Annotated in this window: 80 protein-coding genes and 1 tRNA gene (2 of these 81 running past the window's edge); 52 read left to right on the top strand and 29 right to left on the bottom strand. The window is 57.2% G+C overall.

Annotated features, from left to right (window positions below):
- From R5R33_RS16030 to R5R33_RS16045, 4 genes are all read left to right on the top strand, one after another.
- Window positions 1–174, top strand: partial view of a hypothetical protein gene (locus R5R33_RS16030; protein ID WP_318953707.1) — the end only. 213 nt of this gene lie to the left of the window's left edge; the window shows 174 of its 387 coding nt (coding positions 214–387); the start codon falls outside the window, past its left edge; its stop codon occupies window positions 172–174.
- A gap of 287 nt (window positions 175–461) precedes the next feature.
- The gene (locus tag R5R33_RS16035; RefSeq protein ID WP_318953708.1) at window positions 462–2,144 is read left to right on the top strand and encodes an autotransporter assembly complex protein TamA; all 1,683 of its coding nucleotides are present in this window, start codon (window positions 462–464) and stop codon (window positions 2,142–2,144) included.
- Window positions 2,145–2,146: 2 nt separating this feature from the next.
- Window positions 2,147–6,184, top strand: a complete 4,038-nt coding sequence (locus tag R5R33_RS16040; protein ID WP_318953709.1) for a translocation/assembly module TamB domain-containing protein — start codon at window positions 2,147–2,149, stop codon at window positions 6,182–6,184.
- A gap of 58 nt (window positions 6,185–6,242) precedes the next feature.
- On the top strand, window positions 6,243–6,908 hold the full coding sequence (locus R5R33_RS16045; RefSeq protein WP_318953710.1) for a nucleotidyltransferase family protein: 666 nt from the start codon (window positions 6,243–6,245) through the stop codon (window positions 6,906–6,908).
- Here R5R33_RS16045 and R5R33_RS16050 read toward each other — a convergent pair.
- Window positions 6,799–7,671 (bottom strand): M90 family metallopeptidase, encoded by an 873-nt coding sequence (locus R5R33_RS16050; RefSeq protein WP_318953711.1) that lies wholly within the window; start codon window positions 7,669–7,671, stop codon window positions 6,799–6,801. The two genes, R5R33_RS16045 and R5R33_RS16050, sit on opposite strands and share 110 nt — an antisense overlap.
- A 153-nt stretch (window positions 7,672–7,824) precedes the next feature.
- Here R5R33_RS16050 and R5R33_RS16055 point away from each other — a divergent pair, with 153 nt between their 5' ends.
- From R5R33_RS16055 to R5R33_RS16070, 4 genes are all read left to right on the top strand, one after another.
- Complete coding sequence (locus R5R33_RS16055) at window positions 7,825–9,447, top strand: metallophosphoesterase family protein (RefSeq protein ID WP_318953712.1); 1,623 nt, start codon at window positions 7,825–7,827, stop codon at window positions 9,445–9,447.
- Between the two features lie 2 nt (window positions 9,448–9,449).
- The gene (locus tag R5R33_RS16060) at window positions 9,450–10,820 is read left to right on the top strand and encodes an SLC13 family permease (protein WP_404810375.1); all 1,371 of its coding nucleotides are present in this window, start codon (window positions 9,450–9,452) and stop codon (window positions 10,818–10,820) included.
- A gap of 184 nt (window positions 10,821–11,004) precedes the next feature.
- Entirely contained in the window at window positions 11,005–13,179 is a 2,175-nt protein-coding gene (locus tag R5R33_RS16065; protein ID WP_318953714.1) for a prolyl oligopeptidase family serine peptidase, read from the top strand.
- A 195-nt stretch (window positions 13,180–13,374) separates the two neighbouring features.
- Entirely contained in the window at window positions 13,375–14,262 is an 888-nt protein-coding gene (locus tag R5R33_RS16070) for a MaoC family dehydratase (RefSeq protein WP_318953715.1), read from the top strand.
- A gap of 155 nt (window positions 14,263–14,417) precedes the next feature.
- On the opposite strand, the gene R5R33_RS16075 is transcribed toward R5R33_RS16070, so the two are convergent.
- The 4 genes from R5R33_RS16075 to mutS all read right to left on the bottom strand — a co-directional run bounded on the left by R5R33_RS16075 (window position 14,418) and on the right by mutS (window position 21,206).
- Window positions 14,418–17,066, bottom strand: coding sequence for a TonB-dependent receptor (locus R5R33_RS16075; RefSeq protein WP_318953716.1), 2,649 nt, complete (start codon window positions 17,064–17,066; stop codon window positions 14,418–14,420).
- Between the two features lie 255 nt (window positions 17,067–17,321).
- A complete protein-coding gene (locus tag R5R33_RS16080; protein WP_318953717.1) occupies window positions 17,322–17,957 on the bottom strand; it encodes a polysaccharide deacetylase family protein in 636 nt (211 codons plus the stop codon).
- A gap of 138 nt (window positions 17,958–18,095) precedes the next feature.
- Window positions 18,096–18,419 carry a ferredoxin FdxA gene (gene fdxA, locus R5R33_RS16085; protein WP_318953718.1) on the bottom strand — a complete coding sequence of 108 codons (324 nt, stop codon included), beginning with the start codon at window positions 18,417–18,419 and terminating at the stop codon, window positions 18,096–18,098.
- Between the two features lie 138 nt (window positions 18,420–18,557).
- Window positions 18,558–21,206 carry a DNA mismatch repair protein MutS gene (gene mutS, locus R5R33_RS16090; RefSeq protein WP_318953719.1) on the bottom strand — a complete coding sequence of 883 codons (2,649 nt, stop codon included), beginning with the start codon at window positions 21,204–21,206 and terminating at the stop codon, window positions 18,558–18,560.
- 388 nt (window positions 21,207–21,594) lie between these two features.
- On the opposite strand from mutS, the gene R5R33_RS16095 reads away from it, so the two are divergent.
- A complete protein-coding gene (locus tag R5R33_RS16095) occupies window positions 21,595–23,409 on the top strand; it encodes a glycoside hydrolase family 3 N-terminal domain-containing protein (protein WP_318953720.1) in 1,815 nt (604 codons plus the stop codon).
- A 115-nt stretch (window positions 23,410–23,524) separates the two neighbouring features.
- Here R5R33_RS16095 and R5R33_RS16100 read toward each other — a convergent pair whose 3' ends face one another.
- Entirely contained in the window at window positions 23,525–24,370 is an 846-nt protein-coding gene (locus tag R5R33_RS16100; RefSeq protein WP_318953721.1) for an N-acetylmuramoyl-L-alanine amidase, read from the bottom strand.
- 545 nt (window positions 24,371–24,915) lie between these two features.
- On the opposite strand from R5R33_RS16100, the gene R5R33_RS16105 reads away from it, so the two are divergent.
- The 5 genes from R5R33_RS16105 to R5R33_RS16125 all read left to right on the top strand — a co-directional run bounded on the left by R5R33_RS16105 (window position 24,916) and on the right by R5R33_RS16125 (window position 33,077).
- The gene (locus tag R5R33_RS16105) at window positions 24,916–25,977 is read left to right on the top strand and encodes a hypothetical protein (RefSeq protein WP_318953722.1); all 1,062 of its coding nucleotides are present in this window, start codon (window positions 24,916–24,918) and stop codon (window positions 25,975–25,977) included.
- A 522-nt stretch (window positions 25,978–26,499) separates the two neighbouring features.
- Window positions 26,500–29,490, top strand: coding sequence for a carboxypeptidase regulatory-like domain-containing protein (locus tag R5R33_RS16110; RefSeq protein WP_318953723.1), 2,991 nt, complete (start codon window positions 26,500–26,502; stop codon window positions 29,488–29,490).
- Between the two features lie 426 nt (window positions 29,491–29,916).
- On the top strand, window positions 29,917–31,155 hold the full coding sequence (locus R5R33_RS16115; RefSeq protein ID WP_318953724.1) for an NlpC/P60 family protein: 1,239 nt from the start codon (window positions 29,917–29,919) through the stop codon (window positions 31,153–31,155).
- A gap of 11 nt (window positions 31,156–31,166) precedes the next feature.
- Window positions 31,167–32,261, top strand: coding sequence for a dipeptide epimerase (locus R5R33_RS16120; RefSeq protein ID WP_318953725.1), 1,095 nt, complete (start codon window positions 31,167–31,169; stop codon window positions 32,259–32,261).
- Between the two features lie 30 nt (window positions 32,262–32,291).
- Complete coding sequence (locus tag R5R33_RS16125; RefSeq protein WP_318953726.1) at window positions 32,292–33,077, top strand: MurR/RpiR family transcriptional regulator; 786 nt, start codon at window positions 32,292–32,294, stop codon at window positions 33,075–33,077.
- Between the two features lie 92 nt (window positions 33,078–33,169).
- Here R5R33_RS16125 and R5R33_RS16130 read toward each other — a convergent pair whose 3' ends face one another.
- Window positions 33,170–34,660 (bottom strand): transglutaminase-like domain-containing protein, encoded by a 1,491-nt coding sequence (locus R5R33_RS16130; RefSeq protein WP_318953727.1) that lies wholly within the window; start codon window positions 34,658–34,660, stop codon window positions 33,170–33,172.
- A 161-nt stretch (window positions 34,661–34,821) separates the two neighbouring features.
- On the opposite strand from R5R33_RS16130, the gene R5R33_RS16135 reads away from it, so the two are divergent.
- The 6 genes from R5R33_RS16135 (at window position 34,822) to R5R33_RS16160 (ending at window position 43,618) form a co-directional block, all read left to right on the top strand.
- The gene (locus tag R5R33_RS16135) at window positions 34,822–36,453 is read left to right on the top strand and encodes a serine hydrolase (RefSeq protein WP_318953728.1); all 1,632 of its coding nucleotides are present in this window, start codon (window positions 34,822–34,824) and stop codon (window positions 36,451–36,453) included.
- Window positions 36,454–36,502: 49 nt separating this feature from the next.
- A complete protein-coding gene (locus tag R5R33_RS16140) occupies window positions 36,503–37,585 on the top strand; it encodes a S66 peptidase family protein (RefSeq protein ID WP_318953729.1) in 1,083 nt (360 codons plus the stop codon).
- A 130-nt stretch (window positions 37,586–37,715) separates the two neighbouring features.
- Window positions 37,716–39,125, top strand: coding sequence for a Na+/H+ antiporter NhaC family protein (locus R5R33_RS16145; RefSeq protein ID WP_318953730.1), 1,410 nt, complete (start codon window positions 37,716–37,718; stop codon window positions 39,123–39,125).
- Window positions 39,126–39,138: 13 nt separating this feature from the next.
- Entirely contained in the window at window positions 39,139–41,121 is a 1,983-nt protein-coding gene (locus R5R33_RS16150; RefSeq protein WP_318953731.1) for an aminotransferase class I/II-fold pyridoxal phosphate-dependent enzyme, read from the top strand.
- A gap of 133 nt (window positions 41,122–41,254) precedes the next feature.
- Window positions 41,255–42,424, top strand: coding sequence for an exo-beta-N-acetylmuramidase NamZ family protein (locus tag R5R33_RS16155; RefSeq protein WP_318953732.1), 1,170 nt, complete (start codon window positions 41,255–41,257; stop codon window positions 42,422–42,424).
- A 3-nt stretch (window positions 42,425–42,427) separates the two neighbouring features.
- Entirely contained in the window at window positions 42,428–43,618 is a 1,191-nt protein-coding gene (locus tag R5R33_RS16160; RefSeq protein ID WP_318953733.1) for an acyltransferase family protein, read from the top strand.
- Between the two features lie 78 nt (window positions 43,619–43,696).
- Here the strand turns inward: R5R33_RS16160 and R5R33_RS16165 are convergent, their stop codons facing one another.
- The 8 genes from R5R33_RS16165 to R5R33_RS16200 form a co-directional block, all read right to left on the bottom strand.
- Window positions 43,697–44,956 (bottom strand): ABC transporter permease, encoded by a 1,260-nt coding sequence (locus tag R5R33_RS16165; RefSeq protein WP_318953734.1) that lies wholly within the window; start codon window positions 44,954–44,956, stop codon window positions 43,697–43,699.
- 80 nt (window positions 44,957–45,036) lie between these two features.
- Complete coding sequence (locus R5R33_RS16170; protein WP_318953735.1) at window positions 45,037–46,212, bottom strand: efflux RND transporter periplasmic adaptor subunit; 1,176 nt, start codon at window positions 46,210–46,212, stop codon at window positions 45,037–45,039.
- A gap of 113 nt (window positions 46,213–46,325) precedes the next feature.
- Complete coding sequence (locus R5R33_RS16175; RefSeq protein ID WP_318953736.1) at window positions 46,326–47,420, bottom strand: HlyD family secretion protein; 1,095 nt, start codon at window positions 47,418–47,420, stop codon at window positions 46,326–46,328.
- Window positions 47,417–48,376, bottom strand: coding sequence for an HlyD family secretion protein (locus R5R33_RS16180; RefSeq protein ID WP_318953737.1), 960 nt, complete (start codon window positions 48,374–48,376; stop codon window positions 47,417–47,419). The genes R5R33_RS16175 and R5R33_RS16180 overlap by 4 nt, the downstream gene beginning before the upstream one ends.
- Window positions 48,377–48,441: 65 nt before the next feature.
- Window positions 48,442–49,122, bottom strand: a complete 681-nt coding sequence (locus tag R5R33_RS16185) for an ABC transporter ATP-binding protein (protein ID WP_318953738.1) — start codon at window positions 49,120–49,122, stop codon at window positions 48,442–48,444.
- Window positions 49,123–49,180: 58 nt separating this feature from the next.
- On the bottom strand, window positions 49,181–50,164 hold the full coding sequence (gene murQ / locus R5R33_RS16190) for an N-acetylmuramic acid 6-phosphate etherase (RefSeq protein WP_318953739.1): 984 nt from the start codon (window positions 50,162–50,164) through the stop codon (window positions 49,181–49,183).
- 53 nt (window positions 50,165–50,217) lie between these two features.
- Window positions 50,218–51,105: a BadF/BadG/BcrA/BcrD ATPase family protein gene (locus R5R33_RS16195; RefSeq protein WP_318953740.1), complete on the bottom strand. Its 888-nt coding sequence runs from the start codon at window positions 51,103–51,105 to the stop codon at window positions 50,218–50,220.
- Complete coding sequence (locus tag R5R33_RS16200) at window positions 51,102–52,691, bottom strand: sodium:solute symporter (RefSeq protein WP_318953741.1); 1,590 nt, start codon at window positions 52,689–52,691, stop codon at window positions 51,102–51,104. Before R5R33_RS16200 ends, R5R33_RS16195 begins: the two co-directional genes overlap by 4 nt.
- Before the next feature lie 210 nt (window positions 52,692–52,901).
- On the opposite strand from R5R33_RS16200, the gene R5R33_RS16205 reads away from it, so the two are divergent.
- On the top strand, window positions 52,902–53,753 hold the full coding sequence (locus tag R5R33_RS16205; RefSeq protein ID WP_318953742.1) for a MurR/RpiR family transcriptional regulator: 852 nt from the start codon (window positions 52,902–52,904) through the stop codon (window positions 53,751–53,753).
- Between the two features lie 306 nt (window positions 53,754–54,059).
- Here the strand turns inward: R5R33_RS16205 and ppnN are convergent, their stop codons facing one another.
- The gene (gene ppnN / locus R5R33_RS16210) at window positions 54,060–55,433 is read right to left on the bottom strand and encodes a nucleotide 5'-monophosphate nucleosidase PpnN (protein ID WP_318953743.1); all 1,374 of its coding nucleotides are present in this window, start codon (window positions 55,431–55,433) and stop codon (window positions 54,060–54,062) included.
- Window positions 55,434–55,659: 226 nt separating this feature from the next.
- Between ppnN and R5R33_RS16215 the strand changes: the two genes are divergently transcribed.
- The 3 genes from R5R33_RS16215 to R5R33_RS16225 all read left to right on the top strand — a co-directional run bounded on the left by R5R33_RS16215 (window position 55,660) and on the right by R5R33_RS16225 (window position 58,502).
- Window positions 55,660–55,905 (top strand): DUF6482 family protein, encoded by a 246-nt coding sequence (locus R5R33_RS16215; protein ID WP_318953744.1) that lies wholly within the window; start codon window positions 55,660–55,662, stop codon window positions 55,903–55,905.
- A 223-nt stretch (window positions 55,906–56,128) separates the two neighbouring features.
- Window positions 56,129–57,343, top strand: coding sequence for an MFS transporter (locus R5R33_RS16220; protein ID WP_318953745.1), 1,215 nt, complete (start codon window positions 56,129–56,131; stop codon window positions 57,341–57,343).
- Between the two features lie 67 nt (window positions 57,344–57,410).
- Window positions 57,411–58,502 carry an NADH:flavin oxidoreductase/NADH oxidase gene (locus tag R5R33_RS16225; RefSeq protein ID WP_318953746.1) on the top strand — a complete coding sequence of 364 codons (1,092 nt, stop codon included), beginning with the start codon at window positions 57,411–57,413 and terminating at the stop codon, window positions 58,500–58,502.
- Window positions 58,503–58,584: 82 nt separating this feature from the next.
- Here the strand turns inward: R5R33_RS16225 and R5R33_RS16230 are convergent, their stop codons facing one another.
- A complete protein-coding gene (locus R5R33_RS16230) occupies window positions 58,585–59,925 on the bottom strand; it encodes a Na+/H+ antiporter NhaC family protein (RefSeq protein ID WP_318953747.1) in 1,341 nt (446 codons plus the stop codon).
- A gap of 197 nt (window positions 59,926–60,122) precedes the next feature.
- On the opposite strand from R5R33_RS16230, the gene R5R33_RS16235 reads away from it, so the two are divergent.
- Genes R5R33_RS16235 through R5R33_RS16245 form a run of 3 tightly spaced genes read left to right on the top strand, consistent with a single transcriptional unit; the run spans window position 60,123 to window position 62,891 of the window.
- Window positions 60,123–60,722, top strand: a complete 600-nt coding sequence (locus R5R33_RS16235; protein ID WP_318953748.1) for a PepSY-associated TM helix domain-containing protein — start codon at window positions 60,123–60,125, stop codon at window positions 60,720–60,722.
- Window positions 60,723–60,746: 24 nt separating this feature from the next.
- A complete protein-coding gene (locus R5R33_RS16240) occupies window positions 60,747–61,280 on the top strand; it encodes a DUF2271 domain-containing protein (protein WP_318953749.1) in 534 nt (177 codons plus the stop codon).
- Between the two features lie 60 nt (window positions 61,281–61,340).
- On the top strand, window positions 61,341–62,891 hold the full coding sequence (locus tag R5R33_RS16245; protein WP_318953750.1) for an NADPH cytochrome P450 oxidoreductase family protein: 1,551 nt from the start codon (window positions 61,341–61,343) through the stop codon (window positions 62,889–62,891).
- A 16-nt stretch (window positions 62,892–62,907) separates the two neighbouring features.
- Here R5R33_RS16245 and R5R33_RS16250 read toward each other — a convergent pair whose 3' ends face one another.
- The gene (locus R5R33_RS16250; RefSeq protein ID WP_318953751.1) at window positions 62,908–64,014 is read right to left on the bottom strand and encodes an SGNH/GDSL hydrolase family protein; all 1,107 of its coding nucleotides are present in this window, start codon (window positions 64,012–64,014) and stop codon (window positions 62,908–62,910) included.
- Between the two features lie 174 nt (window positions 64,015–64,188).
- Between R5R33_RS16250 and R5R33_RS16255 the strand changes: the two genes are divergently transcribed.
- Together R5R33_RS16255 and R5R33_RS16260 are read left to right on the top strand one after the other, a co-directional pair.
- The gene (locus tag R5R33_RS16255) at window positions 64,189–65,115 is read left to right on the top strand and encodes a dienelactone hydrolase family protein (RefSeq protein WP_318953752.1); all 927 of its coding nucleotides are present in this window, start codon (window positions 64,189–64,191) and stop codon (window positions 65,113–65,115) included.
- Between the two features lie 1,180 nt (window positions 65,116–66,295).
- Complete coding sequence (locus R5R33_RS16260) at window positions 66,296–67,651, top strand: slipin family protein (protein WP_318953753.1); 1,356 nt, start codon at window positions 66,296–66,298, stop codon at window positions 67,649–67,651.
- Here the strand turns inward: R5R33_RS16260 and R5R33_RS16265 are convergent.
- Window positions 67,626–69,305 (bottom strand): GMC family oxidoreductase, encoded by a 1,680-nt coding sequence (locus tag R5R33_RS16265; RefSeq protein ID WP_318953754.1) that lies wholly within the window; start codon window positions 69,303–69,305, stop codon window positions 67,626–67,628. The genes R5R33_RS16260 and R5R33_RS16265 overlap by 26 nt on opposite strands.
- A gap of 74 nt (window positions 69,306–69,379) precedes the next feature.
- A complete protein-coding gene (locus R5R33_RS16270) occupies window positions 69,380–70,003 on the bottom strand; it encodes a TetR/AcrR family transcriptional regulator (RefSeq protein WP_318953755.1) in 624 nt (207 codons plus the stop codon).
- A gap of 237 nt (window positions 70,004–70,240) precedes the next feature.
- Between R5R33_RS16270 and R5R33_RS16275 the strand changes: the two genes are divergently transcribed.
- The 10 genes from R5R33_RS16275 (at window position 70,241) to roxA (ending at window position 86,198) form a co-directional block, all read left to right on the top strand.
- Complete coding sequence (locus R5R33_RS16275) at window positions 70,241–71,398, top strand: acyl-CoA dehydrogenase family protein (protein WP_318953756.1); 1,158 nt, start codon at window positions 70,241–70,243, stop codon at window positions 71,396–71,398.
- A 60-nt stretch (window positions 71,399–71,458) separates the two neighbouring features.
- Entirely contained in the window at window positions 71,459–72,433 is a 975-nt protein-coding gene (locus R5R33_RS16280; protein ID WP_318953757.1) for an NAD(P)H-dependent flavin oxidoreductase, read from the top strand.
- Between the two features lie 104 nt (window positions 72,434–72,537).
- Window positions 72,538–75,336, top strand: a complete 2,799-nt coding sequence (locus R5R33_RS16285; protein WP_318953758.1) for a LuxR C-terminal-related transcriptional regulator — start codon at window positions 72,538–72,540, stop codon at window positions 75,334–75,336.
- A gap of 212 nt (window positions 75,337–75,548) precedes the next feature.
- Window positions 75,549–77,882: a TonB-dependent receptor gene (locus R5R33_RS16290; protein WP_318953759.1), complete on the top strand. Its 2,334-nt coding sequence runs from the start codon at window positions 75,549–75,551 to the stop codon at window positions 77,880–77,882.
- A 91-nt stretch (window positions 77,883–77,973) separates the two neighbouring features.
- Window positions 77,974–79,188 carry a phosphotransferase family protein gene (locus R5R33_RS16295; protein WP_318953760.1) on the top strand — a complete coding sequence of 405 codons (1,215 nt, stop codon included), beginning with the start codon at window positions 77,974–77,976 and terminating at the stop codon, window positions 79,186–79,188.
- Window positions 79,189–79,232: 44 nt separating this feature from the next.
- Window positions 79,233–80,375, top strand: a complete 1,143-nt coding sequence (locus R5R33_RS16300) for an acyl-CoA dehydrogenase family protein (protein ID WP_318953761.1) — start codon at window positions 79,233–79,235, stop codon at window positions 80,373–80,375.
- 121 nt (window positions 80,376–80,496) lie between these two features.
- Window positions 80,497–82,191, top strand: coding sequence for an AMP-binding protein (locus R5R33_RS16305; RefSeq protein ID WP_318953762.1), 1,695 nt, complete (start codon window positions 80,497–80,499; stop codon window positions 82,189–82,191).
- A gap of 163 nt (window positions 82,192–82,354) precedes the next feature.
- Window positions 82,355–83,461, top strand: a complete 1,107-nt coding sequence (locus tag R5R33_RS16310; RefSeq protein WP_318953763.1) for an NAD(P)-dependent alcohol dehydrogenase — start codon at window positions 82,355–82,357, stop codon at window positions 83,459–83,461.
- Window positions 83,462–83,470: 9 nt separating this feature from the next.
- Complete coding sequence (locus R5R33_RS16315) at window positions 83,471–83,941, top strand: DUF4334 domain-containing protein (protein ID WP_318953764.1); 471 nt, start codon at window positions 83,471–83,473, stop codon at window positions 83,939–83,941.
- A gap of 217 nt (window positions 83,942–84,158) precedes the next feature.
- Window positions 84,159–86,198, top strand: coding sequence for a rubber dioxygenase RoxA (gene roxA, locus R5R33_RS16320; RefSeq protein ID WP_318953765.1), 2,040 nt, complete (start codon window positions 84,159–84,161; stop codon window positions 86,196–86,198).
- 105 nt (window positions 86,199–86,303) lie between these two features.
- On the opposite strand, the gene R5R33_RS16325 is transcribed toward roxA, so the two are convergent.
- A complete protein-coding gene (locus R5R33_RS16325) occupies window positions 86,304–87,308 on the bottom strand; it encodes an AraC family transcriptional regulator (protein WP_318953766.1) in 1,005 nt (334 codons plus the stop codon).
- A 170-nt stretch (window positions 87,309–87,478) separates the two neighbouring features.
- Between R5R33_RS16325 and R5R33_RS16330 the strand changes: the two genes are divergently transcribed.
- From R5R33_RS16330 to R5R33_RS16360, 7 genes are read left to right on the top strand one after another with little or no spacing between them, the layout of a single operon-like run.
- On the top strand, window positions 87,479–88,687 hold the full coding sequence (locus R5R33_RS16330) for an acetyl-CoA C-acetyltransferase (RefSeq protein WP_318953767.1): 1,209 nt from the start codon (window positions 87,479–87,481) through the stop codon (window positions 88,685–88,687).
- Window positions 88,688–88,726: 39 nt separating this feature from the next.
- Window positions 88,727–90,880: a 3-hydroxyacyl-CoA dehydrogenase NAD-binding domain-containing protein gene (locus R5R33_RS16335; RefSeq protein WP_318953768.1), complete on the top strand. Its 2,154-nt coding sequence runs from the start codon at window positions 88,727–88,729 to the stop codon at window positions 90,878–90,880.
- A 10-nt stretch (window positions 90,881–90,890) separates the two neighbouring features.
- Window positions 90,891–92,063: an acyl-CoA dehydrogenase family protein gene (locus tag R5R33_RS16340; protein WP_318953769.1), complete on the top strand. Its 1,173-nt coding sequence runs from the start codon at window positions 90,891–90,893 to the stop codon at window positions 92,061–92,063.
- Between the two features lie 20 nt (window positions 92,064–92,083).
- Window positions 92,084–92,854 (top strand): SDR family NAD(P)-dependent oxidoreductase, encoded by a 771-nt coding sequence (locus tag R5R33_RS16345; RefSeq protein ID WP_318953770.1) that lies wholly within the window; start codon window positions 92,084–92,086, stop codon window positions 92,852–92,854.
- 12 nt (window positions 92,855–92,866) lie between these two features.
- Window positions 92,867–94,030, top strand: a complete 1,164-nt coding sequence (locus R5R33_RS16350) for a CaiB/BaiF CoA transferase family protein (RefSeq protein ID WP_318953771.1) — start codon at window positions 92,867–92,869, stop codon at window positions 94,028–94,030.
- A 23-nt stretch (window positions 94,031–94,053) separates the two neighbouring features.
- The gene (locus R5R33_RS16355) at window positions 94,054–94,845 is read left to right on the top strand and encodes an enoyl-CoA hydratase/isomerase family protein (protein ID WP_318953772.1); all 792 of its coding nucleotides are present in this window, start codon (window positions 94,054–94,056) and stop codon (window positions 94,843–94,845) included.
- A gap of 39 nt (window positions 94,846–94,884) precedes the next feature.
- Window positions 94,885–95,664: an SDR family NAD(P)-dependent oxidoreductase gene (locus R5R33_RS16360; RefSeq protein WP_318953773.1), complete on the top strand. Its 780-nt coding sequence runs from the start codon at window positions 94,885–94,887 to the stop codon at window positions 95,662–95,664.
- Window positions 95,665–95,856: 192 nt separating this feature from the next.
- Here R5R33_RS16360 and R5R33_RS16365 read toward each other — a convergent pair whose 3' ends face one another.
- Together R5R33_RS16365 and R5R33_RS16370 are read right to left on the bottom strand one after the other, a co-directional pair.
- Window positions 95,857–96,915 (bottom strand): phosphotransferase, encoded by a 1,059-nt coding sequence (locus tag R5R33_RS16365; protein WP_318953774.1) that lies wholly within the window; start codon window positions 96,913–96,915, stop codon window positions 95,857–95,859.
- A 14-nt stretch (window positions 96,916–96,929) separates the two neighbouring features.
- The gene (locus R5R33_RS16370; protein WP_318953775.1) at window positions 96,930–98,153 is read right to left on the bottom strand and encodes an acyl-CoA dehydrogenase family protein; all 1,224 of its coding nucleotides are present in this window, start codon (window positions 98,151–98,153) and stop codon (window positions 96,930–96,932) included.
- Between the two features lie 163 nt (window positions 98,154–98,316).
- Between R5R33_RS16370 and R5R33_RS16375 the strand changes: the two genes are divergently transcribed.
- Window positions 98,317–99,216 (top strand): LysR family transcriptional regulator, encoded by a 900-nt coding sequence (locus R5R33_RS16375; protein ID WP_318953776.1) that lies wholly within the window; start codon window positions 98,317–98,319, stop codon window positions 99,214–99,216.
- Between the two features lie 69 nt (window positions 99,217–99,285).
- Entirely contained in the window at window positions 99,286–100,350 is a 1,065-nt protein-coding gene (locus tag R5R33_RS16380; RefSeq protein ID WP_318953777.1) for an isoaspartyl peptidase/L-asparaginase family protein, read from the top strand.
- A gap of 120 nt (window positions 100,351–100,470) precedes the next feature.
- Here R5R33_RS16380 and R5R33_RS16385 read toward each other — a convergent pair whose 3' ends face one another.
- A complete protein-coding gene (locus R5R33_RS16385) occupies window positions 100,471–102,357 on the bottom strand; it encodes a glycoside hydrolase family 3 protein (RefSeq protein WP_318953778.1) in 1,887 nt (628 codons plus the stop codon).
- A gap of 130 nt (window positions 102,358–102,487) precedes the next feature.
- The gene (locus R5R33_RS16390) at window positions 102,488–105,604 is read right to left on the bottom strand and encodes a TonB-dependent receptor (RefSeq protein ID WP_318953779.1); all 3,117 of its coding nucleotides are present in this window, start codon (window positions 105,602–105,604) and stop codon (window positions 102,488–102,490) included.
- 412 nt (window positions 105,605–106,016) lie between these two features.
- Here R5R33_RS16390 and R5R33_RS16395 point away from each other — a divergent pair, with 412 nt between their 5' ends.
- The 4 genes from R5R33_RS16395 (at window position 106,017) to R5R33_RS16410 (ending at window position 112,000) form a co-directional block, all read left to right on the top strand.
- Complete coding sequence (locus tag R5R33_RS16395) at window positions 106,017–108,122, top strand: SH3 domain-containing protein (protein WP_318953780.1); 2,106 nt, start codon at window positions 106,017–106,019, stop codon at window positions 108,120–108,122.
- 66 nt (window positions 108,123–108,188) lie between these two features.
- Window positions 108,189–108,854, top strand: coding sequence for a hypothetical protein (locus R5R33_RS16400; RefSeq protein WP_318953781.1), 666 nt, complete (start codon window positions 108,189–108,191; stop codon window positions 108,852–108,854).
- A complete protein-coding gene (locus R5R33_RS16405; protein WP_318953782.1) occupies window positions 108,851–109,648 on the top strand; it encodes a hypothetical protein in 798 nt (265 codons plus the stop codon). The genes R5R33_RS16400 and R5R33_RS16405 overlap by 4 nt, the downstream gene beginning before the upstream one ends.
- A gap of 240 nt (window positions 109,649–109,888) precedes the next feature.
- On the top strand, window positions 109,889–112,000 hold the full coding sequence (locus tag R5R33_RS16410; protein ID WP_318953783.1) for an SH3 domain-containing protein: 2,112 nt from the start codon (window positions 109,889–109,891) through the stop codon (window positions 111,998–112,000).
- Between the two features lie 188 nt (window positions 112,001–112,188).
- Here R5R33_RS16410 and R5R33_RS16415 read toward each other — a convergent pair whose 3' ends face one another.
- The 4 genes from R5R33_RS16415 to R5R33_RS16430 form a co-directional block, all read right to left on the bottom strand.
- Window positions 112,189–113,757: a sensor histidine kinase gene (locus tag R5R33_RS16415; RefSeq protein ID WP_318953784.1), complete on the bottom strand. Its 1,569-nt coding sequence runs from the start codon at window positions 113,755–113,757 to the stop codon at window positions 112,189–112,191.
- Window positions 113,758–113,780: 23 nt separating this feature from the next.
- Window positions 113,781–114,485, bottom strand: a complete 705-nt coding sequence (locus R5R33_RS16420; protein WP_318953785.1) for a response regulator transcription factor — start codon at window positions 114,483–114,485, stop codon at window positions 113,781–113,783.
- A 458-nt stretch (window positions 114,486–114,943) separates the two neighbouring features.
- Window positions 114,944–115,019, bottom strand: a tRNA-Arg gene (locus tag R5R33_RS16425).
- Window positions 115,020–115,187: 168 nt separating this feature from the next.
- Window positions 115,188–115,343, bottom strand: partial view of a 2OG-Fe(II) oxygenase gene (locus R5R33_RS16430; RefSeq protein WP_318953786.1) — the 3' portion only. Its footprint extends 546 nt past the window's final position; 156 of the gene's 702 nt are visible here — the last part of the coding sequence; the start codon falls outside the window, past its right edge; it ends in the stop codon at window positions 115,188–115,190.

Genomic DNA, 115,343 nt, shown 5'->3' on the forward strand with positions numbered 1-115,343 from the left:
CTGGGCTCCACCTGGAAAGACGACAACCTCTGGGTGGAGAACTATGATCCGCGCTCCAATGAGTGCATTTTCAGCGAATACTCCAAGGGCAATCTGCTGGAAGGTCGGGTCATCATCAAAAACTGCAATCCGCTGATGGAGCGCACCGGCAACCCGGTAGCGCCGGGGCGCTGAGTCTGCTGGCGGATCGGAGAGAGTGGCTGCGCCCGTGCACAATAACCACTGCGCGGATGTAAAGACCGGTAAAGTTGCCAAACCTTTCGCAACTTTCTATCTCCAATAGCGTCGCAGTGGTGATGATTGGCAAGTGGGTTGTAGAGTTGCGCGATTTCCAGTTCGCTCGAAGAGCGGTATTCCCTTCGATATTTACTGCAGTCCTGTTGGCGGCGATGTTATTGCTGCTACCACAGGAAGGCTTCGCGCTGCCTTTTTTTGACAACCTTCCCAAATTCAAAATTCGTGTGGCCGAAGATCGTGAGCTGCAGGACTGGTTGCGCGAGCAGCTGAACGAACAGCGCAAAACCAGCAGTGTACTCAAGTCTTATGAAGATCCAGTGGATGTAGCGCGCTACGAGCGCGGTACCCTGGAGAAACTGTTGCGCTCTCGCGGCTACTACGACGGGCGTGTGCGCCAGTCCGTGACCGATGGCGAGATCCTTTACCGGGTTGTGCCCGGGGAGCAGTTCCGCATCAAATCCATCAATGTGCGCATGCCGGTACACCTCAAGGCGGGGTTCCCCGGGGTGGGTTTACAGGAAGGCGACCCGCTGGAAGCCGAGAAGGTCAAAGAGGGCGTCAAAAAAATAGAGAGCTATCTTGCGGAAAACGCATGCCTGCTCAATGTGAATGTGAAATACCAGGCAACGGTCATTCACAGCGAACACGCTGCGCGCCTGGAATACCGGGTGGCCAAGAGCCCCGAGGTTCATATCGGGCAGGTGCACGTGCAGGGCGTGGAAACGGTAAATGAGGAGTTCCTGCGCAAGCGCCTGCAGATGAAACCGGGAGACTGCTTCAGCCGCAACAAGCTGGATACCGCAAAATTGCGCCTGTTGCGCACCAACCTGATTGCGGGTGTGAACGCCGAGGTATCCGAACCCGATGAGGGGATCGTCGACATTACCTTTGTAGTGATCGAGCGCAAACATCGCACCGTGCGCCTCGGTGTGGGCTACACCTCCGATGAGGGGGCCGGTGTCTCCGCAGGTTGGGAGCACCGCAATATTCTCGGGCGCGGCGAAAAAATCGAGGTGGAAACCCGGGTCAACGAGGTCAAACAATCCCTCAAGGGCGAACTATTGGTGCCGCGCTTCTTCCGCGACGACCAGGACTTCACCGCCAAGGCTGAAGCCTCCAATGAAGATCGCGATTCCTACCAGTCTGAGGCCATCACTTTTGGCGGTACTCTTTCCCGTCGCCACACCAAACATCGCACCTTCAGTGTTGGCAGTGAGCTGAAGTTCAGTGATGTGCAGGAGGAGGGGCAGGAAAGCGAGAGCTACAACCTGCTGGCGTTTCCTCTGGGCCTCAAGATAGACACCACCGACAACCTGCTGGATGCCCATCGCGGTGCCACCGTGGCGATGGAGATCAAACCCTATTTTGACCTCAAGGGAACCGGTACCCGTTTTGTAAAAAATACGCTGGTCGCTACCGGGTATCTCACCTCCGAAGAGACCAAATTTGACCCGACCCTGGCGGTGCGCATCAAGGCCGGTGTAATCAGCGGTATCGACAACCTGGATATCCCTGCAGACGAGCGCTTTTACGCCGGTGGTGGTGGCTCCGTACGGGGCTACAGCTACCAGGCCCTGGGGCCGCGGCGGCTGATACCTTCCACCGTTCCCGGTGAACCGCCGACGTTGTCGGACCCCATCGGCGGGCGTGCGCTCAGCGAAGTGTCGCTCGAGGGCCGCTTCCGCTTTACCGAGACCTGGGGCGGGGTGCTGTTTCTGGATGGCGGTAATGCCTATGCCGATCCGCAGCCGAGTTTTGACGATCTCTACTGGGGCGCGGGACTCGGTGTGCGCTACATGACTTCGTTTGCGCCACTGCGCTTTGATATTGCCTTCCCGCTGGACCGCCGCGATGATCTGGATGACAGCAGTTACCAGATCTACGTGAGCCTGGGGCAGGCATTCTGATCATGTCTGAGCAATCCTCACCCACCTCGCGTGAAGCGGGACGCAGCAAACGGCGCCGGGGCCGGTACTGGCCGCGCCTGACGCTGATCGCCATTGCACTATTACTGCCATTGATAGGGGCGATATTCCTGGTAGGCACAGAGCGCGGGCGTGTGGCGTTGACCAATGGCGGCATCGCCATCGCCCGCCATTATCTGCCGGACCTCGCCATCGACGCCGAGGGCATCGGCAGCCCGCAACTCGGGCGCTGGTACTTCGAACGGCTGCAAGTGCGCTACCAGGATCAGAGCATGGTGGAGGGGCGCAAACTGACACTGCAGCTGGATATAGAGCGCCTGTGGCAAAACCAGATTCATATTCCAGAGCTGAGCGCGCAGTCCTTTGTGTTCGACAACACGCTGCTGGGGGAATACCTGCAAGCTCACGTCAGCGACGATGAAGTGAAAGAGGTCGCGGAGGAGGCCGGTGCGCCCTCGATACCCGCCATCTGGCTCGAGCGCCTGGCCGTGCAGCAGCTTACCGTCGTCGACAAGGCTCTCAAGGATTTCCCCGTGGTGGCGGTCAACGGTGAGGGCGTTTATCGGTGGCCGGAGCGCGAATCCGCGTTGACGCTGGATATTGCCGAAGTCCCGAGGAGTGAGTCTGGCAATGAGAAAGGGCACCAGATGCACCTGCAGCTCAAGGGCGAGATGCAGAGCGATACAGAGTATGCGCTCACCCTGTCCGCCAGTGAGGCCGCAGGGGGCTTTCTGCCGCGTAGGTTGTTGCTGCCCGAGGGGGAGAATCTCGATGCGGACGGTAAATTCCTGCTGGAACTTGTCGGTGACAATCAGCTGAAAGTCACGGCCGAGCGTTTTTCGCTGCCGTTGGTGCAGCACCGCTTTGGCTTGAGCGGTCATGGGGATGTGGTCTTGTCGCCCTGGTCCGTGGTTACCGACGATCTGACACTCACGGTGGACGACACCCGCCACAGCATTCGCGGTCGCATCGACGGTGAGACCATGGACCTCAAGGTATTGCTGAATCGCCTGCCCGTCGCTATTTCCCAGCCGTGGCAGGACTTTGTTCAGGGGGGATGGCTGACCGCCGACCTCGCCGTGAAAGGGCCGCTTGCACTACCCAATGCGGACGGTAGCCTGGAGCTCAAGACGTCCTATCAAAAGCAGCCGCTGCATCTAACCGGCAAAGTGGAAACCATTGGCGACAAGATCTACCTCCGCACCGCGCGCCTGCGGCTGGCGAAAGCGCAACTGGATGCCAGCGGCAGCGTGGACATCGGCAGCGAGTCGATCGATCTGAAGGGGCAGATAGCGCAACTGCCGTTTGTGGAAATCCGCCGGATTCTCGCCTCTCTCGAGGAAACCCGAGAGCTCGAAATCCCCCCTGAGCTGGATGGCACTATCGAGCGTTTGCAGGTGACCGCCGTCGGCCCGTGGAAGAATCCGCGCCTTGGGGTAAAGCTCGCCAGTGATGTGCGCTACCAGGAACTGGAGACGCGTTTACAGGGCAGAGCCGAGGGCGACCTGAATAAATTTGCGGTGAGTGATCTGCTGCTGGAGGGCGAAGGGCTCAGGGTAAGTGGCAGCGGCGAAGTGAATGTCGAGCGCAAAGCACTGCAGTTCCAGCTGGATGTGGCCGCGCGCGGCTTGAAGCCCGCCGAACAGTTCGGACTGCCTGTGGACGAGGGCACCGAAGTCAGCCTGGATGCGGTGGTGTCGGTCAATGGGCCCTGGGACAACCCGAAAATGTCTGCGCGCCTGTCGTCTGACGGCGAGTACCGCGAGTACCGTTACCGCCTGCGCGGCGGCGCCGCTGGTAATGCGGAGGCTATTACTTTCGATCACTTGCGACTGGATCTCTTCACCGGCGCGGCAGCGGCGGCGATCGCCAGTGGCGGAGCAGATTCGCCGGCAACGCCCGAGCAGTCGCTGCTGCCGGATGAAAAACCCGAAACAACCCCGGAAAATCCTCTGCAGCAATCGCCGGAGCGTGTAGCCGGCACGGCGGCGCTGGCGGCGGAGTCGGAACAAGCGCGCCAGCGCGGCAACGCCTGGCTGGAGTTGAACGGTGTGGTGGAACCCAAGGCCCAGCGCGCCAACGGCAGTGTGGCCGGGCGCAATATCCCGCTGCGGCTTGCGCGCCTTGCGGGGGTGAACCTGCCGCCTTCACTGCGCGGTGAACTCAGTATCGACGGCCAGTTTACCGGTCCCTTCAGCGATCCCGAGGCTACCGCCAATATCCTTGGGCTGGGGGAATATCGCGGTGAGCCCTGGCAAGTGCAGGGTGATGTCAGTTACGGCAAGGCGCAGGTACAGCTGTCGGACGTAAAACTGCTGTGGGCCGGCCGCAACCAGTTGACCGCCCACGGTAGCCTGAGTGCGGATGCGCTGGATCTTGAACTGCGCGCCCAGGCGGTACTGGCGGATTTTGAAGAGTGGCTGAGTGCGGATATCAGTGACAGCGGCGAGCTGAACCTGTGGGCCACCGCTCGCGGTACCCCGAAAGATCCGGACCTTGCCGGCGAGCTGCGGATCAGCGGTCGTGCGCCCGCACTGCGGGATGATGCCCTGGTGCAGTCGCCCCTGATTCTGGCGCTGGAGTGGCAGACGCGAGACGGCGACCTGGAAATGAACCTGGATGCCAGCCACGGCAGCCGTACCGCCGCGGATGCCCAGGCCACCCTCGCTATCGCCCCGATCCTCGAACAGCTTTTTCGCGAGAAGCCCGCGGGTGAATCGCCACCACTGCCCATCGATCTTGAGGCCAATGGCACCGCCGACCTCGCGGCACTCGGCGCCTTCTTCGACCCGGAAATCCACACCATGCGCGGCCGGCTGGACTTCAACCTGGTGGCGGATGGCACCAGCGCGGCACCCAACGCCCGCGGCAAGATCAACCTGCAGGGCGGCTCCTACGAGCACCGCCCCAGCAATACGCGCCTGACCAATATCGTTTTCGTTGCCGATCTCACCCCGGAAGCCTGGCGAGTGGTGGAGGCCAGTGCGCGCGATGGCGACCGCGGGCGGGTGGATCTCGCCGGTGAAGTGACGTTCAACGCGCCGGAGCCGCCGTCACTGGATTTTTCCGTGACCGCGCGCAACGCGCACCTGCTCAATATGCCCGGTGCCAAGGGCGCCTTCTCCGGCGAACTGCGCCTCACTGGCAACACCGAAGATGCACTGCTGGCGGGCTCCCTGAATCTGCGGCCGCTGGCGGTGCAGGTGGAGCACTTTATTGGCAGCAGTGTGCCGGAAATCGACGTGATCGAAGTGCAAGTGGACGGTGGCGAGGAGCGGGAGAGTTCCGAGCTTTTGGGCAATATCGCCCTGGCCCTGGAAATCGTGTTGGATCAGCAATCCTACGTGCGCGGCCTCGGGCTCGATTCCAATCTCAAGGGCAAGGTGGATATCGCCGGTACCGCCGCGGATCCACAGGCGTCCGGCACCCTCACCATTGTGCGTGGCAAGTTTGACCTGTTGGGCAAGAAGTTCGAACTGCAGGAAGGGCAGGTACAGTTCCAGAACAATGTCGCGGTCATCTATGTGAAGGGGGTGCATACCTATCCGGAAGGGGAGATCACTGCGGAGATTTCCGGCACCACCGATAACCCGAAAATCGAGTTCAGTTCCAGCCCGGAAGCCGCCCAGGATGAGATTTTCGCGCAGCTGCTGTTCGGCAAGTCCCTGACGGATATTTCGCCACTGCAGGCGGTGCGTCTGGTCACGGTGGTGCGCACCCTGCAGACCGGTGGCACCGGATTCGACCCGCTCGCCAGCACCCGTGATCTGGTGGGGCTGGATACCCTGGACTTCGAATCCGAGGCTACCGAAGGAGGGGAGGACCAGTACTCGCTGAGCCTCGGCAAGTACATCACCAGCCGCATCTATCTCGAGCTGCAGCGCAGCACCGATCCGCTAAACCCGTGGCGGGCGGAAATGCAGATCGAGCTGCGTAAAAATCTGCGCCTGGATATCAGGTCCGCAGACAACGAGGAAAGTGGCGGCGGAAGTGTGGAACTGCAGTGGAAGAAGGATTACTGACCGTCTATAAAAAATGAACGTTAAAAATACGTGATAAAAAACGATGGGAGAAAACGAAATGGAATATTCGATAGTCGTCCTGGCCGCCGGTTACTCTCATCGCTTCGGTGGTGACAAACGCCTCGCAAGCATTCAGGGTGAACCCATGTTGCTGCGCACCCTGCAGACTGCACTGGCAGCAGCCTCCACCCTTGAAAATACCCAGGTGCAAGTGGTTATTCGCGCCCGCGACCCGGTAATCGCCAACGGTCTCAGCAAAATGCCGGTACAGGTTCTCCATGCGCCGGTGTGGCCCGTGGGTATCGGCGCCAGTCTCGCGTCCTGTGTCGAACAGATTCAGCGACAGGGCGCAAATCCCAAGGCGGTACTGGTGTGCCTCGGGGATATGCCCTTCGTCGAGCCTGAAACCATAGTGGCACTGCTGCAAGCGGTCCGGGAAGATCGCATCTGCGTGCCCGTGTGTGCGGGAACCCGCGGCTATCCCATCGCCATCGGACGTCGCTATCTCACCGCACTTTCGCGCCTGCGCCGTACCGGCGTGGAAAAGGTGCTGCGTATTTATAGCGATGCGGTGTATGACGTGGAAGTCCCGGACCCGGCAATCAACTGCGATATCAACCGTCCGGACGACTTCCACGCAGCAGTGCGGCAGGATCTGTTCGGTAAAATTTTTGCATCTCGCGATACAGCGCAGGGTGAGTCGCAGCCATCGCCACTGGAATAATGAAATAGGCCTCGGTGGCCACTGCAAAAAACTCCGCCGGGGACTGGGCGCCGTAGGTGTCCAGAACCGACGGTGGAGTGTCACTGCCTGCACCCTTTGACTCAACCTCCCCACGCAGCGCGTGAATCCGCTGGCGCAATTCGTCGAAGGCCTCCCGCATCACCGGAGCCCAGTTCTTGCCGTCGGCACTTTTCGCAAACGGCGGCCGCCCGTCAACGTGACCATCCTCTTCGTCCAGCTTATGGGCAAACTCGTGAATTGCCACATTGTGTCCCCGCTCGGGATGCGCAAGCCCCTGTTGCAGGTCCTGCCACGACAACACCACCGGCCCGCGATAATGCGCCTCGCCGGCACGGGCGCTCAGGTGGGTGGAACGAATGTAGCCATCGTAGCGCGTTTCCTCTGCCACATAGGCACCCGGGTACACCAGCACCGTGCGCAGGTCCGGATAGCAGTTGTTGTGGCGCTCAAGTAGCAACACGCAGGCGTGGGCAGCGATCACCACCTGCATCTCTTCCGTGATAATGAGGCCTTCGCAGCCGACAAATTCCTTGTCCCGCAAAAACAGGCTGACATTGCGCTTCAGCTCTACCTGCCTTGTCTTTGGAAGGTACGGGAACAGCGCAAGCCGGTTCGCCAGGATCGTTGTCTGCTGCCGGCTCAGCGGACGCGAGCGCAGGTAGTGGCGACGGGTGCGCTGCCACATCATCGGTACCACCCAGATCATAATGGCGAACAGAATAATCGCGAAGAAAGTTCCCAAATCTAAGTCCCTGTAAATATCACTTGCCGGTCAGTTTATCCCAGTTGGCGGTTGTGTTGACCTCTGGTGATATTCTGCGACCATGTGGCGCGCCCGTATTAAAGAGGGCGAAAATGCATAACAAAAATGAAAAACAGGCAGGAATGTCAGGGTATGGATGCGACAACTTCTGGTTTTATGCTGGTGCCGCATGGTTATTGTGAGCATGGCAGGTTACAGCTTTGGATAGGGGTGCACGGTGAGTTGTTGCCCGAGCGTATGTGGTTACGCTGTACACCGCAAGACGGTTTGCCGGCGCAGGCATGCGAGGCAGATTGCCGGGATATTCCGGTGGTACTGGAGCGCGCCGCGCCCTCCCTGCGTTACACCCTGCTGCGGCTACCGGTTATCGCCGGCTGCCGATATCATTTTTCCCTGTGGGCGTTGGATGCGTCGGGTGAAGCGGTAAAGCTCACGGACGCGGAGTGTCGCGCGCGCCCGGACAATCTCGCTGACGGTTTCAATGTCTGGTACGGCTCTTGCTTCTACGGCAAGGAAGACAAAGGCGCGCTGGGAGAAGCCTTCGAAGCGCTTCCACAAAACCGCCGGCCCGACGTTTCATTTCTGGGGGGCGATCAGGTATATCTGGATACGGCCGTCGGTACAGCGGGTTGGGGATCCCGGCTGATTCCTGGGCTCAGTCTGTTTAAGTCCCAGCGTCTCGCCCGCATGAGTGATGCAGACTGTAAAGCCGAATTGAATCGGATTTTTTCTGCGGAATATCGCAATAACTGGAGCCGCGGATTGTATCGGGTACTGCGCTCCGGCAATCACCATTTCCTGGCCGGTGATCATGAGTTCTGGAATGACTACCCAAATGCCCCGGGTTTTTTTGGTGGGCTAAAACAAAAAAATCTGCAACAGACGTGGCGTGCATGCGCACAGGCGCTGTTTGACGCTTATCAGCTGCCCGCGGGGAGCGCCTCGGGTCAGTTTGCTATTGGTGATGAGCTGGAATTTTTCTATCTCGACACCTGCCTGCAACGGCAGCCCGGGTACGACACTGCGTTTACCGATGCCATCACCCTTGCACGGGTGTGTACCTGGCTGCGGGCGTTAACATGCCCCGGGGTACTGGTATTGCCCGCGCCGCTATTGACCAACTGGCACCTGCGCAAGGGCAAGAACTTCAAGGACAAGGTCAAGGGAACAATTTCCGCTCTGGCGGTGAAACTGGGGTTTGGCGATCATTCCCTGGCGGATACCAGTCAATACGAACCCCTGGTGCAGGCGCTGAATGATTGCTCGCAGGATATTCTGATCCTGGCCGGGGATGTGCACTACAGTCGTCTCGCACGGATGGAACTGAACGGAAAGCAGGTGGTGGAAGTGGTATCCACCGCACTGTCCTGCCTGCCGAGCGCGGGCAACAGGCCGGAAAAGAAACCCGCAATTTTTCCTGACAGGCCCATTACTGGGATTCGCGCAGAGGTGGATTACCTGAGAGTGGGGACTTCCCGCAAAAAAATCATTGGCCATATCTCTGATAACAATTTCGCCACGCTGAATTTTTCCCGTGTGGCAGATGGAATCAACGTGCATGTCCGCTGCTGGAGCGTAAATCAGCGGGATGCCGATGGTGCGCCCAAGCATGACTGGGAACCGGAGGATTTCCTGCTGCGCCGGCGCGCGGTCAATGCAAATCGTGCGGCTGAGCCAGTTCGGGAGCCTAAATCAGAACCTGTTAACGAACCGCGGCGCAAAGCCGAGGCGCTCGTTGCTGAAGCCCAGGATTGATTATGTCTAAAACCCCATTTTTCTTTCTTGGTCCTGCAGTTGCAATAGGCGGTTATTTTTTGCTGACCTCGCTCGGTATGTCCTATCTACCGGCGGTGACTGCGGCCATCACCCTGCTTACGGTGGTGTGGTGGATCACCGAGGCACTGCCAATTCCAGCTACCTCGATTGTGCCGTTTGTGCTGCTGCCGCTGTTCGGTGTTGGGGATCACAAGCTGGTGGCGTCGTCACTGGGCAGCCATGTGATCCTGTTGCTGATGGGCGCATTCATGCTGTCCAAGGCGCTGGAAAAAAGCGGCGCGCACGAGCGGCTGGCGCTCTATATGCTGAAACTGGTGGGCATCTCCAGCGGGCGGCAGTTGGTACTGGGTTTCATGCTGGCGTCGGGACTGCTCAGCATGTGGATCTCCAACACGGCCACCACCCTGATGATGTTGCCCATTGCACTGGCCATCCTGTCCCGCGCTGACAATCACCGTCTCACCGTGGCGCTGATCCTGGGTATTGCCTATGCCGCAAGTCTCGGTGGTGTCGGCAGCCCGCTGGGCACACCGCCGAACGTGATCTTTATGGGGATTTACGAGGAGGTCACCGGGCGGGAATTCAGCTTCGTCAGCTGGATGAAAATCGGCTTGCCGGTGGTGCTGATCACGCTGCCATTGATGGCCCTGTGGCTGACCCGTGGGATCCGCCTGCAAAAACCTCTTGAGTCGCCAGCGGTAGGGGCTTGGCGGCCGGAGGAAGTGCGTACGCTGTTGGTGTTCGCGCTGGCGATCCTGTTCTGGGTCACCCGCAGCGAGCCTTTTGGCGGTTGGAGCGGTCTGCTGGGCGTGGAAGGTGCCGGTGACAGCACCGTGGCCCTCGGCGCTGTGGTGCTGATGTTCCTCATCCCCAATGGCAAGGGCGGCCGTTTGCTGGACTGGCCAACGGCAGAGAGCATCCCCTGGGGCATGCTGTTGTTGTTTGCCGGTGGTATCGCCATCGCCAAGGGCTTTGAGATTTCCGGTCTCAGCGACCTGATGGGGCAGGGGCTCACCTTCCTCACGGATATGCCCCTGTGGCTGATGCTGATCCTGCTGTGCTTATCGGTCACTTTCCTTACAGAAATCACCAGCAATACCGCAACCGCCACGCTACTGATGCCGATTCTCGCCGTGGTCGCCACCAGTGCCGGATTTGATCCAATGGTACTGATGATTCCCGCCGCCATGTGCGCGAGCTGTGCCTTTATGTTGCCAGTGGCCACCGCCCCCAATGCCATCGTTTACGGCACCGGTAAGTTGCGGATTCAGGAAATGGTGCGCGAGGGCGCGGTGCTGAGCGTGCTTGCCTCCCTGGTGATTGCCGGGGTATGCGGAGTGATGCTGGTGTAGGTGATTTGTTTGGCGATTTGCCCGTTGATAGTTTTATGTTTCGAAATCATTTGTTTTTTCCGATAGAAAACGGGCGTTTTTCCGTATTTTGGCATTTCCTTGATCTGCCCGCGGGAATTGGGTTTCCTATCGGTTCTGCAAAATCCGATCAATGTAGTGGGGACAACCCGGAGGAACCCGAATAATGAAAAAACTATCCGTATTGGCAGTGGCCGGCGTGCTCGCCGCCTGCTCGGGAGAATCCCCGGAGGCAACCAAATCCATGAGTGAAGCCGAAGTGGCGGCCCCCGCAGTCCAAATGGCGGCGTTGACCTACCCGCAGACCCGTAAGGGCGATATTACCGACACTTATTTCGGCACCCAGATCGCCGATCCCTATCGCTGGCTGGAGGACGACCGCAGCGCGGAGACCGAGGCGTGGGTGAAATCCCAGAACAAGGTCACCTTTGATTATCTGGATCAAATTCCCTATCGCCACACCCTGAAACAGCGCCTGGAAGCGCTGTGGAACTATGAAAAAGTGGGTTCGCCTTTCAAAGAGGGGGACTACACCTACTTCTACCGTAATGACGGCCTGCAGAACCAGTACGTGGTGTGGCGTAAGAAGGGCGACGGTGAAGCAGAAGTTTTCCTCGACCCGAATACCTTCAGTGAAGACGGCACCACCTCGCTCTCGACCCTGAAATTTTCCAAAGATGGCTCCATCGCCGCCTACTCAGTTTCAGAAGGCGGCAGTGACTGGCGCAAAATCTACATCATCAATGCGGAAACCAAAGAAGTACTTGAGCAACCGCTGGTGGATGTGAAGTTCTCTGGCATTTCCTGGAAAGGCAATGAAGGCTTCTATTATTCCAGCTACGACAAGCCGGAAGGCAGCGAGCTCTCCGCCAAGACCGACCAGCACAAACTGTATTACCACAAGTTGGGTCAGGCGCAGTCTGAAGATGCGCTGGTATTTGGCGGTACCGAAGCGCAGAAGCGTCGCTATGTATCCGGCACCGTGACCGAGGACGATCACTACCTGATGATTTCCGGGGCCACTTCCACCTCCGGTAACGATCTGTTTATTGTCGATCTCACCAAGGCCGATGCAAGCCTGGTGCCGGTGGTGACAGATTTTGATTCCGACACTTACGTGATCGACAACCAGGGCAGCAAGCTGTTCCTGGTGACCGACCGCGGCGCGCCCAACAAAAAAATTGTCACCGTGGACGCAGCCAATCCGACACCGGAAAACTGGCAAGACTTTATTGCTGAAACCGAGCATGTACTGACGGCCTCCACCGGCGGTGGCTACTTCTTTGCCGAATACATGGTGGACGCACTGTCCAAGGTCTATCAGTACGACTACAACGGTAAGCAGGTGCGTGAAATCGCCTTGCCGGGACCGGGCAGCGTGAGCTCCCCCGACGGCAAGCGCGAAGACAAAACACTGTATTACACCTTCACCAACTACAAGACCCCGTCCACCATTTTTGCGTTTGATGTGGAAGAGGGCGTGTCCAGCGTTTACCGCGAGTCCGGTGCGAAATTCGACCCGGCGGGTTACGAATCCAAGCAGGTGTTCTATACCTCCAAGGACGGCACCAAGGTGCCGATGCTGATCACCTACAAAAAAGGTCTCAAACTCGACGGCAAGAACCCGACCATCCTGTACGGCTACGGCGGTTTCAATATCAGCCTGACGCCATCCTTCAGTATTCCCAACGCGGTGTGGCTGGAACTGGGTGGTGTGTACGCGGTGCCGAACCTGCGCGGTGGCGGTGAGTACGGCAAGCGTTGGCACGATGCCGGTACCAAGCTGCAGAAGCAGAATGTGTTCGATGACTTTATCGCCGCCGGTGAATACCTGGTGGAGCAGGGCTACACCTCCAGTAATTACCTCGCGATTCGCGGCGGTTCCAACGGTGGCCTGCTGGTGGGTGCGGTCATGACTCAGCGCCCTGACCTGGCGAAAGTGGCGCTGCCCGCGGTGGGCGTGATGGACATGCTGCGCTATCACACCTTTACCGCCGGCGCCGGTTGGGCCTACGACTACGGCACTGCCGAGCAGAGCCGGGAAATGTTCGAGTACCTGAAGGGCTACTCCCCGGTGCACAATGTGAAGGCGGGTGTGAATTACCCGGCGACCCTGGTCACCACCGCGGATCACGATGATCGTGTGGTACCGGCGCACTCCTTCAAGTTTGCCGCCGAGCTGCAGTCCAAGCAGTCCGGTGCGGCGCCGACCCTGATCCGCATCGAAACCAATGCGGGCCACGGTGCTGGCACTCCGGTGTCCAAGTCCATTGAGCAGTATGCGGATATCTTTGGATTCACCCTGTACAACATGGGTGTGGCCGAGTTGCCCCAGAGCTGATTCCGGGCTTCATCCGTTTTCGCATTTCTCTACGCAAAACCCGGCCATCGCCGGGTTTTGTCATTATTGCGGCACGAACGACCGGCAGAATGGCGTCGGAGTAGGCTACCTGCCCGTTCCCATTCGAATTATCATGCGGAGCCCGTTGTTAAGATGCACAGGATTGCCACTGCGCCTCGCGCAGTAAATACACACATGCCGTTACAGTTTGATCTCAATACCCGCCCGGCCATACTGCCGCTGTATTTCCGTGCCCTGACTGCCCGTAAGCCCGGTAGCTTCAGTGGTGATGCCGAGCAGGTTCTCGCCAGCGTCACCCTGCACAACCAGCGAATTGACCGCGTGCTGCTGCGGACTTATCGCGAGGTCTGTGGCTTTGCTCCCGGCCAGCACCTGCCGGCTACCTATCCTTTTGTGCTCGCCATGCCGCTGCAGTTGAAACTGCTGGTGAGCGAGGCCTTCCCCTTCCCGGTATTGGGGGTGGTGCACATCGGCAATCGCATCACGCAGCGCCGCCCGCTGCGGGAAAATGACGTGATGGAAATCCGCTGTGACCTGCGCCCGCCGGTGGCGGTTAAGCGTGGGTATGAATTCGAACTCATCACCAGCGTGCGTGTGGCCGGTGATTTGGTGTGGGAGTGCGTGAGTACCCTGCTGAGTCGGGCGCAACATCAGCAGAGGCCAAAATCTCGCGCGGGGCAGGCCGGCGGCGCACCGGATCTCAGCGAGGCCACCAGCAGCGCCTGGTGGGTACCGGCGGATACTGGCCGGCGCTATGCGAGTATTTCCGGCGACCGCAACCCCATCCACCTGTGCGCACCGACGGCGAAACTGTTCGGATTTCCCCGTGCCATCGCCCACGGCATGTGGACCAAGGCGCGCTGCCTGGCGGCGCTGGAGACCGAGACCTTTGGTGGCGTACTGCCGGACAGTTTCACGCTGGATGTCGCATTTATCAAACCGGTATTTCTACCCGCAGAGGTGTGCTTCCAGTCGCAGCAAAGCGACGATACCACCGTATTCGCGGTCACCAGTGCCGGCGGAAAGCGGGCGCACCTGACCGGTACGCTTGTGCGCAACTGACTGTCATGAACAGTGAAGGGAGATTGAGTCGCCCACACTCGGTGGGCCAGCGTTGGCAAAAAAAGCCGGCACCAGGGTGCCGGCAAGGAGAACAACGAGAGGACTACCAACGGGCCGATCAATCGTTCAGCCCGAAGCCTCAGCTGGAGACGCTATTAGAACTTGTAGTTGGCGCCGAGGAAGAAACGACGGCCATTCTCCCATTCGCTCGCCTGCAGGGTGGGACCGCCATCCAGTGAGAAGATATCGTTTACCGTCTCATTGGTGAGGTTCAGGGCCTCAGCGCGCAGGCTCAGCTTGTCATTAACGTAGTAGCTGAACTGGGCATCCAGCGAAGTCTGCTCATCCCGGTACAGGCTGCCGACGGCAGTTTTCGCACGGAAGAATTCCGAACGGTAGTTGTACGCGAGACGCGCGCTGAACAGTTCGTTTTCGTAGAAACCACTGACGTTGAACATGTTCTCGCTATTACCCGGAAGGGTAACCGGACCACTCTGTGTTTCCGCATCGCTGACATCGGTATAGGTGTAGTTGCCAACCAGGCCAAAGCCGTTATCGAAGCTGTATTGCAGCTGGGTTTCCACACCGTTCAGGTCAACACTGGGACCATTTTGCGGCCGGCGCATGGAATCAATCTGCAGTACACCGTCAGGGCTGATAACCTGCTCAGAGCGGATCTCATCGAAGACATAGTCGTCAATCTGCTTGGTAAACAGCGTTACCGCGGCCATGGCACCTTCGGCAAAATACCACTCCGCGCCGAGGTCATATTGGGTTGCACGGTAGGGTTCCAATTCTGGGTTACCGCCAGAGCCGGAGCTCGATTCCGGGGTCAGCGATACTGAAGACGTCAGCTGGCTCGGGCTCGGGCGGGCAATAACTTTGGCCGCGGCGAAACGCAATACCACATCGTTGCTGGCATCCCAGGCCAGGTTCAGGCTGGGCAGAACGTCGGAGTACTTCGCCTTCACTTCATCGTACGCATACTCGCCCTGCGCACTAGAGAAACTCCAGGCACCGGAGGTGGTATCCGTAGTCACATAGCGCACGCCCAGGTTGCCGCGCAGGCCAGTGGTATCGTCCGCAAAGTCCGCCTTCACATAGAGCGCATCCACTTTTTCGTTGATATCGAAAATGGAGGGATACCAGGTGGTATCGCGGTTTGAGCAGATTTCGGTGCTGCCGGCGGCACAATCTGGCAGTGCATCGAAGTACGCATTCAGCTTGTTGCGATCCGGATCGAAGTAAGCAGAAGGGCCAAAGCCAGTTTCACCGTGCAGACCACTTACCACAGCGCCGCTCCAGAAGTCCGCTGCAGTTCCGAAATATGCATCGTTACCATTCGCTCCCAGGTTGGAAGCGTAGGTGCGGACCCGGTCCTGCCCGGTGTCCCGATCGCGGGTCTTGTAACCCACCTGGATCAGGTTGATTGGGCCCACTTCCACATCAAATTCCGCATCGATCTGCGCATAGGCCTCCTCGTCGGTCATGGTGATCTGAGATTCGAAGTAGCCGTTCAACACCAGCTCATCGGTAGGGTTGGTAATCCAGTCGCTGTTGTCGAAGCTGGCACTGGGGCGACCGTTGTTGGTATAGGTCCAGTTGACCCGATCATCGTTCGCCTGGTTGAACCACTCGTAGAACCAGTCGTTGGCATTGCCCTCAGAGGTGGTGCGGCCTATCTGCCCATGCAGGCGAGCGAAGCCCAAATCGTAGTTGGCCTCCAGGTCCAGTACGTCCGTATCCATACTGGAGCCATCGCGATAAATCACATCGTAGGCGACGTGACCACCGGCAAGTGCACCATCGATATCGGAAGACGTCACCACGTTGCCGTTAGTCTGGGTATTGCTACCGCCGTCGCGCACCGCATTGCGGGACAGCGGCAGGAAATTCTGGTTCATGTTGGACGCGCCCAGCTCGGAGGCCAGGTAGTGCAGGGTCGCGTCGAATTGTTCGTTCGGCGCATACTGGAGGTTCAGGTCAACACCGCGGCGCTCGCGCTGCTGCTGGAATAGTGCAGAGCCCAGACCCCAGGGTACGTAAACCTCCTCACCGGTATCCTTGGCAGTCGTGGGCACATAATTGCTCAGCACTTCCGCACCGTGGCGCTCCACGGAGCGATCCTGGAATACCACCGATCCCAGTACGCCGAATGTTCCAGCCTCGTTTTTCCACGAAGCGAATGCGGAACCGGAAGGGTCCCAGACATCCGGCAACTCACTGTACTGGCTTTCCAGACTCACCGATGCCGTACCGGAATCCAGGTCCAGTGGCTTGCGGGTACGCAGAATAACCGTACCGCCTACGGAGCCTTCGTCAATATCCGCCTGTGGAGTCTTGTACACCTCGGCACTGGCAATCAGATCCGACGGCAGCATGGCGTAGTTGAAACCACGCGACAGTGCGCTTAACACCTTCCACTGTGACGTGGCAACTGTCTGGCCATTCAGCAGGGTCATGTTCAGGGAGGAGTCGGTACCGCGAATGGAGACGTTCTCGCCTTCACCGAAATCGCGATCAATGGAGACCCCGGGCACGCGCTGCAGCGCTTCGGCCACGTTTTTATCCGGAAACTTGCCGATATCCTCGGCGGTAATCGCATCCACCACCGAATTGGCGTTGCGTTTCATATCGATATTCTGTTCCAGGCTGGCCCGGATCCCGGTAACGACGACTTCTTCCAGGCTTTCGCTATTGCCTTGTGCCAGCGCCCCGGTGGAAACAATAGCCAGGGCACTCAAAGAGCCCAGGCGAATAAGAGAACGGTTAGCCGATTGAATGGCTTTAGGAAGCTTGAGCATCCTTATCCCTCGCGCATTTGTTATGGAGTTATTTACGACAGAAAGACAGCGCTATCGTGGGGGAATAAAATATTTTGCAAATTTTGTGCAGTCAAGAATTATTTATGCCTTGGTGGGCCCAGCGAATACTATTCCTCTACTTTGGCGCTCAAATCATTATTTGTGGTGTGGCGGAAGGTCAGGCGTCGCCTGTGTCTGCATTAACAACAAAAAAGGGCTGCGGATGCAGCCCTTTTTCTTGCGCTGAATTTGAATTCAGGTAGTCAGTGTCGAAAGTTTTTTTTGGGGCTCCATCAATTCGGAGAGAGTGGCAAACTCATAGCCCTCTGCCTTGAGCCGTTCACTGATGACTGGTAGCGCCTGGAGAATATGCTCTCGCTGGTTGTACAGCGTGTGCAGAATCACCACCGCACCGGGAAAGGCATTTTCCGCCAGTAGTTCAGCGATTTCCAGCGCGTCATCCAGATTTGCCTGGGTGTCTTCGGGGAAACTCCAATAGTTTGCGCTGGTCAGTCCCTGCTCGAGATTTTCCGGCAGTCGCACATCCGGGAGATTGAATAATGCTGATGGGGTGCGCTCGCCCAAGTTACGCAGGATGCGTTTGGCGCCGTCGATTTCCCGGTGCGCGTTGGCGGAGGCGATCTCCCGGTGTTTTTTCGCTTTGCCTTTCTTGAGCTTCTGGTCGTTGCCAAGCGCCAGGGATTCGGGGAAAAACGTGGCTTTGATATCCAGACGCTCCAGCTCATTTAACAAGGCTTCGTTACTGCTGGAACTGGGGCCATCGTCAAAGGCGAGGGCGATGCGGCGATCCTCACTGAGGGTGGCTTCCATGGGGATTGCCAGCAGGGCGACAGCCATGGTGCGGCGCAGCAGGACGCGGAGGGTTTTCATGGTGGACATAATTATTGGTCGTGCTTGGTTACTTCTATGGAAACGGCAGAGATCAATCTGACTTCAGGGACGGCTCAGAGGTCCCTCAAAACAAAAAAAGCCGTCTACAAAGACGGCTTTTTATTTCATTACGGGTGATCAGCGCTCAAGGTATTGCAGCTTGCCTTTGACACCATCCCACTCCTCCGCATCGGGCAGTGAGTCTTTTTTCTCGGTGATGTTCGGCCACACTTCGGCGAGTTCCGCGTTCAGCTCGACGTATTCCTGCTGATCTTCCGGCACCTCGTCCTCGGAGAAAATGGCGTTGGCAGGACACTCGGGCTCACACAGGGCACAGTCGATGCACTCATCCGGGTGGATCACCAGGAAGTTGGGGCCTTCGTAGAAGCAGTCTACCGGACAAACTTCCACACAGTCGGTGTATTTGCACTTGATGCAGTTTTCCCCAATTACGAATGTCATGCTTGTCCCTCAATAGTGCTGTGCATTGCCGCTGCCGGGCGCGCTTCTCGTTAGAGCCGAGCCCAATTATGGAAGCAGCGGATTTTAGCAATTAATGGCGCGAATTGTAGTGGCTTTTGAGTCGAATTGGTTGGGTACTTATAACAGTTTACGCAGAGCGTAGAGCTGCTCCAGAGCCTGGCGCGGGGTCAGGTCGTCCGGGTCCAGAGCTTCCAGTGCCTCTACCGCCGGGTGCGGGGCACTGCCAAACAGGTCCACCTGTGCGGGGGCGGTCGCCTTGGGTTGGGCCACCGGGATTGGTTTCGGTGCTGGTGCTGGCTCTACGACCGGCGGTGATACCGGTTTCGGACCGGGGCCTGAGTCGCGGGTAGTGTGTCCGGCTTCCAGAGCGGCGAGGCGCGCTTTGGCTTCTTCCAGCACCTCCTGTGGGATACCCGCCAGCTTGGCCACTTGCAGGCCGTAGCTCTTGGACGCCGGACCCTCCTGAATACGGTGCAGGAACACGATGGAGTCGCCGTGTTCGGTGGCATTCAGGTGGATGTTGGTGGCCTCCGGGCACTGCGCCGGTAGCTCGGTCAGTTCGAAATAGTGGGTGGCGAACAGGGTAAATGCACGGACCTTGTCGGCGAGGAAGTGGGCACAGGCCCAGGCCAGGGAGAGGCCGTCGTAGGTGCTGGTGCCACGGCCAATCTCGTCCATCAGGATCAGGCTGTGTTCGCTGGCGTTGCGCAGGATATTCGCGGTCTCGGTCATCTCCACCATAAAGGTGGAGCGGCCGCCGGCCAGGTCGTCGGCGCTGCCGATACGGGTGAAGATACGGTCCAGCAGGCCGATGCGCGCGCTGTCGGCGGGTACAAAGCTGCCGCAGTGGGCGAGCAGGGCGATCAGCGCGGTCTGGCGCATATAGGTCGACTTACCGCCCATGTTCGGGCCGGTGATCACCAGCATGCGACGGGATTCATGCAGGTCGATATCGTTGGCCACAAACGGGACGTCCAGTACCTGCTCCACCACCGGGTGGCGACCGCCCTCGACGTGGATACCGGGCTGATTGGACAGCTCCGGGCGGGTCAGGCGCAGTTGGTCTGCGCGCTCCGCCATATTCGCCAGTACGTCCAACTGGGACACCGCGGCGGCGGCGTTTTGCAGTTCCGCCAAACGTTCATTCAGGGTGGTGATGAGCTCCTCGTACAGGAACTTCTCGCGGGCCAGGGCGCGGCTTTTGGCCGACAGCGCCTTGTCTTCAAATTCTTTCAGTTCCGGGGTAATGAAGCGCTCGGCGTTTTTCAGGGTCTGGCGGCGGATATAGTCCGCCGGTGCCTTGTCGCTCTGGCCGCGACTGATCTCGATGTAATAGCCGTGCACCCGGTTGTAACCCACCTTGAGGGTGGGAATGCCGGTGCGCTCCTTCTCGCGCACCTCCATCTGCACCAGATAGTCGCCGGCGTTCTCGCTGATGCCGCGCAGCTCGTCCAGCTCGTCGTCGAAGCCCTCGGCAATCACACCGCCCTCGCGGATCACCACCGGCGGGTTCTCCACCAGTGCGCGCTCCAGCAGTTCCACGGTCTCCGGCCAATCGCCCATCTCGCGGGAAAGTTGGCCGAGCAGCGTGGCATCGGTCTCGCTCAGCTGGCGCTGCAGCTCCGGGAACTGGGCCAGGGACATACCCAGGCGGGAGAGGTCGCGCGGGCGTGCGGAGCGCAGGGCCAGGCGACCGAGGATGCGCTCCATATCGCCGATGGGCTTCAGGGCGTCGCGCAGCAGTTCAAAGCGGTAATCCGCGATCAGTGCGGTAATCGCCTGCTGACGTTGTTCCAGAGTGTGGAGGTTGCGCAGGGGATTGTTCAGCCAGCGGCGCAGCAGGCGGCTGCCCATGGCAGTTTTACACGCGTCGAACACCGACAGCAGAGTGTTGTCGTCACCGCCGTTGAGGTTGGTGTCGATTTCCAGATTGCGGCGGCTGGCCGGGTCCAGCGCCACGGAATCTTCGCTGCGCTCGGTGCGCAGGGTGCGGATATGCGGCAGCTCGGTGCGCTGGGTGTCGCGCGCGTACTGCAGCAGGCAGCCGGCGGCACAAAGCGCTGCATGCATATGGCTACAGCCGAAGGCCTCCAGGTCCATGGTGCCGAACTGGCGGTTGAGTACGCGCAGCGCGCTCTCCAGATCGAACTCCCAGGGCGCGCGGCGGCGCAGGCCGGCGCGGCGGTCGATCTCTGGCGGCAGAATCAGGTCCTCGGACACCAGCAGTTCGGTGGGACTGTAGCGCTGTACCTGCTCAGCCAGGGCTTCCAGCGTATCTACTTCCTGAATCGCAAAATGCCCGGTGCCCACGTCCAGCAGTGCGAGGCCAAATTTGCCGCCCACCATCACCGTTGCCACCAGCAGGTTGTCGCGGCGTTCGTTCAACAGCGCTTCATCGGTGACCGTGCCCGGGGTGACGATACGCACCACCTTGCGCTCCACCGGCCCCTTGCTGGTGGCCGGATCGCCGATCTGTTCGGCGATGGCCACGGAAACTCCAGCCCTGATCAGCCGCGCCAGATACCCCTCCGCCGCATGGTAGGGAATACCTGCCATGGGAATCGGCTGCCCTCCAGACTTGCCGCGGGCGGTCAGGGTGACATCCAGCAGCTCCGATGCGCGCTTGGCATCGTCGTAGAACAGCTCATAGAAGTCCCCCATACGGTAGAACACCAGCTCCTGCGGGTGTTCGGCCTTGATGCGCAGGTATTGCTGCATCATGGGGGTGTGTTCGACTTGCTGATTAGTGCTGGCAGTTGCGGACATGAGTGAGGAAATCTTTATAAAACAGTGGCTTAATTGTTCTTTCGTGCCGACCCTGTAGGCCGTGCATGCCCCGTTGCGGGCGCTTTTGACGAGCGCGCAAGGATACCAAAGCGACACGCAAACCACTATCAGACTGGTTGGTCGATGAGAATGAGGTTGGGGATATAGTCGCGTTCTATTGCACTGCGGCGCTAATTGTGAAGAATAAATTATTCTTTTTCGTGGTGCGCCGGATAATTGGTTATTAAATATGCTAGAAAAAATTGCTCTGCCAAAGGCCGTAAAATATTTGTCCTGCTCTGCTATCGCGTTTGCCCTCGTTGCCTGCGGTAAACCTGAGAAATTCGCGCAGTCAGACGCTGGTGAATCACTGGATTTACGCCAAAAGGTGGCGCAAAAGCTGATGCTGGATATCCGCTACTACTGTCCGGACATGCAGCGCCCGGCCCCGGATGACAAGAGCAGCCAGCACTGTAATCAGCCGGTCACCGAACTTCCCGAGGCGCTGGCGGAAATGATCAGCCGCAACGATATCGGCGGCATCATCCTGTTTGCGGACAACCTGGAAGACAGCGCACAGATCGTGCGCCTTAACCGGAGCCTGCAGGCCGCCGCACAGCAATCGGCCAGTGGTCTGCCGTTGTTGATTGGCGTGGATCAGGAGGGTGGGCGGGTAAACCGCTTGCCGCGAAGTGAAGCCGCGGCATTTGCGGGCAATATGGCTATCGGTGCCACCTATGCGCGCCACGGCGAGTATTTCGCAACTCAGACTGCTGCGGCGATGGGGGAGCAGCTCAAGTCACTGGGTTTCAATGTCAATTTTGCGCCCACTCTGGATGTGAACAGCAATCCGGATAACCCTGTCATCAATGTGCGCTCTTATGGCGAGTCACCGCAGTTGGTGGCCGATCTCGGAGGTGCAAGCGTTGCTGCATTCCAGCAGCAGGGTATTGCCGCGACGGTAAAACACTTTCCGGGGCATGGTGATACCAGTGTCGACAGTCATACCGGGTTGCCGCGTGTAGAGCGCCCACTGGAGCAAGCGGAGTCGGTGGATTTACTGCCGTTTGCCCGAGTGATCGCGCGCGCACAACCGGCTCTGACCATGACAGCGCATATTCAGTATCCCTCCCTGGACAACTCGGTATTGCGGTCAAAAACCGGCGAGGAAATGCTGGTTCCCGCTACGCTGTCGCGCAAGATACTGACCGGCATTTTGCGCGACGAACTGCATTATCAGGGCGTGGTAGTTACTGACGCTCTGGATATGGCGGGTATCAGTGAGTATTTCACCCCGGATCAGGCTGTGGTGCACACCTTTGCGGCCGGCGCTGATATTGCGCTGATGCCGATCAAAATCCGCTACCCGGATGACCTGCAGCAACTGAACGCATTGATTGATGCCGTTACCGAGTCGATTGCCACAGGTGCGGTGCCGGCTGTGGAGATCGATGAATCTGTTGCGCGCATCGAGCAACTTAAGCAGAAGTATGTGGACCAGGGCTGGCTGCAACAGGCGGAAGCCGAGGCACTTCTCGGCGCACAGCAGGTATTAGCTTCGCCACAGCACCGTGTATTGGCAAGTGAGCTGGCTACATCTGCTCTGACCGGCGTGTTCACCCCGGCGGATGCCACATTGCCGGTGATCACCAAAGACATGACGCACGTGCAGGTCATGGCGCCCAACCCGGCGGTCGGCGAGGCATTTCGTATTGCGCTCTCAGCGGTGACCTCTGCGAAAATTGAAGTTCTCGACATACCCACTGCCGTAGATCGCATCCGAAATTCAGCGGCAGACGCGCTGGTGGTGGCGAGCATCGTACCGGCGGAAAGTGCGGTAGAGCTTGGTGGTATGGAGGATCTTGGCAAGCTGGAGTATCGGCGCCTGGATCAGGAAACACTCTACGAAATTTACCGCGAGGGCCTGATTGCCGCACGTGCCAAGGGCGCAAAAACGGCATTCATAAGTATGCGCTCGCCATACGAGAGTGGGCGCTTCAAAGACCTGGCGGACGTGCACCTGGCCAGTTTTGATTACAAGGCCTATATCGGGCCGCAGCAGAAACTTGAAGGTCCGATCTATCGCGCGCTTGCCGAAGCACTGGTCAGCGAAAAAATGCCGGATGGGAAATTGCCGGTAACCGTGGTGGCGCCGGCGGGGAATACTGCGTCAGTACCGAAAAATGGTCGTGTTGCGGGTTGAGGTATTCGCGGAAAAAATAATGTGACGCTGGAAAATCGTAAGCTAGCTATCTACTGCCGGGTTGCGACTTTCCATGCATATTCGCAACCCGGCCTGTTCAAGTTGGCCCGGCGGATCAAGGGCTTTTTATTGCAATCGCCTCACCACCGAACTCACCGTATCCACTCAATTTGTCCGGGAAGTATTTTTCCAGCAGCGCCAGCATGATGGCCCGGGATTGATTGTCCACTTCGCCGTCCACTTGCCAGGGGCGGAAATGGTACTGGAAGGCGCGCGCGTACAGGGTGATTTCGTCATCCGTCGCGGTTTCCGGGTCGATACCGTAGCCGTAATCCTGTAACCACATCGCAAACCTGCGACGCACGGTGTCGCGGTCACTGGTGGTATTGCCATTGAGATAGTCCAGGTGGCGTTTTACGATGGCATCGTCATACCAGGCGCCAATGCCGGCATCCGCGAGCTGTTGCCATGGAAACTTGGGGCCGGGATCAATCTTGTACTGCGGAATGATATCGCCGTGTCCTATCACGCGCGTCGGGGTGATGTCCGGATAGCGCGCCAGAATATCCTTGGATAGTGCTATCACCAGATCAATTTGCGCGGCATCAAACTCGGGGAAAAAGCATACGGCATCGGCCTCTGCCTCCGGCGTCGACTCGGGCGGTGGATGGCACTCGCTCTTGTTGACGATTTCAATGCCAATCGAATGGTCATTCAGCTGGCTGCGGTCTTCCCAGCTGCTGCGGCCAGCGTGCCAAGCGCGGCGGTACTCATCCACCAGCTGGTACACCCGTAAATCTTTGTGGGGGTAGGTAGGGTCACTGCTTTCTGGGATCAGGTAATGAGAGCTGACCGGTCGGGAACTCGGCTGTGTCAGTACCCGTAGTGAGGTTTCAAAATCGATGGTGGTAAAGTGCATCACCAGGAATCGCACACGCTCGCTGGCATTCTCGGATTTCACTACCTCAATCCGGTACTCATCGCTCTGATGATTGAGCCCACCACTGTTTGCGCAGCCCGCAGTAAGGATTGGCAAGCTGCAAGTTGCGGCGAGTAGAGGCAAGCGAAACAGTCTGTTTATAGTTTTCCCGTGCATAGCGCTTCCTTTTCGGCGGGTCCCCACGAATTGCTCCATACGTATGAGCGTCAAACATTCCTCCAGTCGCCAGAATCATTAAATAGCGATTCCGTATGGCGCCAAAAATATCTTCCGGCCGCGACATGGCTGTATTCTACAAATAAATAATTCCATTTGTGTAGATGCTGGGGAATTTTTTAGTGTTTTTATGTCTGTCCGAGATTCTTTTAAACGGCGTGTAAACCTCATGTCAGATGGTGTGCTGGACTATATTGCTGGTCAGTATGTCTTGAACAATTGCAGTGGCACGGAATATTGGCGCGCTGATCGGGGAGGTTGTGCGCCTGTGCCAGGGCAATGTCAGTCGATTTCGCCCCACGAGCAGCAGCTTATGGGGGGCAATAACACTAATTTAGCCGGGGTACATCATGCGCATTATTATTTCCGTCGCTCTCACCATAGGCACATGTTTGGCGGCCATGTTCGTCAATACCCCTGCCAGTGCCGAAGGCCCATCTCAGTCTCGATCCGTGGTTGTGGAGTTGGCGGAAAATTCATCGCGTATTGCTGATGAGGCCAGCGAGCAAACCGGTCAGGTAGTCAGTGCTGCCCGCAAGAGTATTAATTCCGAGCCCAAGGGTGGCCCCTACATTCATGTCGCTCCCAAAGATGCCGGTGTCACTATTGGAGCTGGTGTCATTGCACCATACCCAAGTGAGGCCTACACCGGGCCGCTGACAATCAAGTCACCGGTCACCATAGAAAATGTTCTTATCGATGGTTGCCTGCGTATTGAAAGTGACGATGTGACCCTGCGCAATGTCGTCATTACCTGTAATTCCTACTATCCGGTCAAAGCTACTCATCACGCCAACGCACTTATCGAGTACAGCTTGGTGATATGCACAAAACCCACCAAGGTGTTTCGATTGATCAGCTACCAGAATTTTGCCGTGCAACACAGCGAAACGCGGGGTTGTGAGGACCTGTTCTTTCTAAGCGGCAATAACGATGGCCTGGACGTCAGCTACAACTATATGCACTCGCTGACCCTCATACCCACGTCCCATGCGGACGGATTCCAGTTCGGACTGGTGCCGACGTCGGGCTCCGGGATCATCCGCGGCAATTATTTCTGGGCGAATGCCAAAGGGAAGAAGACCGATACCATATATGCAGAAGGCAAATCCCAGGTACAGCTGCTGATCGAGGATAACTTTTTCCGCATATGGGGATTGCGCACGATTCGCTGTGGAGGGGAAGGGAGCAGTTGCATCATACGCAATAACATTTATGAGCAGGCCTTCGAAGACATGAACGTTCTGCCCTACGGCAAGTTGCTCTTCAGCTATCTCTACGGCAAGGGCGCGCATGAGGCATCTTGCAATCGTCTGGAAGATGGCAGCCTGATAAAGGAATTTGAGGGGCGCATCGATCGCTTCCACGGAGTGAGCCACAGTGTGGATAATTGTCCGCAGTGGCCGTACTGACTTATCAGCCTGCTGATCGGGTCCGAGTAAGGGCCCGCTCTTATCCTGACGAAACCCTCCCCAATCTTTGCGCTCGGCGCATGGAATAAACTACCAATCCTCCCTTTCTATATGGCGTCATAAGCTACGGTTTTGTGTCGTAGGTACCCGTCATGTCCGCGAATAATTATTCATGGGTGTACATTTCAAATAGAGATTGTCGGATCTTTGGTCGTAGGAATCGGTCAAATTGGCGCCCGATAATCTGTCATATGGCATTAACCTGTCATTTGTTGCAATTTTCCTGAATTTTTTATCATTTTTATGTCGCGCGTATGGAATTTTTTTTGCAGAATCAGTGAGGAATATCTTATTCCTTGTCGTTGTCGGGTTAGATATATTTTGCCCGCCCAAATAGATATGCCGAACACCAAACGAAAATAATGAACATCGTGCATGAGCGTTGATTGGAAAACGGCAGCTTTATAAAGCTGAAGCTTCATGTCCGGAGAGAACCAAAAAAAACTGCCTTGGAGGCCGTAAATGTTTGAGAAGACGAAACTGAGTGAGTTGGTGGGGGGCGGAGTCAAGAAGTCTTTGGCAAAGTCTTCCATCGTTTTAGCCGGAACCATGTTCGCCATGTCGGTGGCGGCACAGCAGTCTGGAAGCATCGAAGGTACCGTTTACCTCGATGAAAAAGTTCAGGCGGCGGGCGTAAAGGTTACAGCGGCAAGTCCGGTAATGCCGAAGAGCCGGACCGTCGAAACCGATGCAAGCGGTGAATTCAAATTGCCGGCGTTGATTCCCGGCACCTACACCCTGACATTTACCACTGACGACGGTATTACCCGCACCGTAAAAACCACTGTGCTGCTCGATCAGCGCTCCAGTGTTTCGGTGATGATGGCTCCGGAAGTTGCCGATGGGGTCGAGGAAATTACCGTTATCGGCGAAGTCATCACCTCGGGAGGCAATGCATCCCTGTCTGATGCGATCGGCGCCGATGTGCTCAAGAGGTTGCCGATTGGTCAGGACTACCGTGATCTGTTGAAGCTGGCCCCGGGCGTCCAGTACACCCAGGATTCAATTCGTGGGCCCAGTGCCGGCGGCAGTGGTCAGGACAATGTCTACAAGATCGACGGTGCCAACGTGACCTTGCCGATGTTCGGCACCCTGTCTGCGGAGCCATCTACCCAGGATGTCGAGCAATTTTCTGTAGAGCGCGGCGGTGCACGCGCGATCGGGTTCAACCGCTCCGGCGGTATCACCGTCAATACCAAGAGCAAATCCGGTACCAACGAATTCAACGGTGGCGTGGAATACAAGTTCCAGACCGCCGATATGCGTGAAAGAACCGACGCGGGAACCAAGTCGGACCTGGACCAAAGCTGGATGACCGCCAATGTCGGTGGCCCGATCATTGAAGACCAATTGTTCTTCTACGGCTCCTATTTCGGTCCACGTTCCAGTCAAGACAGCAAGGAAACCGCTTACGGCCCGACCAAGGATTACTCCAGCGTTCGTGACGAGTACTTCGGCAAGCTCACCTATGCGCCGCTCGAGAATGTATTGCTGAACGCCGCCTATCGCACCTCGGATCGCAAAAATAAAGGTGCCTCCGTCGAATATACCGAGGCGGACTCTGCCTCTGTGGGTGAGGAATCCAGCCAGGATATCCTGAACCTAGACGGTTCCTGGGTCATAAATGATGCCACCACCGTCAGCTTCCAGTTCAGCGACTACGCCCTGGAGACCGCGGGTGTCCCGGATACCATGGTAGGGGTTCAGCCGGGTTATGGTCAGTCCCTGGATCTGGCCAATCTGGACCAGATGGGCTACTTCAATGTTCCCAACCTGAATCAGGAAGATGCCGCCTGGTGGAGCGACTTCGCCCAGCCGCTTATCGATCAGTACGGCTACACGAATAGTGCCGGCGAGCGTGTTGGTGGTGGTGGCGTCGGTGGTTACTACCAGTCCAATCTTCAGAACTACTATCGTAAATCCTTCGAACTGGCCCTGGATCACACGCTGGACATCGGCGCTACCGAGCACCAAATCCACGTGGGTTACCAGTGGTCGGAAGGTCGTGAGGAGTTGGCACGCCTGTCTAACGGTTGGGGTTCTATCAGCGTACTCGACGGTGCGGCCGACGCTGATGCACCGGATAACGCCCGCTTTAAGGGGCGTACCGAGCAGATGAGCCTGGTGACCGCCGACGGCAGCAAGGTACCGCCGATCAACTCCTATATGGAGTCACATAATTTTGAGATCAATGATTCCATCAGCTGGGGCGACTTCATCTTCGATGTGGGCTTCCTGATTAGCGAGGACATTCTCTACGGCCAGGGGCTGCGCGAAGCGGATACTCTGTCCGGTTACGTTGAAGACCCGGGCAACAAATACGAGATGTACAAGGTCGACTGGAAAGATATGATCCAGCCGCGCCTCGGCGTCACCTGGGCCTACAACGCTACCGATACCGTGTTTGCCAGCTTTGCCCAGTACAACCCGGATGCCACCTCGCTGGCACGCGCGGCGTCCTGGGATCGCAATAGCCAGGCGACTCTGGACGTCTACTGGGATGAAAATGGAAACTACATCAGCTCTGAGCCGCGCGCGGGCTCCTCTGGCAAGCTGTTTGCGGATGACCTGGATCCACGCCGCGTCGACGAGCTGACCCTGGGTACCACCAAGGAGTTCGACAACGGCATTAGCCTGCGTTCGCATATTCGCTACCGCGAGGGCTCCCACTTCTGGGAAGACGTCTGGAACCAGGCGCGACTGTACGGTAATGAAGACGGTTGTTATGGTCCGGCGCTTGATCAATGTGTACCGGCGGAAATCAGAGCGAAAGGGCTCTACATCGACGATCTTGATGCAAAACTGGATCAGATCGGCAGTGGTTCGACCTTTGTTATCGCCGAAGTCGATGGTGGTTACACCAAGTACCTGGAGTTCAGCCTCGAAGCTTCCTGGACCGGTGAGCGCACCTACCTGAACGCTTCCTATACCCGCAGCCGCTATACCGGTAACGTCGATCAGGACAACACCACGTCCCAGAATGACGTAAACACGTTTATCGGTTCCTCGAACCTGATGGATGCCCGCGGCCGCATGGTGTGGGATAAGAAGGACGGTACCCTGCACGGTGACAAGCCGCATCTGCTGAAGCTGTTCGGCCAGTACACGCTGGACTGGAACGCCAATGTTGGCGCCTACATGGTGTACCAGTCCGGAACTCCCTGGGAGGCGTGGGACGGTTCTATCTATGGTTATTCTGCCAACACCATCCGCTATATGGAGGCGGCGGGCAGTCGTCGCAGCCCCTCACACTGGCAGATGGACCTGAACTACACGCAGAACTTCAACGTATTCAGCGATTACGCGCTGACGTTCCGCGCGGATGTGTTCAACGTGTTCGACAACCAGACTGGTTATAATTACGATCCTGACTTTGATGAGACTACCTTCGGTACTCCGCGTAGTTACTATGCTCCGCGTCGTCTGCAGTTGTCCGTGGGTATGGACTTCTAATTTCAATGTCATCTCCTAATAGTCTGTGATGAATATCAGACTTGCCCCGGCTTTGCCGGGGCTTTTTTATTTTTATGGTTCAGTATCGGCATTTTTTATCGAACAAATAACATTTCTTTAATAGAGAATATTTTTTGAATAATTTATTCTTTCGCTGTGAATTACTGGGTTAAAATATCTGCTCATTAAGAAAGTCTTGCGCTCTAAAGGCTTGAAGGGTCTTCCCCAATGAAAGTTAAAAACATGTTTGTCCGGCTAGTGGGGCCAGCTGTTGCAGTCTTCGCGCTGTCCGCCTGTGACCAAACTCCGCAGAGCGCCTCTGGTTCAGGCAGTGCAGCCCGTAGCTCTGTGGCGGCGTTGGAATATGTCAGCGATGTGCCGGGAGTTACGGAGTCCATGTTGCAGCCAAAGTTTTGGCAGCAACGCTTGAATAAAGACCTTGTACGTTTGTCCGAGCAGCAGATCCGTGATCTAAATGCCGCAAGTTTTTCCAACGACCCGAACATTTTTCAGTTGGACGACTTTCCCAATCTCATGGCACAGGCGGACGTAATCGCCCTGATCGATCGTGTCAGTCAGCCCGCATCGACGCCACGCGTTTTCCCTGACGGAGGTTCCGTTGAGCTCGCCGATTATGCAGAGCTTGAGTTGGCGGCGAATCGCGAGGTGGTGCCCGAAGAGGTTTCGGTGCAGTGGGGACTGGTTGTCGAGCGCGTCAGCATGCGCAGTTACCCGACCCATCGCCGCATTCTGAAAAATATCGATGACCAGGATCTGGATCGCTTTCAGGAAACCGGAGCGTTTCCGGGGCAGCGTCTGGCGATTCTGCATGAAAGCGCCGACGGGGAGTGGTGGTTCGCGGTGAATTATCACTACGCCGCCTGGATTCCCAAGCGCGCGGTAGCACTGGGGAACCGGGATGAAATCAACAGCTGGTTCCATAAGCAGCCGCGGCTTACGGTAACCGGTGCCCAGGTGCGCACAAATTTCAATCCTGAAGAAGCGCGGACTTCTGAAGTTGTTCTGGATATGGGTATTTCGCTGCCGCTGTTGAGTGCTGCCGACGTTGGCCACAATGTGCACGGGCAAAATCCTTATGCCAGCCACATTGTCTCGCTGCCGATACGTGGTGACAGTGGAAATCTTGAATTCGAGCCGACCCTGATCGGGCGGGCACAGGATGTCACCCCGGGGAAGCTTGAGTACCGCCCGTCGCTGGTATTGCAGCAGGCGTTCAAATTCCTGGGCGAACGATACGGCTGGGGGCACGACTACAACGGCCGCGATTGCACCGGGTTTGTCGGTGAGGTGTACAAGTCGTTCGGCATTCTGATGCCGCGCAACTCCGGTCAGCAGGGTAACAGCGATTTTGCGCCGACCAAACGCTTTGCAACCGAGGATCATGCCGCAAGAGCGGAGGCGCTCGAGCACTTGAATGTTGGGGACCTTATCTACATTCCCGGGCATGTGATGATGTATATCGGCGAGGTGGATGGTGAGCCGTATGTCATTCACGACGTTACCGGACTGAGTTATTACCGGAGTGATGAATCCTATTACCAGGGCACCTTGTCCGGAGTGTCGGTAACACCGTTAAAGCCACTGCAGCTCAGTAAGGAAAAGAGCTTCATTGATGGCATTTATGCAATAAAGACAATTATTTGATCGGTATCACCATGAAAATTGTTGACGTAAAACTGGGCATGCTACAAGTGCCCCTGGTTACCCCGTTTAAAACCGCTCTGCGCACCGTTGAGTGTGTCGAAGATGTCATCGTGATGCTGGAAACGGACACCGGTCATATTGGCTACGGCAATGCGCCCGCGACTGCGGTGATTACCGGTGACACACACGGCTCCGTCATCGAGGCGGTGCGCAGCATATTTACTCCGCTAGTGCTCGGGCGTGACGTAGCGGATCTGAACCGTCTCACGCGGCAGATCCAGGGGGCGATGATCAACAACACCAGTGCCAAGGCGGCGGTGGAAATTGCGCTCTACGACTTGTTCGCACAGAGTTACAACACCCCCCTGTACCGGATACTGGGTGGCGGTGAGAGCAGCCTGACCACCGATATCACCATCAGTGTCGATTACATCGATAAAATGGTGGCGGATGCGGAGCGGGCGGTGGAACGCGGCTTTGAAATCCTGAAACTCAAGGTGGGCAAGGATATCGGTCTCGATATCGAACGTATCAAGGCGGTTTACGCCGCAGTAAAAGGTCGTGCGATTCTGCGTCTAGATGCCAATCAGGGCTGGAGCCCCAAGCAGGCGGTGATGGCAATTCGCGGCCTGGAGGAGGCCGGGGTATTGCTGGAGCTGGTAGAGCAACCGGTCAAGGCCAATAACCTGGAGGGGATGCGCTATATCTCCGAGCGGGTAAAAACCCCGATCATGGCGGATGAAAGTATTTTCGGTCCCCACGACGTGATGGATGTGATCCAACGCCAGGCGGCGGAAATCATCAATATCAAGTTGATGAAAACCGGTGGCATTTCCAATGCCCTGAAAATTGCCGATCTCGCCGGCCTCTACGACGTGGAGTGCATGGTGGGTTGCATGCTGGAAACCAGTATTGGTGTCTCTGCCGCGGCACATGTGGCGGCGGCCAAGGCCCCGGTGGTCACCAAGCTGGATCTCGACGTGCCGTCCCTGTGCAAGTTTGATCCGGTGGTTGGTGGCGCGACTTACCGGGATGCGGATATCATTCTCAACGAAACCCCCGGCCTTGGCATTGAAAAAATTGAGGGCCTGCAATTGCTGGTGTAACACCGGCATTGCAGAGCAGGACGGCACAGCATGACCTGTCTTTTGAAAATGCGCGCGATGCGCGACCAGTTGTCGGTAAACGAGCGCAAGCTCGCGGATTTTATTTTGGAAAATACGCAGCTGCTGCGCGACTATTCGTCCTCGCAACTGGCGGATGCCGTCGGGGTTAGCCAGTCCAGTGTGGTGAAGTTTTCCCAGAAGCTTGGCTATCGCGGGTATCCGAGCCTGAAACTCGCGGTGTATGAATCCTATGCCGGTGCCGGTATTGGCGGTGGCGATGAGCCGGCGCGAGCGTTTGCGGCGGCCGCGAGTCCGCTCAGCCAGTTGGGTCAGAAAAAGCTCGAGGTGCTGGAGAATACTGTCAGTATCAACGAGGTTGATCAGCTAACTGCCGCAGTGGAGGCCATTCGTGCCGCACGCTGTATCCAGATTTCGGCCTGTCCAGGGTCGGTATCTGTTGCGCGTTACCTGACGCATCAGTTGCTGGAACTCGGTTGCTGGGCGGTTTTCGATGAAGGCGGCAACCTCCAGCATCGTATAAGCAATTCCCTCCGGGACGATGACCTGCTGTGCATCCTGTGTGACTTTGGCGGCGAGGAGTCGCTTGTGGACGTGGCTAACCGGGCCCGTGAGCATGGGGTCAAAGTGCTGAGCCTTACTCGCTACAACTACAACGCTGCCAGCATTCACTCGGATATTCGCCTGTATGTCGTGCCATCGGATGACGATGAGGATCTGCAAAGATTGCTGTTTCGCTCTGCGCAGCTGCATGTTATTGAGGGGCTAATCAGCGGTTTGTTGAGCAAAAAAAGTTAACGACAGGCTGGTCGTTAACCAGATTTCTTGATGAAGAAGTTGCAAATATAAAGCCGCTGGCCCGGGTCAGCGGCTTTTTTGCTTGTGCGGTATCAACGCTGTGCGCTTTGCTGCGGTTCCACCAGTTTCCAGGCCAAGTTGTAGTCCCACTGATCGAAATACAGGTTGCCGCCACGCCACTCGACTTCGCCTCGCTGGTTGTCCACTGTTTCTGAGCGGAAATGGTGTTTTGCGGGCAGCAGGGGGCGGCTGTAGTCGCTGTTGAAAATCAGGCGATAGCTATCGATGCCGCCCAGGTAGAACCAGCGCTCTGCCTCGCTATCGCTTTCAAGTAAACCGTGGGTGACATCCATCGGCATCCAGCCGTAGGGGGCGAGATAGAGCTCTCCCCAGTCGTGCATGGTGTCAAATCCCTGAGGTGCAAACTCCCATCCCGACTGCCAGCGCGCGGGGATGCCATTCATGCGCAGCAGTGTGATCAACAGCAGCGTCTGTTGTCCGCAGTCCGCATGGCCCGCCTCGGCGGCATACTGGCTGATGTTGCGAATGGTGGAATATTCCCGTGCGCCCGCCCAGGGAATCTGGTCCACGTGCGCAAACAGCTTCTGCGCGATACGGTAGGGGTTGGTTTCGTCGCCGACGATTTGCTGGGAGAGGGCCTGTAATTTTGGTGTGAACTGGACGTGCGGCGCGCGTTCGCCGAGGAATTCCTCAAAACTTGCACTGTTCGCTGGCTGTACCCTGTCTGCGTCAATTGCCGTGTAGCGAGACAGGCTGTCGAACGCGTAGCGAATGCGGAATTCTGTAGGGTGTCCCTTTGCGGCGGTTTTTTCCAGATATATGGTACGTTGTGACTGGGTTGCCGGCGCCAGCTGATGTGTCTCGGGTACACTGCTGATCAGGGAGACATTTTCCTGAAGACCCGGTAATTGTTGTGGGAATGGCAGCCAGGCACGTACGGTTTCTCCGGCTGGAACTGCATCGGCGTTTACGGTCAGCGAATACTCCACTTCAATGCGCTGCCGTTGGGACGACTTTGCTGCGATGATTTCACGGTGATGTGAATGCAGCTGGTACAGTGGTGCTTTTTCGGTAAAGCGTTTGTAGTCAGCAGTGCGTGCCGCAGCTGCGTCGGAAATGTGTACCAGGTTGTAGGCGGCCTTGCGGAAATAACGGCGCTCGCCATCAATGATCATGTATTCCAGCAGGCCGGCGCTGTCCCATGCCCGAATATCGGTTCCCGTGGCATCGGGAATATAGCGGCGTATGGATTCCAGCAGGTCTTCCGGCTTGATGGTAAATTCCATCTCTATGCGTCGCATACGCTCGGCCTCGAAGGCGAGCGCTTCACTCAGGGATGCATCTGCATTGGCCGAGGCTGCGGTGAGATCGTCCATGGTTGTGTTGCCTTCCATTGATCCGGTTTTCGCGGTCAGTGCCTGGATCTCGCTCTTGGCAAGCTGGTAGTGCCCGTGGTCAATTTTTTGCCGGATTTGATGTAAGTCTGCACTGAATGCCTGCGATGCCAGTGCGCAGGCGGTCGAAGCAAGCAGCGCTTTGAGGTTGAAGTAGGATTTTTTCACGGCAACTCCGCAGTGGCGTGTGTGATTCCGGTGAAACTTCGGAATAATTTATTATTTACTTAAAAAACCACGATTGATAAATTATTCTGATGTTTCCGTTGCGTCAAGCCCGTACTGGATGCTTGCCTTGTTCTTTCAATAACACCGGAGGTCACAACCTCATGCGTCCCATATTGACCATATTGTGTTCCGCAGCCGCGGTGTTGCTATCAGCCTGCGATCGGCCAGCTCCTGATAGCGCTCTGGATGGCGAGAGTGCGGCAAACTTTGTCGAGCGGGTTCTGCAGGAGGAGCGTGTGCCCGGAGCCGCGGTGGGTATCTGGCACCATGGTGAGCCGGTATTGTTGCGGGGGTTTGGTGTAACCAATGTGGACAATCCGCATCCAGTAGACGGAGAGACGCTGTTCAAGCTGGCATCTACCAGCAAAGCCTTCACTACCGCTGCGCTCGGCTTACTGGTGGAAGAGGGCAAGCTGGACTGGGACGGGCGCGTGGTGGACTACCTTCCGGATTTCCGGCTTGCCGATCCGTGGGTGACCCGTGAATTTCGCGTGGTCGATCTCCTTACCCATCGCTCCGGTCTCGGTCCGGGTGCGGGCGATCTGATGTTGTGGCCACAGCCCAACCAGTATTCCCGTAAAGATGTGCTGGCCGGCCTCGCGCATCTGCCGATCACCGGTAGCTTTCGTGCGGATTACGCCTACGACAATCTCCTCTATATTGTCGCCGGCGAGTTGGTGGCGGAGATCTCTGGCCTGAGTTACGAGGAATTCGTGCAGCAGCGCCTGTTGGCGAGAATGGGACTGGATCACTGCTACGCTGGCCCGGTACCTGCGGAGGCCCGCGACAATCTCGCGGATCCGCATCGCCTTGAAGATGAAGGGGATGGGCAGGCAAAACTGGTAGTGGATACCCCTAATCTCGCGGGCTTCGAGCCCATTGTGTTGGCCGCGGCCGGCGGCATGCACTGCAGTGCCGGCGATATGCTTACCTGGCTGCGCACCCTGCTGGACGGTGGGCAAATTCCCGGAGGGGAGCGCCTGCTCAGTACCGAGACCCGCGACCGCCTGTGGCGCCCGGAAACCCTGATGCCTTTTTCCCCCGAGCGTGCCGAGCGAGATGGTGGACATTTCTATGCCTATGCCCTCGGTTGGCGGGTGCAGGATATGCATGGCAAAAAGGTCATACACCACACCGGTTCCCTGTCTGGTATGTACGCGTGGGCGGCAGTGGTACCGGAAGAGGATCTGGCACTGGTGGTGCTGATGAACCGGAGTGCCGGCGCAGCACGTCAGGCACTGATTTATGGGTTGTTGAAACCCTATCTGGGTGCGCCCGAGCGTGACTGGCTGGCCTATTTTCAGGACCTTTACGGCGCGCCGGCAGTGGCCGTGGAGCCGGAAGCGCTGGCAGCGCCGGCTGGATTTACTGCCGTTACCGAAAGTGAACTTACTGGTCGCTATCGCGACCCCTGGTTCGGCGATATGGAGATTGCCCGGGAGGATGCGCAGTTGCGCTGGCGCGCGCTGAAATCTCCACGTCTCAGCGGAACGCTTACCCCTTCGGGCGACGGTGTCTGGGCGTTGTACTGGGATGATCGCAGCCTCGATGCTGATGCCTGGATGACGGCGGATCGCAGTGAAACCGGCAACCTTCTGCTGACCATGCAGCCCAAGTCGCGGGGGATCGATTTCAGCTACGACTTCCACGATCTGCGGTTTGAAAAAATATTGCCACAAAATCAGGTGGACGATTCCCAGGCCGCTACCGCTGTCTCCGCGGTAGGGCACTGAATCGGAACCGCACCATAAAATCACCATCGAATAATAAAGAGAGCATCCCATGCAAAGGCGCAGACTGATCAAGTCTCTAATGGCTGCACCGCTAATGGCCGCGGCAGGAACCAGTGCACTTGGTGCGAGTGCGGAGGCTGCAGAGGAAGCGGGTTTCAGTGCAGATAATTCCGGCAAGGACCTGTTGCGGCCCAGGCGCCTGCAAAAAGGTATGACTGTTGGTCTGGTGACCCCCGCAAGCAATGCGTGGGAGGACGAGGACATCCGCTTTGCCAGCGATGTAGTGCGCTCCCTTGGCTTTAAGGTGAAAGAGGGGGAAAACCTCTACCGCAGAAGCCAGTATCTGGCTGGTCCGGATGCCGCGCGTGCCCAGGATTTCAACGCGATGTTTGCCGACGCTGAAGTGGACGCCGTGTTCTGTCTGCGCGGTGGCTACGGTACGCCGCGCATCCTGCCAATGCTGGATTACGCCGGAATACGTCGCAATCCGAAGGTGTTGCTTGGATACAGTGATATCACCGCACTGTTGAATGCGATCTACCACCGCAGCGGCGTGGTCACATTCCACGGCCCGATCGCCGCGCAAAATTTCACGGATTACACCTACAGCGAGTACCAGAAGGTACTCGCACACGGGGAGCGACCAGTGCCGCTGGGTGCGCCACCGCCCTTCGAGGATGCCGCCCCGGGGCGGGTCGAAAAAGAAAACCGTATTACGCGCTTTGCTGGTGGTCGCGCGCGCGGACGCCTTATCGGCGGCAACCTTACGTTGATGGCCAGTCTTCTCGGTACCCCATACTGCCCGGATTACCGCGGCAAAATTCTGTTTCTGGAGGATGTGGGGGAGGCGCCCTATCGGGTGGATCGGATGCTCACCCAGATGTGGCTGGCCGGCAAACTGCAGCAGGTGGCAGGAATTGCGTTCGGCAAGTTCACCGAGGCGGATTCCGATGGCAATACGTTCAGCATGGAGCACGTGCTGCGCGAACGCTGTGCCGATCTGGGCGTGCCGGTCGTGCGGGGGCTGATGTTTGGTCACGTAAAAGACCAGACAGTAGTGCCGGTGGGTGCGATGGCAGAGCTCGATGGCGATGCCGGCACTCTGGTGTTACGGGACCAGGTGGTGGTATAAGCTCACTCAGGTAGATTTTCGAAGATGGGCGCCCGCAGTGCAGACTCCGGGCGCCATTGCATCCTCAGGCCTGCTATCTCTGGTATCAGGTCACCCAGAAAGATATAACCAAAAAAAGAATGACCGTCTCATGACCGAACTTTCCTGGCTCACACTTCTTCCCCCCTTTGTCGCTATCGGACTCGCGCTTCTCACCAGGCAGGTTTACCTGGCACTGTTTGCCGGAATCTGGCTGGGCTTTTTTCTGCTCAATGGCTCCGGCTTTTTTCCATCACTGGCAGAAGCGCTGGATGGGGTACTGGCTATTCTGGCGAATGCCGGTGATGCCAAGGTGGTGATGTTCACTCTGGTGATCGGGGCATTTATCGTCACCCTGGAGCGGAGTGGCGCAGTGAGCGGCTTTGTGCACTTTCTCGAGCGAATCCGCTGGGTGACCAACGGTGTTCGCGCGCAATGGATGGCGTGGCTGGTGGGGATCGTGATTTTTATCGAATCCAACATCACTGTGCTGGTGGCCGGTACGGTGTCGCGCCCGCTGTTTGATCGCTATCGTATCGCGCGGGAAAAGCTCGCCTATATCATCGATTCCACTTCTGCACCGGTTTGCATGTTGATTCCCCTCAATGCCTGGGGTGCGTTTAACCTCGGCCTGCTGGACGGCCTGGGTGTGGACGATCCGCTCAAGGTCCTGCTGGCCAGTATTCCCCTCAACCTCTATGCAATCACTGCGGTGGCGCTCACTGCCTACACCATTGCCCGCAACTACAACCCTGGGCCTATGGCGGCAGCAGAAGCGCGCACCAGTAGCGGTGACGTCGACGGGCTCAGTACTACTGACAGCAGCAAAGAAAACGTTTTTGGAGAAAAAAGCCATATCAAGCCCCGCGCCCTGAATATGTTCCTTCCGGTGCTGGTACTGATTCTGGCGATGCCGCTGTTCCTGTGGATTACCGGTGACGGAAAGATATTCGAGGGCTCGGGTTCGACTTCGGTACTGTGGGCATCCCTCACCGCACTGGCTACGGTGTCCGTACTGGTATTGATACAGCGCGGTATGACCCTCGATGAGCTTAGCCACACCTGGATGGAAGGCGCGGGGCGTATGTTGCCGCTGGCGATCATTCTGGTGCTGGCACTGGCCCTGGGCGCCGTGTCCAAGGCGTTGGGTACCGGCCAGTACGTGGCGGGACTGGTGGGGGATTCCATCCCGGTTGGACTGCTGCCGGTGGTGATTTTCCTAGTGTCCGGTGTGATCGCGTTTTCTGTCGGTTCCAGCTGGGGCACTTTTTCGATCATGCTTCCCATCGCCATTCCGGTGGCGGGAGCGCTGGGTGCTGATCCCGTGCTGTTCGTGGCTGCGGTGCTTTCCGGGGGGATTTTCGGGGACCACAGTTCACCGATTTCCGATACCACCATTGTGTCGTCACTGGCAGCGGGCACGGAGCATATCGAGCATGTGCGCACCCAGTTGCCGTATGCCCTGCAGGCAGGTGCAATCAGTGCGCTGGGCTTTGTGGCCCTCGGTTACCTGATGTTGTGATAGAGAGGTAAAAATGAATAAGAATAATTGCCGAGTATTATTGGTCACTTCCGACCCCGATTTTGGTCAGCGCTGGGTGGCGGAACTTCAGCCCCTGGCAGACAACGATGCCGAAGCCCCCGTGGCACTGGATTTCAAGCACACACACGCCGATGGGTTGATTGGCTACCTGGCGTGCGGTGAAACCCAGGTAGTGGTGCTGGACGATGCCGGTACGCAAGCGGAAGACGTGGCTGCGGTTCGCGGATTGTTGCGCGGACAGCGGGCGGAAATCGATTGTGTATTGCTGACCGGTGCGGACACCCCCGAAGTGGATGAATTTGAGTGTGTCATTTCCCGGGCGGAATCCAATTACGGTGTCGTCTACCGTACCTTGCGGCGAATTTTGCTGGAGCGCATAAGTACTCCGTTTGCCGATGCGCTGCGGGAGTATGTCTATGCGGCGAAGGATTCCTGGCATACACCGGGTCATTCCAGCGGCGACAGCCTCAGCGGCAGCCCGTGGATTGCAGATTTCTACCGCTTTATGGGCGAGCATATTTTCAACACAGATCTGTCTGTCAGTGTAAAGATGCTGGACTCGCTGATGGACCCTATCAGCGTCATCCGCCAGGCCCAGCAGAGTGCGGCGCGGACCTTTGGTGCTGAGCACAGTTACTTTGTCACCAACGGTACGTCCACGTCGAACAAAATTGTTCTGCAGCACCTGCTGCGCGCGGGCGACCGGGTGATCGTCGACCGCAATTGCCACAAGTCCGTGCATCACGCGATGATCATGAGCGGCGCTTTACCGGTATATCTCGAATCCTCGGTTAACCAGCGCTACGGTATCTACGGCCCGGTTCCGCAATCCGAGATTTTCTCCGCGATCGATGCCAATCCTGGTGCGCGCCTGCTGGTGCTTACCTCGTGTACCTATGATGGACTGCGATATGACCTCAAGCCGATCATCCAGCGCGCCCATGCCGCAGGGCTGTTCGTGCTGATCGATGAGGCCTGGTATGCCCACGGTCGTTTCCATCCGCAGCTGAGACCCACGGCGCTCGAGTGCGGGGCGGATTTCGTCACACAGTCCACCCACAAAATGCTGTCCGCGTTCTCACAGGCCAGCATGATTCATGTGGGCGACTTTTCCTGGCGTAAACAAACCATGGATGATGCCGGGGGGGCGGAATTTGATGCGGCCGGATTCCGTGAAGACATCAACATGCACACGTCTACCAGCCCGCAGTACGGCATGATTGCCAGCCTGGATGTCGCCCGCAAACAGATGAGTATCGAGGGCTATTCGGTGCTGAGCCGGACTCTCGCCTTTGCCGATGAAATCCGGCGCCATGTGGACGATGCCACGGTGTTTCGCAGCCTGGGGGCGGATGACCTCTGTGGTGAGGTGCTCGCTGCGGACGGTATCCGGCTCGATCCTAGCAAGGTCACCATCGATGTGGGGTGTGCGGGGGTGTCTGCGCCGGCGGCACAGGCGCGACTGTTTACCGAGTTTGGTATCCAGGTGGAGAAAAACACCCACAATACACTGTCATTCCTCGTCACCATCGGCACCACCGAGAGCAAAGTTCTGCGGTTAAAGCAGGCATTGCGGCGGTTGTCGGAGGATGCCCAGAGCAATACCGTTGCCGAACCCGAATTGGCCAAGAACTCCGGCCAGAGCCTGCCCGCACTCAGCAGTATTGATGCACTGCCGCGCAGTGCCTACTTCGCGCGCGGCGAAAAGCTTGCGTGGGCGGGGGAAGGGCGCGAGGCGCTGATCGGCCGTATTGCCTGTGATGAAGTGGTGCCGTATCCGCCGGGAATCCCTCTGCTGGTACCCGGGCAGCGCATCACTGCAGAAATCCTTGATGCCATCATTGCCTTTACCAGTGAACGTAAGGACCTGGAAATGCATGGCGTTCGCAGTGTCGGGCAGGAGCCGGCGCTACGTGTATTGACCCCTGCCGAAGCTGCTGTTGCAGAGAGTGAGTTACGCTCGCTATTGGCGTGACATAAATGGGCGTGTGACCGGTAGAGCGGGAGTGCGTTGCAACCACATTTTGAGACCGACACCGGAGCAGCCGATTTTCGCGCTCAGGCTCCGGTGCGTCGGTCGCCTTTCAGAATTATTGTCGAGCTTTTTTATGTTGAGACTCACTGCCGCCTTTGCGTTTCTGTTGTTGCAGCTTTCCGCGCGGGCGTTGGCAGCGCCGGAGATCCACACCGGTGCTGAACAGCCGGAGGCATATTTACCACTGCTGAAATCGCATCAGGTGGGCCTGGTCGTCAATCAGACATCGCGGGTAGGTGAGAAGCATCTGATCGATTACTTGCGTGAGCGGCAGGTTGAGATCAAGCGTATTTTTGCGCTCGAGCACGGGGTGCGCGGGAATGTGGAGAATGGGGGAGCGGTAGCGGATGGCATCGATGGCCCCAGCGGACTTCCCATTGTCTCCCTGTATGGCGGCCATTATGCGCCCGCAGAGGAAAGTCTCGCGGACCTGGACTGGCTGTTGTTCGACATCCAGGATGTGGGAGTTCGCTTCTATACCTATATCAGTTCACTGCATTACCTGATGCAGGCCTGTGCGGATCACGATATTCCCCTGTTGGTACTGGATAGGCCGAACCCCAACGGTGATTATGTCGATGGGCCGGTGCTGGAACCGCAATTCCGCAGCTTTGTCGGCATGCACCCGATTCCGCTGGTGCACGGTATGACCGTGGGCGAGCTGGCACAGATGATCAACGGCGAAGGCTGGCTGGAAAACGGGGCCAAGTGTCAGCTGACGGTGATTCCTGTTTCCGGGTATCACAAGCAGATGGCTTACAGCCTGCCGGTCAGGCCCTCTCCCAACCTGCCCAATGATTTATCCATTCGCCTATATCCATCGCTGGGACTGTTTGAAGGTACCACGGTGAGTGTGGGGCGCGGCACGCCGTTTCCGTTTCAGGCACTCGGGCATCCGGCGGATCGGCAGGGCCAGTTCAGCTTTACCCCGGTACCGGTACCGGGCGCCAGTGAAAATCCCAAACACAATGGCGAACGGCTCAGCGGTGATGACCTGCGAGAGACCGACGCTCGCACTCGGTTCAGCCTGACACCGTTACTGGACTGGTTGCAACGCACCGGTGAAACGCCGGAGCAGTTTTTTTCACGCGCGGCGTTTTTCGACAAGCTTGCCGGTACCGATACTTTGCGCAAGGCGGTAATGGCCGGCAAGAACGAGCAGGAAATCCGGGCCATGTGGCAGCCCGCCCTTGCTGCGTTTCGCGAGCGACGGCAGCACTATCTACTCTATCCTGAGGAGTAAGGATTGATCCGGCAACATATCGACAACATTCTCGCGCAGGTTCCCAGCGGTCGCCTGATGTCCGTGGACCTGCTTCGGGGGCTGGCCATTGCCGCCATGGTACTGGTGAATAACCCCGGTAACTGGTCGTATGTTTACGGTCCTATGGCCCACGCGGAGTGGGATGGCTGGACACCAACAGATGTGATCTTCCCGCTGTTTTTGTTTGTGGTCGGCGTTTCGATGGTGCTGTCTTCCGGGCGGTCGGGTGAATTTCCCGCGGTGGGTCGCACGCAATGGGGCCGTGCTGCAAAGCTGTTTGCTCTCGGTTTGTTCCTCGCCGTGTTTTTCTACAACTTCCGGGATACCTCTTACAGCTGGTTTGCGGATCGTATAGAAGGTATTCGCTGGCTGGGCGTCCTGCAGCGCATCGCGCTGGTGTACATCATGGCCTGTTATCTGGTGCGCTGGCTGTCAGTCAAAGGCCTGGTGGTGGCAGCAGTGCTGTGCAGCCTGGGCTCCTGGTTACTGATGCTGCTGGTACCGTACCAGAATGCAGCTGGAGAGACGTTTCAAGGGCAGCTGCTATTTGGCAACCACTTCGCCGCGTGGCTGGACCAGTGGCTGCTGGGAAGTGAGCACCTCTACTATCGGAGCGCAGAACCTTTCGCGTTTGACCCGGAAGGTGTACTGACCACGCTGCATGCTGTTTCCACCTGTCTGATCGGCGTACTCGCGGGGCTCGCGTGGAAATATAGCGGAGTGGATGCGGCCAGCCAGCGTCGCCTGTGCCGCAACTGGCTGCTGGCGGGAGCGCTGATGTTGCTGGCTGGACAGCTGCTGCACCCGCTGGTGCCGATCAACAAAGCACTCTGGTCCCCGAGTTTTGTGCTGGTGACCGCGGGTGTTTCGTCAATGTTATTGGCCGGTCTCTATTATCTGGTGGATATTCGCGAGCGTCGCCGTGCGTTGGCACCGCTGCTGGTTTTTGGTGTCAACGCCATTGCCCTGTTTATGCTGGCCGGAGTAGTGGGCCGGCTACTGATTATGATTCCTGTGGGTGAGTCCAGCTTGAAAGGCTGGTTGTATCAGAATGCCTATCAGCCGGTATTCGGTAATTACGCTGGCTCTCTTGTCTTCGCCATATCCAGCTTGATGGTGTTTTACTGGGTAATGTGGCAAATGTACCGTCGCCGCATTTTCTGGAAAGTGTGAGTTACCCAGGTTTTCCCACCGGCAAAGGCGATTCTAATGGCTTTGTGACCAGATATTTTTGAACACAAAGCCAGTCAATTAGTCACTCTGCAGCGCATCGATAGGGTTGAGCCGCGAAGCCTTGATGGCCGGATAAACACCGAACAGCAGGCCGATAACCGCGCATACGGTAAACGAGAGCAAAACCGCGTGCAGGGACCAGGAAATGGCCCAACCCGCGTATAGGGCGATAACCTCCGAAAGCACCACACCAAAGATGATGCCCAGCAAACCGCCGAGAGTGGCAATGGTAAAACTCTCCACCAGATACTGATTGCGAATATCCCGCTGAGTGGCTCCGATGGCGCGGCACAGGCCAATTTCGCGGGTGCGTTCGAGCACGGTCGCGAGCATGATATTCATAATGCCGATGCCACCCACCAGTAGAGAAATCCCAGCGACACAGGACATCACAATATTGAAAATCGTCTGTGTTTCCATTTTCTGCGCCATCAGTGCGGCGGGCACCACCAGCGCATAATCCTGCACACTGTTGTGGCGGCGCTCCAGCAGGTGGGAGATGGCGCGGGCGGCCTGTTGCGCATCGGTCTCCGGATACAATTGGAATTTAAGTTCGGTGACCTCCGGAGAAAGTTTCTTGTGAGAGAAACGCTGCATGGCGGTGGCGAACGGAATAAATATTTGTTCACGCTCGGCACCGAGGCGAACACCTTCGAAATTCGTATTTTTTACGAACGGTGAATCCAGCACGCCGACAACTTCAAACCACAGGTGATTGATCTTGATGCGGTGACCCACTGCATTTGCCGAAGGGAATAGCTGACGCGATACATCCTCTCCCAGAACCGCAACCTGAGCCAGTAGACGCTCATCGTCTTCCGTAAGCAGGCGACCACTGGCCAGCTGGTAGGGGGTGAGCTGGAAATATCCCTGGTTGACGCCGCTGGCACTGGCGCTGCTCTTTCCACTTTCACTCAACACCGCGTAGGTATCTATCGTTTTCTGCGCCGCAACGGCCTGCACGAAGGGCAGGGTGGTCAGTGCGACTTCACCATCCCTGAGGCTCAGGCCACTGGACTGCTTGCGCTGTTCGTAGAGGTCCTTGTTGTCAAGGTCGGTGCTCTTCACGATCAGGTTGTTGAGGCCCATAGTCTCAATCATGCGCAGGGCTTCCTGCTCTGCGCCCTTGCCGATATTTAGCATGGCGATCACCGCACCCACCCCGAATATCATTCCCAGCAGTGTCAGCAGAGTGCGCAATTTGTGTTGTGATAACTCCGCCAAGGCTTCGCGAAAGGTAACCAGCAGCGACCTGAGATTGGCGCGCAGGGCGCGCACACGCACATTTCCAGTTGGAAATTTAGTCTGCTTCAGGTTCGATGACGGTGAGGAACTTGGAGGCGGTATTGTTGAGTCGTTCATCCCTGATCCCCTTCGCTGACGGCGGTAATCTGTGTGCCTACATCGAACAGGGCTATGCGATCACCAGGCGCCAGCCCCTCGATCACTTCGACGTGGGTAGGCGTTCGGTTACCGATAGTGACAGCATGCCGGTGGAATTTTCCGGATGCGAAGCGATACACGAACGCACCTGCACGATCTTGAAACAGGCACTGTGAAGGGATTTCGAGGCGCTTGTTGGCATCACTCACCTGAATTTTTGCACTGACGCCTCGCCCCAGCCTGAAAAATTGTGGGTGCTGCTGGTCAAACCTTGCGACCACTTCGTAAAACTTGAGTGGGTTGCCCCGTTCTATGGTGGCCGGCGCTTCGCTTACGGACTCAATTATTGCGGAGAATCTCTGCTCGGGCATCGAGTCGAGCCACAGTGTAACGGGCTGCCCCTTGGCTAGACCGGTGGCTTCGCGATCGGCCACATGAAGGCGGGCCTGCATCTGACGTATATCCGGCAGATCTGCAACCTTGCGGCCCGGCCAGATTTGCGTGCCGACCTGGGGTTTGTCGCCGCGCCAGTTCGCCTCATAGGTGAGTAATCCGTCGTGGGGAGCCTGTATTTCCAGTGCCGACAAACCGAGGTCCAGTCGCTCAAGCTTGTCGCGGTGCTTGCGTTCCTGGGTTGACAGCACATCAATTTCTCCCCGTGCGGTGTCGGCAAAACGGTCCTTTTGCCAGTCGAGGAAGTCCAGTTTTGCTCCGAGGTAGCGTGAGTCCAGTTGGTCATCGAGAATTTCAATACGGGATTTAATGCGCTCGTCGTCGATGGCATAGCGCTCGGCAAACGCCTTTTCTGCGGCAACCTGCTGGATATCCTGAAGGACTTTGCTCTGCTCAGATTCAAGAGAGCCTTCCTTTTCCCGCAGGTCTTCCAGTGAGAGTGCCAGATCGCCCTGGGCCTGTCGCCGGTCCGCCTGCATGAGTTCACCGCCGAAACGCACGATCACCTCACCTTTCTTGACCCTGGAGAACTCCGGAGCAAGCCATGCGATAAACTTGGGCGGACCGGATACCGGGGCGGTGATGACGGTGGAGTTTATGGCTTCGAGGTCGCCATGTGCGGGTAGGAATACCGCCTGCTCACGATAAGCGACCGTGTGTACCAGCTGCGCTTCCTCAGGATTTTCACAGCCGCCCAACGGTAATGTTGCCAGCGGAATCAGCAGACATACGATGTGTCGGAGAGCAGGGCGCCGGTGTATGGCGCGCTGACGAGAGAAACTACAAAGGGCTTTGTTTTCGGCGCTGTGAATCATCGCGAAACCTCGACGATTTCCCCTTGGGGCGGCACGTTATCGGCGGTCGGCAGGTTGATCACTGCGGTCATGCCCGGGCGCAATTCGGTTTCTGCCGAGCTGAGGGTTACACGCAAATCGATTACCCGGCGGCGGTCATCCCGCGCGCGGTCGCGCACCACGTTGCCGAGCTCCGCCACTTCTCCCTGCAGGCTGCTCCCGGCAATGCCATCGAGCACAAGGCTCACCGGTGCGCCGACCGCAAAGCGGGTCTTGTCGGCCTCATCGATCTGTGCGCGAAACTGCATCTGGCTGAGGTCGGATATGTCGAGTACCGGCTGGCCAAAGCGGACCGAGTCACCCTCCGAGGGCTTCTCACCTTCCCAGTTGGGGACGTACTGCACCAGCCCCGCGATGCTCGCGGTGACCTTTAATTTTGCTACTTCATCTTGCAACACGCTTACTTCTTGTTTGAGCCGCTGTACTTTCCGCTCTGCGAGGGAGATGGTCAGTGCACCTGTGTTGCGGTGCAGCTTGGCCATGGCCTGGGCTAGCTCAAGATCGTTGCTCGCAACCTGGTAGTCGATCTGCGCCTTGCGGCGCTCATTGCGCGACATGGACTGGTCCAGGATTTCCGATTTGCGACGGTTTTTTTCGTACTCCGCGCGCTTTTCTTCAATCGCCAGCGCATCGTCACGCTCGGTGCGAGTCTCCTGTAATTGGCTATTTTCCAGCTCGCTCTCGGCCTGTTTCAGCTCCGCCTGTTTGTCCTGCAGGGCGTCCTTTATTGGCTTGTCATCAAACGCCACCACCAGATCGCCCACCGATACATAGCTGTTTTCGGGAATCAACGTCTTGATGTTGTAGTTCCACATGCGGGAAATCGACGGCGGTGCGACCCTCACCGAGCGGGCGGCAGCTAGCTCACCATTGATTGCGAGATCTTGAATCTGGAGACCTGATTTATCTGCGTCGACGATTTCCGCTTCACTGCAACCGGTCAGGCTGGCGGCGCTGATGAGGGTAGTGAGACTGGCTGCGCAAAGCAGCAGGCAACGGCCAGGATTGCCTTTTCGCGCAGATATGCGTTTGGGATGGGGGAGGGCGGTCATTCTCTCATCTCCATTTCGATGCGTGCACCCATGCCGGGCAAAAGCTGAAAGGGAGTTTCTCCAGTAAGAGTGAATTCCATGCGATAAAACAGCCCGGGTCCCCAGCCATTTCTTTTTTCCGGCTGAGTGGCGACAGCCGTGAGGGTGACGCCTAGTGGCTGGTTTGGGTAGGCGTCAAATATCAAGGTGCCTTGCATGGCATCGACGACTCGATCCACATCGATTTCGTGCAGCCACGATTCAATATACAAGTGCTGCAGCGAGGGTATTTCTGCGATTACCCACGAAGGTTGCGCGGTCATACCGACGAATACCCGCTCGCCAGTCCAGGGGTGCTTGCCATAGATCACCGGGCCCCGTCGCTCTGCCTTGAGACTCATGTCGCTCAGGCGCTGCTCCAGCATCGCCAGTTTGTCCTTGGAGCGTTCAATGAGGATTCGCTGCTTTTCCAGGGCGACTTCCCGGGCCAACCGTGCCTGCACCAGTGCTTCTTTCGCCTTGTGCACGCTGGTTATCGCCTCTGTGACGGCTACCTGGTATGACTCATGCTCAAATTTGCTGAGGAATTTGTCCGGTATCGCCGCATCGATACGTGCCTTTTTTAGCAGCAGCTGTTCGCGCTTAAGTGCATATTCATTTGCCAGCAGGGTTTCGGCATGCTTGCTTTTTTCCTGCTGTAATTTTTCCTCTGCGGTAGTGAGGGCGACGGTCTCTGAAGTGAGTTGCCCCTGCAATTGGGCACCATCAAACACGGTGACAATCTCACCGGCTTCCGCTACCTGGCCCTCGGGCATCAGCCATTGTAGTTCTACCCGCCAATTATCGGTCATTGGGGATAGGAATTGTTGGCTGTTACGGGCGCGAACCTCTCCCGACAACAACAGCGGAGTGGAAAATTCGAACCCGCGGCCGGGCATGGCGATAAGCAAGAGGCTGGCCCAGAGCAGGGATTTCACTCGCCCTCTCCCGGCGCGTGACGCGCGTTGCAACCTGGACATTAATGAAATCTGCGAGTTGTACTTCAGGCTGGGCACCGGGTGTCCTCCACAACCAGGCCGTCGCTCATGCGAATCACGCGTTCGGCGTGTTCAGCGATTTCAGATTCGTGGGTGACCATCACAATGGTCTGACCTTCGCGATGTAGCTGCTTCAGCAGCGCGAGTATTTCCTGTGACGTTTTGCTGTCCAGGTTGCCGGTTGGTTCATCGGCGAAAATGACTTTCGGGTTGTTGATCAGGGCGCGGGCGATAGCAACGCGCTGGCGCTGGCCGCCGGACATTTCATAGGGCGTGTGGTGAAGCCTGTGACCCAGTCCCACGCGTTCGAGCAGTGCGCGGGCGCGCTGCTCAGCGCTTGAATCATCGATCTCGCTGTAGCGCAGCGGTAGCATCACATTGCGCAGGGCGCTGAGGCGAGGCAGCAGGTGAAATGTTTGGAAAATGAACCCGATTTGGCGATTGCGTAGCGCCGACAGGGTGTCGTCGTCCAGGCTGCCCACGGAGCGGCCATCCAGTAGGTATTCGCCGGAAGTCTGTTGGTCCAGACAACCGAGAATATTCATCAGTGTCGACTTGCCGGAGCCAGAGGTCCCCATTATGGCGACGAACTCGTTGCGGCCGATTTCAAGGGATATACCGGCAAGGGCCGTCACTCGGGCGTCGCCCTCGCCGTAAGATCTCGTGAGGTTTTGTACGCTAATCAAGGGCCTTCCTATTGGCCGGAATGTGTTTTCCGAACACTGTTGTTATTCCCGCGCGGGATCAGGTGACCGCTTCTTCAAGGAACTGGCGGGCTTTGCCGCGTGATAATTCACGTGGTTTGGCAGAGGCCTGTGTGGATTGCAGCGCGATCCGAAGAAAACCATTGGCGTCTTGCAGCGCAGAATCCGCCGCGCCCCGGGGCAATCCACTCAAGATCATCATGATGGCGAGTTTTGCATTGTGCTCGCAGATCTGTAAAACACGGTCGGCTTCCTCCAATGGCGCGCCGGTGGCCTCCATCACGATGCTTCGGGTCCGGCTTACAAGTTTAGCGTTGGTGGCTTTTACGTCGACCATCAGGTTGTAAAAACTCTTTCCCAGGCGAATCATACTGGCGGTGGTAAGCATGTTCAGTACCAGCTTTTGCGCGGTGCCTGCCTTCATGCGGGTGGACCCTGTGAGGATTTCCGGGCCCACTTCCGGCAGTATCGCGATGTCCGCTTCCTGCGCAATGGCGGCAAATTTGTTGCACGACAGCGCAACCGTGGTGCAACCCAATTTCCGTGCATAGCGTAAACCGCCGATGACATACGGCGTGCGCCCACTGGCGGCAATACCGACGACCACATCCTTTTCCGAAAGCGAAATTTTTTTCAGGTCTTCCACACCGAGTTCCAGGCTGTCTTCGGCCCCTTCCTGGGCGCGGTATACGGCTTGCTCGCCACCGGCGATCAGCGCCACCACCATTTCCTCGCCAACGCCGTAGGTGGGAGGGCACTCCACCGCGTCGAGGATGCCGAGCCGGCCACTGGTACCTGCGCCCATATATATCAGGCGGGCACCGGCCTCGAATGCTCTCACAATGGCGTCAACGGCGCGGGAAATGTGCGGTATCTCTTTTTCCACCGCAGTTGGCACTTCGCTATCGGCGTGATTGATCTTGCGCAGAATCTCTTCGGACGTTAACAGGTCAATATCCCAGGTGTCCGGATTGCGCGCTTCGCTGGTCAGCTGCGCCAGTTCATTGATGAGTTGCTGATTCATGGCTATCTGACTCCGATGTCATCGCCGGGGATTGATGTTTAATGGGCGCCGGCTCAAGCAGTTTCCAGCGCGACGTGAGTTGCGACCCTGCGTGCCAACAGGCATGCACCATCGAGTGCGGTGCCCTTGGGTACGATCAGCCTTTGCTGGTGATCTGCATGCAGGTAGGGGCCGATCTTGTCCGCGAGTCCGCCGAGTAGTGCCAGCGGCAATGTGTACTCGCCTGCGCTTGCGCTGCTGATCAGGCGATCTACCTCGCCGGCGGTTTTTTGGATGATTTCCGCTGCGAGTTCACACTCAGGCAGAGCATCGAAAACCGCGGGTGCCAGTGCCGCGTATTCCTTGGAGCCGGCCTTTTGCAGCCACGGCAAAATGGTGGCGCGATCGCGGCCTACCAGGGCGATGACGCGACGGCTCAGTAGAGTGGTTGCACAGCCATAGATATCCAGCTCCCACAGCAGTGCGCGCACGGCGCTCTTGCCGATCGCCGCGCCGCTCCCCTCGTCGCCGATCGCCAGCCCCCAGCCTCCGAACTGTCGTGCTGCGCCGTCGTGACCCAGGCGCATGGCTACCGAACCCGTGCCTATGGCAACCATGACGATGGGATGCCCAGCACCAGCACCCAGCAGGGAAGTCTGTGCATCAGAGGTCACCGTTACATGGGCGAACCTGAGTTCCTGTAGTCGCTCGCGTAATCGCTGTGCAGACAATGGATTGCCGGCACCGGCTATACCGCAGGCCACGGTGACCTGCTGTGGATCGAGCCGGTGTTTCGCCAACATGTCCCTGCTGATCCCGGCAACATTGTGCAGTGCACTGGCGAGATCCTGTGTCAGGGAGCTGGCATCCGCGCGCAAAGTTGCGATTTCGCCTTCCGCACTTTCCAGGCGCGCCAGGGTCTTGGTGGCGCCGCCGTCGATCCCGAGAAAATAGGTGCTCATGATTGCGCTTCTTTAAGGTCCATCTTGTCAGTCGTGGAGGAAATTACCGAAGCCAAAGGTTTACCCAGGTTGCAGACAGCAAATGACACCAGGGTGCCGAGGCATAGTTGCCAGGTGAAGGCGATGGTGAGCGGGTCTTCACTCCCGGTGACCAGGCTGATCATCCAGGGTTGTTGTGCCAGGGTGACGAGAAAGCCGATGGCCAACGCCCAGCCGACGCTGGTGCTGTTACCGCGGCCGGTGAACAGGGCGGTGAAGAACACACCCAGCAGACCGGAGTAGGCAAAGACCATGACCGAGAGTGCGAAGGTAATCAGCGGCAGGTCGCTGATCTGCTGCCAGTAGAAGCACAGGATCGCCATTGCCGCGAGGGTGCAAGCCACCAAGGCCATGCTCCAGCGCCCAGCTTTGACAAAGTGCTGTTCGGTTTTGTTTGCACCGCGGCGGGTGAGCCAGTTCCTGTACAGGTCCTGCGTCAATACGCTGGCCATGGAGTTGAGGCTGGAGTTCAGGGTGGAGAGCGCTGCGGCTATCACGCCGATGGTAACCAGTCCGCGAAGGCCGGACGGCATTTCATGCAGGACATAATGCATAAACACTGTGACATCGCCGCCGCTAGGCACCGACACTTCCCGGCCCCCCATCAGCTGGGGGTTCTGGTAAAAGATGTACAGCAGTAGCCCGATACCCATGAAAACAGCCATCACCGGTACGACCATGATCACGGAATAGAGTACCGCACGGGCGCCGTCGCGCTGGGTCCTGCAGGTGAGCAGCCGTTGGGTGACATCCTGGTCCAGGCCAAAGGCGGCAATATTCAACAGTACGAACCCGGTAAAGGTGGCCCACAGGTTGAATGGGTCGGCGAGATCCCAACTGGTATCCACGAGGGCCAGTTTCGAACCGCCACCATTAATGGGTGTGCTCAGGGCGGCCTGGATCTGTCCCAGATCGGCGGGTATCTGCCACAGTAGCACCATTACCACCGCCAGCGCTGCGCTCACATAGACCGCGCACTGCAGCACGTCACTCTGGATTACCGAGCGCACACCGCCTACCAGGGTTTGCAGCAGTCCCGCCACGGAGAGCAGTAGTACTGCGAGAATCACATGGTCGGCGGCGATGTCATTGAATAGGATCATCGATACCGCGATGGCGGCCATATACAACCGTGCACCGCTGGCAAACACACGTCCCAGCAGGTAGACCGAACCGGCGCGGGTTTTCGCCGCCTCGCCGAAGCGCGACTGCAGCAGTTCATATACGGTGCTGACACGGCTGGCGTAGAAGTGCGGGATTAACAGGCGGGCGACGATGATCGCGGCGATGATGGCGCCGAGATTGGTAAACAGGTAGGTGAGGTCGCCGCGGTATCCCAGGTCCGGACCACCCAGGAAGGTTGCCGCCGACTGGGTGGTGGCGAGGGTGGAAATAGCGACCATCCACATGGGCATGGTATTTTGTGCAAGGAAGTAATCGCGGCTGTCTTTTGCGCGGTTTTGGCTGAAATACCAGCCGGAACCTGCGAGGAAAGTCAGGTAAAGCGCAAAAATTCCCCAGTCCAGTCCGGTAAACTGCAAATCCATGGAGCAGTACTCTCTTATTCTTCGGTAGCCTTGTTGTTTTCAGGTCGGCTACTAAATTATTCCAGTTTTTCATTGCGATTGGTATCATTTATTCTTTGAGCGTGCAAAGGGTTTTCCAACAGCACTGGCGAAAATTGCAGCCAGCGACTGGGGAAAATGATGATAATGGCCGGTGAGTATTTTCCTGCTGCCGGTGAGAAAGGATAACCAATGGGATCGTTGGCCAAAATTCGTGCGATGCGCGATGCTATGTCGAATCACGAACGCCGTATTGCGGATTTCCTGCTGGAAAATGGCGAAGCGGTCCGCAGCCACTCTTCTAAATCACTGGCGGACAATATTGGTGTGTCACAGTCCAGTGTGGTCAAGTTCAGCCAGAAGCTCGGCTATAAAGGTTATTCCGATTTCAAGCTCTCGCTCACCGAATCCGTGGCCCGTTCGGCCATGCTGCCGAAGATCATTCACGGGGATATCGCCTCCGACGACGATGTGACAACCGTGGCTCAAAAGCTGATTTCCCGCAAAACCCTCGCCCTGAATGAAACCCTGTTGGTGAACTCCGAAGATACCTTGCTGAGAGCCGCCAATGCGATCCAGGGGGCGGGCAGAATTTTGTTTGCGGGGGTGGGCGCCTCGTCGCTGGTGGCAAAAGACTTTGCCTTCAAACTCATGAAGCTCGGCAAGTCGGTATTGGTGGAATCCGATACCCATGTGCAGGTGGCGAACGCGGCCACTTTGGGCACGGGCGACCTGATATTTGCCATCTCTGAATCCGGTCTTACCCAGGAAGTGATCCGCGTGGCGGAAACCGGTGCTGCAGAGGGCGCGGAGGTGCTGTCGCTGACCCGCTACTCGCGCAATCCGTTGGCGGAAATCTCAACATTAAGCCTGTTTTGTGTGGCGAATGAATCAGAGGCGCGCAGTTCATCGATTCTCGCGCGCACCGCACAACTAATGATCACAGACCTGCTGTTTATCCTGATTTCCCAGCGGGACGGCAAAGCCAAGGATATGTTTGAGCGCAGCCGTAGCGCGGTAGATGTATTCCGCCGCCGGGACTGATCCTGCTTCCCCATATAAGTCGCGAAGGAATAGTTAATGGGGTTGCTTTATTTTATTTGGAATAATATATTCTTTTGGCCTGGTAAGTTTCTGATAACACTTTTCCATGAGAGGGCGAGTTTATTGGGCTGCAGGCATTGGCCCTGAATGGTTTCAAGCGCTTTGACACCGACAGGGGCCGTTCACCTTGTCTTCCAATTCTGGTTTTTTCCTTGATTGAATTGGCTTGGGCCCCGCGTGGGCCCTTTTTTTTTGCATCCCGTTGAAACGTTGCGATTGTGGAGTTGTGTTCTGATTGAATGGTTTTCAGTCTGAGCTGATCCGGTAGCAAGGAATGTATTGCTTACCCGGCAGCTTCATGCGGTGCTGCTTGATAAAGGATTCCAGCAGGGTGTCCATGCTGTGCATCATGGCGGGGTCGCCACACAATTCGTAGGGGCCATTTTTCTCTACGTTGCGGATGCCTTCATCTTTCACATTGCCGGACACAATCCCGGAAAATGCACGGCGCAGGTTGGCCGCGAGCAAGTAAGGTTCCTGATTCTTGTGCAATGCGAGGCTGCGCATATTCTCGTGGGTGGGTGCGAACGGACGCTGGAATTCAGTGGAGACTTTCAGCTGCCAGTTGAAGTAATAGGCATCCCCGGTTTCCTTGCGGTGTTCGCGCACTTTCTCGATGCCCGCGGCCATTTGTCGCGCGACCTCTTGCGGATCGTCGATGATGATCTTGTACTTTGACCTGGCCGCCTCGCCGAGGGTGCTGGCAATAAACTGGTCGATACGAATGAAGTACTCTGCTGCACTCGCGGGGCCGGTGAAAATCACCGGGAAAGGCTGATCTTTGTTGTCCTGGTGCAGCAGTATCCCCAACAGGTAAAGGATTTCTTCCGCGGTACCTGCGCCACCGGGAAACACCACGATACCGTGGCCGGTGCGCACAAATGCTTCCAGGCGCTTTTCAATGTCCGGCATGATCACCAGCTGGTTTACGATCGGGTTCGGCGCTTCCGCGGCAATAATGCCCGGCTCGGTAATCCCCAGGTACTGGCCGTGACGGTCGCGCTGTTTGGCATGGCCGATCGTCGCTCCTTTCATGGGTCCTTTCATGGCACCGGGACCGCAACCGGTACAGATGTCGAGATGGCGCAGCGCCATTTCGTAGCCCACTTTTTTGGTGTAATCGTATTCTTCTGCGGAGATGGAGTGGCCGCCCCAGCAGACCACGAGCCGGGGAGTGCGGTTGCGGTCGAAGGTGCCCGCATTGCGCAGGATATGAAACACCGCATCGGTAACACCCTGTGCGGATACCAGGTTGTAGCGCGGGTCGCCGGTGATTTCGCTGTTGACGTAAATGATGTCGCGCAGCACGGCAAAAAGATGCTCCGCAATTCCGCGGATCATTTTTCCATCGACAAAGGCGCTGGCGGGTGCGTTGCTTACCTTGAGCTTTACACTGCGTTCGGTGGGAATGACGGAAATATCGAAATCGGCATATGTTTCTAGCAGCTCTTTGCCGTCATCCATATAGCCGCCGCTATTCAGCACGGCCAGGGAACAATTGCGAAACACCTGATATTGAGGGCCGCGGCTCTCGTCGCTGAGTTTGTGGATTTCGTATTTGGAGAGAATGTCGAACTGCCCGGTGGGTGATACCTGCGCATCGACGATGTCATTGGACATACAACCCCCTGCTTAAAGTGGTATGCATTTGCATTATAAGAATCGTCATTTCATGTCAGCTCAAGTATGAGCCCGGAATTCGACGAACGCCAGTCACATGAAATTCCGTCTTAGGGACAGGCGCGGGAAGAGCAGATTGAGGTCGATTTCCCGTTGGATGCCCATCACCTTATGCTGGAATTGTGTTACTGCAAAGGCGTGTGCCTGAGGGCTCGCAGGAGGGAACATGAACCTGCAAATCATATCTCTGGAAGGACAGTTTTATCTGGTTGAAACGGTGGATGAAAATGGTTCGCACCTTCTCACCGACCGGCAAAACAGGCCGCTCAAGTTCCACAGCCTTGAAGAAATTCGTGACCATGTCAGCGCAAAGAACATTGATGAGATCTGGCTTGAGCAACAGACACCCTACGAAGAAATGTGCGGTTTGTCGGAAGAAGCTGCGCCACTCAGGATCAGGTTGAACTGGTAGGGAGTCAGGTGCGCGCACGCCAAACCATTCGTAACGGGTTCTTTGGCTGTATTGCTGTGGGACTGAGAAAAATAGTGAGTTACCTGGCACATGGTGCTTGTGAGTTTGGGAAGATTGGAAGCGAATGACGGGCGCTAGGAGAAATTCCCGAACTGTCTTATTCTTCGAGGCTTGTGCACTTCAAACTTAAGATTCCCTGCACTGGTCATGTGATGTAACCCCTATGCCCTTCGAGGTGTTGAAAGACCGAAATTACGCACTGTATCTGGGTGGCAACACGGTGTCGTGGATTGGCACCTGGATGCAGCGCACCGCCATCGGCTGGCTGTCGTGGGAATTGACGGAATCGGCATCCTGGGTGGGTGCCATCGTTCTGGCCCAGTACCTTCCGCTGGTTTTTATTGCCCCCATATTTGGTGTGCTGATCGATCGCATGGATCGCCGGCGCTATGCCATTGCCTGCCTGCTGTTGCAGATATTGCTGAATACCGGCCTCTTCGTCATCCACGCACTCGGGCTTCTTAACATCTACGCGCTACTTGCGTGCTGTGTGCTATTGGGGATTGGTAATGCCGCCTACCAGCCAATCCGGCTGACGCTGATCCACGATATTGCACCGCCCGCGCTGCTCACCCAGGCCATCAGCCTGAATGCGGTGGTGTTCAATGTTACGCGTGTGGTGGGGCCTGCCATTGGGGGATTTTCCATCGGCGCCTTTGGCGTGGGCGGCACCTTTCTGATCAACACTTTTACCTTTCTCGGGACGTTGTTTGCGCTGCTGGTGGTGCATATCCGTCCGTCTGTACGCAACACCGCGGCGGGCAGCGTGCTGTTCCAGTTGCTGGAAGGGCTGCGCTATATCAAAAGTGTGCCGAAATTTCTCGAGCTGTTGATTCTGTCCGTCGCTATCGCGGCCTTTGGTCGCGGCGTACTGGAGCTGTTGCCGGCCTTTGCCGGCGGCGTGTATGACCGCGGCAGTAGCGGGCTGGCGACCTTGATGGCAGTGGCCGGCGTGGGTGGGGTTGTCGCCGGCGTACTGCTTTCCGGTACCAGTAGTCGGCGCTCGCTGGTGATACTGATCACCTTCGGCTGTGCACTGCAGGGACTGTTTGTGATGCTGTTGGGGCTGTCGACCCTGTTTGTCCTGGCGGTATTGAGCATATTTGGCATCGCCGCCATGTCGACCCTGGCCAGCATCGGCATGCAGGCGGTACTGCAGGCCGATCTCGACAGTGCGTTTCGCGGCCGGGTGGTCAGTATCTGGGGTATGACCACGGTGGCAGGGCCGGCCTTTGGCGCTTCAATTCTGGGGGCATTGGCCCAGGTTACCGGCCTCCCCGCAGCGTCGATTCTGAGTGGAGTCGTGTGCACGATCGTGTGCATCGTAGTGATGTGGCGCAGCCACTTTTTCCCGCTGGGGCGGGATTCGACACTATGATTTTTCACCCAATTAAGTTCATCCCCAAGCAAATTCATCAAAAAGCAGTAACAGCGGAGTTACCTGAATGCCCAATCTGTTTTCCACCTATCGCGTGAAGGATGTGGAACTGCGCAACCGCATCGCCATTCCGCCCATGTGCCAGTACCAGGCCGAGGACGGATTCACCAACGACTGGCACCAGGTCCACTATCCGGCACTGGCTCGCGGCGGTGCCGGCCTGGTGATTGTCGAGGCCACCGCGGTGGCACCGGAAGGGCGGATTACCCCCGCCTGTACCGGTCTGTGGAGTGATGCGCAGGCAGAGGGCATGCAGCGTATTGCCGCTTCGATCAAGCGCAGTGGCGCAGTGCCGGGAATCCAGATTGCCCACGCCGGTCGCAAGGCGAGCGCCAATCGCCCCTGGGAAGGCGACGACCATATTCCTGCGGACGATCCGCGCGGCTGGCAGCCCATCGGCCCCTCCGCGATCGCCTATGGTGAACACCTGCCGCGGGTACCGCGGGAAATGACCCTGGAGGATATCGAGCGGGTTAAGGCGGATTTTGTCGCCGCCGCCAAACGCGCCAGGGATGCGGGTTTCGAGTGGCTGGAACTGCACTTTGCCCACGGCTATCTCGCCCAGAGTTTCTTTTCCGTACACGCCAATCGGCGTACCGATGAATACGGTGGCGATGCCAAAGGGCGCGGCCGTTTCCTGCTGGAAACCCTGGCAGCGGTACGCGAGGTGTGGCCGGAAAAGCTGCCACTCACCATCCGCTTTGGTGTGATTGAATACGATGGCCGCGACGAGGAAACCCTGGCGGAAGCAATCGATCTGGTGAAAGGGTTTCGGGAGGGAGGAACCGACCTCGTCAGCGTGAGCCTCGGTTTCAATACCCCGGCCGCGCAGATTCCCTGGGGGCCAGCCTTCCTCGCGCCTATTGCCGAGCGCGTACGCCGTGAGGCGGAATTGCCGGTGGCGACGGCATGGGGAGTGGGTGAGCCACATGTCGCCGACAAAACTGTACGCGATGAACAGCTGGATCTGGTGATGGTGGGGCGTGCGCATCTGGCCAATCCGCACTGGAGTTACCAGGCGGCGCTGGCACTGGATGTCGAGCGTCCTTCGTGGGTGTTGCCCGCGTCGTACGCCCACTGGCTGGAGCGCTACCGCTGATTTTTTCCTGCGGATGTGATGCGGACGGCCACTATTGAGTGGCCGTTTTTTTATTTGTAAAAATGACCGTCACATCGATGGATTAACCGGAAGTTGATTTACTTCGGGAAAACTTGCCATAGGCGACAATGGATACCAGCGCACACGCGCCCAGCAACCAGCAGTAGTAAATACTGCCGGCGAGCGCCAGCGGAGACACCTTGGCCAGGGACGATGCGAGCAATATCTGCGCGCCGTATGGCAGCATGCCCTGCACCGTGCAGGAGTAAATATCCAGCAGGCTCGCGCTTCTGCGTGGGTCGACACCGTAACGTGTGGCCATGTCTTTTGCCAGCTGCCCGGTGAGCAGGATGGCGACGGTATTGTTGGCGGTACACACATTGGTTGCGGCTACTGCAGCACTGATACCCAGCTCACCGGTCTTACGACCAGGCTGCCCGCGATTGCCGCGCCGGCTGATGCGGTCGATCTGCTGTTCCAGCCAGGCGATGCCGCCGCCGGCCTGCATCATCGCGCCGAGGCCACCGATCATCAGCGACAGGATCAGGATTTCCTGCATACCGGTGTAACCCGCGTAAATATGCTGTGACAGGCGCGCGACCGTATAACCCGGCTCCAGTACTAAGCCGATCCCGCTAGCCAGCAAAATCCCCACAAACAGTACCAGCAACACATTCACGCCGGAAACCGCCAGCACCAGCACCAGGATATAGGGCGCTATGCGCACCAGATCGTATTCCCCGGGACTAGGCACATTCGCGGTGGTGCCGGAAAACCACAACCAGAGCAGAGTGATAAGCGCGGCGGGCAGGGCGATCAGCAGATTCATGCGGAACTTGTCGCGCATGGAGACCCCCTGGGTGCGGGTCGCGGCGATGGTGGTGTCGGAAATAATCGACAGGTTGTCGCCGAACATGGCGCCCCCCACCACGGTGCCAATGGTGAGCAGTGGAGAGAGGTCGGTGGCATCTGCCAGCCCCACGGCAATGGGGCCGATGGCAGCAATGGTGCCCATGGAGGTGCCCATGGCCGTGGCGATAAAGGCTGTGATCAGGAAGAGCCCAGGCAGAACCAGTGTCGGTGGAATCGCGCTCAGGCCGAAATTTACCGTGGCATCCACGCCGCCGATGGCTTTGGCGACGCTGGCGAATGCACCGGCAAACAGATAGATCAGCACCATAGTGACAATGGTGTTGTCACCGGCACCGCCCACGAAGGTCTCGATGGCGCGGTTGAGCGGGCTGCGGGCGAGCAGCACCGCCAGCGCAATGGCCGGCAGGATCGCCACCGTCGCGGAGACCTTGTAGAAGGCCATATCCACTCCCTGCGACTGGTACCAGAGCCCGGCACCGACAAACAGCGCGAGAAATAGCAACAGAGGGAGCAGGGCGCGCGCAGACGCAGGGGGGGAAGATTGATTCATGGGTACCGCTGGAAATTGGGTTTGTGGACTACTGACTAAAAAAGGCGCGGATTCTAAACAGTATAGGGCGACCACTTCCAGCAACCGCTTTACAGATTTTTACGCTTTCCACCCAACTCCCCGCTTTAAGTGGATAATGAGATCCATTATCATCTAGACCCTTAAATAATCAGCAAACACACAGGGATCGGGCAGTAGTGGCAATTTCTCTCGGATCGGCGCGCCAATGGCACTGGATCAGCTCCGCGGTTTGCCTGGTGGGAATGCTGCTGTTTGCCATCACCGGTATCACCCTTAACCACGCAGCGGAGATCCCCGCACGGCCGCAAGTGATCACTCACGAGCTCAGTGTGCCCGCGGAACTGTTGGATACCTGGAGTGACAGCGAGTCCGATACGATGCAGTTGCCAGCGAGTTTGCTGCAGTGGCTGGCGAGCGAATATCGAATCTATGTCCCGCGCGACCACCGCGGCGAGTGGGACGGTAGCGAGTACTATCTCGCCATGCCGCGTCCCGGTGGGGATGCCTGGCTGTCTCTCGACCGGGACAGTGGCGATCTCACCTTTGAAAGTACCGATCGCGGCTGGATTGCCTATTTCAACGACCTGCACAAGGGGCGCGACACCGGCGGTGTGTGGCGCTGGTTCCTGGACATTTTTGCGGTGGCCTGTGTGGTTTTCTGCCTGACCGGTTTCTGGCTGCTGTGGACGCAGTCATCGCGCCGGATATCCACCTGGCCGGTAACCGCACTGGGGGTGCTGATCCCCCTGGTGATTGCACTGGTTTTCATTCACTGACCCTATCGACCTTCGGGAAAAGACATGGATAAGAAGTTGTTTAAACAACTGGCTGCAGCGGCCGTGATTTCAGCATCCGGAATTGCCGGCACTGCACAGGCAGAAACCCTGCAGGTCAGTATCGAAATTCCGCGATTTAAAGTGGCGGAGTACCACAACCCCTATGTGGCGGTATGGCTGGAAGACGAAGACCACAATGCCACCCAGATTGCAGTGTGGTACGACGTGTATATGCCCAACAACAAGGGCGCAAAGTGGCTCAAGGACTTGCGCCAGTGGTGGCGACGGGGCGGGCGCGAACTGGAAATGCCGGTAGACGGCATCACTTCCGCCACGTACGGTCCAGGTGAATACGCACTGCATGTGGCAATTGCCGAGAGCGACCTCGGCAAGCTGGCACCCGGCAATTACCGTCTGCGGGTGGAAGCGGCGCGCGAAGTGGGCGGCCGCGAACTGGTGGAAATACCGCTGACCTGGCCGCTGGAAAAATCCAGCCAGCCCTTGTCCATCGAGGGGAAAAAAGAACTGGGTCGTATCACTGTCGCGGTACTGCCCTAATAATCGAATGATCTAACGGCAGATTCCCCTTAACCCCGGAGCCAGCTAGGAAAACAGAAAGTGACAGAAGGTCAACGTATTGCCGTTGCCGTGGTCTGCGCGCTGGCCTGGCTTCTATGGGTAACCTTGCTGATTGCGCGACATCGCCGCGAATTAATCGCGGTGCGGCGCCAGCAGCAAGCGCAGCCGCAGGGCAGTGTGCTTATCGCGTACGCGAGCCAGAGCGGCACCGCCGCCGCGCTGGCCCGCCAGAGCGCGGAGCACTTGCGCCCGTCGCAGCCGGTCACGCTTCTGCCACTCAGCCTTGTGACTTCGCAGACCTTACAGGCCGCGCACAAGGCGCTGTTCGTCGTCAGTACCTATGGCGAAGGGGAGCCGCCGGACAATGGCCAGCGCTTTGCCAGAAATTATCTGACTGGTGCCTGCGGCGATGCCGCCGCGCTGGATCTATCTCACCTTTCCTATTCCGTTGTCGCGCTGGGTGACAGCACCTACGAACGCTTCTGTGCCTTTGGCCAGAGGCTGTTTGATGGTATGGCGCAACTGGGCGCGAAGGCGCTGGAGCCATTGTACAAAGTTGACAGTGCCCGCGAAGAAGTCAGTGGTATCGGCAGCGGTATTGCCAGCGCCATGCCCGCCTGGTTCTGTGGGTCACAGCCCGCGGTAAAAACTCGCAGTAATGCCACCACCACCTGGTGGCGGCTGGCGCAGCGCACACTACTCAACCCCGGTAGTCCGGGCGCGCCGCTGTTTGAGCTGACCTTGCGTGCGGTCAGCGATCTGCCCAAGTGGCGTGCTGGCGATGTGTTTGTGGTGCAGCCGCGGCAGCAGCGCGCGGCGGTAGTGCGCTGGCTCGCATCACACGACTTGCAAGCTACCCGCTGGATGGTCACCGGTGGTCGCGGCCAGACATTACAAGCGTGGCTGCGCGATCGCGCACTTCCCGATGCGGGGTTTGATCGGGAGAAGTTAATGGGTGGGGATCTCAGTGAATTTCCGCTGCTGCCCGTGCGGGAGTATTCCGTGGCCTCAGGCAATGAGGAAAAAGCGCTCAAGTTGATCGTGCGCCAGCAGTTTAGTGACGAGGGGCGGCTCGGATTGGGCTCTGGCTGGTTGACCGAATACTGCGAGCTGGGGGAACTGTTTTCCGGCTATCTACGGGAAAATGGCAACTGCCATACCCCGGATCACCGTCGTCCGCTTCTGTTGATCGGCGCCGGTAGTGGCCTCGCCGGGCTGCGCGCGCAGCTGGCGGAGCGGGCGGCGCAGGCGAACTCCGGGCCCGTGTGGCTGGTTTTTGGTGAGCGCTGCCCGGACACTGACCGGCTGCTTGCCAGGGAAATGGACAACTGGTTGCGGCAGGGAACCCTGGCGCGATGTGACCGGATTTTCTCTCGTGGTGAACGGTCAGAATTTCGTTACGTGCAGGAATTTCTGGCGGCACGAGAGCAAGAGTTACGCACTTTTGTTTCCCGTGATGCAGATATCTATGTATGCGGTAATCGCACTGGCATGGGCGAAGGTGTGCACCGGGTACTCAAGCAGCTGCTGGGTGAGCAGGAGGTGGAAACACTGCTTGAGTCCGGGCGCTACCGACGGGATCTGTATTGACGTTGGGACCGGGCAATTAGTGCCCGTCCTGCCAACCCATCTTTTCGCGCGCAAACGCCGCCAGTTTTTCTCCATTGACGATGTGCTGGGCCACCCGCGGATGTTGGGCGTAACCGGTATAGTCGAAAAACAGCGTGTGCAGTTTTGTATCCCCGGTTTCTTTCTGTATCTGCGCTACGGCTTTGCGAATGTAATCCGGCCATTTGTTGTTGGCAGTGGCATCCATGCTGCCGAGGGCGCAAATAATATTGGCGTCGGGGTAGCGAATGCGGATATCGCGAACAAAATCGACGTATGCGTCGATCCGCTGCTGATCGTCGGGTACTGGCTGCAGGCGCTTTTTACTGTCCACCAGCCAGCTGTCGTTCTGGAACAGGTTGATTACCACCACATCCGGCGTCCAGTGCTGGAAATCCCAGCGGCTGTCATTGTCGCCAACGCCGTTCAACTGGTCGTAATACGCTGACATGGTATAGGGGAACCAGCTCACCATGATGCCGATTCCACTTCGGCAGATGGTGTGCAGTTCGGCATCCAGTGCGCGCGCCGCCACCGCACCGTAGGTCCAGTAATGGTTCTGTTCCGCGGGCAGGTCGTCGCGGCCGTTGTTCGCGCCCTCATTGCCCATGCCGCAGCTGATGGAGTCGCCAAATATTTCCATGTGCCGCGTGGGTCTTGCGGTTGCTGGCAGTAGCTTGCCGGAACTGGACAACTGTAGCCCCTTGAATCTGGTTGCACCGTACTCGCCCTCGGTGCGCTTGTAGATTTCCACCGTGTGTTCTCCCGGCGGTAGCACGCGGGAAATTTCGTAACTGTGTTCGCCCTTGTTGGTCTGCAGCACGAACGGATGCGCGGCATTGCCGTCGACAATCACGTTGTAGAAATTCGAGCCGGTGTTATCGTCGAGGGTTATGTGAAGCGCGGTGCCGGTAAAATTTGCCCGCACGCTGCTACCCGGCCAGCTCAGAACGGGCGCGCGTCTGTCACTGAAGTCGATACGGCCCGTATATTGCAGTTCTGCCGCATTGGCGGGAACCGCTACACTGGCACCATCGGCATATGCCGGTGCTGCCGAAAGCCCGGCCAGTGCCAGCGCTGCAGCGAACAAAGACCAATTTTTCATTGGGTTTCAGCAACTCTTTTCATGTGATTGGTTTTATTGTGCTTGGTTTTATTGTGAGTGGGAGCCGTGGTTCACTGGCCGCTGCCGTCATTTAGGGACTATTATCATTGGCTGCGACATAAACCTGTACAAAACCAGGCAATTTAATATCCGGGAACTTCGAGGGAGAGAGTAATGTGTGACGAACTGAACAGTAAAGACGCCGAGGCTTACTTTCTGCAGAAAGGGGCCGGCAAGGGGGTAAGTCGCCGAACTTTTGGTCGTCTCGGCATCGGTGCCGGTATTGGCTCCGCGCTTGCCACGGCGTTGCCCTGGTCCGCGGTGGCTGCCGCGGAGAATGGCGTGAGTCTGGTGGAGAGCAATGTCATGGTGGCGACCCCTGACGGCGAGGCCGACTGCTATTTTGTGCACCCCGCCGAAGGGCGCCACCCCGCGGTGATCATGTGGCCAGATATCTTCGGTATACGCCCGGCGTTTCGCCAGATGGGAAAGCGCCTGGCGCAGTCCGGCTACGCTGTGCTGGTGGTGAATCCCTACTATCGCAATATGCACGGTCAGCTGGTACCGGATGATGCAAAAATTATCGGACCGGAATTGCGGGAAAAGATTTTTCCCAAGGGGCGGGAGCTCGCCGGCACTCTGTCACCACAGACGTGCGTGACTGACGGCAAAGCGTTTATCGCATTCCTGGATAAGCAGGCGGCGGTAGACCCGGCGAAAAAAGCGGGCACCGCCGGTTATTGCATGACCGGCTCCTACACCTTCCGCCTGGCTGCGGCAATGCCCGAACGGTTTGGTGCCGGTGCCTCATTTCACGGCGGTGGCCTGGTCACCGAAGCCGCGGACAGTCCGCATCGGCTGATTCCTGAGATCAAGGCCGGCTTCCTCGTGGCTATCGCCGAAAATGACGATGAGCGCCAGCCGGAGGCCAAGGTGGAGTTGCGCAAGGCGTTTGATGCCGCCGGGCTGGATGCCACCGTGGAAGTATACGAAGGCGCGATGCACGGCTGGTGCCCACCAGACTCCATGGCGTACAACCAGGTGCAGGCAGAACGCGCCTGGCAGGAAATGCTTACGCTGTTTGCCAAGTACTTGAATTGATTTTTCCCTGATTCAAAGCCGTGCTTTCAAGTGTTGTCATTTATTCCTACGCGAGTTGAGCGAAGATGTCGAAATTGGATTGACACGCTTTTTCATCGGCGTACCATTCTGGAAAAATTCAACGTGGCTTTTTCTTCGAGTGAGTTGCGTTGTGAAATTTACAAATGATTCAAGCGAAAAAGCATGAAAATCTTGGATAAACAACAGCGAATACATGGATCCATTTGGGTGCGCAGGGAATGTTCATTGCTTTTCCCTGTTTCTACCCCATTGGGCATGAAAAATACTGCTTGATTCGCCTTCTCGCGGGAAGGTGGTGATACCTTTCCGGTTGTGAGGTTTTTGTAAAAGCCCGGAAAGTGATTTCCGGGCTTTTTGCTTTTTGCTTTTGCGTGTTTAAATTTTCCAAAATTGAGGTGGAAGGTTTGCCAAATAGAAAATTTTCGAGTTTTGGTCGTACTTATGAGTGCGGAAAAAATCGGATAGATCCCTAAATGTAGTGCTGGCTAGTAGTCGGCGCGCTGGGTGCCGGCTGCGAGGATGAACCCCCGTACGGCATGCCGTGCGGGGGTTTTTATTTGTGGTGCCGGAATCGATGGTTGCGTGCGCGCAGCAGTATTCCTGTATCCGAAAAAGAGTTTGTCACTGTTTCTTGCGGGCAGACGGTCTGGTTCTGAGCGCCAGCCGGGTGCGGGATCCTCTTGATTTTCGTATGTCGCCGGGGAGAAAGGTGATGGACGTGCTATCTAGCTCAATGGGTAGAGCAACGAGCTTTAACCTCGTGGGTCGCGGGTTCAAATCCCGTGATAGCTAACAATCGGCCTATTTACCGATTTCCGTGGAAGGTCGCTTTGACCGGGGTTCGAATCCCCCCATGCATCGCATGAGTAAATCGAGGTCCCGCTGTTCTCACCACTCTCCGCTGGTTGTTTTGGCGAAGAGGGAGGGGGCAACACAGCATATGCTGCTTGTGGTGGGTCTGCTAACCGTGCGGGGTGGGACGGTGCTTGGGTGACTAATGCTGGATGCATGTACCGCGCAGGAGGCGTGGGGTAACCCGGGCTCCCAGGCCCACCACAGCCTGGTTGGTACAAACCGCATGTCCATGATGGTGTGGGCGGGGTCTCACTCTATTGGTAGGGATAACCTTTGGATAGGTATAAGACAGGGAGATAAGGAAATGTTCTTAAAAGTTGTGGTGGTTCCTGAAAATCATCGTGCTCTGGTGTTCCAGGGTGACCGTTACAAATGCCTGCTCAAGTCGGGAACGCACTACTTGCCGTATCTATCTCGGCTAAGTGTCGAAATTTTTAATCTGGATGTGCTGGAGATTCCACGTGCGAATTTGAAGTTTCTCGTGCGTCGCCACTCGGAGCTGTCACGGTATATGTGGCAGGCGGAAACCCGCGAATATGAGGTCGGATTGATTTACCGTGATGACCAGTTGTACGACTGCCTGTTACCGCTGGAGGAAAAGACTCTGTGGCTTGGGCTGGGAGATTTGCGGCTGAGTAAGTTTGATGTGCGCGAGCGACCTCTATGGACGGAAACCCAGTTTTCATATCTTTTGCAGAAAAGGCCGGAACTTGCGCAGTGGTTTGAGTTGTTGAATCTTGGTGATCATGAAGTGTCGCTGATCTACAAGGAGGCGCGCTTGATTGAAATCCTTCCGCCGGCAAGCGAGGTTGTGTTGTGGAAGGGGCCCGAGGCCAATTTGCGTGCTGAAAAGATCGATTTACACACTACATTGGAATTAACTGACGCGCTTGCGCAGACATTGCGGTTTGATTTGTCAGCCAAATTGGAGTCCCGGGTTAAAAATCTGGTATTCCTAGCGGAAGTCCCCGAGAGGCATCAAGGGCTTCTGGAGGTCAATGGACGGGAGGAGCGTTGGCTTGGTCCTGGCTTTTATGCGTTCTGGAAGTCCGGACGTAAGGTGAGCTTAACTCTGGTGGATATGCGCTTACAAATGATTGACGTCAGTGGGCAGGAAATTTTGACGCGGGACAGAGTTTCACTGCGTGTAAACCTTTCCGCCACTTTCCGGGTAAGCAATGCGGCGCGTGTGATCGAGGTAACTACAGATTACACCAGCCATGTTTACCGAGCTTTGCAGTTGGCTTTGCGGGAAGCGGTGGGAACTCGTACCCTGGATGCGTTGTTGGAAAACAAAAGCGCATTGAATGGTGATGTGCGCAAGCTTCTGGGTGGTGATCTCGATCCACTGGGGATTGAAGTCGTTGACATCGGCGTTAAAGATATTGTTCTACCGGGAGATATGAAAGCGATTCTTAACCGGGTTGTGGAAGCCCAGAAGGAAGCCGAGGCGAACTTGATCCGACGTCGTGAAGAAACTCAGGCAATGCGTGCACTCAACAATACTGCAAAAATGATGGATAGTAGTGCTACCCTGATGCGTCTCAAGGAGCTGGAGGCACTGGAGCGCGTCACCACAAAGATCGACCGTATTTCCGTATACGGCGGTCTTGAAGGGCTGGTGGGCGAGCTGGTCAGGTTGCGCGCGCCACCGGGATGACATCAGCATCTACCTGCGACAGGTCGTGCTTGTCGTGGGTAGATCTTCCCAATATCAGATCTGCCGCCTTTTCTGCTATGGCAATTACCGGCGCATTGGTGTTACCACTGACAATATTCGGCATCACCGATGCATCCACCACGCGCAATCCCTCCACGCCGTGCACCCGCAGTGCGCCATCAACCACCGCCAGTTCATCACTACCCATGCGACAACTGCCTACCGGGTGGTACACGCTCTCTGCATGCTGGCGAATAAACGCTTCGATATCTTTGCGGTTTTTGAGCCTGGATGCGGGTAGCCACCAGTCCTTGTGATACTGCTGCAGTGATGGTTGTTCGATAATTTCCCGCGCCTGTTCAACGCCTTCGATCAATACCTCGAGATCTTCCTGCTCGTCGAGATAATTGGCGTCGACCAGTGGCAGATCGGTGGGATCGGCGGAACGCAGGCGCACGCTGCCGCGGCTCAGTGGGCGCAGGCCGCACACATGGAGAGAGTAGCCGTATCCACCCGGGCGCTCGCGGCCGTGGTCGAACAGCGGTGCGGAGGTGAGGTGGAACTGCAGGTCGGCATAGCCCCGTGCGAAGGTCGAACGGGAGAAGCCGCCGGCCTCGGCGCCGTTGCTGGTGAGCTGGCCGCGGTTACGCCACAGAAAATCCGGCAGGCTGGCGGCGGCCTTAAGCGTCGGCCACAGGGAGTTGGAAAAAGTGATCGGGCGGTTCACCTTGACTACCTGGGTCACGTCGAGATGGTCTTGCAGATTTTCTCCAACACCAGGCAGATGGACTTTCGATTCGATATTCAGTGATTGCAGCTGTTGCTGGTTGCCGATTCCGGAGAGTTGCAACAGCTGCGGCGATTGCAGTGCACCGCCGCACAGGATGACCTCGCGGTGGGCGTACACTTCTCTTCCATCCAGTAACTGCACCCCGGTTGCCGATGTGCTGCGTAATAACACCCTGGCTACCCGTGCATTGGTCAGTACGGTGAGGTTATCGCGCACCTCTGCCGGGCGCAGGTAGGCAGTGGCGGCGGAACAGCGGCGGCCATCGCGCTGGGTAACCTGATAAAAACCGAAGCCGAACTGGCTGGGCCCGTTGAAGTCCTTGTTGGACTGGTGTCCGGCACTGATGGCTGCGTCCACGAAGGCAGCGCCGGCACGGGTTTTGTAGCGCAAATCGGCGACCGACAGCGGGCCCGTGTCATTGTGCAGCGGGCTGCGTCCGCGCTGGTTGCCCTCGGATTTCAGGAAATAGGGCAGCAGATTATTCCAGCTCCAGCCCGGGTTGCCGGCCTTTTCCCAGTCGTCGTAGTCGCCGGGATTACCGCGGATATACACCATGGCATTGATGGAGCTGCAGCCGCCGAGGGTTTTGCCCCGGGGCCAATAGAGGCTGCGGTTATTGAGATGTTTTTGTGGCGTGGTGTGGTGGGGCAGGTTGTACTTGTCACCGGCCACGAGGAAGCCGATACCAATTGGCATTCGGATCAGCAGGCTGTCGTCCGGTGGCCCCGCTTCCAGCAGGCACACAGTGAAGCGGCCGTCGGCGCTGAGGCGATTGGCCAGTACGCAGCCGGCGGAACCGCCGCCGACAATGACATAGTCGAAAGAATTCTGTATCAGTTCTTTCTTGCTGATTGTTTCAGTCATCACCACTTTCTTCCCGTTTTATTCCCGTTATTTAGTTTGGGTCTTTATTTTTTTGGGGCGGGCAATGTTGGGCATTATCCGCCGGCAATCATTCGCAGGCTGTATTTGCTGTGCTCCAGCAATTGGTCCAGATCGATGTGTTCGGGGCTTACCAACCACTGGTAAATACCGCCAAAAATCAGTGCACAGTATTGTTCCGCAAATGCCTCTGGTGAGAGTGTGCTGCCGGAAAATTCCGTGCATTCCACAATCCAGCGCACCGCCTGTTTGCGTTGGTTGTGGTGGATTTCCTGCAGTTTCTGCGTGATTTCCGAATGGTGGTCGATGGTGTGGTAGTAGAGCTTGTACATGGCTCGCAGGTGATCGGGATTGGAGCGCACAAAATTTTGCAAGGCGGTGACCGCCGCAATGATGGTGTCAAAGCCGCTGGTATCGGCGGTGGATCTGTCCAGCTCCTCACACCACAAATGGTGCAGGTGTTCGATCAGTGCGGAATAAAAAATATCTTTGGTCTTGTAGCGATAGGCGGCGAGGCCGCGGCTGTAGCCGGCGCTGGTGCCAATCTCTGCCAGGGTGGCCCGCTGTGGCCCTTGGTCGACGATCAGGCGGATGGCGGCATCGAACATCTGGCTGTCTGACTGGGCGCTGCGCTCCGCCTGGGTCATACGCGATTGTCTGTTGGCGGTGGGGCTGCTCATTGGGGGCGTCCTGTGATTGGTCCTCCGGGGTAGGCGCCTATTGTCGCTCATTCACGCGCCGGATTGCTGCAATGCCGCCAGTCTACCCAACAAACAAACTTGTAACAAGCAAGTAAGTGTGTGTATGCTGCCTGAAATGGTTGCGGCAGTGGAATTCAGAGGGCAACCGGAATCGGTTCTGGATCGATGGCGATGCCGCGGCCGGTATCCGAAATACAATGACAGGAGGCGAGTGCGGTGATTGTGAGACCCTTGGAGAGCGAGCATGAGATGTTCCGGGATTCCGTGCGGAAGTTCTTGCAGGCGGAAGCGGTTCCTTACATGGAGGAGTGGCGGCAGCAGGGTGTGGTGGATCGGGAGATCTTCCGCAAGGCGGGGGAGAACGGCTTCCTGTTCATGTGGGCGGAAGAGCGCTTCGGTGGCCTTGGCCTTGAGGATTTCCGTTACGAACAGGTGCTTATCGAAGAGCTGTATCGCGCCGGCTGCGGGGATATTTTCATTCCCACCCACAACCGCCTTGTCGGCCGCTACCTCGGCAACCTGGCCTCGGAGGAGCAGAAGGACCGCTTCTATCCCGGTTGCATCAGCGGTGACACCATCCTGGGTATTGCCATGACCGAGCCGGACACCGGCTCCGATCTCGCGGCGATGAAATCCCGCGCGGTGGATTGCGGCGATCACTGGCGTTTGAATGGAGCCAAGACCTATATCTCCAATGGCATCATCGGCGACCTGTTTGTGGTGGCGGCGCGCACCAGCGACGCGAAACACGGAGTGGGATTGTTTCTGGTGGAGCGGGGCATGGAAGGGTTCAGCCGCGGGCGCAACCTGGACAAGCTCGGCATGAAAGCCCAGGACACCGCGGAACTGTTTTTCGACAACGTGCGCATCCCCAAGACCAATCAACTGGGCGAGCCGGACAAGGGGTTTTATTACCTCATGCAGAATCTGGCGGAAGAGCGTCTGCAGAGTGCCACCTGTTCGCTGGCCAACGCCAGTGCCGCGCTGGACGAAACCCTCGAGTTCACCAAAGAGCGCAAGGTGTTCGGCAATCCGGTGGCGAGTTTCCAGAACAACCGCTTCCAGTTTGCCAGCATGCGCACCGAACTCGATGTGGCGCAGGTGTACGTGGACCGTTGTGTGCAGGCGCAGAATGCGGGCGAGCTGAGCGGTGCCGACGCCGCGAAAGTAAAACTGTTCTGCTCAGAACTGGAGGGCAGGGTAGTGGACCAGTGCCTGCAGTTTCACGGCAGCGCCGGATATATGGATGAGTACCGCATTTCCCGCCGCTACGCCGATGCGCGTATCTCGCGCATTTACGCTGGCACCAGCGAGGTGATGCGGGAAATCATCTCGCGGGATATGGGGCTGGATTACCGAATCAAGAATGCGTAATGCGTACAGATTATTTGTCGCTAGCTTTTGTGCAAAGTTTCTGATGCCGGAGGGCAAAAAATGAAAACCAGAATTACGGAAATGCTGGGTGTCGAATACCCGATAGTTCAGGGTGGCATGATGTGGGTTGGCCGGGCGGAGCTGGCGTCCGCGGTGTCCAACGCCGGAGGCCTGGGCATTCTCACTGCGCTTACCCAGCCAAGTCCGGAGGATCTTTACCAGGAGATCCAGCGTTGCAGGGAAATGACCGATAAGCCTTTCGGTGTGAATCTCACCATTTTGCCCACCATCAAGCCGGTACCCTATGCAGAGTACGCGCAGGCCGCCATCGACGGCGGGGTCAAGGTGATTGAAACCGCCGGGCGCAACCCGGAAGAATTCATTCCGCTGTTCCGCGAAAATGGCGTGAAGGTGATCCACAAGTGCACCTCGGTACGCCACGCTTTGAAAGCGGAAGCCGTCGGCTGCGATGCGGTGAGTGTGGACGGCTTCGAATGTGCCGGTCATCCGGGGGAGGACGATGTCACCAATCTGGTATTGCTGCCGGTGGCTGCGTCGAAACTGTCTATCCCCATGATCGCTTCCGGTGGTATCGGCAACGGCTACCAGTTGGCGGCGGCGCTGATGCTGGGGGCAGAAGGGGTGAATATGGGCACCCGTTTTGTCGCCACCAAGGAGGCGCCGGTACACCAGAATGTGAAGCAGGCCATGGTGGACGCGGATGAGCGTCAGACCACCCTGATTTTCCGCAGCCTGCGCAATACCGCGCGGGTCTTCCTGAACTCCATCGCCTCCGAAGTAGTGTCCATCGAAGCGCGCCCGGGAGACACGGACTTCGCCGATCTGCAGCCGCTGGTGGCTGGAGTAAGAGGGCGCGAGCAGGTGCTGGAAGCGGGTGATGTCGAGGGCGGAATCTGGACCGCCGGGCAGGTAATCGGGCTGATCAACGACATTCCCAGCTGCGCGGAACTGCTGGCACGGATGATGGAGGAAGCGAGATCGGTGATCCGCGCACGCGCGGCACTGCTCGGGTAACCCGTACTTTGTGACCCGTTTTCGCGGGGGCGTCCAGTATCGCGGTTGACAGGTACGGGCGCCCCACTTATTTTTCAAGCGACATAATAAATACAAGCCGGCCGATGATTGAGTCCGTAGCTAAGCTCCCCGAGCAACTGCGTTCGCCCGCCGCGTCTGAGTACCGTCAGCGCCGGGTGATGGCGCAACCCGCCAAGCTGTGCTGTCCGCAGGCACCGCCTTTCCAGATATTGCGTACCGCAATCAGTGGGCAGTTGTGTCGCGGCAGCAATGGCCATGACAAGAGCGCGCGCGTTTCCCTGGTGCGCGCACCTGCTGGCTTTGGCAAATCCACCCTGATGCGACAGGTATTCGAGCAGCTCAGCCAACAGGGGGTCGCCACCGCCTGGATGCGACTGGATCTGGCGGATAACGATAGCTCGCGCTTACTACATTTCCTCGCCCGGGCACTGGACAAGCTATCCCCCGATGCTCCTGAACACAGCGGCGACGCGCCGGGTGCGGCGGCCATGGATCTGCTGGATCGGGTGGAAACGATGCCCGGCCCCTTCGCCCTGTTTCTCGACGATCTGGAAGTACTGCAGAACAGTGTTGCCCTCGCTTTCATTCGCCAGCTGGCGGAGCGCCTTCCTCCTGACGGGCGCCTGATCCTGGGGTCCCGCACCCAGCCGGATATCGGCCTCGCGCGTCTGCGTGCCCGCGGGCAACTGCAGGAGATTGATGCCAACAGCCTGCGCTTCAGCGCCGAGGAAACCGCGCAGTTTCTGCAGCGGGAGTGCGGGCTGGAAATCGCCCCGGAAGATATTGCCACCCTGCACCAGACCACCGAAGGTTGGGCCGCGGCTTTGTGGCTTGCATACCTCGCCCTGGAGCAGTGCCGCGATCCGGCGGCACTGGTGGCGGGCTTCTCTGGTTCCAGCGCACTGGTAGCGGATTATCTCGGGGAGGAGGTGCTGGCGCGCCAACCGGACGAACTGCGGGAATTTATGCTTTCCACCAGCATTCTCCCGCAACTTTCCGCCGAACTTTGCGATGCGGTATGCGCTGGCAGTGGCAGTCAGGAAAGGCTGCTGGCGCTGTCCCGCAACCGCTTTTTGCTGGAGCCCATGGACGACGAGGGGCGCTGGTTCCGATACCACAGCATGTTCTCGGCCTTCCTGCAGGGGCAATTGCAGCAGCGGCATCCGGAAAAGGTGCCCGGGTTACACCGCGCCGCGGCGGAAGCTTATCTGGTCCAGGGGCGTGTAGTGGCGGCGATCGAGCAGGCGCTCAAGTCCGGAGATCTGGACTACGCACTGCCGCTGTTCGCGCGGCACGCGGAGCGCTTGCTGGGCGATGGTCGCGGCCTGCTGCTCACCCGTCTTATGTCGCTGGTTCCCGCTGGCAAACTGCAGCAGTGGCCCGGCTTGCAGGTAGTGCACGTGTGGGCTATCGCATTTACCCGCGGTGCGGCTGAGGCCATGGCTCAGCTGAACGAATACGAACAGGACGCGCCAGCGGAATCCCAGGTGCACCTGCACGGCATGGCACTCAGGCCCATGCTGCTGTCGATGCTGGACCGCCACGACGAGGCCTACCGCATCGCCTCTGATTACATACATCGCCTGCCGGTGGAGCAGACCTTTCCCCACGCCATTCTGCGCACGTCCCTCGCCTACGTGGCGCTGGTGGTGGGCAATTACCGCGAGGCCCAGGACCTGCTGGACGAGGGGCGGCGCCTGCAGGTGATCGACTGCACACCGTTTACCCATATCTACGCCCAGTGTGTGGAAGGTGCCATCGAACTGCTGCAGGGTCGCCTGCGCCAGGCGACCGCGCGCTTCCGTCTCGCTGCCGGGGTCAGTGAGCGCAACGGTCGCCCGGTGACCAACGGCAACGCCATGGCGGCGGTGCTGCTGTCTGAGGTGTGGTACGAGTGCGGCCAGTTTGCCGACGCCGAACGCCTGTTGCAGGTGTATGTGCCGCTGGTGCAGGAGCAGGGCGTGCCGGATCACCTGATCTGCGGTCACCGCAATCTCACGCGGATTCTCTACGCCCGCGGCGATCACGACGGCGCCTTCCAGACCATCACCGAACTCGAATACTTCGGTTACCGCAACGAGCTGCCGCGGCTGGTGGCCAGTGCGCGGCTGGAGCGCAGCCGGATCTTTCTGCTCGAGGGCGACAAGCAATCTGCCCGCGATGAACTGAAGCGCGCCCAGTCTGCCGGGGATTGGGAAAAATTCGAGCGCTGGTCGCTGTTCGGCAGCGACCTGGATACACCGGGCGACGCCGAATTGCGCTGGAAAATCCACTTTGCCGACAGCGACACCGCGGCGCGCCAACTCAAGGAGCAGATCGGCCAGGCCGAAGCGTTCGGGCGCGGGCGTCGCGCGCTCAAGCTGCGCCTGCTGCACTCCCTGGCCCTTTACCGGAGTGGCAATGAAAAGGCCGCGTTGCGGCAACTGCGCGATGTGTTGCGCATCGCTGCTTCCGAACACTATGTGCGCCTGATTCTCGACGAAGGTGAGTTGGCGGTGCAGCTGTTGCAGCGCCTGGCCAGCCAGCAGGGCGTGCCATTTGATCCGGACCAGTTGCTGCGCGAACCGCAGGCCCTGTTTCGCAATCTGGTACGCGAGCTGACAGCGAGCGCTGCATTAGCCGGCGATGGCGGCATTGCGCATGCCAATACCCCGCCACCGGCGCAAACCCCGGACGGCAAACCCCTGGAAAAACTCACCCGCAAAGAGTTTCAGGTGCTGTGCCTGTTGGGTGAAGGACTTTCCAACGGCGCCATCGGCGAGCGCATGTTCGTTTCCGAAAATACCGTACGCACCCACCTACGCAATATCAACGCTAAGTTGCACGCCCAGTCCCGTACCGAAGCGGTCGCTGTTGCACGCAAGCTGAATCTCATTAACTGAGCAAATTCCAACCGGCTGGGCGTGCACCAGACTGGTTCATCCTCCATAGATGGGGGGTGAAATTTCATCGGAATGGACGAGTTTTTTTTGTCATCGCCTTCGCATACTGCAATCAGTCCAATAAAAACTGAACCCAGTGTGAGGATAAGGCGCGGCCGGGCCGTATCAGCGCCGCCATACCAATAAAGATAGCGAGCGAGGAGAGATCTCCCATGGCGATGAATAGCAAACCAAACCGTATTTCAGGCAGCCCCGTGCTCCGGGCCAGTGCCCTGGCTACCGCCATTGCTGCGGCTGTGCCGGCTGTAGCGCAGGATGGTGCGGGGCGTCAGCTGGAGGAGGTTGTAGTAACCGCCCAGCGGCGTGCCGAAAGTATGCAGGACGTACCGGTAGCGGTTACCGCGGCAACTTCAGAAGACCTGGCGATGGCCCAGGTGGACAGCGTCGCGAACATCCAGCAGATCTCGTCCAGCATCAAGTTTGATGTCACCAACAGCGCCGCCAACAGTGCCAACATCATGATTCGCGGTATCGGCACCGTGGGTAACAGTCGCGCGTTCGAAGGGGCTGTCGGTGTGTTCGTCGATGGCGTATACCGCACCCGTGCCGGTCAGGCGATGCAAAACTGGCTGGATATTGGCGGTCTGGAAATTCTGCGCGGCCCGCAGGGGACGCTATTCGGCAAGAACACCTCCGCCGGTGCGCTGATTCTCAATAGCGTGGCGCCCACCACCGACGCATCGGAACTGGATTACGAAGTGACTGCCGGCAATTACGGTCGCCAGATGGTGCGCGGCGCTGCCAATATGCCAGTGACCGACGAACTCGCCGTGCGTATTGCCGGCCTTTGGGGGCAGCAGGATGGCTTTATCAAAGATCCCAATGGCGGCGACTACAACGAGCGCTCGCCGCGGGCCCTGAAAGCACAATTCCTCTACGAGCCCTCGGAAACCTTCTCCGCGCAACTGATCGCCGACTGGTCTGATGAAAGCAACAACTGCTGTTACGGCCAGATCGACGTAGTGGACGGCCCGATGCAGCCGTTCATCAGTAATGTGCTGATTCCCGCCCGCGGCCTGCAGGCGCCGTCAGATAATTTTGACGATTACGAGCAGGTGCTGAGCGGCGATACCGACCAGGACATCACCGACAAGGGCGCTGTGCTGAAACTGCGGTGGGAGCTTGCCTCCGGTCAGACGGTCAACTCGGTGACCGGTTACCGCGACTGGAGCATTTCCCAGTGGAATATGGACGCGGACTTCTCCGGCGCCAATATCCTGATCATCAATGAATCCCTGAACACGGAAATGCTCTCCCAGGAATTCACCCTGAACGGTGTTTTTGACAGCTTCGGCCCCTTCGCCGGCGCCGATTATGTGGCCGGTGTCTACTACGCCAAGGAAGATATTGCCGCTCACCATGAACTGGGATGGGGCGACCAGGCGCAGACGTATTTCGATGTCTACCTTGGTGCTGCAGGAATTCCGGCGGGCTACGCCGATGCCAGTGCGGGTATCTGGAGCAATATCGATATGCCGGCGGACAGCACTACCTTTGCCGCCTTCACCCACTGGAATCTGGATGTGACCGAAAAGTTCGGTCTGACCGTCGGTGCGCGCTACTCCAGGGATGAAAAAGCCGGTGCCATGCAGCGCAACTATTTCTCCCCGGCGCCGACGGCCGTATTCCGCCTGCTCGGTGTCCAGCCGGGGCCGGAATACGACGATACCTTTAAAGACAGCGCCGTGAGCGGCACGCTGGCAGCCCGTTACCAGATCGACGACGCCATGATGGCCTACGCCTCTTACAGCCGCGGCTACAAGGCGGGCGGGGTGAATATCGACAACACCGCTGCCGGCACCCTGGTGAACAACCCCGCCGAAGTGCCCGGGGCGGTACCGCTGGATCCCACCTACAAATCAGAGTTTGTCGACGGCTATGAGCTGGGCCTGAAGAGTGAGTACGCCGGCGGTCGCGCACGTACCAACGTCGCGGTGTTCTATAACGAAATGAGCGACCTGCAGATTGCCCAGTTTATCGGAACCCAGTTCACCATCGACAACGCACCGGAAGCCACCGCCTACGGTGTGGAAGTGGAAAACCAGTTCCTGCTGAGCGATGCCTTCAGCCTCAACTTCGACGTTACCCATATTGCCGACGCCAGCTTCGGCAGCGACCCGGTGCTGGGATCTCTCGCGGATCGGGAATTTGCCCACGCTCCGAAGTGGGCCGGCAACCTGGCACTGAGTGTGGATCAACCACTGTCCGGTGCACTGAGTCTGTTCGGCCGGGTCGGTATCAACTACTCCACCGAGCTGTACACCAACACGTCCAACGACCTGATGCGCGGTAACCAGGGCGAAGTGGCGGCCAATATTGGCGTGCGTTCGGAGGCTTCCGGCTGGACCCTGGCGGCCTGGTGCCAGAACTGTAGCGACGAGCGCTACGTAACCCAGCACTTCAATTCCCCGCTGCAGGGTAATGATGCCAACGGTTATGTCTCAGCTCCACGCACTTACGGGGTCACCCTGCGCGGATCCTTCTGATCCACAGTGAGGGTTTGTGTGCGACCGCGTCGCAGGTTAGTCGCGGTCGTACACAAGAGTGAATCGAGAAGAATATGAGTCAGGTGAAGTCATGAGCCAGATACTGACCACAAAGATCGCAAGTAATCCCCGCGAGCGTCTGCCGCAGGAAGAAAATGGTGTGCTCTTCCCTCACGCAGACAGGTCTGGGGAATTTGCGGTACGAGAATTTGAATCCGATGTCGCGGCACTGGCATCGCCAGAAGCACTGACCGAGTCCTGGTTGAGCACCGCCTTGCAGCTGCGCAATCCGGAGTGGCCAGAGGTAGTGGGTTTTACCTGTGAGCCGGTGTCTGCCAATGAATTCGACATACTTGTACGCCTGCGATTGCGCTGTGCCGACAGCGGTGATGGGGCGCCAGCAACCATTCTTGCCAAGTTTTCCCGCCCGCTGCCGAGCCCGCAGTGGGAGGATTTTATTCGCCAGTCATTCGCCCGCGAGGCATCTGCCTATCAGGAGCTGAACAGCCACTATGCCTGTCGGGTCCCAGGGCTACTTTTTGCAGCCGCCGACGGCCAGCATTTCAATCTGCTGCTGGAAGATTGCGGTGGTGAAAACTATGTGGCGAATGAAAGTCCGGATGAACACCAGCCGGAACACGAAGCGGTGTTACAGGAACTGGCACAGTTGCACGGCTGCTTTGTACGCACATCGCCGGCGACTGCGCCGGAGTGGCAGCTGCGCCAGCGGGACAGCGCCCGCTTTATCGCCCATCGCTATCGCGTGGGGGTGGAGGCACTGCGCGGTGTCTACAGCGGTTGGCTGGCACAGGGACATTTTTCCCTGGTGGAAAAGTTTGCTGACTATGTGGCGGACTGGCACCGCTATGAGCGGCACATCCTCACCCTGAGCCACGGTGATGCGCGTCTGGAAAATGTGTTGTTTCAGCGCGACGGAGGTGCATGTCGCGGTAGCCTGCTCAGCTGGAAGCTCGCAGGTGTGCGCAATCCCATGTACGACGTGGCCAGCCTGCTTTCCAACGACCTTTCCTACGTTGCCCGCAACAATAGCGAAGCGGCACTGCTGCAACGCTACTGCCGGGTGTTCGAACAGAGCGGAACCCAGTATCCGTTCCGCGAGGCCTGTGAGGATTACCGCTTCAACCTGTTCGGACCACTGATTTTCAATGTCTGCGCCAGCGGCTTCCTGCAGGACACCCTCGTGCAGAACGGAGAACTGATCAAACGCATCCGCAGAAATTGCATGGCCATCTTTGATTGGGATGCCATGACGCTGATGCAGAAACGACGCAATGTGATTGCGTAAAAATAATCAACGCCGAAGCAAGATCGACGCAGTAAGGAGTCAATATGATCCCGAGAACCCTGTTCCAGCCGGAACACGAAGAATTTCGCCGCATGGTCAAACGGTTTCTGGAAACCGAAGTCGTGCCCCATCACGAGCGCTGGGAAGAACAGCAGCATGTGGACCGGGAGCTGTGGTACCGCGCCGGTGAACTCGGCCTGCTGTGTATGACCATTCCCGAAGAATACGGTGGTATGGGGGGCGATCGTGTTTACAGCACGGTTCTGATGGAAGAGCAGAGCTACGTCGGTGCCACCGGCCCGGGCTTTACCGTGCACTCGGATATCGTTGCCAACTACATCTATAACTTTGGCACCGAGGCGCAGAAGCAGCAGTGGCTGCCACGCATGGCCTCCGGCGAAGCGGTCGGCGCGGTTGCCATGAGCGAGCCGGGCACCGGCTCCGACTTGCAGGCGATCACTTGCCGTGCGGAAAAAGACGGGGATGACTATGTCATCAACGGCTCCAAGATTTTTATCACCAACGGTTATCTCGCCGATATCGTGGTGGTCGTGGCAAAAACCGGTAACAGTGGTGAGGGTTCCAGAGACACTTCGCTGATTCTGGTGGAGGCGGACCGCGCCGGCTTCAGCAAGGCCCAGCCGCTGAAAAAGGTCGGAATGAAAGCACAGGATACCTGTGAACTGTATTTCGAAAACGTTCGCGTCCCCCAGTCCAACCTGTTGGGTGAAGTGGAAGGTCAGGGCTTTATCCAGTTGATGCGCGAACTCTCCTGGGAGCGCTTGATCATTGCGATCCTTTCGGTCAGCGGCGCCCGCGCTGCACTAAAAAATACCCTGGAATACACCCGTGACCGCAAAGTGTTCGGACAGCCGGTGGCCAACTACCAGAATACCCGCTTCAAACTGGCGGAGATGAAAACCGAGATCGAGATCGGCCAGGTATTTGTCGATCGCTGTATCGAAGAGGTACTGGAAGGCAAACTCGCCCCGGAGGCGGCCGCCGCCGCCAAGTTGTGGACCTCGGAATTGCTGTGCCGGGTAGTGGATGAAGGCGTACAGCTGCACGGTGGCTATGGCTACATGCTCGAATATCCGATTGCCAAAGCCTATATCGACTCCCGCGCCGGCCGTATCTACGGTGGCACCAACGAGATTATGAAGGAACTGATCGCACGCAGTCTGTAACCAGCGGCTGCTTGTGGACCACCGGGTCCGTGGTGCCCAGGCCAAGGTCTGATTGACAGGTCTCAAGGGCACCGGTAGCGTGATTGAAAATAAAAAAACAGTGTGATGAGAGTAGGTGTGCATGAGCAAGATCTTCGAGTTCGCCGAACCACTTGAATATGTCCTGCGCTGGGAAAAGGAAAAACCCAATGAGGTCTACCTTACCCAGCCCCTCGCTGGCGGCGAAGTGGAAACCTATACCTGGGGACAGGTAACTGAGCAGGCGCGACGAGGTGCCGCCTATCTCAAATCACTCGATCTGCCAGCGGGCAGTAATATTGCACTCGTTGGAAAAAACAGTGCCCACTGGATTATTGCCGACCTAGCGATCTGGATGGCCGGACATGTGCCGGTGCCACTGTATCCAACCCTGGGTGCGGATGCCTGTACCTATATACTGGAGCACAGTGAGGCCAAGCTATTGTTCGTCGGCCGCCTCGATGGCGTGAGTGATAGCTGGAATGAACTGGCCCAGGTACTGCCTGAGACTCTGCCGCTGGTATGCCTGCCCATGTCTCCTGTGGTGCGCGCAGAAAACTCCGTTCTCTGGGATCAGCTGATGCGGGATTTTGAGCCACTGCAGGAAGTGATACTTCGCGGGCGCGAAGCGCTGGCCACCATTATCTACACATCTGGTACCACAGGACGCCCCAAAGGGGTCATGCACAACTTCCGCTCGCTGACCGCTCCGGCGGGCTGTTCGGTCAATCTGTGGTTGCCCGATGCGAGTGACCGCATGCTTTCCTACCTGCCGCTGGCCCATGTGGCCGAGCGAGTCGCAGTGGAAATACCCTCACTACTTTTTGGCTTCCAGCTGTTTTTCAACGATAGCCTGGAGACTTTTCCTGCGGACCTCAAGCGGGCGCGTCCGACACGCTTTTTCTCGGTGCCGCGGTTGTGGACCAAGTTCTACCAGGCGGTCAATGCCAGGATTCCGCCGGCGAAACAGCGAATCCTCTTTTCCATTCCGTTTCTGTCCTCAAAGGTTAAGAAAAAAATCCTGCAGGAGCTGGGACTCGACAGTGTCAAGGTGGGACTCACCGGCGCTGCGCCCTTGTCTGCGGAAATCATCAGCTGGTATCGCAAGCTCGGGCTGGATCTGCTGGAAGTCTTTGGAATGACAGAAAACTGCGCTGCGTCCCACGCGGCGCGTATGGGCGAAGTGCGTCCCGGTTATGTAGGGACACCGCTGGACGGCGTGGAGTGCCGCATTGACGACACCGGCGAGGTATTGGTGAAAAGTCCGGGCCAGATGATGGGCTATTACAAGATGCCGGAGGAGACCAAGGCCTGTATGACGGATGATGGCTTCCTCCGCACCGGGGATCGCGGCGAGCTGGATGAAATGGGGCGACTGCGTATTACCGGTCGCACCAAGGATCTGTTCAAAACTAGCAAGGGTAAATATGTAGCGCCGGTGCCCATCGAAAACATGCTGGGTGCGCACCCGGGCATCGAGGTGATCTGCGCAACCGGACCCGGACAGCCGCAGCCCTTTGCACTGGCGGTGCTATCGCCAGGTGCACTGAATCCCTCGAGCGAGGAAGACAAAAATCGATTCGCGCAGGAATTTTCAACGCATCTGGATGAGATCAACCAGCAACTGGAAGATCACGAGCGCCTCAACTATGTGGTGATCGTCAAGGAACCCTGGACCATCGAGAGTGGCCTGCTGACGCCAACCATGAAACTGAAGCGCAACGAAATCGAAGAGCGCTATATGAAATTCGCCGATCATTGGCGTGCGCAGAATCAGAAAATTATCTGGGAAGGCTGAAATGTTATATAGGTTTGCGGGCACCTTTAAAAATCGTAGCGAGCGAGTGGCTGGCGGTGGCCGCCGGAGCGGAGGCAGCGGAGTGTATAGGTCATACATGAGCATGCCGAGCACCGCCGGACGCCGCCAGGCGCTCGCGCAGTAGATTTTTAGAGGTGCCATTATGAAAATCCAGGCCGCGGTTGCCCGCGCCGGCGCCATTGTCGATATCGAAACCTGCGAACTGTCAGCGCCGCAACAATCCGAAGTGTTGGTGCGGCTGGAGGCCTGCGGCATCTGCCACACCGATCTGCTCGCCATGGGTGGGCAGTTGGGTACACCGCTGCCAGCGGTGCTGGGGCACGAAGGCGTCGGTATTGTCGAAGCGCTGGGAGACGGTGTTTCCGGCTTTTCCGTAGGTGACCGGGTGTTGATAAGTTTCGGTGCCTGCGGTGGCTGTCGCGCCTGTCGCGAGGCCGCGCCCGCCTATTGCAGTTCGGCGCTGGCGATGAATTTTGTCGGCCGTCGCCTCGACGGCAGCGCGCCCATGTCGCTCGGCAGGACGCCCATTACCAGCCACTATTTTGCCCAGTCTTCCTTTGCTACCCATACGATTGCGAGTACGCACAATATGGTGCGGCTGGATAAGGATCTGCCAGCGGAACTGATGGCGCCCCTGGCCTGTGGCGTACAGACGGGGATGTCCGCCGTGTTGAATGTATTGCAGCCGAGCAGGGCAGACCGCGTGGCCATTTTTGGATGTGGCACCGTAGGTCTCGCCGCCATTATGGCCGCGGCGATTGCTGGTTGTCGGGAAATTATCGCGGTGGACCTGAATCCTGTGCGAACCGAGCTTGCGATGGAACTGGGGGCTACAGCATCCATCGTCACCCGGGATATTGACCTCGCTGAAGAATTGAAAAAGCACGGCGCGTTGAACGGCGCACTGGATGCTACCGGCAGTATTCCGTTAATTGAAACGGCGTTTCGCGCACTTGCACAGCGTGGTCAGTTGGTGTGTGCGGGTGTCAGCCCGCCCGGGAGGAATCTATCCATTCCACCCCGCGAACTCGTGTTTGGCGGTCGTGCCCTGCGTGGAACCGTTGAGGGGGATGCGAATCCGAAAACCTTTATTCCGCGAATGATCGAATATTATCGTGCCGGTCGGCTGCCGCTGGAAAAACTGGTGCGTACCTATCCCTTTACCAGCGTCAATCAGGCGCTGGCCGATCTTTCCACCGGGGCTGCTATCAAGCCGGTACTGATGATGTCAGACGAAAATACGCACTGAGGAGGTTATGTGGAAATTTTATTGGAAACCCATGGTAATTATCTGGTCGCTCAATTCCAGAGCTTGCAAGAGAGCGCGGCGACAGATGAGCAGCTGTTTGAATTTTTCGACAGTCTGCCGGCAATGCCCGCACCGCGGATGCTGGGAGACTGGACCGGCGGTATCCTGAGCCACAATCATCCGGTGGAAAAGCAGTTGAAGGCGATGGCGTGGCACGGCAAGCGCTTTACCAGTGCAAATGATGTGAATCCCATCATCAGCCTGAATGATGCGGGTGAGCGCGTGGTCAACGACGTTCTCGGTACCGCGTCGCTGCGGGAGGTGGTGTTTCGTGGCATTGCCACCGCCACCATGATCTACGACAAAAGCCCAGTGTTCGATCACTTCCGCAAAGTCACCGAGGACCTGGTGGTGGGCGTGATGGATCAGAAAGGAAACCTCCGCCCTCTGGTATTTTTTCTCGCGCGCCTGTCAGCGTGATGCGGTTCCGCTCACGCTGGAATTCTGTCACAAATTCAATGCCATGGCGCCGGCAACAAACAAACCGAAGCGCCATCTCTTCACAAATTCATCCATTCGGACGAAGTAAAAAAACAGCGGTTTCCCTATCGTAAATCACGATGGTGAGATGCTGTATTCGGTGTAAAACACTGGTGCATCCAAAAGCATAAAGATAACAACTTTTGGAGATAATCCGATGATTCGTCAGAAAGCGAAGGGCGCTGGCTTGCCCGCTGTTTTGCTGGCAGTTTCGGGGTTGGCCTTGGCCAATGCCGCTGTCAGTGAAGAATTGCCACTTCTGGATCAGCAGTATACCCGTGCGCCACTGGCCGTCGGTTGTAATGGCCAGCCAGACAGTGCACCGCTCCCACTCGATCCGCGCACGCTGGTGGTTGCGGGAGTCAATAATCCAAATTCTGCGGTGCAGTTCAACGCCTACTGGGTCGACCTGCACAACCCGCCAGCGCCGTTTATTCAAGACCCGGAAAAACTTCCACCAAACCCAACCACGTGCGGAGAATTCCGCGCTAGTGTGGAGCGCGGTAAAAACAATCTGGAGCGGCGCGATTACTTCCAGTTCTTCAGTACTTCGGAAGCGTATTTCAATCTGTTCAAGACCTGGGGCTACCTGTTACGTCCGTCGGATTTCGACGACCAGGTCATCAAGCGCTACGGACTCACCAAGGCGCCGTATAACAACCCTTATCCCTACCCCTGGGAAAACCCCAAGTGGACCAATGGCGGCAGTGGTCAGTTGCCCATGGGGCTGGTTCAGGTCAAGGATGAAGACGGCCAGTACACTGGCATGATCGCCTCGTCCTGTTCCGGTTGTCACGATTCCAAGATTGGTGGCGACAGCGAGTCGTATTTCCATTGGGGTCGTGCGAATGGCACCATTGATGCCGGCCTGATCCAGTCCGATCTGTTCCGCGCCAATGTGTTTACCCAGCCGCTGCAGCTGGCTCCGATTCCCTGGAGTGTGAACCGCGGCAACACCGATGCGATTGGCATTATCGATTACCTGCCGGCCCTGTTCGACATGGATACCATGCTGCTGGCCCCGAGCCTGCTGGAATATTTCCCCAGCCACGCCGGCGGTCAGAGCAAGGCGCCGCACTGGTATCACCGCGCGTTCAAGACCCGCCAGTTCTGGGATGGTGCATTGACCTCGGATAATGTGCGCTCGGAGTCGGCGTTTGGTATGGCCAACCTCACACGCAATGCGGAGGAGCGTCGGGCGCTGACACCGGAATTTGAGGATATCGACAATTTCCTGATCTCCATGTCACCCCCCACCTACCCCAAGGCCATTAATACGGCGCTGGCAGAGCAGGGTGCGGTACTGTTCCATGAGCGCGATTTGTGGGCAAGTGATGCCAATGCCGATATTCCCAAGGCACCAGGTAATGGCTCCTGTGCCAGTTGCCACGGTGTTTACTCGCCCCGCCACGCGGCGGATACCAATTACCTGCCCGACCCGAGGCTGAAAGGGATAGCCGCAGTCATCACTCCGCTGGCAACCATCGGCACCGACCCGCAGCGTGCCAACCTGATGGCGGATGAGAAAAAGCGCCGCGCCTGGAATAGCTCATTCCTGGCCTATAACGACCTCAGTCCCGACCATACCGGCTTTGTGGATAGCTTGACCGTAAGCGCACTGAACCGCGTACCGCGCTCTCAATACGACAAGGGTGAGGGTCCGATATTCTCGCCGCTGGGTCCGAATGAATGGATTGAGCCCTTCGGCTACATTGCGCCGCCGCTGTACGGCGTGTGGGGTAACGCACCTTTCTTCCACAACGGTAGCGTGCCGGATCTGTGGAGCGTGCTCAAACCGTCCGATCGCGTACGTATCTGGAAACGCCAGCAAACAGAGGCCGGTATTTACGGCAAAAACCGCGGCCTGGATATGAGCTTCGCGGCGTTTGACTGGAACAAGCTGGGCTGGAAATACGAGGTACTGGAGTGCAGCAACAATGTCCTGACTTCGCCGTTCCTTCCCTGTACCAACGATATGGCGACGCCGGATATCCTGTTTGCCAACGTAGCCAACAAGGTAGCGGAATTCAATTCACTGGCTTACCAGTCTCCGCCACCCATTACCGACAAGCAGATTAAGTCGCGCATGATCTTCAATAGCTACCTTTACGGTATGGGTAACCAGGGCCATGAATTCACCCAGTCTCTCACGGATGAAGAGCGCTATGCGCTGATTGAATACATGAAGACGCTTTAACGCTGATGCACCATTGATACCATCATCACACGTCTGTTGTTAATGTGGACTTGGCCGCCCGACCTGGGGCGGCCCTTTTTTTATCAGATATTTTTCGCGCGGGATTCAGTAATACTTCTTGCGATAGGCGTGCGGTGTGTAACCCGTCCACTTTCTGAAGGCACGGATAAAGGTTGCGGATTCCGCAAAGCCGGTGAGAAATGCCACCTGTTCCACCGACATTTCGCTGTCGGCCAGATGTTGCATGGCGACATCACGGCGCAACTGCTCCTTGAGTTCTCCATAGCGGATGCCTTCATCACCCAGTTGTTGGCGAAGTCGTTTCGGACTGGTGCCAAGACTCTCGGCCACATCCACCAGCGTCGGCATTTCTATCATGTTCTGCCGCAGTATCGAGCGGGTCCTACCAATCCAGCTTTGCAGGTTGTAGTTGCCGAGCAGCAAATTGCGATGTGGGTGGCGCAGAAACTCGTCGAGGGTCTCCTGGGTCTGGCGAATCGGCTTCTGCAGCAGGTCGCGGCGGAATTGCAGTTCGCAATGCTCGGCGGAAAACGCGATGGGCGCACCGAGAAATATCGCCCGGTATTCACGGGCATGCTCCGGCGCGGGATAGTTCAGAGTGACCTGACTGATGCGCAGGTTGTGACGGGTGAGCCAGGACGCGAATCGGTGCAGGCCGAACATGACCATCTCAAAGGCGTAAGGTTCTGGTTGCTGCTGGTCCTCCCAGAGCGAAAACCGCAGATGCGCCATATCCGCAGTGAGCAGCAATTGCGGTTTCAGGCCGCGTTCGATCATGCCGTAGAAATGGCAGTAGCGTTTCAGTGCCTGGCCGAGGTTGCGGGTGTGAATCATCCAGTGGGATAGCGCGGCGCCGGTTCCCAGCTTCATCGGTGGCTGGGTGTAGCCAAGAATTTCATCCCCCATTTCCCGCATGGCGAGGGTCTGTAGATCCGCATATTGGCGCGCACTCACACGTGCGGTTTCATCCTGCAGGATTTTCGGAGGAATACCGCAGCGCTGTAACAATTTGTCGGCGCTCAGGCCGTGTTCTGGGGCGTAGCGTAACACGGCGTGTAGAAACGAAACCGGGATGGAAAAGTCCTGCATCTGCGCCTCGTAATTATTTTTTGAGCACAAAAATGCATTTTGCGCACCGGGAACAAAATGTCAATTTACGGGGCGGTATGTTCTTGTTGGGTCGGGTTTTCGCACACCATAATGCATAAAAGGTTCATATTTCGATTTGTAAAATATATTGGGAATAACAGGAATCAGCGATGACTCATACGGCCTATATCTACGACGCTATCCGCACTCCGCGGGGCAAAGGTAAAAAAGATGGCTCCCTGCACGAGGTAAAGCCAGTTGCTCTGGGGGCGGGGCTGCTGCGGGAGTTGCAGAGCCGCTTTGACCTTGACACCAGCCGCGTCGATGACGTGGTGATGGGGTGTGTCTCCCCGGTGGGCGAGCAGGGTGGCGATATTGCCAAGACCATCGTGCAGTTCGCCGACTGGGATGAAAGCGTTGCCGGGGTGCAACTGGACCGCTTCTGTGCTTCCGGCTTAGAGGCGGTAAATATCGCCGCGATGAAAATCGCCTCCGGTTGGGAAGACCTGGTGGTAGCCGGTGGAGTCGAGTCTATGTCGCGTGTGCCCATGGGTGTTGCCGGCGGTGCCTGGCTCAACGATCCTGAAGTGAACGTGCATGATGGCTCCGTGCCCCAGGGTATTGGCGCGGACACCATAGCCACGATCGAGGGCTGGGATCGCGAGGCGGTGGACAGCTATGCCCTGGCTTCTCAGCAGCGCGCAGCGCAGGCGCAAAGTGAAGGTCACTTCGACCGCTCGGTGGTGCCGGTGAAAGATCTCAACGGTATGACCATTCTCGCCAAAGATGAATTCATCAAGCCCAATACCACGCTGGAAATTCTCGGACAGCTGAAGCCGTCCTTCGCCGGCATGGGCGGTATCGGTTTCGACGACCTGATGCTGCGCAAATACCCGCGTCTGCCGTCAATCAATCACGTACATACCCCGGGGAACTCCTCCGGCATCGTGGACGGCGCATCCGCAGTCCTGATCGGCAACGAGAAAGTTGGTAAGGATCTGGGGCTGACCCCGCGCGGCCGTATTGTCGCCACCGCGGTGCTCGCCACCGATCCCACCATCATGTTGATCGGCCCCGGCCCGGCGGCGAAAAAGGCGCTGGCCAAAGCCGGTATGACCACCAGTGATATCGACCTGTTCGAAATCAATGAGGCATTCGCCGCGGTAGCGCTGCGATTTATGAAGGACCTGGATATCTCTCACGAAATCACCAACGTCAACGGTGGCGCCATCGCCATGGGACATCCGCTCGGCGCCACTGGTGCCATGTTGATCGGCACCATGCTCGACGAGCTGGAGAGACGCAATCTCAAGCGCGGTCTGGTTGCCCTCTGTGTCGGCGGCGGCCAGGGGATCGCCACCATTATCGAACGCGTGTGAACGCAGATCATTTGAGAAAAATTTGAAACGGTGAGAGCAATGGCTGACAAGTACAACGGATTTATCTACGACAAAGACAGCAACGGCATCGTGACCGTCACCATGGATATGGATGGCCCGGTCAATGCCATGAACGAGCAGTACCGCGCGGGGATGGCGGAAACCCTGAACCGTCTCGAGAAAGAAGCGGGATTGACCGGTGTGGTGCTGGCTTCTGCCAAGAGTACTTTCTTTGCAGGCGGCGACTTGAAGGCGCTGTCCAGTGTGGCGCCGGGCGGTGAACCCGAACAGTTTGAAATGATCGAGTCTGGCGTGAAGGCGCCGCTGCGTCGCCTGGAAAAGCTGCCGGTGCCTGTGGTGGCGGCGATCAACGGCGCGGCGTTGGGCGGCGGACTGGAAATCTGCCTGGCATGCAACCATCGCATTGCCTGGAATTCACCCAAGGTTGCAATCGGTGTTCCCGAGGTGACACTGGGGTTGCTGCCCGGCGGCGGCGGTGTGGTGCGCTCCATTCATATGCTCGGACTGGAAAAGGCGCTGCCGATCCTGCTGGAAGGCAAGCATATGAAAGCGCGTGAAGCGCTTGAGGCTGGCCTTGTCGATCAGCTTATCGAAGTGACCGAAGATCTGGTTTCGGCGGCGAAAAAATGGATTGCGGAAAATCCGCAGGCAGCCGTACAGCCCTGGGACCAGAAGGGCCACAAGGTGCCCGGTGGCGATATCTGGAGCCCGAAAGTGGGTGCCATCCTGTCCAGTGCGCCCGCCATGCTGTTCAAGAAAACACGCGGCCTGTTGCCCGCGCCGGAGAAAATTCTCGATGTGGCGGCGCAGGCGGTTACCGTGGATATCGACACCGCCCTGCGCTACGAATCCCGTGCGCTGGCGTATCTGATTACCACGCCGCAGGCGGTGAACCTGATCACTACCGGCTTCTTTCAGATGAACAGTGTCAAGAGTGGTGCCAGTCGTCCCAAGGGGATTGAAAAAACCTCGGTGAAAAAAGTCGGCATTCTGGGCGCTGGCATGATGGGGCAGGGCATTGCCTACGCCTCGGCGCGCAGCGGTATTGAAGTGGTGTTGAAAGACATCAGTATGGAAGCGGCAGAAAAAGGCAAGGCGTACTCGGCGAAATTGCTGGACAAGCAGATCGAGCGCGGTCGCGCGACCGAAGAGGAAAAGCAGCAGCTGCTGAACCTGATCAAAGCGACGGACAAGTACGAGGATCTGCAGGGTTGCGACCTGATTGTGGAAGCTGTGTTCGAGAACATTGAACTCAAGGCGAAAGTTACCCAGGAAGCGGAGCCCTACCTCGCCGAGGGCGGGGTGTTCGGTTCCAATACCTCGACGCTGCCCATCAGCCAGCTCGCAGAAGTCAGCAAGAAGCCGGAAAACTTTATCGGCATCCACTTTTTCTCCCCGGTCGACAAGATGCCGTTGATCGAAATCATCTGCGGCAACCAGACCAGCGACGAGACCCTGGCCAAGGCCTTTGACTACGCGCAGCAGATTCGCAAGACACCGATCGTGGTCAACGATTCCCTCGGCTTCTTTACCTCCCGCGTGTTCAGCACCTTCCTCGATGAAGGCGCGCGCCTGCTGGTGGAAGGGGTCGACCCGGTGCTGATCGATGCCATGGGCAAGCAGGTGGGTATGCCGGTTGGCCCGCTGACCATTCAGGATGAAGTGAGCCAGGAGCTCACCCGCAAGGCGGCGGAAACCCACCGTGCCATGGGTGTGCTGGGTAGCAAAGGTGATAACAGCTGCAATATCGAAGTGTGCGAGCGGCTGATCAGCGAGTTCGGCCGCGGCGGCCGTTACCACGGTGGTGGTTACTACGAGTACGCCGCCGATGGCAGCAAGCAGGTCTGGCCGAAACTCTACGAGCTTTATTTCAATGCCGACGTGGATATGCCCAACGACGATATCAAGGATCGTCTGCTGTTCCGCCAGGTCATCGAAAGTTTGAAGTGCCTCCAGGAAGGGGTCTTGCGCAGCGTGGCCGATGGCAACGTGGGCTCACTGCTGGGCATTGGCGCGCCGAGCTGGACCGGTGGCTTTATCCAGTTCGTGAATACCTACGGCCTGCAGAAGTTTATCGACCGCGCCAACGCACTGGCGGCGCAGTATGGCGATCGCTTCCTGCCACCGAAGATCGTCGCCGATACCCTGGCCAAAGGGCAGAGCTTCCGCTGAGGACACGGGTATGCTGAAGAGAAATTTCACCGAAGAACAGGTGATGTTCCGCGATGCCTACCGCAAGTTCCTGCACGAGGAGATCGCGCCGTACATGGAAGGCTGGCGCGAGGCGGGAATCGTCGACCGCCAGGCCTTCCGCAAGGCGGGGGAAATGGGCTTCCTGATGGTATGGCCGGAGGAGCAATACGGCGGTCTTGGGGATGATGATTTCCGCTTTGAGCAGATCATCATCGAGGAAAACCAGTACGCCCTCACCGGCGACTGGTACACCACCCTGCACAGCCGTCTTGTCGGCCCGTACCTGAAGCGTTTCGGAACTGAGGAACAGTTGCAGCGCTTCCTGCCGGACTGTGTGCGCGGCGATACCATTCTCGCCATCGCCATGACCGAGCCGGATGCGGGCAGCGACCTTGCCGGCATGCGCGCCACGGCAATCGATCAGGGGGATCACTACCTGCTGAATGGCAGCAAGACGTTTATCTCGAACGGTATCAACGCCGACCTGGTGATTGTCGCGGCAAAAACCGATCCGGTAAACAACCCCCGCCAGATCGGATTGTTTCTGGTAGAGCGCGGCATGGAGGGATTCGAGCGCGGCCGCAACCTGAAAAAGATGGGCAAAAAGGCCCAGGATACTGCCGAGTTGTTTTTCAACAATGTGCGTATCCCGAAAGCGAACGTGCTGGGCGATCCCACCCGCGGGTTTTCCCATTTGATGGAGGCACTGGCGGAGGAGCGTCTTATCGCAGCTACGGAGTTTATCGCCGCGGCGCAGAAGGCGTTTGACCTGACGCTGGAGTTTGTGCGTGAGCGCAAGATGTTCGGTCGCTCACTGGCGGACTTCCAGAACTCCCAGTTCAAGTTGGCGGAGCTGCGCGCGGAGCTGGATATGCAGCAGGTCTATATCGATCATTGCGTGGCCGCGGTGAACGAAGGTTCCTTGACGGCAGTGGATGCGGCCAAGGCAAAACTGGTCACCAGTGAGTTGTTGTGCAAGGTGGTGGATGAAGGCGTACAGCTGCACGGTGGGTCCGGCTATATGGACGAGTATCCCATCTCCAGAATGTACACCGATGCACGTGTTACGCGTATTTATGCTGGGACTTCCGAGGTCATGAAAATACTGATCAGCCGGGATTTCCTCCAGCAGGATTTCAAACCTTTTGTCGACAGACTTTAAAAATTCCGGGACTAACAGCTATGGATATCAAGAATAAAACAGCCATTGTTACCGGCGGCGCTTCCGGTCTCGGCAAGGCCACGGTGGAACGCTATATCGCCGATGGTGCCAATGTGGCGATTTTCGATCTGGATGAAAAGGGCGGGCAGGCACTGGCCGAATCCCTCGGCGAGCGCGCAATTTTTTGTAAGGTGAATGTCGCCGATGAGGCGTCCGCGGCGGCGGGTATCACCCAGGTAATCGAGACCTTTGGTGCATTGCACATCCTCAACAACTACGCCGGTATCGGCTCCGCCTGCAAGACCTACGGCAAGAATGGCCCGCACCCCCTGGATACCTACATGAAGGTCGTGATGGTGAACCAGGTGGGCACTTTCAATATGGCGCGCCTGGCGGCGGAGCGTATGGCCGCCAATGAACCGGTCAATGAAGACGGCGTGCGCGGGGTAATCATTAACACCGCATCGGTCGCTGCCTACGAGGGACAGATCGGTCAGGTGGCTTACAGTGCGACCAAGGGCGCGGTGGTGGGCATGACTTTGCCCATGGCGCGAGAGCTGGCGAGCTACGGTATTCGCGTGAATACCATTGTTCCGGGCCTCATCCACACGCCGCTGTTTGAAACGGTGGAAGAGTCCTATTACAAGTCCCTGGAAGCTTCCACGGTTTTCCCGCAACGTTTGGGTAAGACCAGCGAGATCGCGGCGCTGTCCGCGCATATCGTGGAAAACGACTATATCAACGGCGAGTGTATCCGTATGGATGCGGGTATCCGCATGCAGCCGCGCTAACGGGAGGCCACCATGGGCGTACTCAGTGGATTTCGCGTAATCGAACTGGCGGGAATGGGGCCATGTCCCATGGCGGGTATGTTGTTGGCGGATATGGGAGCGGAGGTGATCTGCGTAGACCGCAGTCTCAATGCCGATCCCATGTACGCCAAGGACATGAGTCGTCGCGGCAAAAAATCCGTGGTGCTGGACCTCAAGAGCGAGCGCGGTCGCGAGCTCTTCCTGAAGCTTGTATCCACCGCGGATGTATTAATTGAAGGCTTCCGTCCCGGTGTTATGGAAAAGCTCGGTATTGGTCCGGAGGAGTGCTTCGCGGTCAATCCTGAATTGATCTTCGGGCGCATGACCGGCTGGGGCCAGGATGGCCCGCTGGCGAAAAATGCCGGCCACGACATCAATTACATTTCTCTCACCGGCGCCCTGCATGCCATCGGCCGCAAGGGGGAGCGGCCTGTAGTACCGCTCAACCTGGTGGGCGATTTCGGTGGTGGTTCCATGTTTCTGGTGATGGGCATTCTCGGCGCATTGCTGGAAACCGGGCGCTCCGGCAAGGGCCAGGTGGTGGACGCGGCGATGGTGGATGGTGTGGCCAACCTGATGTGGATGTGCCACAGCTTCAATGCCGTTGGTCTGTGGAATCTGGCGGAACGGGAAAGCAATCTGCTGGATGGTGCGGCATTTTTCTATGACACCTACGAAACCGCCGATGGCAAATACCTGGCACTGGGTTCTATAGAGCCGCATTTCTTTTCGCGCTTTGTGGAACTGGTTGGGCTGGATAAAACCGTGTTCAACAGCAGTGCGCAGGCGGATCCCAGCCAGTGGCCGGGATTGAAACAGGAGCTGGCAGATGCCTTACGCCAGAAGACTCGCGACGAGTGGTGTGCACTGCTGGAAGATAGCGACGCCTGCGTGTCCCCGGTATTGAGCGCCGATGAAGCACCCCATCATCCTCACAACAGTGCCCGCGACAGTTACCTGCCCGTCGATGGCTATCTGCAACCGGCGCCGGCGCCGCGTTTCAGTCGTACGCCTTCGTCGGTATTGCACGGCCGGCGCCAGCAGGGGGCGGATACCCGCGCGGTACTCACGGCGCTCGGAATTCGCGGGGACGATATAGAACAGCTGGAGGCGCAGGGCACCGTCGCATGTGCCCGTTCACCGGAAACGGTTTGAGCCGCACTAATAAGGAATGCTTCATGGAATTGTTTGAAACCGTCCTGTACAGCGTTGAGCAGGAAATTGCCACCATCACCCTGAACCGCCCGCAGGTACGCAATTCGCTCAATCAGAAACTGCGTCTGGAACTGCGCGAGGCGGTGGCAAAGGCCAGCGCCGATAAAAGTGTGCGAGCAGTAGTGTTGGCGGCGTCGGGGCAGGGCTTTTGCGCCGGCGCTGATTTGACCGAGCGTCTTCCCGGCGCTGATGAGGACGGCTTTGTCACCCGCTTGCTCAACGAGGAATATAATCCGTTGATACTCGCTATCAAGCAGTCACCCAAGCCGTTTGTGTGTGCGATCAATGGGGCCGCGGCGGGCGTCGGTGCCTCGCTGGCAATGGCCTGCGACCTGATCGTGATGGGGGAAGATGCGTATCTGTACTCCGCGTTCGGTGCGATCAGCCTTATCCCCGATGGCGGCGCGCACAAGTTTTTGCTGGAGCAGCTGGGCAGCAAACGCGCTTATGAAATGATCGCGTTGTCGCAGAAGCTCGCCGCTGCACGTTGTGTCGAGCTGGGGCTTGCCAATCGTGTGGTACCGGCGGGGGAGCTGCTGGTCCAGGCTACTCGGTTTGCGCGACAGGTGGCCGCGGCCGCACCGCTTACTTTGCAGTATTCGAAGCAGATTCTGCGTGAGGCGCAGTCCTATGACCTGGAGTCGGTGATGGCTCTGGAAGCGGAAATCCAGAACCGGCTGATTCGCAGCAAGGATTTCCGTGAGGGTTCCATGGCCTTTTTTGAAAAGCGCAAGCCGGAGTTTGAGGGTTGCTGAGCGACCTGTAGCGACAATAAAACCGATAATGAGGCGGGTATGACGGAGCGGATTTCAGAACTGTTTTCTCTACAGGGCAAGACGGCGCTTATTTCTGGAGCTTCCAGTGGACTCGGTGCCTATTTTGCCGAGGTACTGGCGGATGCGGGCGCGGAGGTGATTCTGGCGGCGCGCCGGGTGGAGAAACTGGAGGCGTTGGCGAGCCGTATTGCCGAGAAAGGTGGTCGCGCGCGTGCGCTGGCTCTGGATGTGACCGATGGCAGCAGCGTGGAGGCAGCATTTACGGTTTTGGACGGGATGGTCGAGCGGCTGGATATCCTGGTGAACAATGCGGGCATCAGTACCACGCCGCAGCGGTTTGTGGATCAGGAAGAGTCGGTCTGGAGCGATCTGTTGAATGTGAACCTGCAGGGCGCCTGGCGAGTGGCGCGGCAGGCGGCTTTGCGTATGCGTGCGCAGAAGTCGGGCTGCATTATCAATACCGGCTCCATTTACAGTCTGTGTACCGGGATTATGAAAACGGATTACAACGTGTCGAAGGTGGCTTTGGCGCAACTCACTCGCAATATGGCGCTGGAGTTGGGGCGGTATGGGGTGCGGGTGAATACCTTGTGTCCCGGCTATTTTGCGTCGGATATCAATGCTGCGGAATTTGCTACGGAGCGGGGGCAGGAGTATATCCGACGGCTTGTTCCGCAACGGTTGGGTGAATACCGGGAGTTGGCTGGGCCTCTTTTGCTGTTGGCGAGTGACGCCGGGAGCTTTGTTAATGGGATTGAGTTGCCGGTGGATGGTGGGAGCCTACTCTCACCCATTTGATGCCGCCATGTTACGGTTGGGTGGCGGCGTCGCTGCCGGGTATGGCCTTGTGAGACACGAGCTAGGCGCCCCCCCTCAACCCATCCATGGGGGCTCTTCCGCGTGGGGGCTCTTCCGCGAGGTCCCTCTCGCGGAAGGTCTTGCAAGGCATTACCCGGCATCGACGCCTTCGCAGGTAATCTTTACCATTAATTAGGCCGCAGTTGTTTCAGTAATCTGCTCTACGCCCATCTTCGCCAGCGGCAGTACCAGTTCTCCCATTTTCATCGCCTTTTCACTGGATGCATTCCCTTCCCGCGCACGCTTTTTAACGCCCTGCAAAATCGCCGCGAAGCGAAAGAAACAGAATGCGAGATAGAAGTTCCAGTGCGGGATTTCCTTGAGTCCCATCCGCTTGCAATAACTCTCTATGTACTCCTGCTCAGTAGGGATGCCCACGCTTGCTCTGTCGATGCCACCCAATCCCGAAAGTACGCTGTTGTGAGGCATACGCAGTTGCATGCACTGGTAGGCGAGGTCGAACCGGGGGTGGCCGAGGGTGGAGAGTTCCCAGTCGACGAGGGCGAGTACGCGGGGTTCGGTGGGGTGGAAGATCATGTTGTCGAGGCGGAAGTCGCCGTGGACCAGGGTGGTTTTTTCTTCGCTGCCATCCTGCGGAATGTTTTCCGGTAGCCAGTCGATCAACAGGTCCATTTCCGGGAGCTGGTCGGTTGCCGATGCCCGGTACTGCTGGGTCCAGCGGTTGATCTGGCGCTGGTAGAAATTACCGGGGCGGCCGTAGTCGCTGAGGCCCACTTTGTCGATATCTACCGAATGGAGTGCGGCGAGGACACGGTTCATTTCGCGGTAGATGTCGCCGCGCTGTTCGCGGTCTAGATCCGGCAGGGCTGGGTCCCAGAAGACGCGGCCGTGGATGTAATCCATCAGATAAAACATGCTGCCGATGATGCTGTCGTCTTCACACAGGTGATGAACTTTCACCACCGGAACTTCGCTGTCGGCGAGGGCGGCGATGACACGGTATTCACGATCGACGGCGTGGGCGCTTTTCAGTAGCTGGCCCGGTGGCTTGCGTCGCAATACGTAATTGCCGCTGGCGGCGCTGATCAGGTAGGTGGGGTTTGACTGGCCGCCGGCAAATTTTTCCGCAGTCAGGGGTCCTTGGAAGTCAGCGATGTTTTTTTCTAGATTGTCAGCGAGTTTCTGTTCGTCGATAGTGAAGGACGAGTTTGCTGCGGTATTGACTGACATGCCCGGTGCTCCGTTTATTGTTTGCCGTATTGTTCGATCAGCTGTTTGCCCAGGGCCATCTGGTGTACCTGGTCGGGGCCGTCGGCCTGGCGGCACCAGCGGGCGTAGTTGAAGGCTTCGGCAAAGAAGTAGTCTTCGGTAAGGCCGCCGGCGCCGTGCATCTGCATGCAGCGGTCGAGTATGTCCTGAACCATTTTTGGCACGCTGATTTTACTCGCTGCGATCATGTCGCGTGCTTCGCGAGCGCCAACTTCGTCCATTTTCTGGCAGGTTTCGAGAACCAACAGGCGCGCCATCTGTATTTCCGCAAAGCTTTTTGCAATGTCTTCGCGCACCGACTGGTGCTGGCTCAGTTTGCGACCGAAGGTGGTGCGGTTGTCCACCCGTTGGCAGGTTTCTTCCAGCGCGCGTTGGGCCGCGCCGATCAGGCGCATGCAGTGGTGAATGCGTCCCGGGCCGAGGCGGCCCTGGGCAATCTCAAAGCCCCGGCCTTCGCCAAGGAGTACATTCTCCAGTGGCACCCGGACATTATCGAAGTGGATCTCCGCATGGCCGATGGGGGCGTCGTCGTAGCCGAGGGTGGTGAGGGGACGTACCAGGGTGATTCCCGGGGTGTCCTTGGGCACCAGCACCTGCGTCTGCTGTTTATGGCGATCCGGGTTTTTCGGGTCGGATTTGCCCATCACGATAAGGATTTTTGTGCGCTCATACAGGGCGCCGGTGATAAACCATTTGCGGCCGTTCAACACCCATTCATCGCCTTCGCGCTGGATGCGCAATTCGATATTGGTGGCGTCGGAAGAGGCGACCTGGGGCTCGGTCATGGCATAGGACGAGCGGATGTCACCATTCAGCAGTGGAGTGAGCCACCGGGATTGTTGTGCCGGTGTCGCATAGCGCATGAACACTTCCATGTTTCCGGTATCCGGCGCATTGCAGTTGAACACTTCGGGCGACCAGGTTACGCGGCCCATCTGCTCCGCCAGTGGCGCATAGTCGAGATTGGAGAGCCCACCGAAAGCACTGTACTCGCCGTGGGACTTGGGCACGAACAGATTCCACAGTCCCGCATCCTGTGCACGCTGTTTCAACTGATCCATCAACGGCAATGGCGCAAAGCGGTTTTGCGCCCATGCCAACTGCTCGCGATAGGGCATTTCGTTGGGGTAGATGTGCTCGTCAAAAAACTCACGCAACTGGTGCTGCAGGGTCATGGATAAGTCGCTGAATCGGAACATGGGCTTTCTCCGCCTCGAAATTTTTCCGGTTGCTGTCATTGACAGGCTGGTCGAAGAACTATAAAAAAATGCAGGTAATCATCCTAATTTATTAAAGTTATCCATCTGTATAGATTCAAATGATGCCGGTTGGGCTGTGATGAAGGCGTTGTGAGGAGGGGCTGTGAGACTGGAAAAAGTGGACCTGAACCTGTTTGTGGTCTTCGATGCGCTCTATCGCGAGCGCAGTGTGACCAAGGTGGCGCAGTTGCTGAATCTCACCCAGCCAGCGGTGAGCAATGCCCTCGGCCGCTTGCGCCAGACCTTTGACGATCACCTGTTTGTAAAAACCCGCGAGGGCATGAGTCCCACACCGGTGGCGGACAGCGTTGTAAAGGATGTGCGCGAGGCGCTGTCCCTGCTGGGACGCAGCGTGGGCGCCAACGCGCGTTTTGATCCGTTTCGCTCGCAGAAGGTTTTTCGCCTTGGGATGAATGATCTGGCAGAGTCCCTGCTGCTGCCGCGGCTGCATGAGGTGGTGCGGGAAGTGGCCCCGGCCATTGCCATCACCAGCTATTACGTGGAACGGGAGGCCGCGACTGCAGAGCTAAAGGGTGGGGTGATCGACCTGCTGCTGGATGCGCCGGCGGTCAATGCCCGCGAACTCGGCCATAAACACATCGGCGAACTTCCCTATGTCGTGGCCATGCGCCCCGGACACCCGCTGGCGAGCGGCGATCTGTCACTGGAGAATTATCTCGCATCGGAACATATCCATGTTTCCAGTCGCCGCAAGGGCAGGGGACAGGTGGAGATGGCGCTCCACGGTATGGGGTTTCAGCGCACCATCGCCATGCGGGTACAGAACTATCTGGTGGCATCGCGGATTACCGAGGGCACCGACCTGTTGTGGACGGTACCGCGGGTGCTGGCGGAAACCCTGCCGCTGGCGGTGGTTGAGCTGCCGTTTGTAGTGGAACCCCTCAGCTGGCATCTTTTCTGGCATCGCAATGCGGCGGACGATCCGGCCAGCCGCTGGATGCGGGACATGATTGAATCGGTTTCCCGTATCGTACTCAATTGACACTGGCGCAGATTGCCTTGGTGCTTTATTTTCTTCGCCGACGATAAATATAAACCGACGGGGAACACCATGAAGCGAATCCTGAATCTAGCCCTCAGCCTGCCAATTTCCGCGTTGGCCCTACTCAGCCCGATCGTGCATGCACAGTCGTCAGCGGCTACCGAAGCCGCCGCGCCCAGGTTCGCTATCGCCATTCACGGTGGTGCCGGCACCATCGAAAAATCCAGTATGACGCCGGAAAAGCAGCGCGCTTATGAGGCCAAGCTGGAGGAGGCGATCAATGCGGGCTATACGGTACTGGAAAAAGGCGGTGCCAGCCTTGATGCGGTGGTGGCTGCGATCAACGTGATGGAAAATTCCCCACTATTCAATGCGGGCAAGGGGGCGGTTTATACCTACGACGGCGCCCACGAGCTCGACGCTTCCATCATGGACGGCCGCAACCGCCAGGCCGGTGCGGTGGCCGGGGTAAAACGTATTGCCAACCCGATCAACCTCGCGCGCATGGTGATGGAGGATTCCCCGTTTGTGATGCTGGCCGGAGCCGGCGCCGAAGAATTTGCCCGCAGCCGCGGTGTGCCCATGGTGGACAATAAAATCTTCGACACCGAGCAGCGCCGCGAGCAGCTGGAGCGCGCGAAAGAGAAGCTGGATCAGGAAAACAAGCAGGACAAGGACTACCGCGCGGCGGTTGAGGCGCTGCCGGTGCCGTTCAGAATGGGCACCGTGGGCGCCGTCGCCCTGGACCAGCAGGGTAATCTCGCCGCAGGCACTTCCACCGGAGGCATGACCGCCAAGCGCTTCGGCCGTATTGGCGATGCCCCGGTGATCGGCGCCGGTACCTTCGCCGATAACAAATCCTGCGCGGTCTCTGCCACCGGCCACGGTGAGTATTTCATCCGCTACAACGTCGCCGCGGATATCTGCACCCGGGTTGCCTACCAGAACAAGACCATTGCCCAGGCCGCAGATGAAGTGATCAATCAGATACTGCTGCCGGTGGGCGGCACGGGCGGCGTGATCGTGCTGGATGCCAAGGGTAATATTGCGCTCACCTTTAACACCAAGGGCATGTACCGGGCCAGCCGCATAGCCGGGCAACCGGCGCAGGTGGCGATCTTCGAGGACAAATAACGAGGGCAATTTAATAGGTACTTGAACCTGCTCAAATTTCCTCTGTTGCCGCTGCCAGATTAGTTCCTGCCCTCCGGAAAGCACTATTGGGGGGCGGGCTTGCCGCAGCGGTCTGAGTTTTCACAGCGCAGCCGGGATGACCGAGTCTGAATTTCGCGGTTCTCTGGACGTGTACCGCCGCTGTTGGTCTTCTTCTCGATAGCCCAGAGGGCTGACTGGCAGAGTTCCCTGCGCCTTGCTATGACCGGTGATTACGTTGGCCAGCGCCTGAAATACGGGGTTTTTCTGTCCATACTCCTGATGATAGCTGTTGGCGTGAAACGCGAATAACTGGAGGTCCGACAGTGGCCTGAAGTTATCGATAGCGTAAGGCGATGCAAGGCTGATGTAGATCCGTGACTTTCCGTGGTCGCCGGCGTATTGCAACAGCGCAGCCGCGCGTTCGGCTCGGTTTCCGGCTTTTGGCCTGTTATTGGATGCGGTTGTTGACTGGCTGAATTGCTGAAAATTATTGCCGACAATCACCAGATCCGCCTGAGCAATGGCCTCCTTGTTGCTCTCCATGGCCGTAGTATTCAAATTACCGCTAGTGATTTCCCAGGAGGATTGCTGTTGCAGCAGGGCCGCGAGCAATTCGGCGTTGTCGCTGTCCGGTAACACAACATGCACACGGTCTACTTCTGCTAGATTGGAGTGTTTTCCGGAGTTCCATTCCACCAGCGAAGATTGCGCTAGCTCCTGCTCCAGTTGTCGGTGCGCGGGGCTGGCGAGTATTGACTGTGCGACGTCCACGGCCTGGTCAGTACCTGTTTCCGGGCGCACCAGTTGCTGCTTGACGCGGGCTATGCGTTCTACAGAGAGACGAATTTGCTCGGTCGCCTGACTGTCTTCGGCCACTCTGTTATCTACATATTCGATCAGGTTGTGGAAATTCTGGATGTCCGCGGGTTTGCGGATACGTACAGGCATCAGCGCAATATCGGCACCGGCTTCAAAGGTATTGATCACCGCCTCCACCGGGCTGAAGAATTGCGCAATACCATCCATATCCAGTGCATCAGTAATAATCAACCCTTCGAAGCCGAGTTGTTCCCGTAATACCCCGGTCAATATTTCCCGCGAAAGTGTAGCGGGTTTGACGATCGCCTTGCCGTGCTTGTTTAACAGGGTGCTGCTGTCCAGTTGTGGAAACTGAATATGTGCGGTCATGACCATGTGCACATCGCTGTTATCCATCACCCATTTAAAGGGCTCTATATCCATGGCCCAGATTCTGGCCTTATCGTGTTCCACCAGTGGCAAACCCGAGTGGCTGTCAACGTGGGTATCGCCGTGACCAGGGAAATGCTTGAGGCCGCCAATGACTCCTTCGCTTTGCATCCCCTCGAGCATGGCCGCGCCTAATTTCGCGACGGTTTTGGGATTGTCTGCGAAGGCGCGTACATTGATCACCGGGTTTTCGGGGTTGCTGTTTACATCCACGCTCGGAGCATGATTGACATTGATGCCCAGTGCGTGCAGTTCTCGGCCCATACTCGCCCCTACGAGGCGCGCGTATTTGTCGCCGTGACGGGCATATGTGGCACCTATGGCCATATTGCCACTGAACGCGGTGCTGTAATCGTCAGGTAGCCTAACGATGCTGCCGCCTTCCTGGTCGATGGAAATGAACAGCGGCAGGCCCGAGGATGACCGGCGGGCGGTTCGCTGCAGATCCGTCGTCAGTTGAATAATCTGTTGCGGCGTTTGCAGATTTTCGGCAAACAGGATGACGCCACCGAGATTGGTTTCCCGGATCATTTCAGCCAGCTGCGCCGGCAAATGCGTTACCGGCGTCTTGCATTTGTCACTGTCTGCATCGGCATCCATTTCCGGGCAGAAATAGCGAATATCGAGAATGATTTTCTGGGCGATTTGTTGGTCCAGGCTGTCGCTTTGTCCGAGATATTTCATCCAGGTTACAGCGAGCAGGAAGAGCAGGAAGAAAGAGCCGAGGTTCCATTTCATCGATAACAACTCATGAAGCTAACAACGGGAGATGTGAGCAGATACGGTATGGGAAAAATTTCCCCATACCGTATCTGGTCAGGTTTCTGGAAATTCCATCCGGTCCGGGGCGGGTACCCCGGGTCGGCGATCAGAATGCCCAGTTGATGGAGGCGAAGTAACGGCGCCCGGTCTCGTAGCTGTTGTGGGCCACCTTACCGATCCGCTCGGAGTAGTAGGCCTCCATACCCGCCGGAATACCGCCTTCGGGTGCCTCGAGCTGGTCGCGCAGCAGGAAGTAGTCGTCATTCACGTTGGTCAGGTTGTACACCGACAGCGCGGCAGTCAGGTTGTCCGTCAGGTTATAGGTGAGTTTCAGGTCGACCTGCTCCCGGTCGTCTCTGACCCGGCTCGCCAGGGAATCATCCGAATCAAAGTACATGGAGCGGTAGTTGTAGGACAGCCGCGCCGAGAAAGTGTCGTTTTCGTAGAAGGCCGACAGGTTGTAGGTATCCTCGGAGTTGCCGGGTGTGCGGACCTCGTCGATTTCCGGATTGCTTGCCTCATAACCGGTAATGGTTGCACGATCGTTGCTGTCCACGACCAAGCCATTCGCATCTTCCAGATACAGGGGTTCTATGCTCTGGGTGGTGAAGCGCTCCATGGGAATATTGACAAAGGTGTAGTTGGCGAGCACCCCGAAGCCGTTCTGGAAATCGTGCTGGAACTGTACTTCGTAGCCGTTGATAGTCTGTTTGCCCACGTTGTAGTAGGAGGTAATGGCGTAGTCGCCTTCCAGCTCATTACCGAAAGCGTCGGTGAGTCCCTGGCCCGAGAGGTTCTGGATTCCCAACTGTTTGCGGATCATGTTGGAAATATCCTTGTAGAAGGCGGTAACACCGAACATCGACGATTCAGTGAAATACCATTCGGCACCCAGCTCATACTGCTTGGCCTCATAGGACTTCAGATCCGGGTTGCCCTTGGCGCCTGTCCGCTGAGAGCCCTCCGACAGCAGCACGCCTGAAGCATCATAGTTGCCGGTAACACGGAAACCGTCGCGTATCTGGTAGAGCGCGGGGTGGGAGATGACCTTGGAGGCCGCGGTGCGCAGCAGCAACTCGTCTGTCAGGTTGACGGACAGGTTCAGGCTGGGTAACACATCGGTGGTGCTGCTTTCGGTAATCACGTCCTTGTAGCCGTCGCCATCCGCCTGGCGGGTCAGGGATTCGCGTTCGGTGTCTACAACGCGCACACCGACGTTGCCGCGGAATATTTCGCCGGAGAAATTGACCATGGTGTAGAAGGAGGCGATGTCTTGGGTCTGGTCGTAGAACTGGCTGACGGTCTCCAGGTAGTCGGTACGGCAGCCTTGGTAACTACCGCCGGCCGATGCGATCAGGTCGTCACAGGCACCCAGGTCTTCGACCAGTAACAGGCCGTCGTTCCACAGTGCATCCCGCTTGCCGGTATCCACATCAAAATATGCGGTCGGCATTCTGTCGATATCGTCACGAATCCCACTAACTACGCCACCGGCCAGGTCACCGGCCAGTACCTCGACGCCACTGGCCAATCTCGAGCTGGCCGCACTGCGGACATTGCTAGATGAGAGATCGCGGTATTTGGCACCGAACTTGATCGAGTCCACAAACCAGGTGTTTTCATCCAGCGTCCACAGCGTGTCGGCTTGCACGAAGTTTTCCGTGTTTTCGCGGTCCTGCATGGTTTTGAACAGGTCGCGCATCGACATTTCAGTGGTCGGATGCTTGAGCCACTCGCCGTCACCACTCACGCCCCAGCCTGCCATATTCGCACCCGGATCGTAGTCGTAATAGATGGAGACGCCGGCCAGGCCATTGTCGATGACTGGCAGATCCGAGTTGCCATCCACATGGTCGATATTCAAACCGAAGTGGGTACCGAAATCGTCGATATGGGATTTGCCGGTGGAGCGACCCAATTGCATTTGCACGTTGAAATTGTCGTTTTCCCAGGTTCCGCTGAGGTTCAGCATATCGCTGGTCATCTCGCTGCCGTCGCGGTCCTGGAATTCCATATTGATCAGGTTCGACGGTGTTCCCCAATAGCGGGTTCCGGCGGAGTTGACGTACTGCACATCATAGATGTCCTGCTCCGCGTGCAGCAGCAGATCGCCAACGCGGTCTACTTCGAACCCGGGCTCTGGCTCGCCGCCGGTGCTGTAGGCGGAGCGCGCCAGCAGATAGGCGCGGGAATACAGATTGTGGCTGGTATTGGGATCGTCGGTATGGTTGCGGGTGTATTCGAGATTGAAATCCAGGTTGTCAGCCGGACGGTATTGGAAGGATACAGTGCCGCCGAGGCGCTCTCTGTCGCGTTCGAATCTGGCGGAACCCGGAATACCCATCATAGCGCCGGGCTTTTCATAGGTCGCAGAGCGGGTGGAGTAAAGGCTGACACCGTCGATGGAATTGGCGAGCTGATTCGGCTGGTCATCGCGGTAGTATTCCCACCAGCCGGCGATGGCTTCGTTGCCGTCGCGCTGCAGGTTCAGTTCCTGGTAGCTCAGGTTCACGGACGCGCCGAAAGTTTCATCCGCCGTTTTCCAGTTGTACAGGCTACCGAACTGTGGGGAGCTTTTGCCCGAGCCGTCATTGTAGCTGTTCTCGATTTTCAGATAGCCGTCACCACTCGGCCGATCCAGCGGCTTCTTGGTTTTCAGGATCACGGTGCCGCCGATACCGCCGGCATCGATGTCTGCCTGTGGGGATTTGTACACCTCGATCTGGGCCACCTGTTCCGCGGCAACCGAGGAGAAGTCGAACGCATTCATTTCGTCCCGCAAAGGCAGGGATTGGGCCGACTTCATATTCTGGCCGTTCAGCAGGGTATTGGTGAAGTTGACGTTGGTACCGCGAATGGAAATGGTGGCACCTTCGCCGAAGTCGCGGGTGATCTGTACACCGGAAATTCGCTGCAGGGCTTCCGCCAGGTTCTTGTCCGGATTTTTGTCTACATCCGCGAGGTTCAGTGAATCCTTGACCGCATTGGAATAACGTTTGTTGTTCAGGTTGTCCTGCAATGCACCTCGAATACCGACAACCTCTACGGTTTCCATGGGCTCGCGGCCATCTTCTTTTTTAACGACTTGCTTGACCGTGGATTGCTCGATTTTCTGATTGTCTACCGGCTGGGCATCCTGCGCCCATGCCGGTGCAGCGGTCAGTGTCAGCATCAGAGCAGATCTGACCGCCAGTGCCATTTTTGTATGTCGCATATTGTGCATATTGGTCCCCTAAGATTTATTCGGAAGCTCTTCGCAGATGGTATTTGATGAAGCCTTTATCCCGGCAATATAAAAACTGCCTGATCACTATGGGGGATTGATGTGCAGGGATCGTGGCTGGCCTGTGGATATTCCCGGGCAATTTTGTGCAAATTCTTTGCAGGAATGGTGGGGATTGCTTGAGGTATGTCTCGGTTATTGAGGAATGCGCAAAAGAGTCATATTTTTTGCACATTTTTTGCAAACCCCCGGAGGATAGTGAGCAGGCATCTACTGTATTCCCGCCGGGCCGATTTCCTTTGCCCCTCTGATGCAAGTCCATCTAGCCGTAATCTGGAATTCCTTCCATGGACGCCAACAACCCCAGGCAGGTTTGCCCGGGAGCGTACAAACCAATAGAACGAATATGATTATGAAATTGCTAAAAGAGAGCGTTAAATCGACGGCAGTGACACTGCTGTGTTTGTTGGGGTTGAACATCACTCCAGGCCTCGCGGCTCCCTACAGTACCCCCGATTACTACCTGTGTAACAATCGGATCGGCGGGGAATGGAATTTCGGCCGTGTGCCTTCGGCCTGTGATGTCGATCCTTGGGGTGATCCGGTCTACGTAACAACCAATTTTATACCGGTGGTTTTTGACGATAACGTAACCCGCACAACGGAACGGCAGCGTTACATGCAGGAAGTACACGCGATGCTGCGTGATTCGGTGGAATATTATCTGCTTGCACGAAATCCTTCCGCTAGTAGCGCCGAGATTAGTGCCTGGCAGCGGGCGAATTTTGCCAAGGCTCACCAGGAGACCTACTGGACCCATTATCGGGATGCCACGGACGGCAACATCAAAATGGTTCGCGGCGACTATGGCCACGGTCACGGCATGGTGCAGATTGACGATCGCTGGCATTTCCCCAAGCTGGAAGAGGGTAAGGGCTGGCATATCTTTGAAAACATCATCTATGGCATGGAACTGTTCTACGACGCTTGGGAGGACGCCGCTTCCGCTTCCTGCGTCGGCGGTGCCACCGACTGGCGGAATCGTGCGCGCAGTGCATACTCCGTATACAACGGCGGCGCCAGCAAGATCTGCCGCTGGACCAATCCCAATGATACCTGGGCGCAAAACGATATCGGTTTTGCCGACAAGTACGACAGTCAGACCTGGCTGAATTACATTAGCGACGTCGATCATGAGACTACCCTGGATGTTCCCTGCTTTATGGAGGGCAACCCGGGTTGTACGGCGGTAGAGCCCGTGGATGCCGAGGACCCGTCCAACTGGCCGGGGCGGCAAATCAACCTCGCCTCGGGAGAAGCGTGTCGGTTTGAGAGCAACGGGTTTGAATGTGTGGCCGATGCAGTGGATATGCTTTGCCTGAATATCCAGTATGGCGAACCCACCGGTGGCTCCTTGTCACCATCTGCCAGCGCGACTGCGAGTTACGGGAAAAACGTGCATGAAAAGCACGCCTGTTATGCGGGTGCCGTAAATGGCCTCTCCACGGTTGGTCAATCCATTACATCAGGGATTGCGATCACCATGCGCGCGACTCCAGGCGGCAGTTCCCTGGGCTTCGCATCACAAGCCGGTAAGGTCTATCAGGTACTGGATTATGTAGTGAATGACACCAGTGCCCAGTACCGCTATTACCTGATCAGCGAGAACGGTCAACTGGGATATATCTATGCAGGCGACGCCAGCGATTACGGTAGCTGGACGAGCAGTGCGAGCCACAGTGCGCTGAGCGAAGTCACCATTCCCCAGGCTGGAGATCAGATCCAGATAGTTGCTACCTCGGGAATAAATCTGCGTGACGTTCCCGATGGCAACCTTATGGGTGTTGTACCGGTAGATGAATTACTGGCAGTAATTTCAGTTGTTGTGCAGGGAACTGACAATGACGTTTATTACGAAGTGAACTACGGCGGCAATATTGGCTTTATTTATGGTGGCAAGGTACTGAACGGCATGACCCTGCAGGATTGGGCTGTGTATACCGTTGTGCCGGCGGTGCCGGCCTATCCAGGTTCTGGCGATGTGATCCAGGTCGTCAATGGATCAGGGATCAATTTGCGCGATGCACCCGGCGGAAGCCTGTTGGTAACGGTACCCAGCGGCAGCACTTTGTATGTGTTCTCCACCACCGTCCAGGGAACAGATGATTTTGTGTACTATGAAGTCACCTACGACGGGCAACACGGCTACATATACGGCGGGCAACTTGCCGGCACTTCGACGCTGGACAATTGGGCAGTACTGTCCACAGTAAAAGTTGCCCAGGTCGGGGATCAGGTGGAGCTTGTTTCTGGAATCAATCAGCGCGCCACCCCGGGCGGGACCTTGGTTCAGCTTATCCCCGCCGGAGCCGTGCTGAATGTGCTGTCCACTGTGGTGCAGGGCGATGATAACTTTGTATATTATGAAGTCAGCTACAACGGTAGCAGCGGCTTTATTTACAGCGGTTACCTGACGCCAGCCAGTACCCTGGCAAGCTGGACGGAAATCATCGAATAATCATTGCAATGAGCAAAGGGAATTGACCAAGGGCAAATGGACTTGCCCGAAACAGCGAGGTGCGCCATGCGCAAGGTCAAAAACTTGATGAGAGCTCTGAGTCTGATGCCAGTGCTGCTGATCGCCGCCCCAGTGCTGGCGGGCAGCACCGGAGAGGAGCAGCTGCAGGCTATATCTGATCAGCTGGAAGGCCTGGAAAAGTGTGATGAGACCCAAAGTTGTCCGCAGGACCCGACCAATCCGCGCAACAGTTATTATCTGCTGGGTGAGCAAATTAACGGAGAATTGGGCAATCTCGAGGAATGGCAACGGCAATTTGGTGAGAGTGAAGAGAGCCGGGCCATCGTGCTTCATTACTTGGGCTATCCCAATGAGTTTGTACAGCTGAAGGCCGTAACAATTCTGGGTGAAATGAGCATCGATGACGCTACCGCCGACACGCTATTGAATCGATTGCCCAGAGTCCGGGATAAGGAAGTGCTGATTCCATGGATTGCACAACTGCAGCGTTACCCACATCTGCAACAACAAATTGACAACACCTTTGCCAACATTTTACAGCGAGGTAGTTTTGAGGCAGCCAGGGTAGTGGCGGAAAATATTGGTCCGTTTTTGACGGCGGACAATCTTTCTTTTTATCAGCAAATACATGCCCAATTGCCGGCGAATAGTGCCAAAGCCCTGGCTCTGGGCAAGGCCATTGACCGCCAGATCGCAAGGAATCAATCATGAAATATCTACTCAGCTTGTTGCTGGTAGCGGCGGTCAGTGTATTGCTGCTTGCAGTGGATGCCGAAAAAACGCCAACTGCACTGTCTGCCAACGCTAAACCACAGCCTCCGAAGCCCGATGCTTCAGTTGCCACGCATCGGGAACCCACTGCGGAGCAGCTGGCCCCGGACGCGCCAAAAATTCAAAGCGAGCACCTCGACGATCAGCGCCTGCAAGAGCGCCAGTCGTTGCGCCGCGAAATATTGGAGCTGGCCAATTGTCAGCAAACCTACAGCTGTCCGCAGGATGATAGCGACCCGCGGGCGTCGGATATTCTCGCCGGAAAGATGCTCGCAGAAAAATTGCGAGCCTATGCGGACTTTCATCAAAACAATGATTATTTTGATGAAGAGAGTTCGGAAATGGTCCGCGACTTTGTCGATCATTCAGACGGTTTTGTCCAGGAAGTAGCCATCGATTTGATGAGTATGCAGGCCCCGAACAGGGAGAATGCACTGGCTCTGATTGAATCTTTGCAGAGCAGCTACGATGCGAAGATTGTGAACCAGGCAATGAAAGAGCTGCAGCGCTACCCCGAACTGCAGTCGCAGATTGACCAGATGTTGGCGCAGTCCCTGCAAACTGGCAGTTTATATGTCGCTCAAGAGGTGGCCCTGAATATATTGCCCCTGCTGAATTCGGAAAATGTGCGAACGTTTGAAGATGTGGCAATGAAACTGCCCCAGCACTCCCTGCGAGCCAAAGCGTTGAAGTCCAATATCCGCGAATTCAGATTAAGGGAATCTGGGGGCTAAAAATTTGGCTTTCATGTACCGCCTGCCAGTCAGGCGGTTGCTAATTAGCCATATCTCATCGGCAAGCTTGTGGTACTTGCACGTCTCCCGAGTCTTCGGTTCCACAATTTTGCGTGCTGAGTCTCACCCGTCACAAGAATCCTGAAAATCGTCATATCCGCTGCACATTTTCTGCAAACTTTGCATGGATAGTAGCTTGGCAGTCAATTGTCCAACATTTTCCTGAAAATGAGCGCAACCATGAAAAATTACTCAATAAGCGTCGGCCGGTTCCTGGCCTTGCCGCTGCTGCTGATAGGGCTGTACAGCTCTTTCGGTTCGGCGGCTCCTTACGAAACACCGGATTACTATCTATGTAACAACCGGATTGGTGGTGAATGGAACTTCGGTCGGGTGCCTTCCGCTTGTGATGTCGCACCGTGGGGCGACCCGGTCTACGTCACCGACAATTTCGCCCCGGTGATTTTTGACGATAACGTGGCCGTTTCCGGAGAAAGGCAGCGCTATATGCAGGAAGTCCACGCGATGCTGCGGGATTCGGTCAAGTACTACCTGCTTGCGCGCAAGCCGGATGCAGGTGCGGATGAAATCGCGGCCTGGCAGCAGGCGAATTTTGCCAAGGCTCACCAGGAGACGTTTTGGACCCACTATCGCAACGCTACCGACGGCAATATCAAAATGGTGCGTGGTGATTATGGCCACGGTCACGGCATGGTCCAGATTGACGACCGCTGGCATTTTCCCAAACTGGAAGAAGGTAAGGGCTGGCATATCTTCGAGAACATTATCTATGGCATGGAGTTGTTCTACGATGCCTGGGAGGATGCGGCCACCACCTCCTGTGTAAGCAGTCCCAGTAACTGGCGGGACCGTGCGCGCAGTGCCTACTCGGTATATAACGGCGGGGCGAGCAAGATCTGCCGCTGGACTAACCCGAATGATACCTGGGCGCAAAATGACATCGGCTTCGCCGACAAGTACGACAGCCAGACCTGGCTGAATTACATCGGTGACACCTATCAGGAAACCACCCTGGATATCCCATGCTTTATGGAGGGGAACCCCGGCTGTACCGCAGTTGCTGCAGTAAATGCCGATGATCCGGCGAACTGGCCGGGACGGCAAATTTACCTGGCATCGGGAGAAACCTGCCGTTTTGAAGGCGGCACTTTTGAGTGCGTGGCGAATCCCGTGGATATTATGTGCCTGAATATCCAGTACGGCGCACCCACCGGTACCTCTCTGTCGCCAACAGCCGGTGCAACCGAAAGCTACAGTAAAACATTGCATGAAAAGCACAGCTGTTATGCGGGTGCTGTGGCCGGCCTCGCTACGGTTGGTGAATCGGTAAGGTCGGAGCTCAATGTCACGATGCGTGCCACCCCGGGTGGTAGCTCTCTGGGTATTACCTCGAAAGCCGGCAAGGTCTATCAGGTGCTGGACTATGTGGTAAACGATCTCAATGCACAGTATCGGTATTACCTGATCAGCGAAAATGGTCGGCTCGGCTATATCTATGCAGGCAAGATCAGTGATCACGGTAACTGGGCAACGAGTGCCAGTTACAGTGAGCTCAGTGAAGTCCTGATCCCTCAGCCCGGCGACCATATCCGCATCGTGCCCGAATCAGGCATCAGCCTGCGCGATGCTCCAGGCGGCAATTTGTTGGCCACTATTCCTGGAGATAAGAAGCGTCGCGTATTCTCCGTGGTCGTACAGGGGGCGGACAATTCCATCTACTATGGGGTCGCATACGACGACCTGGTCGGCTATATCTATGGCGGCAAAGTGCTGAACGGAATGACATTGCAGGACTGGGTATTGCCTGACGGTGTATCTCCGACGCCGCTGCACCCGGATACTGGCGATGTCATTGAAATCGCAAACAGTGCTGGCATCAACATGCGCGAAGTCCCCGGTGGGAGCTTTATGGTTACCATTCCTCGGGGCACGCTGTTGTATGTATTCACCACGGTAGTGCAGGGCACTAATGACTACCTGTATTACGAAGTCGCTTACAATGGGCAGCGCGGTTACATTTACGGTGGGCAGCTGGCTGGAACGCGAACAGTGGAAAACTGGGCGGTGCTGTCACAGGTGCAGCTGGCGCGTGCAGGTGACACGCTCGAGCTGCTCAAAAATGGTAGCCAGTATGTGACGCCGGGTGAAGACGTGATTCAGCCGGTCTCAGCGGGTAAGAGGGTGAAGGTGCTGTCTGCCGCAGTCCAGGGTGACGATAATGAAGTGTATTACGAGGTTAAGTACAGGGGTGAGACTGGCTTTATATACGGTGGTTCCCTGACACCAGCCAGCACTCTGTCCAATTGGGCGGTAATCGTTAAAGAAAACTAAGGTACTTTCGGTATATTTCAAGGTGAGATGGCGGCAGGAAGTGGGTGGCCGCCATTTATGCAGCGGTTTTAATTGATATTTCCGGACTTGTAAGCAGGCATATTCTTATGCCTGCTTTTTTTTAGATTTTCCAGTATTCCTGCGTTCGAATTCAGTGCTTGAAAAAAATGTGTGAGAACCAGTGATTGCTAATTGAAGCGCGGAAATACCAGCTCAAAGCAGCAGCCATTCTCGGATGGAAGCAGCCGGATACTGCCTTGATGTGCAAGCATTAAGGAGGACAGAATTGCCAGTCCCAAACCGGTGCCGCCTTTCTGTTTGGCGGTGGTAAAGAATGGTTCGAAGATGCGTTTAGCATTGGCGGGGGATATGCCCGGTCCATTGTCCGAAAAAATCAAGTGGGTTTGGTCCACTGCTTGCTCAAGCGTAATATCCACTTCGTTTCCACCGTGCTGGCGTACATTCTCGAATAAATTACCCAGCACACTAGTCAGTAGTTCTGGGTTCATAAAGACAGGATATGAGTCACTGGTTTTGTTTACCCGTATTTGTCGGAAATTTTGCCGATAATTCATTACCTGCTGTCTAAGGATGTCAGTCAATTCCGTGGGTCTGGCGGGGATGTGGGTGGCGTCGGCCTTGGCCAGTTCGGTCAGCTGGTGCATGAGAAGCTGCATACGCTCGGAGGAATGGGCGATATTGTCCAGAAACTGTTTCTGCTCCCGTTCCGTAAGCTTGCCAAAATGCTGTTGTAATATCTCTACCGCGCCGTTGATGGATGTCAGTGGGGTCTTGAATTCGTGGGATACGTACGAGGCAAAGTTCTTGATCTGCTCCGCTCGCTTCGCTTGGCGGTCTGCCATATTGACCAGAGCATTGGATAGCAATTCGAACTCTACCGTGACCGGGTGTTGCAATGGCTCTAGGCGGGCCAAGGTGCCCGCGCTGGCTTTTCTGGCCTGGCCAACCAGTGCCATGATCGGGCGATTGATTGCGTAGCTCATAAACAGGGATATCAATGTGGCAATAGTGAAGATCAGAAGACCGTAGTACACAAAGATATCGCTGTTCTTATATAGAGTCTGGTAAAGATTGGGTGGAGTCCTGACCAGATGTACCGCACCCAGAATTCGCTTCTCCAGCACAATCGGGTGCGTTACATACACTCGGATACTCGTGCTGCGACTGATGGGTGAAAAAAAGCTTCCTTCAGTATCTTCTTCCTCTCGCTGACGCAAGACTCGCTCGGTATTGCCTTGCAGGGCTCGAGCTACGTCGGCGCGGTGTAGTAGTGTATGGCCGCGAATTGAACCGGTAGTTGCTACTATGACACCATTCATGTCCAGGATTCGCATCCCGGCCAGGGTGGTCAATTGTGTTTCCCGCAACAGGTCTTCCAGCTGCTGGCCCACATGCCAGGCCATGGGGTCAGGCCCTTGTTGGGATGCTACTGGGTTTTCGGCTCGGGGCAGTAAGGTCTCGTGCTGCAAGTCCAGTACGGCTGGAATCGGCCGCCACTTGCCTAACACTGGATCTTCCTTGAACCAATATTCCTTTGGTAGTGGGTGACCGTAGCTTTCGACTGGAAGCTGCGGATAGGCCTCCAGCAGAGATTTTTTGTAAATATTGGAGAGCATCACCGCTTGCGCAATAAGTGTGTTCTCGGTCTGCCGGATCAGGGAGCTATCGTAGAGTTTCAGTAACGCAATGGCTGCGACCGGCAATAGCAGAATTACTGAGTTGATCAGTAAAAACATACTGCTGAGCCGCAGGCGTAGTTTCATGGGGTTAGTATTGTTTTGCAGTCATTTATCTTGTAGCCAACACCGTGGACGGTTTCTATGGGATAACCCCCGGCCGCTTTGAATTTTTGCCGAATGCGCCGCAAATGGCTGTCTATGGTGCGGTCACAGACGGCCACATTATGTTTGTAGCTGCTGTCTATCAATGAATCCCGCGTGTAAACATACCCCGGGCGCTTCATCATGGTGTGTAGCATCTCAAACTCGGTTGCGGTTAACTCCACCTCCAGATTGTTCCACCAAGTTTGGTGTGTATTTGGGTTCAGTTGGAGGTGGCCGTGCAGGATTACCTGGTCACGGCTCATGCTACTGTCGGTCAACGTACTGCGTCTGAGCAGTGCCTTGGTGCGCGCTACCAGCTCGCGATTACTGAAGGGTTTGGATACGTAATCATCGGCGCCCAGTTCCAGCCCCAAAACCCGGTCAAACTCATCATCGCGGGCCGACAACATAATAATCGGCACTTGAGAATGCTGGCGGATCTGGCGGCAGACATCAGTACCTTCCATTTCCGGCATCCCAATATCGAGAATAACCAGGTTGGGCTTCTCCTTTTTAAACAATTGCAATGCCTGCAGGCCATCACAAGCTTCGATCACTGAATAGTTGGCGGTTTCCAGGGAGAAATGGATGATTTGCCGAATATTTTCGTCGTCGTCCACGACCAGGATCTTTTCATTCATGGGAATATTATTTTGCTCTCTGGTTGCTGCTTACCTAAACCGCGTCGAATATAAAAGGCTTCAAGGATAATTTTAACGAAACAAAATTGTGTTTATATATGGTTAATAGTGGCTCAGCAAGGGAAATAGGGGTGGATTGTCGATGCCAGAATTCTAAAAAAGAAAGTTCGCCTGGAACCTTAAACCTGCTGACAGTTTTTACATATATGTCAGCTTCAAATCAGATTGTTTGTCGGTGTTTACCAAGCCAGTTATGCGGTGGGTAGATTTTCTATTTACAGCCCAAATGTGTTGAGGGCTCGACATCTGTAATGGTCGTCAGGAAAGGCGATCAGTTGGGTGTTGGGGCGGGAAAATACGTAGCCTGGAATTGGACTCTAGCGCTGCGCGCTAGATAGTGGTGCGGAAACTTGCTTCTCAACGTTTTCGCATTCGTCCTGCCAGGCAGTCGGATGTGATGGCGTCCCCGGCCCGACTCGAACGGGCAGTCCGGACTTAGGAGGTCCGTGGTTTATCCTGTTAACCGACGGGGACTTTTCAGAAATGCCTCGAATTGGCCGCAGGGCGACATCGGGGAGGCGCCATTCTAACGGCTCGACTCCCCGCTGTCATGTCGCCCGGCATCTTCACCGAGCGTGTGCTTATATCCGTGATTCGGAGATGAGACCGTTGTCTGGCCTGGCCCCCGGGAATGTTGCCGGCTTAATGCATCTCGGGCTTGCGGCTGCCGCCGAATTTTTCTCCCAGCCATTGCTGCAACTGTTTCAGTTTGTGCGCCAGGCGGCCTCGCTTGGCTTTGCGTGCCTTGTCGTCGGCGCTCACCAGCCAGGCGATCTGGATCACCCGACGCTCGCCTTC

The organism is Microbulbifer pacificus (genome assembly GCF_033723955.1).
Taxonomy (GTDB): Bacteria; Pseudomonadota; Gammaproteobacteria; order Pseudomonadales; family Cellvibrionaceae; genus Microbulbifer; species Microbulbifer pacificus.

Bases quoted from the DNA above. Each gene is read 5' to 3' on its own strand.
- R5R33_RS16040 (WP_318953709.1), top strand. From the start codon at position 2,147: ATGTCTGAGCAATCCTCACCCACCTCGCGTGAAGCGGGACGCAGCAAA.
- R5R33_RS16045 (WP_318953710.1), top strand. From the start codon at position 6,243: ATGGAATATTCGATAGTCGTCCTGGCCGCCGGTTACTCTCATCGCTTC.
- R5R33_RS16055 (WP_318953712.1), top strand. From the start codon at position 7,825: ATGGATGCGACAACTTCTGGTTTTATGCTGGTGCCGCATGGTTATTGT.
- R5R33_RS16060 (WP_404810375.1), top strand. From the start codon at position 9,450: ATGTCTAAAACCCCATTTTTCTTTCTTGGTCCTGCAGTTGCAATAGGC.
- R5R33_RS16065 (WP_318953714.1), top strand. From the start codon at position 11,005: ATGAAAAAACTATCCGTATTGGCAGTGGCCGGCGTGCTCGCCGCCTGC.
- R5R33_RS16070 (WP_318953715.1), top strand. From the start codon at position 13,375: ATGCCGTTACAGTTTGATCTCAATACCCGCCCGGCCATACTGCCGCTG.
- R5R33_RS16075 (WP_318953716.1), bottom strand. From the start codon at position 17,066: ATGCTCAAGCTTCCTAAAGCCATTCAATCGGCTAACCGTTCTCTTATT.
- R5R33_RS16080 (WP_318953717.1), bottom strand. From the start codon at position 17,957: ATGAAAACCCTCCGCGTCCTGCTGCGCCGCACCATGGCTGTCGCCCTG.
- fdxA (WP_318953718.1), bottom strand. From the start codon at position 18,419: ATGACATTCGTAATTGGGGAAAACTGCATCAAGTGCAAATACACCGAC.
- mutS (WP_318953719.1), bottom strand. From the start codon at position 21,206: ATGTCCGCAACTGCCAGCACTAATCAGCAAGTCGAACACACCCCCATG.
- R5R33_RS16105 (WP_318953722.1), top strand. From the start codon at position 24,916: ATGCGCATTATTATTTCCGTCGCTCTCACCATAGGCACATGTTTGGCG.
- R5R33_RS16110 (WP_318953723.1), top strand. From the start codon at position 26,500: ATGTTTGAGAAGACGAAACTGAGTGAGTTGGTGGGGGGCGGAGTCAAG.
- R5R33_RS16120 (WP_318953725.1), top strand. From the start codon at position 31,167: ATGAAAATTGTTGACGTAAAACTGGGCATGCTACAAGTGCCCCTGGTT.
- R5R33_RS16125 (WP_318953726.1), top strand. From the start codon at position 32,292: ATGACCTGTCTTTTGAAAATGCGCGCGATGCGCGACCAGTTGTCGGTA.
- R5R33_RS16135 (WP_318953728.1), top strand. From the start codon at position 34,822: ATGCGTCCCATATTGACCATATTGTGTTCCGCAGCCGCGGTGTTGCTA.
- R5R33_RS16140 (WP_318953729.1), top strand. From the start codon at position 36,503: ATGCAAAGGCGCAGACTGATCAAGTCTCTAATGGCTGCACCGCTAATG.
- R5R33_RS16145 (WP_318953730.1), top strand. From the start codon at position 37,716: ATGACCGAACTTTCCTGGCTCACACTTCTTCCCCCCTTTGTCGCTATC.
- R5R33_RS16150 (WP_318953731.1), top strand. From the start codon at position 39,139: ATGAATAAGAATAATTGCCGAGTATTATTGGTCACTTCCGACCCCGAT.
- R5R33_RS16155 (WP_318953732.1), top strand. From the start codon at position 41,255: ATGTTGAGACTCACTGCCGCCTTTGCGTTTCTGTTGTTGCAGCTTTCC.
- R5R33_RS16175 (WP_318953736.1), bottom strand. From the start codon at position 47,420: ATGACCGCCCTCCCCCATCCCAAACGCATATCTGCGCGAAAAGGCAAT.
- murQ (WP_318953739.1), bottom strand. From the start codon at position 50,164: ATGAATCAGCAACTCATCAATGAACTGGCGCAGCTGACCAGCGAAGCG.
- R5R33_RS16195 (WP_318953740.1), bottom strand. From the start codon at position 51,105: ATGAGCACCTATTTTCTCGGGATCGACGGCGGCGCCACCAAGACCCTG.
- R5R33_RS16200 (WP_318953741.1), bottom strand. From the start codon at position 52,691: ATGGATTTGCAGTTTACCGGACTGGACTGGGGAATTTTTGCGCTTTAC.
- R5R33_RS16205 (WP_318953742.1), top strand. From the start codon at position 52,902: ATGGGATCGTTGGCCAAAATTCGTGCGATGCGCGATGCTATGTCGAAT.
- ppnN (WP_318953743.1), bottom strand. From the start codon at position 55,433: ATGTCCAATGACATCGTCGATGCGCAGGTATCACCCACCGGGCAGTTC.
- R5R33_RS16215 (WP_318953744.1), top strand. From the start codon at position 55,660: ATGAACCTGCAAATCATATCTCTGGAAGGACAGTTTTATCTGGTTGAA.
- R5R33_RS16220 (WP_318953745.1), top strand. From the start codon at position 56,129: ATGCCCTTCGAGGTGTTGAAAGACCGAAATTACGCACTGTATCTGGGT.
- R5R33_RS16225 (WP_318953746.1), top strand. From the start codon at position 57,411: ATGCCCAATCTGTTTTCCACCTATCGCGTGAAGGATGTGGAACTGCGC.
- R5R33_RS16230 (WP_318953747.1), bottom strand. From the start codon at position 59,925: ATGAATCAATCTTCCCCCCCTGCGTCTGCGCGCGCCCTGCTCCCTCTG.
- R5R33_RS16240 (WP_318953749.1), top strand. From the start codon at position 60,747: ATGGATAAGAAGTTGTTTAAACAACTGGCTGCAGCGGCCGTGATTTCA.
- R5R33_RS16250 (WP_318953751.1), bottom strand. From the start codon at position 64,014: ATGAAAAATTGGTCTTTGTTCGCTGCAGCGCTGGCACTGGCCGGGCTT.
- R5R33_RS16255 (WP_318953752.1), top strand. From the start codon at position 64,189: ATGTGTGACGAACTGAACAGTAAAGACGCCGAGGCTTACTTTCTGCAG.
- R5R33_RS16260 (WP_318953753.1), top strand. From the start codon at position 66,296: ATGTTCTTAAAAGTTGTGGTGGTTCCTGAAAATCATCGTGCTCTGGTG.
- R5R33_RS16265 (WP_318953754.1), bottom strand. From the start codon at position 69,305: ATGACTGAAACAATCAGCAAGAAAGAACTGATACAGAATTCTTTCGAC.
- R5R33_RS16270 (WP_318953755.1), bottom strand. From the start codon at position 70,003: ATGAGCAGCCCCACCGCCAACAGACAATCGCGTATGACCCAGGCGGAG.
- R5R33_RS16280 (WP_318953757.1), top strand. From the start codon at position 71,459: ATGAAAACCAGAATTACGGAAATGCTGGGTGTCGAATACCCGATAGTT.
- R5R33_RS16285 (WP_318953758.1), top strand. From the start codon at position 72,538: ATGATTGAGTCCGTAGCTAAGCTCCCCGAGCAACTGCGTTCGCCCGCC.
- R5R33_RS16290 (WP_318953759.1), top strand. From the start codon at position 75,549: ATGGCGATGAATAGCAAACCAAACCGTATTTCAGGCAGCCCCGTGCTC.
- R5R33_RS16295 (WP_318953760.1), top strand. From the start codon at position 77,974: ATGAGCCAGATACTGACCACAAAGATCGCAAGTAATCCCCGCGAGCGT.
- R5R33_RS16300 (WP_318953761.1), top strand. From the start codon at position 79,233: ATGATCCCGAGAACCCTGTTCCAGCCGGAACACGAAGAATTTCGCCGC.
- R5R33_RS16305 (WP_318953762.1), top strand. From the start codon at position 80,497: ATGAGCAAGATCTTCGAGTTCGCCGAACCACTTGAATATGTCCTGCGC.
- R5R33_RS16310 (WP_318953763.1), top strand. From the start codon at position 82,355: ATGAAAATCCAGGCCGCGGTTGCCCGCGCCGGCGCCATTGTCGATATC.
- roxA (WP_318953765.1), top strand. From the start codon at position 84,159: ATGATTCGTCAGAAAGCGAAGGGCGCTGGCTTGCCCGCTGTTTTGCTG.
- R5R33_RS16325 (WP_318953766.1), bottom strand. From the start codon at position 87,308: ATGCAGGACTTTTCCATCCCGGTTTCGTTTCTACACGCCGTGTTACGC.
- R5R33_RS16330 (WP_318953767.1), top strand. From the start codon at position 87,479: ATGACTCATACGGCCTATATCTACGACGCTATCCGCACTCCGCGGGGC.
- R5R33_RS16335 (WP_318953768.1), top strand. From the start codon at position 88,727: ATGGCTGACAAGTACAACGGATTTATCTACGACAAAGACAGCAACGGC.
- R5R33_RS16340 (WP_318953769.1), top strand. From the start codon at position 90,891: ATGCTGAAGAGAAATTTCACCGAAGAACAGGTGATGTTCCGCGATGCC.
- R5R33_RS16345 (WP_318953770.1), top strand. From the start codon at position 92,084: ATGGATATCAAGAATAAAACAGCCATTGTTACCGGCGGCGCTTCCGGT.
- R5R33_RS16350 (WP_318953771.1), top strand. From the start codon at position 92,867: ATGGGCGTACTCAGTGGATTTCGCGTAATCGAACTGGCGGGAATGGGG.
- R5R33_RS16355 (WP_318953772.1), top strand. From the start codon at position 94,054: ATGGAATTGTTTGAAACCGTCCTGTACAGCGTTGAGCAGGAAATTGCC.
- R5R33_RS16360 (WP_318953773.1), top strand. From the start codon at position 94,885: ATGACGGAGCGGATTTCAGAACTGTTTTCTCTACAGGGCAAGACGGCG.
- R5R33_RS16365 (WP_318953774.1), bottom strand. From the start codon at position 96,915: ATGTCAGTCAATACCGCAGCAAACTCGTCCTTCACTATCGACGAACAG.
- R5R33_RS16370 (WP_318953775.1), bottom strand. From the start codon at position 98,153: ATGTTCCGATTCAGCGACTTATCCATGACCCTGCAGCACCAGTTGCGT.
- R5R33_RS16380 (WP_318953777.1), top strand. From the start codon at position 99,286: ATGAAGCGAATCCTGAATCTAGCCCTCAGCCTGCCAATTTCCGCGTTG.
- R5R33_RS16385 (WP_318953778.1), bottom strand. From the start codon at position 102,357: ATGAAATGGAACCTCGGCTCTTTCTTCCTGCTCTTCCTGCTCGCTGTA.
- R5R33_RS16390 (WP_318953779.1), bottom strand. From the start codon at position 105,604: ATGCACAATATGCGACATACAAAAATGGCACTGGCGGTCAGATCTGCT.
- R5R33_RS16395 (WP_318953780.1), top strand. From the start codon at position 106,017: ATGAAATTGCTAAAAGAGAGCGTTAAATCGACGGCAGTGACACTGCTG.
- R5R33_RS16400 (WP_318953781.1), top strand. From the start codon at position 108,189: ATGCGCAAGGTCAAAAACTTGATGAGAGCTCTGAGTCTGATGCCAGTG.
- R5R33_RS16405 (WP_318953782.1), top strand. From the start codon at position 108,851: ATGAAATATCTACTCAGCTTGTTGCTGGTAGCGGCGGTCAGTGTATTG.
- R5R33_RS16410 (WP_318953783.1), top strand. From the start codon at position 109,889: ATGAAAAATTACTCAATAAGCGTCGGCCGGTTCCTGGCCTTGCCGCTG.
- R5R33_RS16415 (WP_318953784.1), bottom strand. From the start codon at position 113,757: ATGTTTTTACTGATCAACTCAGTAATTCTGCTATTGCCGGTCGCAGCC.
- R5R33_RS16420 (WP_318953785.1), bottom strand. From the start codon at position 114,485: ATGAATGAAAAGATCCTGGTCGTGGACGACGACGAAAATATTCGGCAA.